This window comes from Massilia sp. Bi118 (assembly GCF_918697865.1).
Lineage (GTDB): Bacteria > Pseudomonadota > Gammaproteobacteria > Burkholderiales > Burkholderiaceae_D > Telluria.
Genome location: NZ_CAKKMV010000005.1, coordinates 167,651 through 279,518, shown reverse-complemented (window position 1 = coordinate 279,518; position 111,868 = coordinate 167,651). Strand labels below are relative to the sequence as shown.

General features: G+C 67.0%; 102 protein-coding genes and 1 pseudogene (2 of these 103 cut by a window edge). 48 read left to right on the top strand and 55 right to left on the bottom strand.

Annotated elements, in window-relative coordinates:
• The 8 genes from LQV39_RS09905 to LQV39_RS09870 all read right to left on the bottom strand — a co-directional run.
• Window positions 1–507: the 5' portion of a PHB depolymerase family esterase gene (locus tag LQV39_RS09905; RefSeq protein WP_230024875.1), read on the bottom strand. The gene continues 561 nt to the left of window position 1, outside the view; only the first 507 of its 1,068 coding nucleotides appear in the window; it begins with the start codon at window positions 505–507; its stop codon lies off the left edge, out of view.
• Window positions 508–517: 10 nt separating this feature from the next.
• Window positions 518–934, bottom strand: coding sequence for a CopG family transcriptional regulator (locus LQV39_RS09900; RefSeq protein ID WP_230024873.1), 417 nt, complete (start codon window positions 932–934; stop codon window positions 518–520).
• A 56-nt stretch (window positions 935–990) separates the two neighbouring features.
• Window positions 991–2,292 (bottom strand): MFS transporter, encoded by a 1,302-nt coding sequence (locus tag LQV39_RS09895; RefSeq protein ID WP_230024871.1) that lies wholly within the window; start codon window positions 2,290–2,292, stop codon window positions 991–993.
• A 2-nt stretch (window positions 2,293–2,294) separates the two neighbouring features.
• Complete coding sequence (locus LQV39_RS09890) at window positions 2,295–4,790, bottom strand: family 20 glycosylhydrolase (RefSeq protein WP_230024869.1); 2,496 nt, start codon at window positions 4,788–4,790, stop codon at window positions 2,295–2,297.
• A 4-nt stretch (window positions 4,791–4,794) separates the two neighbouring features.
• Window positions 4,795–7,443, bottom strand: coding sequence for a TonB-dependent receptor (locus tag LQV39_RS09885; RefSeq protein ID WP_230024867.1), 2,649 nt, complete (start codon window positions 7,441–7,443; stop codon window positions 4,795–4,797).
• 139 nt (window positions 7,444–7,582) lie between these two features.
• Window positions 7,583–7,783: a DUF2905 domain-containing protein gene (locus LQV39_RS09880; RefSeq protein ID WP_230024865.1), complete on the bottom strand. Its 201-nt coding sequence runs from the start codon at window positions 7,781–7,783 to the stop codon at window positions 7,583–7,585.
• Between the two features lie 165 nt (window positions 7,784–7,948).
• A complete protein-coding gene (locus LQV39_RS09875; protein WP_230024863.1) occupies window positions 7,949–9,523 on the bottom strand; it encodes a methyl-accepting chemotaxis protein in 1,575 nt (524 codons plus the stop codon).
• Between the two features lie 29 nt (window positions 9,524–9,552).
• A complete protein-coding gene (locus tag LQV39_RS09870) occupies window positions 9,553–11,139 on the bottom strand; it encodes a methyl-accepting chemotaxis protein (protein ID WP_230024860.1) in 1,587 nt (528 codons plus the stop codon).
• Window positions 11,140–11,337: 198 nt separating this feature from the next.
• Between LQV39_RS09870 and LQV39_RS09865 the strand changes: the two genes are divergently transcribed.
• The 5 genes from LQV39_RS09865 to LQV39_RS09845 all read left to right on the top strand — a co-directional run bounded on the left by LQV39_RS09865 (window position 11,338) and on the right by LQV39_RS09845 (window position 18,048).
• Window positions 11,338–12,540, top strand: a complete 1,203-nt coding sequence (locus LQV39_RS09865) for an ABC transporter substrate-binding protein (protein ID WP_230024858.1) — start codon at window positions 11,338–11,340, stop codon at window positions 12,538–12,540.
• A gap of 2 nt (window positions 12,541–12,542) precedes the next feature.
• Entirely contained in the window at window positions 12,543–14,945 is a 2,403-nt protein-coding gene (locus tag LQV39_RS09860; RefSeq protein WP_230024855.1) for a PAS domain-containing sensor histidine kinase, read from the top strand.
• Between the two features lie 301 nt (window positions 14,946–15,246).
• Window positions 15,247–16,125, top strand: coding sequence for a UV DNA damage repair endonuclease UvsE (gene uvsE, locus LQV39_RS09855; RefSeq protein ID WP_290368568.1), 879 nt, complete (start codon window positions 15,247–15,249; stop codon window positions 16,123–16,125).
• Window positions 16,122–17,048 (top strand): bestrophin family protein, encoded by a 927-nt coding sequence (locus LQV39_RS09850; RefSeq protein WP_230024851.1) that lies wholly within the window; start codon window positions 16,122–16,124, stop codon window positions 17,046–17,048. Before uvsE ends, LQV39_RS09850 begins: the two co-directional genes overlap by 4 nt.
• Before the next feature lie 46 nt (window positions 17,049–17,094).
• The gene (locus LQV39_RS09845; RefSeq protein WP_230024849.1) at window positions 17,095–18,048 is read left to right on the top strand and encodes an alpha/beta fold hydrolase; all 954 of its coding nucleotides are present in this window, start codon (window positions 17,095–17,097) and stop codon (window positions 18,046–18,048) included.
• A 61-nt stretch (window positions 18,049–18,109) separates the two neighbouring features.
• Here LQV39_RS09845 and LQV39_RS09840 read toward each other — a convergent pair whose 3' ends face one another.
• A complete protein-coding gene (locus LQV39_RS09840) occupies window positions 18,110–18,355 on the bottom strand; it encodes a hypothetical protein (RefSeq protein ID WP_230024847.1) in 246 nt (81 codons plus the stop codon).
• Here LQV39_RS09840 and LQV39_RS09835 point away from each other — a divergent pair.
• Window positions 18,354–18,911, top strand: a complete 558-nt coding sequence (locus LQV39_RS09835) for a hypothetical protein (protein WP_230024845.1) — start codon at window positions 18,354–18,356, stop codon at window positions 18,909–18,911. The genes LQV39_RS09840 and LQV39_RS09835 overlap by 2 nt on opposite strands.
• Before the next feature lie 142 nt (window positions 18,912–19,053).
• Here LQV39_RS09835 and LQV39_RS09830 read toward each other — a convergent pair whose 3' ends face one another.
• Window positions 19,054–20,325 carry a serine hydrolase gene (locus tag LQV39_RS09830; RefSeq protein ID WP_230024843.1) on the bottom strand — a complete coding sequence of 424 codons (1,272 nt, stop codon included), beginning with the start codon at window positions 20,323–20,325 and terminating at the stop codon, window positions 19,054–19,056.
• A 107-nt stretch (window positions 20,326–20,432) separates the two neighbouring features.
• On the opposite strand from LQV39_RS09830, the gene LQV39_RS09825 reads away from it, so the two are divergent.
• Together LQV39_RS09825 and LQV39_RS09820 are read left to right on the top strand one after the other, a co-directional pair.
• Complete coding sequence (locus LQV39_RS09825) at window positions 20,433–21,419, top strand: LLM class flavin-dependent oxidoreductase (RefSeq protein ID WP_230024841.1); 987 nt, start codon at window positions 20,433–20,435, stop codon at window positions 21,417–21,419.
• A 204-nt stretch (window positions 21,420–21,623) separates the two neighbouring features.
• On the top strand, window positions 21,624–21,923 hold the full coding sequence (locus LQV39_RS09820) for a hypothetical protein (protein WP_230024839.1): 300 nt from the start codon (window positions 21,624–21,626) through the stop codon (window positions 21,921–21,923).
• 21 nt (window positions 21,924–21,944) lie between these two features.
• Here the strand turns inward: LQV39_RS09820 and LQV39_RS09815 are convergent, their stop codons facing one another.
• Window positions 21,945–22,538: an isochorismatase family protein gene (locus LQV39_RS09815; protein WP_230024837.1), complete on the bottom strand. Its 594-nt coding sequence runs from the start codon at window positions 22,536–22,538 to the stop codon at window positions 21,945–21,947.
• A gap of 138 nt (window positions 22,539–22,676) precedes the next feature.
• Here LQV39_RS09815 and LQV39_RS09810 point away from each other — a divergent pair, with 138 nt between their 5' ends.
• Window positions 22,677–24,386, top strand: a complete 1,710-nt coding sequence (locus LQV39_RS09810) for a M1 family metallopeptidase (protein ID WP_230024835.1) — start codon at window positions 22,677–22,679, stop codon at window positions 24,384–24,386.
• Window positions 24,387–24,500: 114 nt separating this feature from the next.
• Here the strand turns inward: LQV39_RS09810 and LQV39_RS09805 are convergent, their stop codons facing one another.
• Together LQV39_RS09805 and LQV39_RS09800 are read right to left on the bottom strand one after the other, a co-directional pair.
• Complete coding sequence (locus LQV39_RS09805; protein ID WP_230024833.1) at window positions 24,501–24,920, bottom strand: hypothetical protein; 420 nt, start codon at window positions 24,918–24,920, stop codon at window positions 24,501–24,503.
• Window positions 24,921–25,080: 160 nt separating this feature from the next.
• Window positions 25,081–27,831, bottom strand: a complete 2,751-nt coding sequence (locus tag LQV39_RS09800) for a pitrilysin family protein (RefSeq protein ID WP_230024831.1) — start codon at window positions 27,829–27,831, stop codon at window positions 25,081–25,083.
• Between the two features lie 216 nt (window positions 27,832–28,047).
• Between LQV39_RS09800 and LQV39_RS09795 the strand changes: the two are divergent.
• From LQV39_RS09795 to LQV39_RS09780, 4 genes and pseudogenes are all read left to right on the top strand, one after another.
• A pseudogene (locus tag LQV39_RS09795) lies at window positions 28,048–28,200 on the top strand (DUF1427 family protein); the annotation flags it as partial.
• 29 nt (window positions 28,201–28,229) lie between these two features.
• Window positions 28,230–28,922: a hydrolase gene (locus LQV39_RS09790; protein ID WP_230024829.1), complete on the top strand. Its 693-nt coding sequence runs from the start codon at window positions 28,230–28,232 to the stop codon at window positions 28,920–28,922.
• Between the two features lie 37 nt (window positions 28,923–28,959).
• Window positions 28,960–30,843 carry an amidohydrolase gene (locus LQV39_RS09785; RefSeq protein WP_230024826.1) on the top strand — a complete coding sequence of 628 codons (1,884 nt, stop codon included), beginning with the start codon at window positions 28,960–28,962 and terminating at the stop codon, window positions 30,841–30,843.
• Between the two features lie 2 nt (window positions 30,844–30,845).
• The gene (locus tag LQV39_RS09780; protein WP_230024824.1) at window positions 30,846–31,526 is read left to right on the top strand and encodes a YoaK family protein; all 681 of its coding nucleotides are present in this window, start codon (window positions 30,846–30,848) and stop codon (window positions 31,524–31,526) included.
• A gap of 107 nt (window positions 31,527–31,633) precedes the next feature.
• Here LQV39_RS09780 and LQV39_RS09775 read toward each other — a convergent pair whose 3' ends face one another.
• Window positions 31,634–32,917, bottom strand: coding sequence for an acetamidase/formamidase family protein (locus LQV39_RS09775; RefSeq protein WP_230024822.1), 1,284 nt, complete (start codon window positions 32,915–32,917; stop codon window positions 31,634–31,636).
• Between the two features lie 149 nt (window positions 32,918–33,066).
• Between LQV39_RS09775 and LQV39_RS09770 the strand changes: the two genes are divergently transcribed.
• Window positions 33,067–33,516 carry an Rrf2 family transcriptional regulator gene (locus LQV39_RS09770; RefSeq protein ID WP_230024820.1) on the top strand — a complete coding sequence of 150 codons (450 nt, stop codon included), beginning with the start codon at window positions 33,067–33,069 and terminating at the stop codon, window positions 33,514–33,516.
• Entirely contained in the window at window positions 33,506–34,426 is a 921-nt protein-coding gene (locus LQV39_RS09765) for an NAD(P)/FAD-dependent oxidoreductase (RefSeq protein WP_230024818.1), read from the top strand. Before LQV39_RS09770 ends, LQV39_RS09765 begins: the two co-directional genes overlap by 11 nt.
• A 307-nt stretch (window positions 34,427–34,733) precedes the next feature.
• Here the strand turns inward: LQV39_RS09765 and LQV39_RS09760 are convergent, their stop codons facing one another.
• Genes LQV39_RS09760 through LQV39_RS09745 form a run of 4 tightly spaced genes read right to left on the bottom strand, consistent with a single transcriptional unit; the run spans window position 34,734 to window position 37,816 of the window.
• Entirely contained in the window at window positions 34,734–35,924 is a 1,191-nt protein-coding gene (locus LQV39_RS09760) for an NAD(P)/FAD-dependent oxidoreductase (protein ID WP_230024816.1), read from the bottom strand.
• Window positions 35,925–35,964: 40 nt separating this feature from the next.
• Window positions 35,965–36,360 (bottom strand): VOC family protein, encoded by a 396-nt coding sequence (locus tag LQV39_RS09755; protein WP_230024814.1) that lies wholly within the window; start codon window positions 36,358–36,360, stop codon window positions 35,965–35,967.
• Window positions 36,342–36,965, bottom strand: a complete 624-nt coding sequence (locus LQV39_RS09750) for a 2-hydroxychromene-2-carboxylate isomerase (RefSeq protein WP_230024812.1) — start codon at window positions 36,963–36,965, stop codon at window positions 36,342–36,344. Before LQV39_RS09750 ends, LQV39_RS09755 begins: the two co-directional genes overlap by 19 nt.
• Window positions 36,966–36,979: 14 nt before the next feature.
• Window positions 36,980–37,816: a CmcJ/NvfI family oxidoreductase gene (locus LQV39_RS09745; RefSeq protein ID WP_230024810.1), complete on the bottom strand. Its 837-nt coding sequence runs from the start codon at window positions 37,814–37,816 to the stop codon at window positions 36,980–36,982.
• Window positions 37,817–37,959: 143 nt separating this feature from the next.
• On the opposite strand from LQV39_RS09745, the gene LQV39_RS09740 reads away from it, so the two are divergent.
• Window positions 37,960–38,880: a LysR substrate-binding domain-containing protein gene (locus LQV39_RS09740; RefSeq protein ID WP_230024808.1), complete on the top strand. Its 921-nt coding sequence runs from the start codon at window positions 37,960–37,962 to the stop codon at window positions 38,878–38,880.
• Window positions 38,881–38,883: 3 nt separating this feature from the next.
• Here the strand turns inward: LQV39_RS09740 and LQV39_RS09735 are convergent, their stop codons facing one another.
• A complete protein-coding gene (locus LQV39_RS09735) occupies window positions 38,884–39,585 on the bottom strand; it encodes a sigma-70 family RNA polymerase sigma factor (protein ID WP_230024806.1) in 702 nt (233 codons plus the stop codon).
• Window positions 39,586–39,733: 148 nt separating this feature from the next.
• Between LQV39_RS09735 and clpP the strand changes: the two genes are divergently transcribed.
• The gene (clpP, locus tag LQV39_RS09730; protein WP_230024804.1) at window positions 39,734–40,357 is read left to right on the top strand and encodes an ATP-dependent Clp endopeptidase proteolytic subunit ClpP; all 624 of its coding nucleotides are present in this window, start codon (window positions 39,734–39,736) and stop codon (window positions 40,355–40,357) included.
• A gap of 152 nt (window positions 40,358–40,509) precedes the next feature.
• Window positions 40,510–42,072 (top strand): methyl-accepting chemotaxis protein, encoded by a 1,563-nt coding sequence (locus LQV39_RS09725; protein ID WP_230024802.1) that lies wholly within the window; start codon window positions 40,510–40,512, stop codon window positions 42,070–42,072.
• Between the two features lie 15 nt (window positions 42,073–42,087).
• Here the strand turns inward: LQV39_RS09725 and LQV39_RS09720 are convergent, their stop codons facing one another.
• Window positions 42,088–42,642: a PEP-CTERM sorting domain-containing protein gene (locus LQV39_RS09720; RefSeq protein ID WP_230024800.1), complete on the bottom strand. Its 555-nt coding sequence runs from the start codon at window positions 42,640–42,642 to the stop codon at window positions 42,088–42,090.
• A gap of 231 nt (window positions 42,643–42,873) precedes the next feature.
• Between LQV39_RS09720 and LQV39_RS09715 the strand changes: the two genes are divergently transcribed.
• The 8 genes from LQV39_RS09715 to LQV39_RS09680 all read left to right on the top strand — a co-directional run bounded on the left by LQV39_RS09715 (window position 42,874) and on the right by LQV39_RS09680 (window position 48,755).
• Window positions 42,874–43,431 (top strand): DUF882 domain-containing protein, encoded by a 558-nt coding sequence (locus tag LQV39_RS09715; RefSeq protein WP_230024795.1) that lies wholly within the window; start codon window positions 42,874–42,876, stop codon window positions 43,429–43,431.
• A 128-nt stretch (window positions 43,432–43,559) separates the two neighbouring features.
• A complete protein-coding gene (locus LQV39_RS09710; protein ID WP_230024788.1) occupies window positions 43,560–44,273 on the top strand; it encodes a hypothetical protein in 714 nt (237 codons plus the stop codon).
• Entirely contained in the window at window positions 44,270–44,587 is a 318-nt protein-coding gene (locus LQV39_RS09705) for a hypothetical protein (protein ID WP_230024781.1), read from the top strand. The genes LQV39_RS09710 and LQV39_RS09705 overlap by 4 nt, the downstream gene beginning before the upstream one ends.
• A 73-nt stretch (window positions 44,588–44,660) precedes the next feature.
• Window positions 44,661–46,019 carry a M20/M25/M40 family metallo-hydrolase gene (locus LQV39_RS09700; RefSeq protein ID WP_230024774.1) on the top strand — a complete coding sequence of 453 codons (1,359 nt, stop codon included), beginning with the start codon at window positions 44,661–44,663 and terminating at the stop codon, window positions 46,017–46,019.
• 17 nt (window positions 46,020–46,036) lie between these two features.
• Window positions 46,037–46,480 (top strand): thioesterase family protein, encoded by a 444-nt coding sequence (locus LQV39_RS09695; protein ID WP_230024767.1) that lies wholly within the window; start codon window positions 46,037–46,039, stop codon window positions 46,478–46,480.
• A 65-nt stretch (window positions 46,481–46,545) separates the two neighbouring features.
• Window positions 46,546–47,154, top strand: coding sequence for an RNA polymerase sigma factor (locus LQV39_RS09690; protein WP_230024761.1), 609 nt, complete (start codon window positions 46,546–46,548; stop codon window positions 47,152–47,154).
• Window positions 47,155–47,168: 14 nt separating this feature from the next.
• Window positions 47,169–47,663 (top strand): hypothetical protein, encoded by a 495-nt coding sequence (locus tag LQV39_RS09685; RefSeq protein WP_230024754.1) that lies wholly within the window; start codon window positions 47,169–47,171, stop codon window positions 47,661–47,663.
• A 12-nt stretch (window positions 47,664–47,675) separates the two neighbouring features.
• Window positions 47,676–48,755 (top strand): hypothetical protein, encoded by a 1,080-nt coding sequence (locus tag LQV39_RS09680; RefSeq protein ID WP_230024747.1) that lies wholly within the window; start codon window positions 47,676–47,678, stop codon window positions 48,753–48,755.
• Between the two features lie 6 nt (window positions 48,756–48,761).
• Here LQV39_RS09680 and LQV39_RS09675 read toward each other — a convergent pair whose 3' ends face one another.
• The 3 genes from LQV39_RS09675 to LQV39_RS09665 form a co-directional block, all read right to left on the bottom strand.
• Complete coding sequence (locus LQV39_RS09675; protein WP_230024740.1) at window positions 48,762–49,265, bottom strand: DUF3016 domain-containing protein; 504 nt, start codon at window positions 49,263–49,265, stop codon at window positions 48,762–48,764.
• A gap of 138 nt (window positions 49,266–49,403) precedes the next feature.
• Window positions 49,404–49,904 (bottom strand): DUF3016 domain-containing protein, encoded by a 501-nt coding sequence (locus tag LQV39_RS09670; protein WP_230024734.1) that lies wholly within the window; start codon window positions 49,902–49,904, stop codon window positions 49,404–49,406.
• A gap of 10 nt (window positions 49,905–49,914) precedes the next feature.
• Window positions 49,915–50,415, bottom strand: a complete 501-nt coding sequence (locus LQV39_RS09665) for a DUF3016 domain-containing protein (RefSeq protein WP_230024723.1) — start codon at window positions 50,413–50,415, stop codon at window positions 49,915–49,917.
• A gap of 159 nt (window positions 50,416–50,574) precedes the next feature.
• Between LQV39_RS09665 and LQV39_RS09660 the strand changes: the two genes are divergently transcribed.
• The 3 genes from LQV39_RS09660 to LQV39_RS09650 all read left to right on the top strand — a co-directional run bounded on the left by LQV39_RS09660 (window position 50,575) and on the right by LQV39_RS09650 (window position 55,351).
• On the top strand, window positions 50,575–51,324 hold the full coding sequence (locus LQV39_RS09660; protein WP_230024716.1) for a DNA-formamidopyrimidine glycosylase family protein: 750 nt from the start codon (window positions 50,575–50,577) through the stop codon (window positions 51,322–51,324).
• 198 nt (window positions 51,325–51,522) lie between these two features.
• On the top strand, window positions 51,523–53,028 hold the full coding sequence (locus LQV39_RS09655) for an HD domain-containing phosphohydrolase (RefSeq protein ID WP_230024709.1): 1,506 nt from the start codon (window positions 51,523–51,525) through the stop codon (window positions 53,026–53,028).
• A gap of 124 nt (window positions 53,029–53,152) precedes the next feature.
• Entirely contained in the window at window positions 53,153–55,351 is a 2,199-nt protein-coding gene (locus LQV39_RS09650; RefSeq protein ID WP_230024707.1) for an ATP-binding protein, read from the top strand.
• Between the two features lie 3 nt (window positions 55,352–55,354).
• Here the strand turns inward: LQV39_RS09650 and LQV39_RS09645 are convergent, their stop codons facing one another.
• The 5 genes from LQV39_RS09645 to LQV39_RS09625 form a co-directional block, all read right to left on the bottom strand.
• Window positions 55,355–55,690 (bottom strand): hypothetical protein, encoded by a 336-nt coding sequence (locus LQV39_RS09645; protein ID WP_230024705.1) that lies wholly within the window; start codon window positions 55,688–55,690, stop codon window positions 55,355–55,357.
• 209 nt (window positions 55,691–55,899) lie between these two features.
• On the bottom strand, window positions 55,900–57,090 hold the full coding sequence (locus LQV39_RS09640) for an EAL domain-containing protein (RefSeq protein WP_230024703.1): 1,191 nt from the start codon (window positions 57,088–57,090) through the stop codon (window positions 55,900–55,902).
• Window positions 57,091–57,144: 54 nt separating this feature from the next.
• Entirely contained in the window at window positions 57,145–59,112 is a 1,968-nt protein-coding gene (locus tag LQV39_RS09635) for a GAF domain-containing sensor histidine kinase (RefSeq protein ID WP_230024701.1), read from the bottom strand.
• A 91-nt stretch (window positions 59,113–59,203) separates the two neighbouring features.
• Complete coding sequence (locus LQV39_RS09630) at window positions 59,204–59,698, bottom strand: hypothetical protein (protein ID WP_230024700.1); 495 nt, start codon at window positions 59,696–59,698, stop codon at window positions 59,204–59,206.
• Window positions 59,699–59,737: 39 nt separating this feature from the next.
• Entirely contained in the window at window positions 59,738–59,917 is a 180-nt protein-coding gene (locus tag LQV39_RS09625) for a hypothetical protein (RefSeq protein ID WP_230024697.1), read from the bottom strand.
• Between the two features lie 218 nt (window positions 59,918–60,135).
• Here LQV39_RS09625 and LQV39_RS09620 point away from each other — a divergent pair, with 218 nt between their 5' ends.
• Complete coding sequence (locus LQV39_RS09620; protein WP_230024695.1) at window positions 60,136–60,513, top strand: hypothetical protein; 378 nt, start codon at window positions 60,136–60,138, stop codon at window positions 60,511–60,513.
• A 6-nt stretch (window positions 60,514–60,519) separates the two neighbouring features.
• Here LQV39_RS09620 and LQV39_RS09615 read toward each other — a convergent pair whose 3' ends face one another.
• Window positions 60,520–61,278, bottom strand: coding sequence for a metallophosphoesterase (locus tag LQV39_RS09615; RefSeq protein WP_230024693.1), 759 nt, complete (start codon window positions 61,276–61,278; stop codon window positions 60,520–60,522).
• A gap of 7 nt (window positions 61,279–61,285) precedes the next feature.
• Complete coding sequence (queC, locus tag LQV39_RS09610) at window positions 61,286–62,008, bottom strand: 7-cyano-7-deazaguanine synthase QueC (protein ID WP_230024691.1); 723 nt, start codon at window positions 62,006–62,008, stop codon at window positions 61,286–61,288.
• A gap of 151 nt (window positions 62,009–62,159) precedes the next feature.
• Between queC and LQV39_RS09605 the strand changes: the two genes are divergently transcribed.
• Both LQV39_RS09605 and LQV39_RS09600 read left to right on the top strand, forming a co-directional pair.
• Window positions 62,160–64,064 carry an autotransporter assembly complex family protein gene (locus LQV39_RS09605; protein ID WP_230024688.1) on the top strand — a complete coding sequence of 635 codons (1,905 nt, stop codon included), beginning with the start codon at window positions 62,160–62,162 and terminating at the stop codon, window positions 64,062–64,064.
• On the top strand, window positions 64,064–68,515 hold the full coding sequence (locus tag LQV39_RS09600; RefSeq protein WP_230024686.1) for a translocation/assembly module TamB domain-containing protein: 4,452 nt from the start codon (window positions 64,064–64,066) through the stop codon (window positions 68,513–68,515). Before LQV39_RS09605 ends, LQV39_RS09600 begins: the two co-directional genes overlap by 1 nt.
• Here the strand turns inward: LQV39_RS09600 and LQV39_RS09595 are convergent.
• Complete coding sequence (locus LQV39_RS09595; RefSeq protein WP_230024684.1) at window positions 68,512–69,501, bottom strand: quinone oxidoreductase; 990 nt, start codon at window positions 69,499–69,501, stop codon at window positions 68,512–68,514. The two genes, LQV39_RS09600 and LQV39_RS09595, sit on opposite strands and share 4 nt — an antisense overlap.
• A 79-nt stretch (window positions 69,502–69,580) precedes the next feature.
• Here LQV39_RS09595 and LQV39_RS09590 point away from each other — a divergent pair, with 79 nt between their 5' ends.
• On the top strand, window positions 69,581–70,480 hold the full coding sequence (locus LQV39_RS09590; protein WP_230024682.1) for a LysR family transcriptional regulator: 900 nt from the start codon (window positions 69,581–69,583) through the stop codon (window positions 70,478–70,480).
• Window positions 70,481–70,543: 63 nt separating this feature from the next.
• Here the strand turns inward: LQV39_RS09590 and LQV39_RS09585 are convergent, their stop codons facing one another.
• On the bottom strand, window positions 70,544–71,509 hold the full coding sequence (locus tag LQV39_RS09585; protein ID WP_230024680.1) for an alpha/beta hydrolase: 966 nt from the start codon (window positions 71,507–71,509) through the stop codon (window positions 70,544–70,546).
• Window positions 71,510–71,643: 134 nt separating this feature from the next.
• Window positions 71,644–71,808 carry a hypothetical protein gene (locus tag LQV39_RS09580; protein ID WP_230024678.1) on the bottom strand — a complete coding sequence of 55 codons (165 nt, stop codon included), beginning with the start codon at window positions 71,806–71,808 and terminating at the stop codon, window positions 71,644–71,646.
• Window positions 71,809–71,910: 102 nt separating this feature from the next.
• On the opposite strand from LQV39_RS09580, the gene LQV39_RS09575 reads away from it, so the two are divergent.
• The 4 genes from LQV39_RS09575 (at window position 71,911) to LQV39_RS09560 (ending at window position 75,110) form a co-directional block, all read left to right on the top strand.
• Complete coding sequence (locus LQV39_RS09575; protein WP_230024676.1) at window positions 71,911–72,435, top strand: hypothetical protein; 525 nt, start codon at window positions 71,911–71,913, stop codon at window positions 72,433–72,435.
• On the top strand, window positions 72,432–72,944 hold the full coding sequence (locus LQV39_RS09570) for a hypothetical protein (protein ID WP_230024674.1): 513 nt from the start codon (window positions 72,432–72,434) through the stop codon (window positions 72,942–72,944). Before LQV39_RS09575 ends, LQV39_RS09570 begins: the two co-directional genes overlap by 4 nt.
• Before the next feature lie 10 nt (window positions 72,945–72,954).
• Complete coding sequence (locus LQV39_RS09565) at window positions 72,955–74,121, top strand: low specificity L-threonine aldolase (RefSeq protein ID WP_230024672.1); 1,167 nt, start codon at window positions 72,955–72,957, stop codon at window positions 74,119–74,121.
• 83 nt (window positions 74,122–74,204) lie between these two features.
• The gene (locus LQV39_RS09560) at window positions 74,205–75,110 is read left to right on the top strand and encodes a DUF535 family protein (RefSeq protein WP_230024670.1); all 906 of its coding nucleotides are present in this window, start codon (window positions 74,205–74,207) and stop codon (window positions 75,108–75,110) included.
• A gap of 53 nt (window positions 75,111–75,163) precedes the next feature.
• Here the strand turns inward: LQV39_RS09560 and LQV39_RS09555 are convergent, their stop codons facing one another.
• The 3 genes from LQV39_RS09555 to LQV39_RS09545 are packed head-to-tail and all read right to left on the bottom strand — an operon-like array spanning window position 75,164 to window position 80,065.
• A complete protein-coding gene (locus LQV39_RS09555; protein ID WP_230024668.1) occupies window positions 75,164–77,992 on the bottom strand; it encodes an ATP-binding protein in 2,829 nt (942 codons plus the stop codon).
• Window positions 77,993–77,997: 5 nt separating this feature from the next.
• The gene (locus tag LQV39_RS09550; protein WP_230024666.1) at window positions 77,998–78,699 is read right to left on the bottom strand and encodes a hypothetical protein; all 702 of its coding nucleotides are present in this window, start codon (window positions 78,697–78,699) and stop codon (window positions 77,998–78,000) included.
• Window positions 78,692–80,065 carry a hypothetical protein gene (locus tag LQV39_RS09545; protein WP_230024664.1) on the bottom strand — a complete coding sequence of 458 codons (1,374 nt, stop codon included), beginning with the start codon at window positions 80,063–80,065 and terminating at the stop codon, window positions 78,692–78,694. Before LQV39_RS09545 ends, LQV39_RS09550 begins: the two co-directional genes overlap by 8 nt.
• 272 nt (window positions 80,066–80,337) lie before the next feature.
• On the opposite strand from LQV39_RS09545, the gene LQV39_RS09540 reads away from it, so the two are divergent.
• A complete protein-coding gene (locus tag LQV39_RS09540) occupies window positions 80,338–80,781 on the top strand; it encodes a hypothetical protein (RefSeq protein ID WP_230024662.1) in 444 nt (147 codons plus the stop codon).
• Window positions 80,782–80,792: 11 nt separating this feature from the next.
• On the opposite strand, the gene LQV39_RS09535 is transcribed toward LQV39_RS09540, so the two are convergent.
• On the bottom strand, window positions 80,793–81,665 hold the full coding sequence (locus LQV39_RS09535; RefSeq protein WP_374199419.1) for a LysR family transcriptional regulator: 873 nt from the start codon (window positions 81,663–81,665) through the stop codon (window positions 80,793–80,795).
• Between the two features lie 149 nt (window positions 81,666–81,814).
• Between LQV39_RS09535 and LQV39_RS09530 the strand changes: the two genes are divergently transcribed.
• Window positions 81,815–82,570, top strand: coding sequence for an SDR family NAD(P)-dependent oxidoreductase (locus LQV39_RS09530; protein WP_230024658.1), 756 nt, complete (start codon window positions 81,815–81,817; stop codon window positions 82,568–82,570).
• 14 nt (window positions 82,571–82,584) lie between these two features.
• Here the strand turns inward: LQV39_RS09530 and LQV39_RS09525 are convergent, their stop codons facing one another.
• Window positions 82,585–83,355, bottom strand: a complete 771-nt coding sequence (locus LQV39_RS09525; RefSeq protein WP_230024656.1) for a DUF3108 domain-containing protein — start codon at window positions 83,353–83,355, stop codon at window positions 82,585–82,587.
• Between the two features lies 1 nt (window position 83,356).
• On the bottom strand, window positions 83,357–84,517 hold the full coding sequence (locus LQV39_RS09520) for a DUF3108 domain-containing protein (protein WP_230024654.1): 1,161 nt from the start codon (window positions 84,515–84,517) through the stop codon (window positions 83,357–83,359).
• A 74-nt stretch (window positions 84,518–84,591) separates the two neighbouring features.
• Here LQV39_RS09520 and LQV39_RS09515 point away from each other — a divergent pair, with 74 nt between their 5' ends.
• Window positions 84,592–85,233 carry a PhaM family polyhydroxyalkanoate granule multifunctional regulatory protein gene (locus LQV39_RS09515; RefSeq protein WP_230024652.1) on the top strand — a complete coding sequence of 214 codons (642 nt, stop codon included), beginning with the start codon at window positions 84,592–84,594 and terminating at the stop codon, window positions 85,231–85,233.
• On the opposite strand, the gene LQV39_RS09510 is transcribed toward LQV39_RS09515, so the two are convergent.
• The 4 genes from LQV39_RS09510 to LQV39_RS09495 form a co-directional block, all read right to left on the bottom strand.
• Entirely contained in the window at window positions 85,234–86,904 is a 1,671-nt protein-coding gene (locus tag LQV39_RS09510) for a tetratricopeptide repeat-containing response regulator (RefSeq protein ID WP_230024647.1), read from the bottom strand. It abuts the gene before it with no gap.
• Complete coding sequence (locus tag LQV39_RS09505) at window positions 86,901–87,653, bottom strand: sensor histidine kinase KdpD (RefSeq protein WP_230024640.1); 753 nt, start codon at window positions 87,651–87,653, stop codon at window positions 86,901–86,903. Before LQV39_RS09505 ends, LQV39_RS09510 begins: the two co-directional genes overlap by 4 nt.
• A gap of 73 nt (window positions 87,654–87,726) precedes the next feature.
• A complete protein-coding gene (gene mnmC, locus LQV39_RS09500; protein WP_230024634.1) occupies window positions 87,727–89,400 on the bottom strand; it encodes an FAD-dependent 5-carboxymethylaminomethyl-2-thiouridine(34) oxidoreductase MnmC in 1,674 nt (557 codons plus the stop codon).
• Window positions 89,401–89,403: 3 nt separating this feature from the next.
• Complete coding sequence (locus LQV39_RS09495) at window positions 89,404–89,988, bottom strand: DNA-3-methyladenine glycosylase I (RefSeq protein ID WP_230024618.1); 585 nt, start codon at window positions 89,986–89,988, stop codon at window positions 89,404–89,406.
• Between the two features lie 135 nt (window positions 89,989–90,123).
• Between LQV39_RS09495 and LQV39_RS09490 the strand changes: the two genes are divergently transcribed.
• Window positions 90,124–91,362 (top strand): hypothetical protein, encoded by a 1,239-nt coding sequence (locus LQV39_RS09490; RefSeq protein ID WP_230024611.1) that lies wholly within the window; start codon window positions 90,124–90,126, stop codon window positions 91,360–91,362.
• Between the two features lie 15 nt (window positions 91,363–91,377).
• Here the strand turns inward: LQV39_RS09490 and LQV39_RS09485 are convergent, their stop codons facing one another.
• From LQV39_RS09485 to LQV39_RS09470, 4 genes are read right to left on the bottom strand one after another with little or no spacing between them, the layout of a single operon-like run.
• Window positions 91,378–91,719, bottom strand: coding sequence for a hypothetical protein (locus tag LQV39_RS09485; protein WP_230024604.1), 342 nt, complete (start codon window positions 91,717–91,719; stop codon window positions 91,378–91,380).
• 2 nt (window positions 91,720–91,721) lie between these two features.
• A complete protein-coding gene (ctaD, locus tag LQV39_RS09480; protein ID WP_230024597.1) occupies window positions 91,722–94,238 on the bottom strand; it encodes a cytochrome c oxidase subunit I in 2,517 nt (838 codons plus the stop codon).
• Window positions 94,235–95,164, bottom strand: a complete 930-nt coding sequence (locus LQV39_RS09475; RefSeq protein ID WP_230024590.1) for a c-type cytochrome — start codon at window positions 95,162–95,164, stop codon at window positions 94,235–94,237. Before LQV39_RS09475 ends, ctaD begins: the two co-directional genes overlap by 4 nt.
• On the bottom strand, window positions 95,161–95,556 hold the full coding sequence (locus LQV39_RS09470; protein WP_230024583.1) for a cytochrome c family protein: 396 nt from the start codon (window positions 95,554–95,556) through the stop codon (window positions 95,161–95,163). The genes LQV39_RS09475 and LQV39_RS09470 overlap by 4 nt, the downstream gene beginning before the upstream one ends.
• Window positions 95,557–95,678: 122 nt before the next feature.
• Between LQV39_RS09470 and LQV39_RS09465 the strand changes: the two genes are divergently transcribed.
• Complete coding sequence (locus LQV39_RS09465; protein WP_230024576.1) at window positions 95,679–96,560, top strand: c-type cytochrome; 882 nt, start codon at window positions 95,679–95,681, stop codon at window positions 96,558–96,560.
• A gap of 3 nt (window positions 96,561–96,563) precedes the next feature.
• Here the strand turns inward: LQV39_RS09465 and LQV39_RS09460 are convergent, their stop codons facing one another.
• Window positions 96,564–98,042: a PLP-dependent aminotransferase family protein gene (locus tag LQV39_RS09460; RefSeq protein ID WP_230024573.1), complete on the bottom strand. Its 1,479-nt coding sequence runs from the start codon at window positions 98,040–98,042 to the stop codon at window positions 96,564–96,566.
• 84 nt (window positions 98,043–98,126) lie between these two features.
• Between LQV39_RS09460 and LQV39_RS09455 the strand changes: the two genes are divergently transcribed.
• The 4 genes from LQV39_RS09455 to LQV39_RS09440 all read left to right on the top strand — a co-directional run bounded on the left by LQV39_RS09455 (window position 98,127) and on the right by LQV39_RS09440 (window position 101,681).
• Window positions 98,127–98,588: an OsmC family protein gene (locus LQV39_RS09455; protein WP_230024571.1), complete on the top strand. Its 462-nt coding sequence runs from the start codon at window positions 98,127–98,129 to the stop codon at window positions 98,586–98,588.
• On the top strand, window positions 98,588–99,178 hold the full coding sequence (locus tag LQV39_RS09450; RefSeq protein ID WP_230024569.1) for an FMN-binding negative transcriptional regulator: 591 nt from the start codon (window positions 98,588–98,590) through the stop codon (window positions 99,176–99,178). The genes LQV39_RS09455 and LQV39_RS09450 overlap by 1 nt, the downstream gene beginning before the upstream one ends.
• Window positions 99,179–99,267: 89 nt before the next feature.
• A complete protein-coding gene (locus tag LQV39_RS09445) occupies window positions 99,268–100,074 on the top strand; it encodes an alpha/beta fold hydrolase (protein ID WP_230024567.1) in 807 nt (268 codons plus the stop codon).
• A 5-nt stretch (window positions 100,075–100,079) separates the two neighbouring features.
• Window positions 100,080–101,681 (top strand): ATP-binding protein, encoded by a 1,602-nt coding sequence (locus LQV39_RS09440; protein ID WP_230024565.1) that lies wholly within the window; start codon window positions 100,080–100,082, stop codon window positions 101,679–101,681.
• 100 nt (window positions 101,682–101,781) lie between these two features.
• Here LQV39_RS09440 and LQV39_RS09435 read toward each other — a convergent pair whose 3' ends face one another.
• Both LQV39_RS09435 and LQV39_RS09430 read right to left on the bottom strand, forming a co-directional pair.
• Window positions 101,782–102,645 carry a DUF4142 domain-containing protein gene (locus tag LQV39_RS09435; protein ID WP_230024563.1) on the bottom strand — a complete coding sequence of 288 codons (864 nt, stop codon included), beginning with the start codon at window positions 102,643–102,645 and terminating at the stop codon, window positions 101,782–101,784.
• Window positions 102,646–102,811: 166 nt separating this feature from the next.
• Window positions 102,812–104,491 carry an acid phosphatase gene (locus LQV39_RS09430; RefSeq protein ID WP_230024561.1) on the bottom strand — a complete coding sequence of 560 codons (1,680 nt, stop codon included), beginning with the start codon at window positions 104,489–104,491 and terminating at the stop codon, window positions 102,812–102,814.
• A 144-nt stretch (window positions 104,492–104,635) separates the two neighbouring features.
• Between LQV39_RS09430 and LQV39_RS09425 the strand changes: the two genes are divergently transcribed.
• A complete protein-coding gene (locus LQV39_RS09425; protein ID WP_230024559.1) occupies window positions 104,636–106,018 on the top strand; it encodes a S41 family peptidase in 1,383 nt (460 codons plus the stop codon).
• A gap of 134 nt (window positions 106,019–106,152) precedes the next feature.
• On the opposite strand, the gene LQV39_RS09420 is transcribed toward LQV39_RS09425, so the two are convergent.
• From LQV39_RS09420 to modA, 5 genes are read right to left on the bottom strand one after another with little or no spacing between them, the layout of a single operon-like run.
• Complete coding sequence (locus LQV39_RS09420; protein WP_230024557.1) at window positions 106,153–107,673, bottom strand: CYTH and CHAD domain-containing protein; 1,521 nt, start codon at window positions 107,671–107,673, stop codon at window positions 106,153–106,155.
• 15 nt (window positions 107,674–107,688) lie between these two features.
• Window positions 107,689–108,501 carry a TOBE domain-containing protein gene (locus LQV39_RS09415; RefSeq protein WP_230024555.1) on the bottom strand — a complete coding sequence of 271 codons (813 nt, stop codon included), beginning with the start codon at window positions 108,499–108,501 and terminating at the stop codon, window positions 107,689–107,691.
• Between the two features lie 11 nt (window positions 108,502–108,512).
• Window positions 108,513–109,241, bottom strand: coding sequence for an ABC transporter ATP-binding protein (locus LQV39_RS09410; protein ID WP_230024553.1), 729 nt, complete (start codon window positions 109,239–109,241; stop codon window positions 108,513–108,515).
• Between the two features lie 4 nt (window positions 109,242–109,245).
• On the bottom strand, window positions 109,246–109,914 hold the full coding sequence (gene modB, locus LQV39_RS09405) for a molybdate ABC transporter permease subunit (protein ID WP_230024550.1): 669 nt from the start codon (window positions 109,912–109,914) through the stop codon (window positions 109,246–109,248).
• A complete protein-coding gene (gene modA, locus LQV39_RS09400; RefSeq protein ID WP_374199421.1) occupies window positions 109,911–110,684 on the bottom strand; it encodes a molybdate ABC transporter substrate-binding protein in 774 nt (257 codons plus the stop codon). Before modA ends, modB begins: the two co-directional genes overlap by 4 nt.
• Window positions 110,685–111,139: 455 nt before the next feature.
• Between modA and LQV39_RS09395 the strand changes: the two genes are divergently transcribed.
• On the top strand, window positions 111,140–111,868 hold the beginning of the coding sequence (locus LQV39_RS09395) for a TonB-dependent siderophore receptor (protein ID WP_230024546.1). The gene runs 1,752 nt beyond the window's last position; the window shows 729 of its 2,481 coding nt (coding positions 1–729); its start codon is at window positions 111,140–111,142; the stop codon falls past the right edge of the window.

The window sequence follows — 111,868 nt, the reverse complement described above, 5'->3', positions numbered from 1 at the left end:
CTGGTGGGCGGCGTCGAACCAGTTCCAGCACTGCGTATGGTTGGCGCTGGACGGCTGCTCTGGATACAGCACCAGGCAGCCGCTTTCTTCGGCCGCCAGGTTCATGGTGGTGCCGGCGGCGAAATCGTCGGGATTCTGGGTGCAGCCATGCAGCATCACCACCAACGGACGCGGTCCGGCCGCTGGACGCGAGGGCACGTAGAGGCGGTAGCGGCGCGTGCCTGCTTCGTTGGTGTAGCTGCCATCCAGGAAGGCGCCGGGGCCCAGCGTTTCGGTGCTCCGCCCTGTCGCGGGCATGCCGCGCGCCCAGGCTGGCGCGGCTTTCAGGTCGGCGAACGGGGTGGCGAAGGGCCTGGCGCCGGTGCGCGCGGCGGCGGGCGATGCGCCCATCAGGCCGGCCTTCTGCAGGGCTTCCTGGATCAGCGCCGTGGCGGCGGCCGGGTCCTTGCCCTGGCCATTCCGCACCGCGCCGAGGATGTTCTCGACGAATTGTTCGTAGGGTTTCATGGGTATTCCTTCAGGATTCGATGCGGTCGGCCAGCGCCGCCTTGACGGCGTTCGAGGCTAGAAATGCGCCCAGCACGTGGATCGAAGCGATCGCTTCGCGCGCCAGTTCGGGAGTGACGTCGTCGTCGATGGCGGCGAGGCCGAGCACGTGGATGTCCAGCCGCTCGCCGGCGGCGACCGTCTTTTCCAGCTCGGCTTTCGAATAGCGCTGCATGCCCATCACGTAGCGCTTGCGGGTGACGGTCTGTCGGATCGCATCGCCGTGCTGCTCCAGCTGCTTGCGGATCGCCATGCGCACGAAGTCCGTGCGGTTGGTATAAAAGCCCTCTTCGACCAGCAAGTCCATCTGCGCGAGGTCGACCAGGCCGAGGTTGATCGTCACCTTTTCGGTGTCGGGAAATTTGGGTTTTGCTTCGACAAGTTTCATGAAAATACTCTCCTTATACTCCATGTGGAGTATAAGGAGAGTATTTCAAGGGCTGATTATGCTTTTTCCAGCGGTTCCAGCCGTACGAAGCGGGTCAGCACCAGCACCGGGATTGCCGACAAGACAACCCACAGGAAGAAATGACGGTAGCCCAGCGCCTGCTGGATGTCGCCGCTGACCACCTTCGACAGCACGAAGCCCAGCTGCATGAAGCCCGAGCCCAGCGCGTAGTGGGCGGTCTGGTAAGGTCCGCTCGCGATCACCTGCATGATGAACAGGATCATGCCGACGAAGCCGAAGCCATAGCCGAACATCTCGGCCGCCAGCGACGCCGTCACGACACCCAGCGATTCCGGCTGCATCATGCTGAGGTAATAGAACACCAGGTTCGGCACGTTCATCGCCAGGATCAGCCAGGGCATCGCGCGCTTCAGGCCGATCCAGGACGTGAAGTAGCCGCCCAGGATGCTGCCGACCAGGAAGGCGGCGGTGCCGGCGGTGCCGTAGATCGCGCCCACTTCCTGGGTCGACAGGCCCATGCCGCCGATCGCGCGGGCGTCGCGCAGGAACAGCGGGCCGATGGTCTGGACCTGGCCCTCGGCGGTGCGGAACAGCAGGATGAACAGGATGCCGAGCCAGATGCCTGGCTTGGCGAAGAAGGCGCGGATCACGTCGACCAGCACGTTCAAGGTACCGCGCATGGTGGCCGCCTGCGCCCTTGCCGCCGCCGGACTGCCGGACGGTCCGGGCAGCGCCCACGCATGGTAGATGCCCAGCCCCGCCATCAGGGTGCCCAGCAGGCCGAACACGGTGGCCCATGCCAGCTGCGGGCCGACCTTCTGCTCAAGGTAGCCGGCCAGGATCACCAGCCCGCCCAGCGACAGGAACTTGGCGCCGTTGAAGAAGGCGCCCTGCCAGCCCGCATAGGCCGCCTGCAGTTTTGCCGACAGGCTGGCGATGTACAGGCCATCCGCGGCGATGTCGTGGGTGGCGGAGGCCAGGGACACCACGCCCAGCAGCGCGATCGCCAGCGCGAACCAGGCCGGCAGCTGCAGGCCCAGCGCCAGCGCGCCGAGCGCGACGCCGCCTAGCATCTGCAGCACCACGACGATCCGCTTCTTGCTGCGGAAAAGCTCGAGGAAGGGGCTCCACAAGGCTTTAAAAACCCAGGCCAGGCCGAGCACGCCGGTCCAGCGCGCGATCTGCTCGTTGGGCACGCCCATGCTCTTGAACATCAGGCCCGCCACCAGCGCCACGCTGTAGAACGGCAGGCCCTGCGCCAGATAGAGGCTGGGCACCCAGGCCAGCGGATGGCGCACCGTGTGCGGCGCCAGGTGATGCGGTTCTGCCTTGTCCATGCTTAGCTGCCCTGCTCCAGGTCGAGGGTGACGATGCGGCTGCTGCGCCCGCGGGTGTCGAAGGTGGCCACCTTGCAGCTCGTGGCTTCGGCCGGCGCTTCCACCGCCCCCCCATGGCGCGGGCTGGCCAAAGTCGGCGCGCTGCCGTCCAGAGTGTAATGCAGCGGCAGGCCCGGCAGGGCGACATTCGCATGAATGGTCCGGCCTTCGCGCAGCACGCCCGGCGGCGGCAGGCGGTAGCCGTAGGCCAGAGGCGCGCGGTCCAGGCGCGGCAGCTCGCGCTGGCCGAGGCGGTTCGCGAACTCGTTCCAGTCGGCCTCGATGGCGGCTGCGCGCGTGATGGGATCGTCGATCGCGCACCAGCCGGGGTCCGGCGCCCAGGCCCGCTCGGCCAGCGCCACCATGCGCGGCGCCGCCAGGTATTCGACGCGGGCGCGCGAGCGCGCGTTCTCGCCCCACAGCTGCCCTTGCAGGCCGAGGATGCGCGCGCGTCCGTCCGGGGACAGACGCGCCATCGCCGCCAGCCGCGCCGGCGGGATGTCGCGGCCCATCGGGTCGCTGGCGGCGCTGGCGATCATGTCCAGCGGGCAGAAGACGAAGGCATGGCGGGTCTCGACGAAGCCGGCCCAGTAATAGCCCGGCTCCTGCGGATCCTTCGCATACGCGAGGTCGAAGTAGAGGTTGGCGGCGTTCGCCAGCACCACGTCATAGCCGGCGTTCGCCAGGCGGTAGGCCACGTCTTCCTTGCCTGAGCCCCAGGCATTGTTCCAGGCGTAGACCTGGAAGCCAGGGCCGTCGAAGTCGCGCTTGGGCAGGGGCAGCGGCGCGCCTTCGACCTTCTGCGTGTTCTCGTGCTGGGCCGGGGCGCAGCCCTCGGCAGTGGCGGCGCCGTGCTTCAGCGCCGTCTCTTCCCAGCCGGCGAAGGCCAGTCCGTGCCGGGCCAGGATCGCACGGCAGCGCTCGACGAAGTCCGCGTGCAGCTGGCTGACTTCGTTCCAGCCACGCTCGTGCATCAGCCGCCGGCAGATGGGCGAGCCGAGCCAGGCCCCCAGCGGCACCTCGTCGCCGCCCGTGTGCACGGCGCGCAGCGGCACGCCGGCCTCGCGGTACAGCGCCGCCACGTGGGCGACCACGGTGTCGAAGAAGCGGTCGACCGAAGGCAGTGCGATGCACATCACATTGTCGCGCCACATCTGCACCGATTCGTAGACCGAGGCATCGTCCGGATCGCTCAACAGGTAACGTTCGGCGCCTTCGATGTCGCCCTGCGCGCGCAGGCGGTCGTGGCGCGCGCGCATCGCCAGCACGGCGGCGCGCGCATGGCCCGGCATATTGAATTCCGGGACCACCTCGATGTGGCGCGCATGGGCATAACGGAGGATGGCGATGAAGTCGGCGGCGTCGTAGTAACCGGTGCCGGCCGAGCTGTCGACGTCGGCGCCGGAGCCGAAGGACGGGGGCAGGCTCTGTCCATCCTTCGCCACGCCGCGCTTCGAACCGATCGCCGTCAGCTCGGGCAGCGCATCGATCTGCAGGCGCCAGCCTTCGTCGTCGGTCAGGTGCAGGTGCAGCTTGTTCAGCTTGTAGCAGGCCATGCAGTCGAGCAGGCGCAGCACCGTCTCCTTGGACGAGAAATGGCGCGCCACGTCCAGCATCATGCCGCGGTAGCCGAAGCGCGGCGCATCCAGCACGCGGCCGCAGGGCAGCGAGCCGTCCGGCGCCATCAGCTGGGCCAGGGTCTGGATGCCGTTGAAGACGCCGTGGGCGCTGGCGCCGCGCACGCGCACCGAGACGCGATTGATCTCGAGCGAATACGCTTCCGGCCCCGCCGCTTCCACTGCGCCGATCTCGAGGACGATGCGGGCCGCCTCGGCGGCGTCCGGCAGGCCGCCCAGCAGCGTGCGCAGGAAGGCCGCCTCGCCCGCCAGCGCGGGGCCGGCCACCACCTCGGCGGCGCTGGAGATGGCACAGGCGCCGTCATGGAAGCCGGCCTGCAGCGGCCGCGGCGTGATGCGCCCGACTTCTTGCGGCGGCAGCAGGCGCAGGCCGGCGTTCTCGCGATAGCGGCGCGCCGCATCGCCCGGCGGCAGCAGGTCGCGCGCATTGCGGTGCAGCTGCTCGGGGCGCGCGAAGGGCAGGATCTCGGGGTCGCCCAGGTCGCTGACCTTGCCGTCCGCCTCGATCAGGTAAAAACCCAGCGGCGCATCGGTCACGCTGATGGCCCAGAACTGGGCCACGTAGCCGATGTCGAGCGCCTGGCCGGGCAGCCAGTCCGCATCGCCTGTTGCGCGCAGCCGGAACAGGTCGCCGTTCAGGTGATCGACGCGGTAGCCTGCATCGACCGTGTCCGCCAGCACGCGGCGGCAGGTATTGAAGTAGAGCTCCCACCCTGCCGCGATAGGCTTATCCGACAGGTTGCGGATCGCCAGCCTGGCGGAGAAGGCTTCTTCCCCGACCAGGTTGGACAGGCACTCCCAGGTGATACCAACAGCTGCCATGGGATTACAGCTTGCCGCGCAGGCCGAGGTAGAAGGTGCGGCCGTTCGAGTAGAAGGCGCGCGGGCGGTCCTTGTTCTCGGCGTACATCTTGATGGTCTCGTTGGTGAGATTCAGCGCATCGAAGGTCAGCGTCAGGTGATCGGTCAGCTTGACGTTCACCGATGCCGCCAGCGAAGGCATGCTGTCCACGTGCTGGCTGGCGCCGCGGTCCACGCCGGCTTTATAGGCCGAGCGGTAGCTGTAGGCCAGGCGCGCGCTGAAGCGTTCGTCCTCGTAGAAACCGGTCAGATTGTAGGTGTTCTTCGAGGAGTTCAGCATCTCGCCGCCGTCATCCAGCTCGCCGTCCGCGTAGGTGTAGTTGGCCAGGAGGCCGAAGTTGTTCATCAGCGGCTGCTGCCAGCTCAACTCGACGCCCTTGTTCTTGGCGCCGGTGTTGTACGGGGACGTGATCTGGTAATCGGTGAACACGCCGCGCTTGTTGTTGTAGTAGCTGCCGGTGCTGGTGCCCTGGGCCACGATGGAGCCGAAGTCCATGTAGAACAGGCCGGCCGACAGCGCCGCCTTCGGTGCGAAATACCATTCGGCCGAGAGGTCGAAGTTGGTCGAGCGCACCGGGTCCAGGTTGACGTTGCCGCCGCTGCCGGAGAGTGCATCGTCGTTCAGCGACACCGAGCCGCCCAGCGCGCTGTAGTCCGGACGCGCCACGGTCTTGGCGATCGCGCCGCGCACCACCAGGTCGGGACGCACGTCGAATTTGACGTTCACGCTCGGCAGGTAATCGCGGTAGGTGCGCTTGAACTCCGTCGGGGTGTAGGGACCGAAGGCCGAGCCGGTGATCGGCGCGGTGCCACCCGGCAGGTTCACGATCGTGGTCTGGCGCGTCTCCACCGCGCGCAGGCCGGCGTTGCCGCTCCAGCCATTGCCGCCGAATTCGGCCATGCCGTACAGGGCCGCGGTCTTCTCGCCGACCTTGAATTCGTCCAGCCAGTTATGGCGCAGCGTGTAGTCCAGCAAACGGTTGCCCGGCACCGCACCCCAGGCGCCGAGAGCCGCGCCGTCATACTTGAAGTAGCCGTTGAAGACGCTGCCGCCAAGGTCGGATCCGAAGTCGCCCGGGTACATCGTGCCGTTCCAGACCGGACCCGGGTTGCTGAAGCCGTTCGGACCCGGACGGGTTTCGAGCGGGTGCTCGGCGGTGCGGGCGTGATCCGTGAAGCGCGCGCCGAAACGCACTGCGCTCAGCCAGGCATTGTCACGCACGGTGAAGACGCCGTCGATCTGACCGTATTTTTCCTGGTCCACCGATTGCGCCTCGCCGCCGCCGGCCCAGGCCGTGCTGCCGGGCTTCGCGGTGTTCCCGCCGGGGTAGCTGACGGTGGCCGGGGTGAGTCCGTTCAAGGCATAGACCATGCCGCCGTCGACGTTGTTCTGGTAATAGACGTCGTCGCGGTCGTAGCCGACGCCGTGGGTCTTGCCGATACGGCCCGTGAAGCTCAGATCGTCGCTGGCACGGAAACGGCCATTCAAGTCTAGGTACCAGGATTCGCCGCCGGCGTTCGGGCGGTAGATGTTGTCGACCTCGCCCGAGTTGCTGACGAAGCCTGCGCCGACCAGGGTGCCGTTACGGATCACCGGGTTCTGCGGAATCAGGCCGCTGCTGTTGATCGAGTTGGCGGGCGCGGCCAGCCAGTTGGTGTTCTGGTGCGGCGCCTGCAGCTTCGAATAGAAGCCGTTCAGGTCGATGCCGAAGTCGCGCGAGGGTTTCGCTTCGATGTCGAAGGCGCCGCCTTCGCGTTTCTTCTTCTGCTCGAACAGCGCGGCGCCGATGAAGGTCGGCACCGCCACGCCGGCCAGCGCAGGATTCGCGATGGCGGCGGCGCTGGTGGCGCTGATCGGGGTGTAGCCCAGCACTTCCTGGCCGTCGCGGCGCACGCTCTGCTTTTCCGAGAAGCCCTGCAGCAGCACGCCGAAGTTGTTCGCCGGGTTCTTCCAGCTGACCAGGGCCGAGACTTGCGGCTCCGTCTTCTTCGACAGGTCGTTGTAGTTGGCCTGCAGCGAAGCCTCGACGGTGAGCGGCTGCTTGAAGTCGAGCGGACGGCGCGTGATCACGTTGATGGCGCCGGACACGCCGCCTTCGACCAGGTCGGCGGTGGCGCTCTTCTGCACCACGATGGAGCCGACCAGTTCCGAGGGCAGCAGCGAGAAGGAGCTCGAACGGCCGACGTTGCCGCCGATCTGGTTCAGCACGAACCAGTCGCCGGTGGAAATCGCATGGCCGTTGAACAGGGTCTGTTGCAGGCTGGGGCTGGTGCCGCGCAGGCTGACGCGGTCGTTCTCGCCGAAGCCGCCTTCGCCACCCGCCGAGGACTGCGTGTTCACGCCCGGCAGGCGCTGGATCGCATCGGCCACGTTCTTGTCGGGCATCTTGCCGATGTCTTCGGCGGTCACGACTTCGACCACCGAATCCGCGTTGCGCTTCTGGCGCAGCGACTGCTCGAGCGCGGCGCGCACGCCGGTCACGATCACCTGCTGCGCTTCCTGTCCCTGCTGCTCCTGTGCGTTGGCTTGCGCCGCCATGCCCAGCACCAGTACCGATACCGCGCTTGCGATCGCGGTGCGTGCGATCACCCTACCTGCCTTTGCCTCGTTCATGTCATCTCCCGTAAATTGTGGTTCAAGCTCTTCTTGGTATGGGGCGCATTGTGTCGTTGATTTCTTGGCCATGTTTGTCAAATCTTGCTATCGCGAAGTCGTGCGTCATTTTTTTGACACGCGGGTGTGCTGGCAGAATTCAACGGCGGAAGAACCAGAGGAGCAGGGTCAGGACGACCGAGATGATGAGGCAGGTGACAATCGGGAAGCTGAACGAGAAGCCTTCGCGGACGATGTGGATGTCGCCGGGGAGTCGGCCGAAAGGGATGCGGCGGAGCCAGGGCCAGACGAGGCCGGCGATGAGGAGGATGAAGCCGAGGGTGATGAGGAGTCGTTGCATAGCCGGTAGTACGCAGCGCTGAAACGTCGTCCCCGCGGAGGCGGGGACCCAAGTTTGCGTGAGTCGTCCGTAGCTGATTTTACCGGTACGCGACGAACTTGGATTCCCGCCTGCGCGGGAATGACGGAGTGGTGTGCGAGCGCTGCAGTGCTCTGTGCGACAGGCTTAGCCGATCAGCACCGGCGCACGCGAACCACTACCCTGCCCAGTCCTGAACACACTCACCGCCTGCGCCAGCCTCCCCGCCTGATCCTGCATCGCCTCCGCAGCCGCCGCCGCTTCCTCGACCAGCGCCGCGTTCTGCTGGGTCACATGGTCCATCTGCACCACGGCTACGTTCACCTGCTCGATGCCCTGGGTCTGCTCGGTGCTGGCGGCGGTGATCTCGGACATGATGTCGGTCACGCGCTGCACGCTGCTGACGACTTCGCGCATGGTGTCGCCGGCCTGGGCGACCAGGCGGCTGCCGGCCGAGACACTGGTGACCGAGTTCTCGATCAGCGCCTTGATCTCCTTTGCCGCGGCGGCCGAGCGGTGCGCCAGGTTGCGCACTTCGCCGGCAACGACCGCGAAGCCGCGGCCCTGCTCGCCGGCGCGCGCCGCTTCCACGGCCGCGTTCAGCGCCAGGATATTGGTCTGGAAGGCGATGCCGTCGATGACGCCGATGATCTCGGCGATCTTGCCCGAGGCGGCGTGGATGTCCTGCATGGTGCCGACCACCTGCTCGACCACCGCGCCGCCGCGCTCGGCCACGCTGGAGGCGGTCTGCGCAAGCAGGTTGGCCTGGCGCGCGTTATCCGCGTTGTGGCGGACCGTCGAGGTCAGCTCTTCCATCGACGCCGCGGTCTCTTCCAGCGAGCTGGCCTGCTGTTCGGTGCGCGAGGACAGGTCCTGGTTGCCGGCCGCGATCTGCTGGCTGGCGGTGCCGATCGCGTCGCTGCCGATGCGCACCTCGGACACGATGCCGGACAGCGAGGCATTCATCTTCTGCAGCGCCGCCAGCAGCTGGCCGACTTCGTCGTTCGAATCGACAGTGACCGTCTGCGTCAGGTCGCCGTCGGCCACGCTTTGCGCCAGGTGCAGGGCCTGGGCGATCGCCCGGCCGATGCCCTGGATCAGGAACCAGGCGACGGCCGCGCCCAGCAGGCCGCCAATCACGTTCAGCGCGATCGCCACGTTGCGCGCATGCTCATAGCGGAGCACGGCGGCTTCGTATTCTTTTTTGGCGACGTCGATCTGCAGCCTGATCAAGGCCTGCATGTTCTGCTGCGCCGGCAAGTAGAGCTTCACCAGCGGGCCGATGGCCGCGGCCTTCGCGGCCTCGGCATCCTGGGCGCGCAGCGCCGCGACCACCGGCTTCACGCCCAGCTCGACGAACTGCGTGCGGCTGTCGATGAAGGTCCTGGCCAGCGCCTTTTCGTCGCCCGTCAGGAAGGTGGCCATGTACTTGGCCCACTGGCCGGAGATCTGCTTGACGCGGCCCTCGACTTCGTCGGCCGAGGCGCGGCCGTCGCCGCCTTCGAGGCTTGCGCGCAGCAAGGCGTTCTGGTTCCGCTGCATCAGGTTCAGCACGTTGCTCAGGTCGGCCAGTGCGATCAGGCGGTCGTTGTAGACGGTCTGCAGGGACGCATTGGTGGCGCTCAGGTTGGACAGGCCGGCAAGGCCGACGACGATGGCCACCGCGCTCAGCAAGGCGGTGAGGAAGATCAGGCGGGCTTTGATGCTGATGTTCTTGAACATGATGCGGCTCGGTTGGAAGAAGGATTGGATTACTGGAGTTGCATTCTTGCGGGCGCTGAACGGGCGCCGGTATCCAGCTTGAACACGCTGACCGACTGGGCCAGGTTGCGGGCCTGCTCCTGCATCGCGTCGGTGGCGACGGCGGCCTGCTCGACCAGGGCGGCATTCTGCTGGGTGACCCGGTCCATCTGCGCGATCGCGCCATTCACCTGTTCGATGCCGATGCTCTGTTCGCGCGAGGCGCTGGAAATCTCGCTCATGATGCCGGTGACGCGCTGGACGCTCGCGACCACTTCCTTCATGGTGGCGCCGGCTTCGCCCACCAGGCGGCTGCCCTTGCCGACCTTCTCGACCGATGCGTCGATCAAGGCCTTGATCTCCTTTGCCGCAAGCGCCGAGCGCTGGGCCAGTGTGCGGACCTCGCCGGCCACGACCGCGAAGCCGCGCCCTTGCTCGCCGGCGCGCGCCGCTTCCACCGCCGCGTTCAGGGCGAGGATATTGGTCTGGAAAGCGATGCCGTCGATGACGGCGATGATGTCGACGATCCTGCGCGCCGAATCGTCGATCTCGCCCATGGTCGCGACGACCTGATCGACCACCGCGCCGCCGCGCACGGCCACGCTGGAGGCGCCGGCCGCCAGCTCGCTGCCCTGGCGGGCATTGTCGGCATTGTTCCTGACGGTGCCGGTCAGCTGCTCCAGCGCGGAGGCGCTTTCCTCCAGCGCGCCGGCCTGCTGCTCGGTGCGGCCCGAGAGATCCAGGTTGCCGGCCGCGACCTGGACGGCGGCAGTGGAAATGCTGTCGGCGCCGCCGCGCACCTGGGTCACCAGCGCATTCAGCCTGTCGTTCATGGCCTTGAGGGCGGCCATCAGTTCGCCGGCTTCGTCGGTCGACGCGACTTCGACGCGGGTCGAGAGGTCGCCTCTGGCCACCGCATTCGCCAGCGCAACCGCCTGGCGCAACGGCAGCGTGATGCTGCGCGTCAGCCACCAGGCCAGCACGGCGCCGAGCAGCACGGCCAGCGCGCCGAACGCGGCCAGCAGCCGGCGCCCGCCGGCTGCCACCTCGGCCACCTTGTTCCTGGCGTCGTCGAAGATGCGCTTCTGGTGCGCGGACAGGCGGCGCACCGCCTCGTCATAGGCCAGCACCGCCGGCAGCATCTTGCCCTCCGCCAGGCGCAGGATCTCGTCCTGGCCGGCCGCGCCGCCATCCTTCAGCGCGAACACTTCGTCGCGCGCCGCCACATAGACCTTGCGGCGTCCGGCGATCTCCGCCAGCAGGGCCTTGCCCTCGGCGGCCGTCACCAGGGTGGCGATCTCCTGCTGGATTCCGCTGATCTCGGCGCTGTTGGCCTTCATCCTGGCGTTGATTTCCTTCAGGTCGGCGGCATCCACGGCGCGCAGGCGGGCGTCGATCAGGGCGCGGTTGACGCGGCTGTCAGCGTGCCAGAGGTCGGCCAGGCGGTTCTTGCGGGCCGCCCCGTCCATCGCGTCGGTGGCGTCGACCACCTGCTGCAGGCGCAGCGCGCCGATTGCCGTCAGGACCACGGCCAGCGCCAGCACGAGGGCAAACGCACAGCCCAGCCGGGCTCCGATCTTCAAATTACGAACTCGCATGTCTCCTCCGGATGGCGCAAAAGTAATTGTGTCGTAATGTCAATAGCGCCGATTAACAATGTTCATGATACGCATATTTACTATCCGTGGAGCAATTGGTTGCGGCATCGCAACATTCTGTGAACAAGAAGAAAACTGGTCTGGGGAGCAGAAAAGTTAAAATGCCCTCTTTCGATTGTTAAGTTGATACCGAGCCCAGTGAACCCACGCATTTCCTCCTATTTTTCGCGCCGGCTACGCCGCCTTCTGGCCGTGGCTATGCTGGCCAGCGGGCTGGCGCAGGCAGCCGCGCCGCAGCCGGTGCTGCTGGGGATCGACGGCGAGTTCGGGCTGGACAACAGCACCTCGGCCCAGGCAGTCGAGCTGGGCATGCGCGTCGCCATCGCCGAAATCAATGCGGACGGCGGCGTGCTCGGCGGACGCCGGCTCGAACTGGTGACCAAGGACCATCGCTCGATCCCGGCGCGCGGCATCCGCAACATCCAGGAATTCGCGCGCATGCCCGGCCTGGTGGCGGTGTTCGGCGGCCGCTTCAGCCCCGTCATCATCGAGGAGCTGCCGACGCTGAAGTCAACGAAGACCCTGTTCATGGCGCCCTGGTCCTCGGCCGACGCGATCGTCGACAACGGCATGCGGCCGAACTACGTCTACCGCCTGTCGCTGCGCGATTCGCTGGCCATGCCGCGGCTGCTGCAATCGGCGCACCGGCGCCGGCTGGACCGGGTCGGGCTGCTGCTGACGAACACGTCCTGGGGCCGCAGCAATGCCGAGGCGGCCGAGCGCGCCGTGTCCGCCAACCGCGGCATGCGCATCGTCGGCACGTCCTGGTACAACTGGCGCGACACCACTCTCATCGGCAAGTACCGGCAGCTGCGCGAGGCCGGCGCCCAGGCCATCGTGCTGGTCGCGAACGACGACGAAGCGGCGGTGCTGGTGCGCGAGGTGGCCGCGCTGCCGAAGGCGCAGCGGCTGCCGATCCTGAGTCACTGGGGCGTGACCGGCGGCGAATTCGTCAAGCAGGCCGGCCCGGCGCTGCAACAAGTCGACTTTTCCGTGATCCAGACCTTCAGCTTCTGGCAGGCCGACCCGGCGCGCGTGCGGCGCTTCCTGGCCAGCGCAGGGAAGATCTCGAGCGTCAGGCGCATCGAAGACATCAAAGGACCGGTCGGCACCGCCCACGCCTACGACCTGACCCACATCCTGGCGCAGGCCATCGAGCGCGCCGGCAGCACCGACCGCCGGCTTGTGCGCGATGCGCTCGAAAAGCTGCCGGCCTGGCGCGGCCTGATCAAGAATTACGCGCCGCCCTTCACCCCTGCCCGCCATGAAGCGCTGGGCCCGGACGAGCTGCTGATGGCGCGCTACCGGGCCGACGGCGCGCTGGTGCCGGCGCGGGAGTGAGGATGGCGCCGGCATCGCCTCCCGCACGGCTGTCGCGGCAATTCGCGATCGCCGCCGCGATCCTGACCGCGGCCGCCATGCTGCTGATCTCGATCGTCTCGTTCGGGCTGATCGACCGCCAGCGCGAGCACGCCAACGACCTGCTGCAGCAGCGCGAGGTCGCCTTCCACGCGCGTACCACCGGCCACAACCTGGAAGCGCTGACGACCCGCCTGGCGGACGTCGCGGCCAGCCCGATCCTGGCCAACGCCCTGGTCGACAGCGCCGGCAAGGAAACCTACCTGACGCCTTTCCTGCACGGCCTGCGCCAGATGAACGGGGTTCCGGTGCAGGTGCTGTTCACCGATTTCGAAGGCAAGAAAATCGCCGACAACGGCAGCACCGGTTTCGGCGAGCCCGAATATGCCTGGCTGCGCGAGCGCCTGGCCAGCGGTATCGAGCGCGCGACGCTGCACAAGGGCGAACTGTTCGGGGTCTACCTGCTGCGCTACTCGCGCACCCGCACGCCCGAAGGCGCGCTGATGTACAAGATCCGCCTGGACGACCTCAAGCCGGCGCCCTGGGCGGTGCTCGAACCCGCCGGCGCGCGCAAACCGCAGGCGCGCGAGATCAGCGCCCCGGTGCCGCTGCCGCCCGGCCTGGCGCACCTGGACCTGGCGCTGCGCGAGGACGAACGCAAGCTGGCGGCACCGCTCGACACGCCGGCGCCGCAATACCTGCTGATCGGCGCGATCACCGCCGCCCTGGCGCTGCTGGTCTTCCTGCTGGCCCAGCGGCTGGCCTTTGGCCTGACGCGCGACCTGCGCCTGCTGGAAGCCTTCTCCGCCAGCCTGGGCGACGCCGGCATCAGCAGCCAGCGCGCGCCGCTGGCCGGCAGCCGCGAAGTGGTCAGCCTGGCCGGTGCCATCAACCGCATGCTGGACCGCCTGTACGAGCAGCACGCGCACCTGGAAGCCGAGCGCCGCAAGTTCCACCAGCTGTCGAACAACATCCCGCAACTGGTGTGGATGGCCGACCCGGTCGGCAACATCCTCTGGTTCAACGACCGCTGGTACGAATTCGCCGGCGCCGAGCCGGGCGCCGTCTCGGTGGAGGACTGGCAGAAGCTGCACGATCCGAACGTCCTGCCCGAGGTGATGCGGCGCTGGCGCGAGGCCATCGCCAGCGGCCAGCCGGACCAGATGACCTTCCCGCTGCGCGGCGTCGATGGCCGCTATCACAGCTTCTTCTGCTCGGTGGCGCCGCTGCGCGACGCGGCCGGCCGCATCCTCCAGTGGTTCGGCACCTGCACCGACGTCAGCCAGCTCGAGGAAGCCGAGCGCGCGGTGCGCTACAGCGAAGAGCGCCTGCAACAGGGCCTGGTGGCGGCGCGCATGGCGGTGTGGGAGCGCGATCCGGTGAGCGGCGCCGTCAGCTTCTCGGCCAACCTGCACAGCGTCTTCGGCATGCACTGGACCAACGTGAACGAGCTGTGGGCGCTGGTCGATCCCGAGGACCAGGCGTCCCTGCGCGCGACCGTCAAGGGGGCAATCAGCGAAGGCTTCGATGCCGGTGAATACCGCGCCACGCCGCGCATCCGCCGCGCCGGCGACGGCCGCACCATCTGGATCGACATCCGCGGCCGCCTCGGCCTGGGGCCGGACGGGCGCAGCACGGTGGTGCACGCGGTGGCGATCGACATCACGGAACGCAAGCACGCCGAGGAAGCGCTGCAGCTGGCGGACCGCCGCAAGGACGAATTCCTGGCGATGCTGGCGCACGAGCTGAGGAACCCGCTGGCGCCGATCAGCAGTGCGGCCGACATGCTGCGCATCGCCTATGCCGGCGAGCCGCGCGTGAAGCAGATCAGCGACATCGTCGCGCGCCAGGTCGCCCACATGCGCCACCTGGTCGACGATCTGCTGGACGTCTCGCGGGTGACGCGCGGGCTGGTGACGATCAGCCGCCAGGCGGTCGACCTGCGGCGCGTGGTGACCGAGGCGGTCGAGCAGTCGCGGCCCCTGGTCGAGACGCGCCGCCATCAGCTCGAGGTGGCGCTGCCGGAGGCGCCGGTGATGGTCGACGGCGACCACACGCGCCTGGTGCAGGTGGCCGCCAACCTGCTCAACAACGCCGCCAAGTACACGCACGAGGGTGGGCATATTTGGGTAACGCTGGACGCCCACGCCGGCCAGGCCCGCCTGGCGGTGCGCGACAACGGCACGGGCATCGGACCCGACCTGCTGCCGGTGGTGTTCGACCTCTTCACGCAAGGCTCGCGCACCCTCGACCGCGCCCAGGGCGGCCTCGGCCTCGGCCTGGCGCTGGTGCGCAAATTAGTGGAGCTGCACAGCGGCCAGGTCTCCGCCAGCAGCCCCGGCCAAGGCCAGGGCAGCACCTTCACCGTCACCCTCCCCCTGCTCTAAAAAATTCGGGGTCAGAGCACTTTTCCAGTTTAATTCGGGGTCAGAGCACTTTTTGAAGAAATAGCTCACGGCCAAACGCTAGTCGGGACATGCAGCCGGCATCGCTTTAGCGCTCCCTGTTTCGCTCAGTAGATGTGCTCCGAGGCTATTGCCCAAAAATGTGCTCTGACCCCGAATTTTGCGAATAATGTGCTCTGACCCCGAATTTTGACCCCGAATTTTGGATTGCGGCACGGCACTGGTTTGACGAGGGGGACGTTTCGTTGGAACATGGCCTGCCCATCAACGATTCTGGTGCGCTATGGTTCCTGAGCTTGGATTGGTCTGCATTACCGTGTCGAAGGACGTCCGCTACCGCACCGTCACGCGCAAGCGGCTGCTGGAGCATTCGGACGAGGGCCAGCGCAAGCTGCTCGACGATATCTACCGCGACAACATCCAGACCCTGGCCGGCGCCGTGCAGTACTGTAAGCGCGAAGGGATCCGCCTGTACCGCATCCCATCCTCGATCTTCCCCTTCTTCGACGACGACGTCGGCCGCGAGGTAATGCGCGACCTGGCGCCCTCCCTGGCCCACACCGGCCGGCGCGCGATCGAGCTGGGGCTGCGCCTGGTGATGCATCCCGACCAGTTCGTCGTGCTCAGCTCCGATTCGCCGGAGGTGGTTGCCAACAGCGTCAAGATCCTGCAGATGCACGCCGATATCATGGACCTGCTGCAGCAGCCGCGTTCCTCCTGGGCCGTGCTCGAGATCCACGGCGGCAAGTCCAACCGCAGCGATGCGCTGGTCGAACGCATCAAGGAATTGCCGGACCCGATCCGCTCCCGCCTCTGTCTCGAGAACGACGAGTACTCCTACAACGCGGAGCAGATCCACGACGTCTGCACGCGCGCGCAAGTGCCGATGGTGTTCGACGCCCATCACCACATCGTCAGCGAAAAGCTGTCCAGCTACGACGATCCCAGCGTGGCCGCGATGCTCGAAAAAGCCCGCACCACCTGGCCGAATCCGGAACACCAGCTGGTCCACATCTCGAACGGCCGCGAAGGCTTCAACGACCGCCAGCATTCGGACCTGATCGCCGTGATGCCCTCGGCCTATGCGCAGGCGCCGTGGATCGAAATCGAGGCCAAGAACAAGGAAGAAGCGATCGCCGGGCTGCGCGGCTGGCTGCAATGATCGTCCGCGACCGTCCTTCGCCGCTGCGCCTGTTCCTGGTGATGCGCGGGTCGGTCCTGCCGAACATCTGGAAAAGCCTGCTCGGCACCACCCTGCTGGCGGCCGCCGTTACCTGGACCCACGGCAGCCTGTGGGGCCACAAGATCGCGATCGGCGCGATCCCCTTCACGCTGATGGGACTGCCCCTCGCGATCTTCCTCGGCTTCCGCAACAACGCCGCCTACGACCGCTATTGGGAAGGCCGCAAGCAATGGGGAGAACTGGTGACCCGCAGCCGCAACCTGGCGCGCCAGTGCCTGTCCCTGATCGAGTCAGGCGACTCGCCTGACGGCGCCCCACGCGAACGCATGATCCGGCGCGCGATCGCCTTCGCCCACGCCCTGCGCCACCGCCTGCGCGGCAGCGATCCCGCAACCGATGTCCAGCCCTGGCTCAGCACAGAAGAATGGGCGCGCCTGCAAAGCCTGCCCAACCTGAACCACGCGCTGATGCTGGAGATGGGCGCGGACCTGAACCAATGCCTGCGCGAGCGCCGCATCGACCCCGTGCTGGCGACTAGCGTCGACGCCACCCTGTCGGCGATGAACGGCGTGGCCACCGCCTGCGAACGCATCCGCGGCACGCCCATCCCCTTCTCCTACACCCTGCTGCTGCACCGCACCGCCTACCTGTACTGCGTGCTGCTGCCCTTCGGCCTGGTCGACGCGATCGGCGACCTGACCCCGATCGTGACCCTGCTGGTCGCCTACACCTTCTTCGGCCTCGATGCCCTCGGCGACGAGATCGAGGAACCCTTCGGCACCTCCGACCACGACCTGCCGCTCGAGGCCATGTGCCGCACCATCGAGATCGACCTGCGCACCGCCCTCGGCGACACCGAACTTCCCCCACCCCTGCTGCCGGTGGACTACCGGCTGAACTAGTCCGGCGATTGACTCGGCACCACGGTCTGGTGTGGAATACGCAACCATGACCGCCCCCTCCACTCCCACACCGAAGCGCCGCCTGCGGGTGATGCTGTCCGCCGTGGCCGGCGCCTTGCTGGCCGCCCTGATCGTCCCGCCGCTGGCGCGCAACCTGGAACACGCCCCGCTCGACGCCTCGGCGCGGCGCCAGGCCCCCGGCCAGTTCCTCACGCTCTCGCACGGCATCGTCCACGTGCGCATGGCCGGCCCCGAACAGGGCCGCCCGGTGATCCTAGTGCACGGCTTTTCGGTGCCGAACTATGTGTTCGACCAGACCAGCGCCGACCTGGCCGCAAGCGGCTTCCGCGTGATCCGCTTCGACCTGTATGGGCGCGGCTGGAGCGACCGTCCCGAGGTCGACTACGACCGCGAGCTGTTCGCCAACCAGCTGCTGGAACTGATGGACACGCTGCGGATACCGAAGGCCGACCTGCTCGGCCTGTCGATGGGCGGCGCGATCGTCGGGCGCTTCGCCGCGGAACACCCGGAGCGGGTGCGCAGCCTGGCGCTGGTGGCGCCCCTGACCGAGCCGCAGGACATCAGCGTGATGGCCTGGCCGGGCGTCGGCGAATGGCTGATGCGCACCTGGTATCTGCCGAAGCTGGCCGGCAGCCAGCTCGAGGACTTCCCCCACCCCGAGCGCGTGCCCGGCTGGGCCGAGCGCTTCCAGCCACAGATGCGCTACGACGGTTTCGGCCGCGCGATCCTGTCGACCATGCGCCATGTGATCCCCGAATCCTCGCTGCCCGATTTCCAGAAGGTCGGCAAGGCCGGGCTGCCGGTGCTGCTGGTCTGGGGCGAACTTGATGCGACCGTGCCGTATGCCCAGCACGCCGCCGTCCAGCGCGCGATCCCGCAGGCGCAGTTCATCTCCCTGCCCGCGACGGGCCACCTGCCTGTGGTCGAGGAGCCGGCGCTGACCGATCCGCAGCTGGCGGCCTTCTTCAAGCGGAACTGAATGCAAAAAAACACCAGCCCGCAGGCTGGTGCTTTCGATGCTGCTGGCTGACCGGACGCGATCAGTAGCCGCGGCCGCCGGAGGTCGGGGCAGGCGTGGTGCCCGTGCCCGTGGTGCCGGTGCCGGTCGTGCCGGTGGCGCTGGTGCCGGAGCCCGACCCCGAGCCGGTACCGCTCATGCCGGACGAGCTGGTGCCTGAGGTGCCTGAGGTGCCGGTGCTGCCGCTCATGCCGCTGGTGCCGGTCGAGCCGGAACCCATGGTGCCGGTGGCGCCGCTGCTGCCGGACGAGCCGGTGCCGGTACCCATGCTTCCGCTCGTGCCGCTGCTGCCCGAGGAGCCGGTGCCCATGCTACCGCTGCTGCCGGACGAGCCGGAGCCAGTGCCGGTGCCGGTGCCGGTGCCGGTGCCCATGCTGCCGCTGCTGCCGGAGGTGCCGGTGCCGGTGCCCATGCTGCCGCTGCCCGAAGTGCCGCTCGAGCCCGAGGAGCCGCTGGTGCCCATGCTGCCGCTGCCCGAGGTGCCGCTGGAGCCGGACGAGCCGGTGCCGCTGCCGCTGCTGCTGCCGGACGAGCCGCTGGTGCCGCCCATGCTACCGCTGGACGAGCTGCCGGAGCTGCCGGTCGTGCCGCTGCTGCTCGAGCCCGAGCTGCTGCTGTGTTTCTTCGATTTCTTCTTGCTCGACTTGTGCGTCGACGACTTGCCGGTGGTCTGGTCCGACTGCGAACTGGCGCTGGTGGTGTCGCCGGTCGACGAACTGCCGCTCGTTTGCGCCTGCGCATTCATGGTACCGAACATTGCCATTGCAACCGAAGCACCTAACAGGCCTTTCAGCAATTTATTCATTTTCATGTCGATCTCCTAATGTATATGGGGCAAGAAAAACTCAACAATATCAAGTAGATACGTTGCGGACCCGCAGTGTAAGGCCCTCATGGCAAAGCGTGCGCGCGTTAGCCGTGCGGCAAAATATCAAAAGAAAAACGCCGGGCAAGCCGGCGTCGTGATCAGTGCGTGGCGGCCACGGCGGGCGAACCGGGCGGCTTCACCAACCCAGCGCTTTCGGCAGCCAGCGTGCCCAGCCGGGTGTACAGCTCCAGCACATTGCTCTTGTCGTCCGGGTAGACCCGGTTCGACAGCAGCACGTAGAAACTGCGCGAGCCCGGATCGATCCACAGCACGCAGCCGGTAAAGCCCGTGTGGCCATAGCTGCCGACCGGGAACACGGTGCCGCGCGGGCGCACGGCATACGGCGAATTGATGTCCATGCCCAGGCCGCGCAAGGCCGCGATGCCGTCCGGCGACTGCACCGTCGTCATCAGGCGCACGCTTTCCGGGCTGAGGATGCGCACGCCGTCCAGCTCGCCATTGTTCAGCAACATGCGCGCATAGCGGGCGATGTCGTGGGCGGTAGTGAACACGCCGGCCGAGCCGGCCACGCCGTCCATGCGGCGCGCGGTCGGATCGTGCACCACACCCTGCAGCAGCTGGCCGGGCGCCAGGTCGCCGTGGGCCGAGCCTTCGCCTTCCCTGCCCTTCTGGGTCGGGGCGATCAGCGCGGCGGCGCCATTGCCGAGGCGGCGCAGCGGCAGATAACCGGTATCGCGCATCTTGAGCGGTTCGAAAATGCGGGTGCGCGCGAATTCGTCCAGCGGCATGCCGGATACCTTGTGTACCAGCTGGCCCAGCAGGATGTAGTTGATGTCCGAATAACGGAAGAAAGTGCCGGGCGGATGCGTCACGACCTGGCTGCAGGCCAGCGCATGGGCGGCGGCATCGCCGTGCCAGGCGGGCTTGGCCGGCAGGCCTGCAGGCAGGCCCGAGCTGTGGGTCAGCAGGTGGCGGATCGTGATCGTCTCCTTGCCGCCATTCGCGCATTCCGGGAAGTAATCCGTCAGCTTCGCGTCCAGCTTGATCCTGCCCTCTTCCGCCAGCTTCAGGACCGAGGGCGCGGTCGACAAGACCTTGGACAGGGAAGCCGCGTCGAACAGGGTGCCGGTATGGACGGCGCGCGCATCGGGCTCATAGCTGAGCTTGCCGTACGCCTGCTCGTAGACGGCGCCCTCATGCTCGACGTGCACCACGGCGCCCGGCAGCTTGTGCGCGGCGATGGCTTCCTGCACGGCGGCATCGATTTGCGGCAGGCGCGCGGCGTCGAGCTGGCCCTGCGGGGTGGCAGGCGCGTCAAGGCGGCCGTGGACGCAGCCTGTGGCCAGCATGGCAACACAGGCGGCGGCAATCAGGGAACGGATGGGAGGACGAAAGGCGGATCGGATCATGATGCGGTCGCTTGCGGAATTGAACCAATGCATCATAGGCAGGCACCCAGGCGGGGTCAAGCGCGCCGCCGCCGGCGAGAAAAAACCGATCGGCGTATCATGGCTCCATGATTCCTCTCTCGATACTCGACCTCGCCCCCATCGTTGAGGGCGGCACCGCTTCCGATTCCTTCCGCAACTCGCTCGATCTTGCCCAGCACGGCGAGCGCTGGGGCTACAAGCGCTTCTGGCTTGCCGAACACCACGGCATGCCGGGCATCGCCAGTGCGGCGACTTCCGTCCTGATGTGCCATGTTGCCAACGGCACCTCGACGATCCGCATCGGCGCCGGCGGCATCATGCTACCGAACCATTCACCGCTGGTCATTGCCGAACAGTTCGGCACGCTCGCCTCGCTGTTCCCGGGCCGCATCGACCTGGGCCTGGGCCGTGCACCCGGCTCGGACCACACCACGGCGCGCGCACTGCGCCGCAACCTGGCCTCAGATGCCGACGAGTTCCCGCAGGACGTGGTGGAACTGATGGATTACTTTGCCGATTCGCCGCGCAGGCAAGTGCGCGCGGTGCCCGGCGCCGGCCTGGACGTGCCGGTCTGGATCCTCGGCTCCAGCCTGTTCGGCGCCCAGCTGGCGGCCGCGCTCGGCCTGCCGTATGCCTTCGCCTCCCACTTCGCACCGCAGATGATGATGCAGGCGATCGAGCTCTACCGCGCTACTTTCCGTCCCTCGGCCCAGCTCGACAAGCCTTACGTGATGCTCGGCTTTAACGTGTTCGCGGCCGACACCGATGCCGAAGCACATTTCCGCGCGACCTCGATGCAGCAAGCCTTCATCAACCTGCGCAGCGGCCGCCCGACCAGGCTGAAGCCGCCGGTCGAGGGCTATCTCGATCTGCTGAGCCCGCCTGAACGATCCATGCTGGATTCGGTACTGTCCTGCTCGGCCATCGGCTCGCCTGCCACCGTCTCGGCCCAGCTGAAAGGCTTCATCGAACGCACCGGCGCGGACGAACTGATGGTCACCTCGCAAGTCTTCGACCACGCCGCCCGCCTGCGCTCCTACGAAATCACAGCCGACATCGCCCGCGGCTCTTAATCTTCCTCAAACCGGGGTCAGACCCCGAATTTTGGCAACTGCTCAGTAGATATTTCCAAAAATCGGGGTCTGACCCCGGTTTTTGGCAACTGCTTTTGGTCAACCGGGGTGGCGCCGAGATCGTTGTTTCCGTTGGGTGGCGAACAGTCGGCCGGGTTTGCCGGGCCTAGGCTAGCCTCATCGACCTACTAACGGAGTCCTGTCATGCATGCCAAACTGATTGCAGCATCCATCGTCCTCTCGCTGGCCTCGACCGGCGCCGCCTATGCCAAGCCCAGCTGCCTGAAAGGGGCGGCCGCGGGCGCCGTCGGCGGCCATTTCCTCGGCAGGCACCACGTGCTCGGCGCGGCCGTCGGCTGCGCCGTGGGCCACCACATGTCGAAAAGGCAGGAGCGTGAGCAGGCCAAGGCGCAGGCTCGGGCAAATGCCCAGGCCCAGGCGAATGCCCAAGCCCAGGCCAACGCCCGGGCGCAGAACGGCCAGGCGCCGGCTGCCCGCCGCTAAGCTGGCAGCATCCGGCGATGTTCAGGCGTCGCCGGTGCCTGCCTGCAAGGCATCGATGAGATCGCGGGTCGAACGCACCTTGCCCATGTTGCGGAACACATTCTCGCAGCAGTTCTTGTGCGCGTCGCCATTCCCGCTGCTCATCGCATCTTCCACGAAGACCAGTTCGTAGCCACGGTCGAAGGCCGCGCGCGCGGTCGACTCGACGCCGTAGTTGGTGGCGATGCCCGTCATGATGATGGTCTTGATGCCGCGCCGGCGCAGCAGCTGGTCGAGCTCGGTGCCGTAGAAGGCGCCCCACGTACGCTTGGTCACCACGTGGTCCTGGGCCTGCACCTGGGCCGACGCCGCCATGTGCGATGCCTCCGGCGGCGGGGCCGGCGTGCCGGGCTTGAACATCGGGTTGTCGGCGGGTGGCAGGCGCAGCTCGTCCAGCTGCACGCGCACGAAAATCACCATGCCGCCGCGGTCGCGCATTTCGCTGGCCAGCAGCACGCAATTGCCGACCACCCGCTCGGCGGGATGCGGGGCCAGCTCCCTCTGTACATTGAAGTTCTGCAGGTCGATCTGCACCAGGGCCGTACGGCCGATGTCGATATTCAGGTTCTTGTCCATTCAATCCTCCTTGCGCAAAGTATTCACCAGACCCGCGGCAAGCGGCGCGCGCTGCGCCCGCCGTTAATACAGACCGGACCTGGGCTCTGTGATAAATTGCCCAGGGATCAACACTAGAGACGGCAAACGCCGCAGACCATGAAGAAAATCGCCATCGCCGGCGCCAGCGCGCTGCTGGCGGCTTGCAGCACCACCCAGCCTCCCCTCACCGCTTACAGCACCGGCTCCGGCGCCGCCCGCAGCGAAGCCCAGCAAGCCCTCGAATTCGACAAGGCCGACCTCAAGCTGCGCATCGAGCCCGCCACCCGCAGCATCGCCGGCGACGTCACGCTCACCTTCGGCACCCGTGCGCAGCTGTCCAGCATCGAGCTCGACCTCGACCGCAACCTGCCGATCGACGCCATCGTCGTCGACGGCCAGCCACTGCCCGCCACGAGCTGGCGCAATCCGGAAGGCAAACTGACCATCGACCTGCCGCATCCGCTGGAGCCCGGCAAGCAGATTGCCGTGCGCGTGCAGTACCACGGCAAGCCCCACGTGGCCAAGAAGGCGCCCTGGGACGGCGGTTTCGTCTGGTCGCAGACGCCGGACGGCCAGCCCTGGGTGGCAAGCGCCGTGCAGGGCGAAGGCTGCGACCTGTTCTGGCCCTGCATCGACCACCCGACCGGAAAAGCGAAAGTGGTCGACGAGCACATCACCGTGCCGGCGCCGCTGGTGGCGGCCGGCAACGGCGTCGCCATGGGCATGGATGAGAAGGACGGCTGGCGCACGTACCACTGGCGAACGAAGAACCCGAGCACCTACGGCATCTCGGTCAACGTCGCGCCCTACCAGCTGCTGTCCGGCGAATACCGCAGCCGCTACGGCAACGTGATTCCGCTGCGCATGTGGTACCTGCCGCAGAATGAAAAAGGCGCGAAGGAACTGTTTGCCGAGTTCGCGCCCATGCTGGACTTCTTCGAAAGCACGATCGGCCCCTACCCCTTCGGCGACGAAAAGATGGGCGTGGTCGAGACCCCGCACCTGGGCATGGAGCACCAGACCATCAACGCCTACGGCAACAAGTACGCGAAGACAGCCTTTGGCTACGACGAGCTGCTGCAGCACGAATTCGCCCACGAATGGTTCGGCAACCAGCTGACCAACGCCAACTGGGATGACATGTGGCTGCACGAAGGCCTGGGCAGCTACATGCAGCCGCTGTACATGCAAAGCCTGCGCGGCGACCTCGAATATTTCGCCTGGCTGATGCGCCAGCGCGGCCTGATCGAGAACAAGGCGCCGATGGTGTCCGGCAAGCCGCGGCTGGAAGAAGACGTCTACGACACCAAGCGCGGCGGCCCCGGCCAGGACATCTACAACAAGGGGGCGCTGGTCATGCACACCCTGCGCAATCTGATCGGCGACGAAGCCTTCTTTCGCACCGTGCGCGAAGAAGTCTACGGCACGCCCGACCCGCGCCCCGGCAACTTCGCCCCGCGCTTCGGCACGACCCCGGAATTCATCGCCATCGCCAAGCGCGTGAGCGGCCGCGACCTGGACTGGTTCTTCCAGGCTTACCTGTACCAGAAGGATTTGCCTGAGCTGCAGGCGACACGCAGCGGCGGAAGTTTGCAGCTGGCCTGGAAGACAGAGAAGAACACGCCTTTCCCGATGCCGGTGGAGGTGAAGGTGGGGGATCGCGTGGTGAACGTGCCGATGACGGATGGGCGCGGGAGTATTGCGCTGGCTGAGGGCGCGGCTTATACGCTGGACCCGCATTCGAAGGTGCTGCGCAGGGAGCAGCATATCGAGCGCTACCACCAGTGGCAGGAGGAGATGAAGAAGAAGCGTGAGAAGGCTTCGTAAAACGTCGTCCCCGCGAAGGCGGGGACCCAAGTTTTACGCACGCCACTAGCATTGAGCGCTAGCGATACGCAACGAACTTGGATCCCCGCCTGCGCGGGGACGACGGGTGTGCTATTACTTCGAAGCGTTCTGCATCTTCTCGCCAGTACGCTCCAGTGCGCGACCCGTAGCAGCGGTCGCATCCTTCGCGCCTTCCTTCACGTTCGCAGCGGCTTCCTTCGATTCCTGGCGCACTTCGGCGCCGGCTTCTTTCATGTCGGCGGCGGCGCGGTCGGTAGCGGCGTCGACTTTCACGGCGGCGCGGTCGGTGGCAGCGTCGATTTTCTCGCCGGCGCGGTCAGCGGCGGCAGCCGTATCGGCGGCGGCTTCACGGGTCGCCGCAGCGGTATTCGCGGCGGCGTTGTCGACAGCGGCGCCTGCGGCCTGGGCCGGGCCCATGCCGTTGGTGTCGGTCGGTTCAGCCTTGTGGCAGCCGGTCATCAGCACGGCAGCAGCAAGAACGATGCTCGAGAGAGAAATGGTCGTGGTCTTCATGATGGGCTCCTGTTGTTATTAAATAAACAAAGTGTATGGACGTATCCTACACTCCCAAAACCCTGCGCACGATTGCCATTTGTGCCAAACCGTAACAAAAAACCATCTTCTGTGGGGCAGCGCACGCAGTCCGGTTACATCTGATTGCAAACGCGGCCTTTCAGGGCAGCAGATTCCCATCGGCATCGATCTTGCGCACTTCGCCGAGGCCCAGGGCCCGCACATCGGCCTCGACCTTGCTCATATCGCCCACCACGATCCATAGCTGCCGCTTCGGCAGAATCGTCCGCGCCGCCAGCGCGTTCAGCTCGGCCGTGCCCAGGCCCAGCACCTTGTCGGTGTAGGTGTTGTAATAGTCCTCGGGCAGGCGGTACTGCAGGATGGTGGCGTAGCCGTTGCTGAGCTGGGCGATGGTCTCGAAGGCGCCCGGCAGGCCGAGGGTCTCGTTGTCCTGGGCCGCCTTCAGTTCAAGCTGGGTGATCGGGCGCGCGCCGGCGATGTCCGCGTATTCGCGCACCAGCTCGCGCAGCGCCGGCGCGGTCTGGTCGGTCTGCACCGGCGAACCGCTGAACAGGATGCGCTGCCCCCTTGCCGCCACCAGCGAGGAACCGACGCCGTAGGACCAGTGCTTGTCCTCGCGCAGCTTCATGTTCAGGCGCGAACTGAAGGTGCCGCCGAAGACGTCGTTCAGCAAGTTCAGCGCCACCGCATCCGGCGTATTGCGCGGCGGCGCCAGCTGGGCGCCCACGATGTCGCTCTGCAGCGCGCCCGGACGGTCGATCAGGTAGATGACGGCCTTGTCCGGCGGCGCCACCTGCGCCACATTTTTCGAGGGTACAGCGCCCTGCCGCCAGCCGGCGAAGGCTTTTTCCAGCAGCGGGGTCAAGGCCGCCATCGTGGTATCGCCCACCACCAGCAGGGTCGCGTTGTTCGGCTTGAACCAGGCCTGGTGATAGCGCACCAGGTCGGCCCGCGTCATGCGCGCCACCGCTGCCTCGGTGCCGGTGCCGGTCAGCGGCAAGCCGTAGGCGTGGTCCTTGCCGTAGATGAGTCCCGGCAGCACGCGCAGCGCCATCGCGCGCGGCACCGTCTTTTCGCGGGCGATGGCGGCGATGCGGTCGCGCTGCAGGCGCTCGAAATCCGCCTGCGGGAAGGATGGGTGCAGCACCAGGTCGGCATACAGGCCCAGCGCGCGCGGCAGGGTCGGCGCCAGCACGTTCATGTTGACGAAGGCGCCGTCCAGGTTGGTGGCGGCGCCAAAGGAGGCGCCCAGCCCTTCCAGCCCGGCGCTGATCTGCAGCGAGGACCGCGTGCTTGTACCCTCTTCCAGCATGCGCAGCGTCAGGCTGGCCAGGCCGGGCAACTCGTGCGAATCGGAAGCGAAGCCGGCATCGATCATCATCGACAGATTCACCACCGGCGCGCCGTGACGCTCTGCCAGCACCACCTTCAGGCCGTTCGACAGCTGCGCCGACTGCATCGGCGGCAGGTGCAGCTTTTCGGGATGGCCGGGCGGCGGCCCCTTGCTGCGGTCCAGCGTGGTGACCGTTGGCGCAAGGCCGGCCGGGAAGGCATCGACCTGCAGCACATAGTCGCCGTCGCCGAGCCAGGTGAGCATGGCCTGCCGCACCATGGCCGGTGTGGCCGCCTGAATGCGCTTCAGGTAGGTCTTGTAGCAATCCGGATCGCCCGTAAACGTCATGCAGCGCGCCAGCATGTCGCTCTTGCCGCCGAAGCCGCCGACGCGCTCGACGATGCGCGCGTACTGCGCCAGGATCGCGGTCTTCGCCAGCCGCAGCTCGTCCTCGCGCGGCCCCGTCTTCATGAGCGCGCGCAGCTCTTCATCCGCGATGCGCTCCATGCGCGCGACGTCGGCGCCGGGACGCGCGGTGAGGTTGACGCCGAACTGGCCGGCGATCTCGCTCGAGTCGTCGCTGGAAAAGGCGGAGGTGGCCAGCTGTTCCTTCACCACCAGGCGCTGGTACAGGCGCGAGGTCTTGCTCCCGCCCAGCACGTGGGCCGCGAGGTCGAGCAAGGCTTCTTCCGGCGTATCCGCGCCCGGCACGTTCCACACGCGATAGATTCTCGCCTGCGGCACGCGGTCCTGCACGCTGCTGCGGTGGGTGCCGCTGCGCCTGGCGATCCATTCGCGCTGCCTGGCCACCGGCGGGCCGGGCGGGATGTCGCCGTAGTACTTCTCGACCTTCTCGCGCGCCTGCGCTGGCGTGAGGTCGCCGGCCAGCACCAGCACCACGTTGTTCGGGCCGTAGTTCCCGCGGAACCAGTCGGTCACGTCCTGCATCGAGGCGGCGTCGAGGTCTTCCATCGCCCCTATCGTGGTCCAGGAATACGGGTGGTTCGCCGGCCAGGTGTTCTCGGTGACGATCTGCTCGACCACGCCATAGGGCTGGTTCTCGCGCTGGCGCTTCTCGTTCTGCACCACGCCGCGCTGCAGGTCCAGCTTCTTCCGGTCGAGCACGCCAAGCAGGTGCCCCATGCGGTCGCTCTCGGCAAACAGCGCGTAGTCGAGCATCGAGGTCGGCACGGTCTCGAAGTAATTGGTGCGGTCCTTGTTGGTGGTGCCATTCAGGTCGCTCGCGCCGATGCCTTCCAGGGCGGAAAGAAAGGTCTTGTCGAAGTTGGCGCTGCCCGAAAACATCAGGTGCTCGAACAGGTGGGCGAAGCCGGTCTTGCCTCGCTTCTCGTTCTTGGAGCCGACGTGGTACCAGGTGTTCACCGCCACCACCGGCGATTTGTGATCCTCATGCACAAGTACGGTCAGGCCGTTCTTCAGCACGAATTTCGTGTAGGGGATGTCGGGGATGGGGATGTCGACGGCGGCCGCGGGTGCGGCTGTAGAGACCGACATCGGCATGGCCAGCAGCAGGGCCAGAAGCATGGACGGGCGCATGCGCAACCTCCTGGAATCCGGGGCGCCCATTCTAAGCCGCCACACCGCCCGCACGGATCATGCACCCCGGATGTACATTCGAAAATTTCGATGGAAGACTCGCAAATTATCCGTTTTTCGTTACCTATCCGTCATCGCATAATGGCTCCATCGCAGCGAAACACACAACAGACTGAAGCTTCGAAGCGATCGACGAATTTTACCAAGGAGCCAAGCATGTACCTGATATCCCTGGGCGCCGGCCTGCTGGTTGGCGCGATCTACGGCCTGCTGGGCGTGCGTTCGCCGGCCCCGCCGGTCGTCGCCCTGGTCGGCCTGCTGGGCATCCTGATCGGCGAACAGGCGGTACCGGCGGCAAAACACTTGATCCACCAATTCATCAACTGAAGGAGCACATCATGAGCAACCCGAAACTGGAAGTCCTGACCCCGCAAAACTCGCAGCTGATCATCATCGACCACCAGCCGCAGATGGCCTTCGGCGTGCAGTCGATCGACCGCCAGACCCTGAAGAACAACGTGGTCGGCCTGGCCAAGGCGGCGAAAGCCTTCGGCATCCCGACCACGATCACCACCGTGGAATCGGACTCCTTCTCCGGCAAGACCTACCCGGAAATCCTGGACGTGTTCCCCGACCACGTCATCCTCGAACGCAGCTCGATGAATTCCTGGGACGACCAGAAAGTCCGCGACGCGCTGAAAGCCAACGGCCGCAGGAAAATCATCGTGGCCGGCCTGTGGACCGAAGTCTGCAACACCACCTTCGCCCTCTCCGCCATGCTGGAAGGCGACTACGAGATCTACATGGTGGCCGATGCCTCGGGCGGCACTTCGAAGGACGCCCACGACTTCGCGATGCAGCGCATGGTGCAGGCCGGCGTGGTGCCGATGACCTGGCAGCAGGTGCTGCTGGAATGGCAGCGCGACTGGGCCCACCGCGACACCTACGATGCCGTGATGAAGATCGTCACCGAGCACTCGGGCGCGTACGGCATGGGCGTCGACTACGCCTACACGATGGTGCACAAGGCGCCGGCGCGCAGCCATGGAAACAACGAAGTGCTGGTCCCGGTGCCGGCAGCGATTCGCTAAGCGCGCTACCATCATTCGAAACAACAGGGAGTCCGACATGCAGGCACAATCGACCGCGTCCAACACGCCAACCCTCATCCTCATCAACGGCAGCTTCGCCACGCTCGACCGCGACAAGCCGCATGCCAGCGCGGTCGCCATCCGCGACGGCCGCTTCCTCGCCGTTGGTAGCATCGACGAGGTGATGCGCCACCGCGACGCGGGCAGCCAGGTCGTCGACCTGAACGGCCGCACCGCCATCCCCGGCCTGAACGACTCCCACCTGCACCTGATCCGCGGCGGCTTGAACTACAACCTCGAGCTGCGCTGGGAAGGCGTGCCTTCGCTGGCGGACGCCCTGCGCATGCTGAAGGAACAGGCCGACCGCACCCCGAATCCGCAGTGGGTGCGCGTGGTGGGCGGCTGGAGCGAGTTCCAGTTTGCCGAGCGCCGCATGCCGACCCTGGAAGAGATCAACGCCGCCGCGCCGGATACGCCGGTCTTCATCCTGCACCTGTACGACCGCGCCCTGCTGAACCGCGCCGCCCTGCGCGCCGTCGGTTATACGAAGGACACGCCGAATCCGCCCGGCGGCGAAATCCAGCGCGACGCCACCGGCAACCCGACCGGCATGCTGATCGCCCGCCCCAACGCGATGATCCTGTACGCGACGCTGGCGAAAGGCCCGAAGCTGCCCTACGACCTGCAGGTGAATTCGACGCGCCAGTTCATGCGCGAGCTGAACCGCCTCGGCATCACCAGCGCGATCGACGCCGGCGGCGGCTTCCAGAACTACCCCGAGGACTATTCCGTCATCGAGGAACTCGACCGCAACAGGCAGCTGACGATCCGCATCGCCTACAACCTCTTCACCCAGAACAAGGGCCAGGAACTGGAAGACTTCCAGCGCTGGACAAAGATGGTGACGCCCGGCCAGGGCAGCGACTACTACCGCCACAACGGCGCCGGCGAGATGCTGGTGTTCTCGGCGGCCGACTTCGAAGACTTCCTGGAGCCGCGTCCGGAACTGGCGCCCGGCATGGAAGACGAGCTGGAAAAAGTGGTGCGCCACCTGGTCGCGAGCCGCTGGCCCTTCCGCCTGCATGCGACCTACGACGAATCGATCACGCGCATGCTGGACGTGTTCGAAAAGGTCAACCGTGAGATCCCCTTCGACGGCCTGCACTGGATGTTCGACCATTGCGAGACCATCAGCCAGCACAACATCGAACGTGTGAAAGCGCTGGGCGGCGGCATCGCCATCCAGCACCGCATGGCCTTCCAGGGCGAGTACTTCGTCGACCGCTACGGCAAGGAAGCCGCAAAGGCGACCCCGCCCGTGAAACACATGCTGGAGACGGGCGTGCCGGTGGGCGCCGGCACCGACGCCACCCGCGTGGCCAGCTACAACCCCTGGACCGCGCTGTACTGGCTGGTGAGTGGGCGCACCGTCGGCGGCCTGCCGCTGTACGGCGACAATGGCCTGCTCGAACGCAGCGTCGCACTGGAACTGTGGACCTCGGGCAGCGCCTGGTTCTCGAACGAGCAGGGACGCAAGGGCCGGATCCAGGTCGGCATGCTGGCCGACCTGGCGGTGCTGTCCGCTGACTTCTTCAGCGTGCCCATCGATGCGATCAAGGCGCTGGAATCGGTGCTGACCGTGGTCGGCGGCGACATCGTCTACGGCGCGGCCGAGTTCACGAGCCTGGGGCCGCCGCCGATTCCGGTGCTGCCGGAGTGGTCGCCGGTGCAGAAGGTGCCGGGACACTGGCGCCGTGCCGCACCGCAGCCGCAGCAAGCGCGCGTGGCGATGCCGCACCAGTGCAGCGGCCCTTGCGGCGTGCACGCCCACCAGCACGACAAGGCCCGCAAGTCGACCGTACCGGTACAGGACTTCGGCGGCTTCTGGGGCGCCTTCGGCTGCAGCTGCTTCGCGTTCTGATCATGACGACGTCTAATTTCGCACGCCTGCAGGGCGTGGGCATGGGCTTCCTGGCCGGCTACGTCGACACCCTCGGCTTCACCGCCCTGTTCGGCCTGTTCACCGCCCACGTCACCGGCAACTTCGTGCTGATCGCGGTGGCGCTGGCCGATCCGGGCCAGACGCCGACCTTACTGAAACTGCTGGCCTTCCCCGCCTTCATCCTCGGCGTGGCCGCGGCCCGGCTGCTGGTGGCCAGTTGCGAGCGACGCGGCAAGCCGGCCGTGAAACCGTCCTACCTGCTGCAGCTGGTGCTGCTGATCGGCTTCATGGTCTGCGGCATGCTGGCCGAGCCGGTCAGCCGCCAGGTCGGCGCGCTGGCGATGGCGGCGGGCCTGTTCGGCGCGGCCGCGATGGGCGCGCACAGCGCCGCCAGCAAGCTGCTGCTGACCCACCTGGCGCCGACCTCGATGATGACCGGGAACGTCACCCAACTGGTCATCGACACGGTCGACCGTTTGCGCGGCGCGGCCGATGCGGCAACCAAGGCGCGCTGCGCGAAATTCTTCTGGCCGGTGCTGGCCTTTGCGCTGGGCTGCGGGGCGGCGGCCTTTGCCTATCTGGCGGTGGGCTTCGTGGCGCTGATCGTGCCGGTGGCGATCCTGGCTGTGCATTTGTGGCTGCCTGAGCCGGAGGCGCAATAAATAATGTCGGCCGGGTGAGCCAGCAAACGTTCTTCGGAAGAAGAGCGCTTTGCGAAGTCTGCAAACGGCCTGGAGCAGTGGATCGGATCGTGATCGCCGCATCCCGTTCAAGGTAGCGGACTGCGCCGGATCAGCCGCTTGTCCAGCTTTGCAGCCACACCCACGCTCCGGCCCGCCAAGTTCGCCACCCTGTATTCGATAGCGCTGCCGAGCACGATCGACGCTTCCTGCAAGCTCAGGCCGAAATCCTGCTGCAACCACTGCACCAGGCCCGCCGTGGCCATCTTGACCGCCTCGTCGAGCGAGCCGGCCTGCCCCAGCGTCATGATATGGGTCGGCGATTCGACGCGTGGCATCGCCACCGCCTTGCCTTTGATGAGCCCGATCGTGAAGTCGACGTCCATCGAGGTCTCAAGCGCGAACTGCGAGATTTCGCCATCGCCCTGCAGTGCATGTGCATCGCCCAGATAAAGCAAGGCGCCCGGCTGCTGCACCGGCAGGTAGACCGTGTTGCCTTCCACGACTTCGTTGAAATCCATGTTGCCGCCGAAGCGGCCGGTATCGCCGGTCGACACCGCCGGGCCGTCCGGGGGCGCCACCGCCAGGCCGCCCAGCATCGGGCGCGTTGGTACGGCAAAGCCGGCCAGGCCGGGACCGGGCTGCAGCGGGCTGGCCAGGCCCCGTTCGCGGTCCAGCTTCCAGCGCACCGGCTTGCCGAGCGCCATGGCCTGCGCTGCAAAACTGGTGGTTTGGGCGCGTGCGACCACGGCATCCAGGCTATCGGCCCAATCGCGGTTCAGACGCAGGCGACGCAGGTGGATGACGAGGGTATCGCCGGCCTCCGCACCCATCACGAAGAAGGGCCCGGTCTGCGGGTTGCCGTACAGGGCGCGCGTGATGCCGTGTTCGTCCACGCCGCCCGAATCGACGGTTGTCGTGTGGACCGAATCGCCGGGCCAGATCGTCAGCACGGGCGCTCGGGTGGCGCTGAATACGTTCGAATAATCGGCCGGGACATAGGTATGGCTTTGCGGCGCATTCGATACCCGCACCGGCAAGCGGCGCGCGCCGAATGTGTGGCGCACGCGCGCACCGGCATCGTTCGTGCCGGGAAAATCCGCGCTGCCGTGCATGCCCTTGCCGTCGATGCTGCCGCCGTACTCGTAGCGCTTGCCATACCGGTCCTTGACGCTGAAAGCGATGTTCTTGCCGCTGCGTCGTCCCTGCAAGACATCGCCGTCGAGGGTGCCGCTCAGGCGGCCGTCATCGTCCTCGATCGACAGCGTCATCGCCGAGAGCGTGCCCCAGCGGTCGACTTGCAGCAGCCAGGTTTCTCCCGCGCGGGCGGGCAGCGCGGCGAACAACAGGCCGATCAAGATGGCGAATCGCATGGTTCGTATCTCTCTGCTGAAGGTTGAAGCAAGCAGTGTAGGACAGCACTGTGGAGAGAATGTGGAGAGTCCGGAAGGCCGCGGCAGCGGCAGCGGCAGCGGCCGAAAATAATCTGCACGCCTCTGAATTTTGTACTATCATAAGTTACATGAGACGAGACAGTAAGCTATCTTCCATCCTCCACCTTCTCCTGCACATGGCGCACAGCGAGCGCCCGCTGACATCGGAGGAGCTTGCGGGCTTCCTTGACACCAATCCCGTGCTGGTGCGGCGCACCCTCGCCGGTCTGCGCGAACGCGGCTACGTCGGCTCGGGCAAAGGGCATGGCGGCGGCTGGGTAGTGACGGCCGACCTGCAGCAGGTCACCCTGCGCGACATTTACGAGGCGGTCGGATCGCCGACTGTGTTCGCGATGGGCAACCGGATGGACAACCCCGAGTGCCTCGTCGAAAAGGCCGTCAACCAATCCCTGGCCAGCGCCTTCGAGGAAGCCGAAGCGCTGCTGATCCAACGGCTGTCGAATGTCACGCTCGCGGAACTGTCCGAGCGCTTCAATGCGGAATATGCCCAACACCGAGGAGGAAACCATGAAAACTAGAACCGACCATGCCGAATTCGACGTCATCGTCGTCGGCGGCAGCTATGCCGGCCTGTCCGCCGCCTTGCAGCTGGCGCGGGCGCGCCGCCGCGTGCTGGTGATCGACGCCGGCCGGCGCCGCAACCGTCATGCCCATCGTTCGCACGGTTTCCTCACTCAGGACGGCAGCGAAGCGGCGGCCATCGCCGCGGATGGACGCGCGCAGCTGCAAGCCTATGACAACGTTGCCTGGGCCAGGGATACCGCGGCGGGCGCCGCTGCGGAAGGCGACGGCTTTCGTGTCACGCTGTCCGACGGCGGCAGCGTGTGCGGCAGCCGGCTCGTCCTGGCCATGGGAGTGGTCGACACCTTGCCGCCTGTGGAAGGGCTGGAAGAACGCTGGGGCAAGAGCGCCTTCCACTGCCCCTACTGCCACGGCTACGAGTTGAACGAAGGCGACATCGGCGTGCTGGCGACCGGCGAACTGTCGATGCACCACGCCCTCATGCTGCCGGACTGGGGCCGTGTCACCTTGCTGCTGAACGACGCTTTCGAACCAAATGCCGCGCAACTGGCGTCGCTCGAGCGGCGCGGCGTCACCCTCGAACGCACACCGGTGGCGCGCATCGAAGGCGAAGCCGAAGTCGTGCTGCGCGACGGCCGGCGCCTGCCGATGGCGGGGCTGTTCGTTGCATCGAGCACGCATATCGCCAGCCCGCTCGCCGCGCAGCTTGGCTGTGCGCTGGAACAGGGTCCGATCGGCGATTTTGTCTGGACCGATGAACAAAAAGCCAGCAGCGTGCCCGGCGTATTCTGTTGCGGCGACATGGCCCGGGCGGCAGGCAATGTGGCGTTCGCGGTCGCGGATGGCGCTATGGCTGGCGTCGCGGCACACCGGTCCTTGATTGAGGAATTGAATCACGCGGCCTGAGTCATCCCAATGCGCGTATATGACGCCGGTGTCGGCGAGCGCTGCAACCGGCAAGGAACGGTCATTCGGATTTCAAAATAAACGAACTATGCACGATTCACCAAGCAAAAAAGATAGAAAATTTATGGCCCTTTGGATTTGTTACGGCGTGGCGATTGGATACGGGATTGGCGCCATGATCGGCCATCCTGGCCTCGGCATTGGTCCGGGGGTCGCAATTGGGGCTGCCATTGGCAGATCGATTTTGAAGGCCCGTCGCTAAATTTACGTTTGACCCTCGACATAACTCTGCCGTTCAACGCAAAGCTTAGCTGTCCGCCATGTCCGTCGATGCGTGCCTGTTCGCGGACGCCGGCTCCGCAATACTCCGATACATCAGCGTCTTGATACCAGGGGTTTTTACGCCCGCTGCAAACAGCACATCCCGCCACAAGCCACGGCCGTGGGCCTGAAAACATGGCGTCAGCGCCTTGCTGAGCAGCTGGTAGTTGCGCACCACGCCAAGGCGACGTTTTGAGTACATCGCGGCGCCGGGAATGGCGCCGTGCTCCCCGACAGCCTCCGCCAGCGCCAGCGCATCCTGTACCGCCAGGGTCGTGCCGAGACCCAATTGTGGACTCATCGAATGCGCGGCATCGCCGATGACGCACACCGGTCCGTTCGCAAGCCGTTTGGCGCGGGCATGGCGGTAGGTCGCGAGCGCGAACTGGTCGTGGCGCACGATCTGGTTCACGACAGGCGCCGATCCCGGCCAGAGCGCCAGTAATTCAGCCTTCCAGTCCTCCAGTGGCCGCGCCCGCCACGCGGCATGGTCGCGGCAAGGCAGGCTCCAGAACATCGACAAGCGCAGCTTGCCGTCGACGCAGGCGGTGGGCATCAGACCGAACATTTTGTGTGTGCCGTGGTAACGCTGCTCGAGCAGCGCTTCACCCGGCCAATGCGCCACGACGAACATTGCCCACAATGCGCCCCACTCGTAGACGGTCGACGCCACCGCCATCCCTGCCTGCGCGGGCAAGGTAGAAGCGGCGCCATCTGCAATGACGACGAGGTCGAAAGCGCAAACCGTACTGCCCACATGCACCGAGGCCGTGCTGCCATCGGACAGGATCCGGTCCACGGGACTGCCGAACCGGATGCGCACGCCGAGGGGAAGCGCAGCGTCGAGCAGCACCTGCGACAGGGCAAGGCGGCTCACGCCACGCGCTGGCGTTTTCTCATACCGGATATCGACAAGGGTCCAGTCGCGATGACATGTGCCCAGCAGGCCGGTCACCGGGACACTGGCGCGACGGAAGGCTCGGCCGACGCCGAGCATGTCCAGTGCTGCGACGCCCTGCGGCTGTATCAGCACGCCGGCGCCGAGCGGCGCCATGGCGGCGTGCTTTTCAAACACCGTGACGCGATGTCCGGCGCGAGCAAGTGCAATGGCTGCCGCCAGGCCGGCGGTGCCAGCCCCGACTATTCCAACGCTGAGTTGATTGCTGTTTGGCATCATCCGGGCATTCTAGACGATGCCCGCCCAATCAAGCCCAGCTTCATGCTTTGACACGATGAAGCGCGCACAGCTTGTTCCCGTCCGGGTCGCGCACATAGGCCAGGTAGAGCGGACCGAAACCGTTGTCGCGCAAGCCCGGCGGCTCCTCGATCGAGACGCCGCCGTGCGCGATGGCGGTGTCGTGGAAGGCCCGCACCTGCTCCGGGGACGCGCATTTGAAGCCGATGGTGCCGCCGTTCGCGCAGGTGGCGGCTTCGCCGTCGATAGGTTCGCTCACGCAGAAGGTGCTGCCCTCGTGCCGGTAAAACAGCCGCGTGTGGCCCGAGGGCGCGCGGCTGCGAAAGGGTTCGCCCGCGCCCAGCGTGCCGAGCACGGCGTCGTAGAAGCGCTTGGATTTGTCGATGTCGTTCGAACCGATCATGACGTGACTGAACATGCCTTATCTCCTGTTGTGGTTTTGGCGTAAGCGATGGCATCCTCGAGGCGGTCGTTCCCCCAGAACATCTCGTCGCCGATGAAGAACATGGGCGCGCCGAAGATGCCGCGAGCCTGGGCTTCGGCGGTGCGGGCGCGCAGCGCGGCCTTGCAGGCGTCGGTTCTGGCGGCCGCGATGATGGCCGCGCTGTCGGCGCCGAGTTGGTCGAGGACGCCGGCGATGAGCGTCTCGTCGCCGATCTCGCGGTCGTCCGCGAAGTTGGCCAGCATGAGCCGTTCGCAGAAGGCCGCCAGCCAGGGCGCGTCTTCGCCCTGCAGCGCCACGCGCGCGGCCAGCAGCGCGCTGCGCGGGAAGACCGAGGGGCGCTGCCAGCGCAGGCCGTATTTGGCGCACTGGCGCTGCATGTCGCGCCACACGTAATTGCCCTTCATGGTCTGCAGCACGAAGGGCGAGGTCTCCCATCCCAGGCTCTTGAAGATCGGACCGAGCAGGAAGGGCTTCAGCGCGACCCGCAGGCCGGCTTCAAGCGCCAGGCGCTGTATGCGCATCATGCTCAGGTAGCTGTAGTTGCTGCCGAAGTCGAACCAGAATTCGATGGTCTGCATGGGCTCTGTTCCTGTCAGTCGAAAATGAGGAGGCAGCGGATCTCGATGCTCTCGCGCGGCGGCGTGCCCGGCGGCGTGGCCGGATGCGCGAACGCGGCGTGCGGCGTATAGCATGCCATGCCTTCAGCTGAATCGTACTGCTTGAACAGCAGCACCTCGTCGAACTGCATGCCATGGAAGTAGGTCCAGGCGTGGGCGGGGTTGTGCAGCACTTCGAAGATCTCGCCGGTGCGGGTCGGATAGACGATGTCGGCGGCGACGAGGTCCGCCGGGTTCACAGTGCGCGCATCGCAGACGGCGAGCGGTGCGTCCAGGACCGGCAGGCGCGTGCTGCGCCACAGGTTGAAGATGGCGAAGCGGGAGACCTGGGCGATCCCGCGCGCTTCCATTTCCAGCGCCAGCCTGCGCTGCGCCGATGCGGGCGTGAAGTCGCAGTGGACGCGCGTGGCGGCGCTCGGACGCTGGCCCTCGCGCGCGCCGAAGGGCGAGAGCGTGCCCGGCGCGCGCCGCCGCACCAGATGGTCAAAGACGATGGCGCGGCTGGCGCCGCTCACTAGTAGCGCGAGTGCTTCCATCTCGGGGTAGTAGACGCGCTGGATTTCCTCGCGCCGGCCAAAGTCCCGCATCGCACTCGGCGCGCTGCATAGCTGGAAGCCTTCGCGCTCGAGCGCGGGCGGATCTGCCCTGCCGCGACCGTCGCGGATGCGCACGGGCGTTGCCGCGTAGTAGCCGGTTTCCCAGGTGTGGCCGCCGGGCGGCGCCAGCATGTAGGTGACGGGCTTTTCAAGCGCGCTTTGCAGGTAGTCGAGCGTCGCGCTGACGGGCTCGATGTTGACGGGTGCCGCATGCATGCTGGCTCCTTGAACATATGAGGTGGTCTGGAGCCTTCATTACAAACCGTCTGCGGGCGCCGTTCAAACGTTTAAAATGACCTCGTCGCATGCCATATGGGCATGTGAGACTGACGATGCAGTCCGACTGGGAGCCCTGACGAATGCCGAACCGCTTGATCGACCTGCCGCCGCTCGACCTGCTGCGGACCTTCGTCGCGGTCGGCCGCCGCATGAGCATTACGCTCGCCGCCCAGGACCTGTGCATCGTGCAGTCCGCGGTCAGCCGCCAGATCCAGGCGCTCGAGACGGCGCTCGGCTGCCGCCTGTTCGTGCGCGCCTACCGCAGCATCGAATTCACCCTGGAAGGCCGGCACCTGTTCCGCACGGCGGACCCGATGCTGGAACAGCTGGGCGGCGCGATCGAGACCCTGCGCCCTGGCGGCGAGCGGCCCTGCATCACGATCACGGCCACCATCGGCGTGACGGCCTTGTGGCTGCTGCCGCGCCTCGGCGCCTTCCAGCGCAGTGCGCCCGACATCGACGTGCGCGTGGCCGCCACCAACCGCGTGATGGACCTGGAACGCGACGGCATGGACCTGGCCTTGCGCTTCTGCCCGGACGCGCAGGCGCCGGAGGGCGCGATACGCCTGTTCAGCGAGGTGCTGGCGCCGGTGGCCCATCCATCGCTGGGCGTGAGCGCGATCGAGGATCCGGGGCAGCTGCGCCGCCAGGTGCTGATCGACTACGACGACAGTTCGCGGCCCTGGCTGCAGTGGAAGCACTGGCTGCGCGACGCCGGGCACAAGGCGGGCGCCTCGGGGAACGGGCGCCTGCTGTTCAACCAGTACGACCAGGTGGCGCAGGCGGCGCTCGCGGGACAGGGCGTGGCGCTCGGCCGCCTGGCCCTGGTCGGCAAGCTGATCGCCGAGGGCCAGCTTGCGCTCGCGACCCGCCGGCCGCCGGTGGCCACCGATCACGGCTACTGGATGCTGGAACGGCGCGGCGCCGGCAGCCGCGCGCTGTCGGCGGTGCGGGACTGGATCCTGGCCGAAGCGGCGACGACGCGGGCCGCGATGGAATGAAGGCTAGGCCGCCAGGCTGAACACATACACCGCGTCGTTGGCGCAGGCCTTGGCGCCCAGCCGCGCTTGCGGCAAGTCGCACACGGACACCGGCTGCTCCATCGCCAGCACCATCACCATCGCGGGCACGTCCAGCCCATTGATCGCGGCCTGGAAGCGCCGCACCAGCTCGCGGCACAGCTTCTCCTCCGCCCGCGCCGCCCCTTCCGCCTGAAGACGCAGACGCAGGCGTTTGCGCGCCCGCGCCAGGTGCTGGCGCGCGTTCACGGCCCTTGTTCCCAGCACCGCCGCGATGTCCGCATGTTCGCATTCGAAGACTTCATGCAGCACCAGCGCCAGCCGCTCGGACGGCGACAGGCAGGCCAGCAGGCGGGCAAGCACCTCGCCCACCTCGTCCAGCCGCAACAAGGCCTCCTCCGGTAACAGGACCGGCGTATCGGGAACAAGCTCGCCGGCCGCCAGCTCCGCCACCGCATCCCGCGCGCGCTTGCGCAGGCGGTCGATCGACTGGTGCTGCACGACGGTGGTCAGCCAGGCCGCCGGCGTCGCCAGCAGGCCCTGCTCGGCGCGATGCCATTTCAGGTAGCAGTCCTGCACGATGTCCTGCGCCTCCGCCTCGCTGCCGACGATGCGGCGGCTGATCGCGGTCAGGCGCGGGCGCAGCTGTTCGAACAGGGCGGCGTCGAGGTCTTGGGTGCGGGGCATCGTGATCTCCTTTGCGGTACTGGTGCTGCCTGACGCCCGGCGCGGTGCGGATGTGACAGTCCATCACAATATTTTTCGAAAGGTCACGCCGGGCCAGGCCGGCAGCGTCAAGCGGGCAGTACTTCCACTCTAGCGCGAAAGGACGATCATGATTGCACATTCCCCACGGGCGCTTGGCCTGGTCCCCACCGTCATCGAACAGACCGGCCGCGGCGAACGCGCCTTCGACATCTATTCCTGCCTGCTGAAGGAGCGCGTGGTCTTCCTGGTCGGCGAGGTGACGGAGCAGTCGGCCAACCTGATCGTCGCCCAACTGCTGTTCCTGGAGTCGGACAATCCGGACAAGGACATCGCGCTCTACATCAACTCGCCGGGCGGCTCGGTGTATGCCGGCATGGCAGTTTACGACACGATGCAGTTCGTCAAACCGGACGTGTCCACGCTATGCACGGGCTTTGCCGCCAGCATGGGCTCCTTCCTGCTGGCGGCGGGCGCCACCGGCAAGCGCTTCGCGCTGCCGAATGCCCGCATCATGATCCACCAGCCGCACGGCGGCTCGCAGGGCGTGGCGTCCGACATCGAGATCCAGGCGAGAGAAGTGCTTTATCAGCGGCACCGCTTGAATACCCTTTTGGCCGAGCGCACCGGGCAGACGCTGGCGCAGATCGAAAAGGATTCGGACCGCGACAATTACATGTCGGCCCAGCAGGGTGTCGAATATGGGCTGATCGACCGTGTGCTGACGGCGCGCGGATCCGGCCCGGCACTCTAAACATGGCAGCTTGCTCACGTTTCTTTGCTTTCGTGAAACATTGTAATGACAGTTTGCCTAAAGATCGCCGAAATTTTGGAGGTCAATGATGCATCGCAAATAGATGAGCGTAATCTAAAACTCTTACTACCACTACGCAACAGGCATCCGCCGTGTTCAAACATCTCAAAATCGGTCCCCGCCTCGCGATCTGCTTCGGTGCCGTCGTCGTGCTCATGCTCGCCATCGCCGCGATTTCGCTCAGCCGTCTGGGCGCTACCGCAGCCACGATCGCCCAGGCCACCGCCATCCGCGAGAACCAGCTGGCGCCCTTGTACGACATCCGCGAATCGCTGGCCCAGACCGGCATCTCCGCACGCAACGCCTTCGTCATCGGCGACGACCAGCAGGCCCAGGCCGAACTTGTGCTGGTGGAGCAGTACCGCGAGCGCTACCTGCAGCGCCTGCAGGCCCTTGATGCCCAGCTGGGCAGCCGGGCCGATTTCATCAAGGCGCGAGACGGCCTGCGCCAGATGGCGAAGGAACTCGACCGCCCGCGCAAGTATCGCGAAGCGAAGGACATGCCGGGCTATGCCGCCTTCCTCGTCAACGAGTGCAGCCCCCTGCGCCGCCGCATCGTCGTCGACGTGAACGCGGTCATCAAGTCGATCGAGGCCGACATGGGCCACGCCAGCCGGACCGTGGATACCGTCACGGCCCAGTCCAACTGGATCGTGATCGCCATCTCGGCCGTCGCGGTAATGCTGGCGGCGCTGCTGGCGCTGCGGGTCACGCTGAGCATCACCCGTCCGATCGGACAAGCCTGCGCCTTCGCCGAAGCCGTCGAGTGCGGCAACCTGGCCGTGCGCCTCGATTCGGATTCGAAAGATGAACTCGGCTCCATGATGCGCACGCTGGACCGCATGCGGCTCGGCCTGGAACGCATCGTCCGCGAAGTACGGGATGGCGCGACCTCGATTTCGCAGGTTACCGGCGAGATCGAGGCCGGCAATACCGATTTGTCGCGCCGCACCGAAGCGCAGGCGTCTTCGCTGGAACAGACGACGGCTTCGATGGAGACGCTGACGAATACCGTGCGGAAGAATGCGGACGCGGCGCGCGCGGCGGGCAGCGCCGCGACCGCTGCTTCCTCGGTCGCCAGCGAAGGCGGCCAGGTGATGGGCGAAGTCATCGCCAGAATGCAAACCATCGACGCCGCCTCCGCCCGCATCGTCGATATCGTCGGCGTCATCGACGGCATCGCCTTCCAGACCAATATCCTGGCCCTGAATGCGGCCGTGGAAGCTGCCCGCGCCGGCGAACAGGGACGGGGCTTTGCCGTCGTCGCGAGCGAAGTGCGGACCCTGGCGCAACGCTCCGGCATCGCGGCGAAGGAAGTCAAGGCGTTGATCGCAGAATCCACCGCGGCCATCGCCTCCGGCTCGGCGCTGGTCGGCAAGGCTGGCCAGACCATGGATCACATCGTCGAGGACGTCACCCGCCTCGCCGCCACCATGCAGGACATGGGGAGCGCCAGCGAAAGCCAGGCGGTGCATGTCCGCGAGATCAACCAGGCCATGTCCCACGTGGACGGCCTGACCCAGCAGAACGCGGCGCTGGTGGAACAGGCCAGCGCGGCCGCGCACTCGCTGAACGAGCAATCGAAACGCCTGTCGGATCAGGTCGGCAAGTTCCGCACGTCGGAGAAAGCCGCTCCCGTGCTTGGTTTGGCGTAAGTTGAAGCGGCCCGCTCAGGCCCTGCGCCGGCGGCCGGCTGCCGCGAGGCCGGCCAGGCCCAGGCCCAGCAGGGCCAGCGCGCCCGGTTCCGGTACCGCGGTGCCGGTCCGTTCCAGCGACACGTTATCGATGAAGAAGGTGCCGCTGTTGAGGTCGGTCGCCAGGAAAAACGCTACGCGCGTGAGCTTGCCGGTCGCCGTGAAGCTGCCGCTCGATTGGGTGTAGTCGAGTGTGATCGGCACCCAGGTCACGTCGCTGAAGCCCTTGAAGCTGTAACCGATCTCATTACCGCGAAGGAAGTTGGCCTTGGAATCGAAGCGCAACTCGTAGATGCCGCCAGCGACGGTAGCGACGTCCTGGGAAAGCGAGGTGTAGCCGGTATTGTCGAAGCCGACCAGGGCCTTCCCAGGCTTGCCGCTGCTCTCTGTCGCGCAGTAGTCGGCGTCGCTGCACGTCCAGCCGCTCAAGCCCTGCTCAAAACCGCCGTTGACGATGAGGTTGGCGTGCGCACTGGCCATGGCGGTTGCCATGGCGAGGCCGGCGGCGATGTTGCGAAGAGTCCCGTTCATGTGTTCTCTGGTGTTATAGCGCAATAATTTATTTGAAGCAATTTTTATGCCTAACAAATATTTCATTAGGAATCAATTGCTTGGCCGAGGACGATCGTCAAAAATTTTCCCTATGTAAAAAATTTCGACAGTTGTAGTTCTAGGCTGACACCCCCTAGGGAACTTATCCGCTGCACCCCCTGCGCATGAGGCGTATGATGTCCCCTTGACGAACAGCACAAGGGAAAGCTCATGAACCAACGACGCTCCTTCCTCAAAAGCTCCGCCATGCTGGCTTCCGTGATCGGGGCGCCGGCAGTCATCAAATCCGCCAGGGCCGCCACCGTTCCGGGTACGGCGCCCCCGAACGAGCGCATCTTGCGCCTCTATAACACCCACACCGGCGAGAGCCTGCGCAGCATTTTCTGGGCGGAAGGCCAGTTCATTCCGGAAGCGCTGCAGGACATCAACAAGTTGCTGCGCGACCACCGCAATAACAAGATTTCGGCCATTGATCCGCAGCTGCTGGTCCTGCTCGACCGCATCAGCGCCCAGTACGGCAGCCATCCGACCTTGCACGTGATTTCGGGCTACCGTTCGCCGGAAACGAATGCGAAGCTGCACGAAAACACGAGCGGCGTGGCGAAACACAGCCTGCACATGGAAGGCAAGGCCATCGACGTCCGCGTGCCGGGCCAGGATATTGCCAAGCTGCACAAGATCGCGATGTCGCAAAAAGCGGGCGGGGTCGGCTATTACCCGGACTCGCAATTCGTCCACATGGACGTCGGCCGCGTCCGCCACTGGTAAGCCGCTCGACGATGCGGCGGCTGCGCGGCCTCCTGCCTGTCCTGCTCTGCTGTGCCTGGCCAGCAATGGCCCTGGCGCAGCAGGGGCAGACTCAGGCTTCGGCTGAACCGAAGCCACAAACCGTCACGGTGACGTCGACCCGCGATCCGGTCGACAAGTCCTATCGCAAGATGATCCGCGGCATGGAACGCTTCGAGCGCGAGCACGCGCTGGCGCCCCGGGCCAGCTTGCGCTTCCACCTGCTGCCGCGCACGCCCGGCGTGAACATGCACGGCATCACGCTGCGCGCGCTCGGCGACCACATCGCCCTGCCGATTGCTGTGGCGGACGACAACACCTTCACCCTGCCCCGCAACGAGCAGGCCCTGCGCGAAGACGCCGCCGTGATCGCCAACCGCAAGACCACCAGCATGACCTGGCGCGCCCAGGTCATCACGCCCGGCTTGCCTCCCGGTACGCGGCGCCTTGGCGACTTGCGGCTGGAATGCCTGGTCGGCATGGAGGCAGGCCTGGTGTCGAACAGTTCGCCGCTGTTCGGCTGGATCTCGAACGCCCTCACGACGCCGGAACAGGTCTGCAACAGCCCGGACGGCAATTTCCTGTTCTTTACGGAGCGCCCTGTCTTTTCGGTGATCCTGCGCGCCGGCGAGCGCAGCGAGATCCTGCCCTTCCGCATGCTCTACGCCGGCGGCGAGCAGACCCGCGAGATGCTGCCCTTCTGCGATTGCCAGGTCCTGCTCGACCGCACCTATTACGCGCCGATCTGGGACCGCAGCTGGCCGGACGATACCCTGGTCAGCTTCGAGTACATGGATGAGCCTTCGGCGGAGGTGAAGCCATGAGGCGCCTGCTCGCCCTATCCGCCATGGCGCTCGCGCTGGCGGGCTGCGCCACCGGCTCGAACGAACCCGGCAAGATCGTCGCCGAGGATCGCTTTGCCCAGCTGGTCGTGCCCGGCCGCACCACCCGCGCCGAACTGCTGGCCGCCTTCGGCCCTACCAAGGCAGTCGGCTTCGACAGCGGCATGGAGGTCTGGCTGTACGAAGCCGATGCCGGCGGCGGCCGCCACACCGAGCTGGTGCTGCTGCTGGACCGCGCCGGCACCGTCCAGAAAATGCGCCGGCGGCCGCCCTACCCCACCGACAAGCCGCGCTGAATCGGCCATGTCCATACAGCCGGCCGACCTGAATCGGTGTACAGTTGAGCATCCTTATTTCTGGAAAGATCCGATGCGCGGGAGCGTAAAGACAATGCTGGCGCTGGCGGCGGCCATGACGGTGCAGCTGGCGGGGGCGCAGGAAGCCGCCCAGCCGGCGACTCAGCAGCTGAGCCCGGTGGAACAGCAGATCGTGGCCGAAATCCACGCCCACGCCCCGCAAGCCCTGGAGCTGCTCCGGCAAAGCGTCCTCATCAACAGCGGCACGATGAACCACGCGGGCGTGCGCGCCGTCGGCAAGCTGTTCCGCGACCAGTTCGACGAGCTCGGCTTCAAGACCCGCTGGATCGATCTACCGCCCGAGATGCAGCGCGCCGGCCACCTGCTGGCCGAGCTCCCCGCGAATCGCGACAGCCGCGGAAAACGGCTGATGCTGCTCGGCCACCTCGACACCGTCTTCGAGCCGGGCAATACGACCCCGGCCTGGGAACCGCAGCCTGAAGCCGACGGCAGCGTCCGCCGCATCAAGGGCCAGGGCGTATCCGACATGAAGGGCGGCGACGTCGTCATCGTCGAAGCCCTGCGCGCGCTGAAGCGGGTGGGCGCGCTCGAGGGCAGGCGCATCGCCGTCATGCTCACCGGCGACGAGGAAGAAGCCGGCAATCCGAAAACCATCTCGCGCGGCGACATGGTCCAGCTGGCCAAGCGCAGCGACGTCGCCCTCAGCTTCGAAGGCAGCATCACCAACAAGGACGGCATGGCGGCCGCCACCGTGGGCCGCCGCTCGACCGCCTTCTTCGAGCTGGAAGTCAAGGGACGCCAAGCGCACTCGATGGGCGTGTTCGGCCCGGGCGGCTATGGCGCCGTCTACGAGGCGGCGCGCATTCTCGACGCCTTCCGCCAGCAGGTGGTGGAACCGGGGCTGACCTTCAACCCTGGCGTGATCCTGGGCGGCACCGAAGTCTCCTTCGACGACGAACACTCGCGCGGCACCGCCTTCGGCAAGACCAACGTCATCGCGAACACCGTCACCGTGAAAGGCGACCTGCGCTACCTGGACTACGCCCAGCGCGACCGCGCCCAGGCGCGCATGCGCGAGATCGTCAGCCAGAGCCTGCCCGGCGCCAGCGCCAGCATCGCTTTCCGGGATTCCTACCCGCCGATGGCGGTCACGCCCGGCAACCTGAAGGTGCTGGAACAATATTCGCGCGCCAGCCAGGACGCCGGCCTGGGACCGATCGGCGCGGTGCCGCCAGAGTCGCGCGGCGCCGGCGACATCCAGTTCGTCGCGCCCTTCATCGACAGCCTCGACGGCCTGGGCGCCAGCGGCGGCGGCGCGCATTCGCCGAACGAAAGCCTGGAAGTGGCATCCATCGAGCGCAGCGCGATCCGTGCAGCACTTTTGATCTACCGCCTGACCCGCCAAGACTGAGACTTTATTTTTATCGCATGGCACGCTTACATTTAGATTTTCCCGAAGACCAGTACTACTACACGAGCCTGCTGACGGTGCGCGTCACCGACATCAATGCCGCCAACCACCTCGGCAACGATTCGATGATCTCGATGATCTCCGAGGCGCGCGCCCGCTTCCTGTTCGAGTTCGGCGTCCCCGAAACCGAGCGCGACGGCACCGGCATCATCGTCACCGACCTGGCCACCACCTACCGCGCCGAAGCGCATGCGCGCGACCAGCTGCTGTTCGAAGTCGGCGTCATGGACTTCAACAAGTACGGCGGCGACATCATCTTCCGCATCAGCCGCCCGAAGGACAAGAAACTGGTGGCCATGGCCAAGCAGGGCTTCGTCTTCTTCAATTACAAGACCAGTCAGGTCGTGGCCATGTCTGAAGACTTCCGCAATAAATTCGACCGCGTGAACTGGATCGATTAAAAAGATTCAAAAATAGCTGGAACTTTTTTAGTTCCTGGGCGGAATATGGGTAAATACCGATACCCATGAACACGACCGCCACTACCAACGACACCGACCTGCTGCGCGCCATGCGCGGCGGCGCTGCGGACGCCTTCTCGGCGCTCTACCGGCGCCACCAGGGTCCGCTGTACCGTTTTGCGCTCTTGCGCTGCGGCTCGGACGCCACCGCCGCCGACGTGGTGCAGGAAGCCTTCATGGGCCTGCTGACCGAACGCTTCCGCTTCGATCCGCTGCGCGGCCCGCTGCAGGCCTTCCTGTTCGGCGTGGCGCGCAACCTGATCCTGAAGCTGGAGGAAGGCCGCCAGCGCCACGTGGCCCTGCCCGCGATCGAGGCCGCGCAGGACGGCGACGACGATGCCGAACTGGATCTGCCAATGGATGACGGCGGCCCGCTGGCGCGCGTGCTGGACAACGAGGCCGCCGAGCAGGTGCGGCGCGCCCTGGCCCACCTGGCGCCGCATTACCGCGACGTCGTCATCCTGTACGAAATGCACGAACTTTCCTACGCCGAGATCGCCGGCATCTGCCAGGTCGACATCGGCACCGTGCGCTCGCGCCTGTCGCGCGGCCGCGCAGCCCTGGCCAGGCGCCTGGCCGGATGGCGCACCGCGCCCGACCTGGCGCAAGCATGAGAAGGATCCGCACCATGGACAACCGAGACCCGACCGACCCGCTGTTCGACGCCCTGCGCGCCGAGATGGCGAAGCTGGACGCCCCGCGCGGCGTCGAGAAAGAGCTGCTGCAGGCTTTTGCCCGCCAGTTTCCGCAAAAGAAGCGCTGGTACCGGACGCTGGCACTCAAGCGCTGGGCCCTGGCCGGCGGCCTCTCGACGGCGGTCACGGCCCTCACCGTATTCGGCCTGGTGCTGCATAACCCGCGTCTGATCGCCGATCCGGACGCCGGCAGCCGCGCCCTGGTGTCGCGCGACGGTGGCGGCGGCCTGTTCATCGCCCTCGAATCGCCCGAGCGCATCGAAAGCGAACCGGCGCCGCGCGTGGTCGAAACCGAAGTATCCCGCAGCAGCCTTGCGTCGCTGGGGATCCCCCTCACGCCGGAAAACGCCGGCGATACCGTCAAGGCCGAGATGCTGCTCGGCGCCGACGGCCAGCCGCTGGCCGTGCGACTGACTTCCATCAATTAAACAGAGGATGCCATGAAGACCAACCAACTGATGATTGCCGCACTGCTGGCCAGCCTGGCCTTCCCTGCCCTGGCCGAGGAAGGCCCCACCGACGATCCGCGCGCCGCGACCTTCAAGGTCCAGGCCGACAAGTTCGTGCGCGTCGGCGACAGCTTCAGCGCGGTCGGCCCGGCCACGTTCACCCTCTTCCGCGGACCGCATGAGCGCTCGATCAAGAACGCCCCGTACAGCGCGCAAATGGTGTCGGAACGCCAGCAGAATCTGTCGGACGGCAACCAGATCGTCGAGCAGCACACGACCATGTTCTACCGCGACAGCGCCGGCCGCACTCGCCAGGAAATCCGCGACGGCAAGGGCGAGCTGAAGGTCATCAAGATCGAGGATCCGGCCGGCAGTTCCTGGATCCTGAACCCGAAAGACCATACCGCGATGAAGATGGGACTGAGCCCGGAAGCCCGCCGCGCCGTGGCCGAAACGGCCCGCAAGGCGGCCGAGGCAGGCCGCAAGGCAAGCGAAGAAGCGCGCAAGGCCGGCGAGGCGGCGCGCGCCCAGATCGAACGGATGCGCAAGGACGGCACCCTGCCGAGCGTCGAACGCCGCAAGCTCGAGGACGGCAGCGAAGAGATCATCGTCAGGCGCGTCGCCCGCGTCAATGCCGAAACCCGCGAGCACATCCGCGAAAACGTGCGCGTCCAGGTATCGAAGGCGCTGGAAGAAAACAGCGCGGCCCTGCGCGACGTGCAGGTGCGCCTGGCGCCGCTCACCGCCGGCGCCTTCGGCGACATGAAATGGGCGAAGAACGCCACCACCAAGGATCTCGGCAGCCGCGACTTCAACGGCGTCAAGGCGGAAGGCAAACTGCGCAGCTACGAGATCCCGGCCGGCGAGATCGGCAACCGCAACCCCATCGTGGTCGCGGACGAGACCTGGTATGCGCCGGACCTGCAGGTCACCGTCTATACCAGGCACAGCGACCCGCGCAGCGGCGACACCGTGCTGCGCCTGGACAATCTGAAACGCGAGGAACCGGCGGCCAGCCTGTTCACAGTGCCGTCCGACTACACGGTCAAGGATCCGCTGACCAGGCAGTAATTCCCTTCAGCGGCTGGCCTGGAGCGACGGCTGCGGGAAGCTGCGCTCGAACCAGTCGTCGATCATTGTCTTTTCATAGCGCAGCGGCACATTGTCCCAGTAGCGCGGCCGGTGCTGCAGGTAGTGCGGATCCAGCAGTGTGACGACGCCGCTGTAGACCACCTGATTGTCCTGCTGCAGGGAATAGCGCATCGTCACGCTCGGCCCATCGGAAGCAAGGTTGCCGAGGATGCGCGCGTCTTTGCCCCGAAGGACGCCAGGGATCAGGTGCCCGGCCAGGTCGAGGTCGAGCACCTCGATGCGCAGGTCCTGTCCCGGCGCCAGCTTGTGGCCCAGCTTCACGAAATGCCGGCTCAGGTCCTTCAGCAGGTCCTCGCGGTCCGCCTCCAGGCGCGGCAGGTCGGGATACTGTTCCAGCGCCACGTAATTCACGGTCACGGCGGCGCCGGCGCTGCCGGCAGCCAGTCCAAACAAGGCTGCCAATGCTGCTTTATGCATCATGGATCTCATCTTGTTATCCTCTCTCGAAGTTGACTGCCCTGTTCAATATACGCCGGTCAGCGCGCCCGTATGTATCGAAATGTTGGTGCTTAAACAAAAACGCCGGCAGAGAAGCCGGCGCGGGATCGGTGCAGCGATGCAGGGTCTTCAGCGGCGATCGCCCCTCGGCAGCGGAGCGATGTTCTTTTCGAACCACCGGTCGATCATCTGCTTTTCATAGCGCTGCGGCTGGTCTTCGGAATAGCGGCTTACCTTGGCCATGTAGTCCATGTCCGAAAGCTGGGCTTCGCCGCTTTTGAGCACCTGGCCGTTCGCCTCCACCGCGTAGCGCAGGCGCATGCGCGGCCAGTCGGCGCCGCCGCGCATCACGCGCACGTCGCGCACGGCGCGGGCGCTCGGCTCCTCGCGGCCGGCCAGGTCGATGTCGAGCACCTCGATGCGCAGGTCCTGGCCCGGCGGCAGCGCCGTGCCCAGCCAGGTGAAGTGGTCGGTCAGGTCGTTCATCAGGTTGTCGCGCTCGCCGCTGTCGCGCGGCACGTCGGCATACTTGTCCGGCGCCGTGTAAGTGACCGTCACGGCCGCGGCGGCGCTGCCGGCCGCCAGGGCGAACACCCCTGCCAGCGCCAGCTGTTGCAGAATCGCTTTCATATTCTTCCTCTTAGCGGCGGATGTTGCGCGGCAGCGGCCCGATGGTCTTCTCGAACCACTCATCGATCATCTGCTTTTCATAGCGCAGCGCTTCGCCGTCGAAGTAGCGGTTGGTGTGATCGAGATAGCTCATGTCGCTCAGGCGCGCCTCGCCCCTTTTCAGCACCTGGCCATTCTGTTCGACGGCATAGCGCAGCTCGATGCGCGGCCAGTCCGCCCGTCCGCTCAGGACGCGCAGGTCGCGGCCCGCCCGTGCGTTCGGGATCAGGCGCCCGGCCAGGTCGATGTCGGTGACCTCGATGCGCAGGTCCTGGCCCGGCGGCAGGCTGTCGCCCAGCTTCGTGAAGTGCTCGGTCAGTTGCTTCAGGGTTTCCTCGCGGTCCCAGGGCACGAAGGGCAGGTCTATGAATTTGTCGGGCTGTACGTAGGTCACCGTGGTGGCGGCGCCGGCGCTGCCCGCCGCCAGCGCGAACATGCCTGCCAGGACCATCTTCTGCATCAGCGATTTCATCGTCTTATCCTCTCGTGGTTTTATATTCTATCCATGAATATACGCTTCATATAGCGCCTGTGTCCGTCAGTTTCCATCATCACTTTGTAATGGATTGTTAGTGTGCGCACATCGGCCGCAGGCTCTTCCGCCGGAGAATGGCAGCGAAGGGAGACCGCCGTGCCGGAAGGACCATCGCTCTATATTCTGAAGGAACAGACTGCCCGCTTCGTCGGCCAGACCATCGTGCGCGCCGAGGGCAATACCTGGGCCATCGATACCTCGCGCCTGATCGGCCAGCCGGTGGTGGCGCTGCGCACCTGGGGCAAGCAGTTCTTCATCCAGATGCCGACCATGGCGGTGCGCATCCACATGCTGCTGTTCGGCACCTACCGCATCGACGAAGAGCGCGACAAGCCGCCGCGCCTGTCGCTGCATTTTGCCGACGGCAGCTTCCTGAATTTCTATGCCTGTTCGGTGAAGGAGGTCGACTGCGAGCTCGACGCCCTCTACGACTGGGAAGCGGACGTCATGTCCGACATCTGGAACCCTGCAAAGGCCAGAAAGAAGCTGCGCGCAGAATCAAAGAAAAACGCGGACATGCTGGTCTGCGACGCCCTGCTCGACCAGGACATCTTTTCCGGGGTCGGCAACATCATCAAGAACGAGGTGCTGTTCCGCATCCGCCTGCACCCGCTGTCCACGGTCGGCGCCCTGCCGCCCGCCAAGCTGCGCGCCCTGGTCGAACAGGCGCGCGCGTACAGCTTCGACTTCCTGGCCTGGAAAAAGGAATGGACCCTCAAGCAGCACTGGCTGGCGCACGCCAAGAAGATCTGCCCGCGCTGCCATATCCCCTTCCACAAGGCCAATCTCGGCAAGTCCAACCGCCGCAGCTTCTGGTGCGAGCGCTGCCAAAAGCGCTACGGCTGAACCATTGCGGCCGCAATCGTTTTGAGCCTGCAAATACTATCAAATCATCACGTTGCGGCATTGTGACTTTTTACGTGGTCAATTCAATATTTCCTGTTGTTAATGGGTACTGCTCATACTACAATCGATTTCCAGTAATACTGCTTTAGCGCAAGATTCGTTCTTTTTTCTGCCGTCATCACGATACTGGACATTGTCATGTCATTCCTGTCTGCCGCCACGCCCAAGCTTGCTCCCTGGAAGGTGCTGCTCGTCGACGACGAGCCGGATATCCACGACATCACGAAGCTGACCCTGTCGCGCTTCCGCCTGGACGGCCGCGGCCTGAGCTTCGTGCACGCCTACAGCGGCGCCGAGGCCAAGGAAGTGCTGGCGAGAGAAAAGGACATCGCCCTGGTGTTCCTGGACGTGGTGATGGAGCGCGAGGACAGCGGCCTGGAAGTGGCGCGCTGGATGCGCCAGGAGCTGGACAACCAGTTCACCCGCATCGTGCTGCGCACTGGCCAGCCTGGCCAGGCGCCGGAAGAACGCGTGATCGTCGACTACGACATCAACGACTACAAGGAAAAGACGGAGCTGGACCGCACCAAGCTGTTCACCACCACCTTCGCCGCCCTGCGCGCCTACCGCGACATCATGAAGGTCGAAGACGCGCGCCGCGTGCAGCTGACCTACCGCGAAGGCCTGGAGCGCGTGATCGCGGCCTCGGCCCACATTTTCCAGCAGCGCAACCTGAAGGACTTCGCCAGCGGCCTGCTGCAGCAGGTCGTGGCCCTGCTGCGCCTCGAGCAGAGCATGCTGCTGCGCGTGGCCGGCGCCAGCCTCATCACCGGCGAGAGCCGCTACGAGATCCTGGCCCGCATCGGCGAGATGGGCGAAAACGACATCGGCCCGGAACTGGTGGCCCAGCTCGACGAGGCGCGCCACAACCGCATCTCCAAGCTGCACGGCGACACCTATGTCGGCTACTTCCCGAACAACAGCGGCAAGGCGTCGCTGCTGGTGCTGAAAGGCGTCGAGGAAATTTCCGAGATCGATGTCCAGCTGCTCGACGTGTTCTGCTCGGGCGTGGCGATCGCCTTCGACAACATCCTGCTGAACCAGGAAATCACCGATACCCAGGCCGAGCTGATCCTGCGCCTCGGCGACGTGGTCGAATCGCGCTCGAACGAAGCCGGCAACCACGTGCGCCGCATGGCCCAGGTCTGCCACCTGCTGGCCCAGGAATCCGGCATGTCCGACGACGAAACCGCGGTCCTGATGCACGCGGCGCCGATGCACGACATCGGCAAGATCGCGACCCCGGACGCGGTGCTGCTCAAGCCTGGCCGCCTCACGCCCGAGGAATGGGAAATCATGAAGCAGCACCCGACCGTCGGCCTGCAGATCCTGGACGGCTCGCAGCGTCCGATCCTGAAGGCGGCGGCCGTGATCGCCCACCAGCACCACGAGAAGTGGGACGGCAGCGGCTATCCGCAAGGCCTGAAGGCCGAGCAGATCCACCCGTATGCGCGCATCGTGGCGGTGGCCGACGTGTTCGACGCCCTGACCCACGAGCGCTGCTACAAGCAGGCCTGGCCGGTCGAACAGGTGCGCGACTACCTGCGCGAAGTGGCGGGCAAGCATCTCGACCCGAAATACGTCGACCTGCTCATCAAGAACATCGACAAGGCGGCCGAGATCAACCGCCTGTGGCCGGACTGAACACCGGCCAGGGCCTGGCGTTTGGCCAGGCCAGTTTGTCTGTCGGCCATACCGGCACAAACACATCATAGTCAGGTAGACTACGCGGCGCCGGTGCGCCTTGCCCGGACCTTACCGTGCTCCGATGCGCATCCGAACCCGACTGCTGATCCTCATTCTCGCCATCCTGGTGCCCGCCCTCGTGGCGGCAAGCCTGGCGGTCGGCTACGTCTACGTCGAAGAAAGACGCGCCCAGGAAAACAGCGTCAAGGAGACCACGCGCGCCTTCGCCCTGCTGGTGGCCAATGAACTGGAAGCGCACGAAGGCATGCTGCACGCGCTCGCCAGCTCGCCCGCCCTGGCCCAGGGTAACCTGGAAGAATTCTACAAGCACGCGAAAAGCCTGACGCCGACGCCGGAGACCACGCTCATCCTGATGGAGCCCGACGGCCGCCAGCTGCTGAATACGCGCGTGCCGCTGGGTAAGCCCTTGCCGGCGCGGCGCTTTTCGAACATCGGCGCCCTGATGGAAACCTATGGCGCCGACCGCACCCTCGTCTCCGATCTGTTCAAGGCGCCCTTCGGCGGCCGCTACGACGTCGTCCTGCAGGTGCCGGTCCGTATCGACGGCAGCATCCGCTATTTCCTGGACATGGGGCTCAACGCCGCCAACCTGCAGGAGCTGATGGGCGGGCAGCGCTTCCCGGCCGAATGGCAAGCTTCCATCGTCGACCGCAGCGGCAAGGTGGTGGCACGCTCGCGCGACGCCGACCAGTACCGCGGACGTTCGGTGAGCGCCCTTGCCCTGCGCCATTTTGCCGCCAGCAGCGAAGGCGTGTTCACCAGCCGGAACCTGGCCGGCCTGCCGGTGCAGGCTTTCTACAGCACCGTGCCTGGCGCCGAGTGGAAGGTCATCCTCACCATCCCGTCCGCGGAAATCCGGCGCGTGCCGCAGCATGCGGCCATGTTCCTGGCCGCGATCATGGCCGCGCTGCTGGTGCTGGCCGTGCTGCTGGCCCGCCATTTCGGCCGCCGCGCCATCGCCCCCATCGAGTACCTGAGCCGCGGCGCCGAAGACCTGGGCCAGGGCCGCGAAGTGGCCTATGCGCCGCAGGAGATCGCCGAGATCGACGCAGTGGCGCGCCGCATGGCCGAGGCCAGCCGCCAGATCCGCGCCTCGCAGGCCGAGCTGGAGCAGCGCGTGAAGGAGGCGGTCGAGGCCAGCGAGCGCGCGCAGGCCGCCCTGATGCGCGGCCAGAAGATGGAAGCGCTGGGCCGCCTGACCGGCGGCATCGCCCACGAATTCAACAACCTGCTGCAGACCCTGACCACGGCCCTGCAGCTGGCCGCGCTCACCTCCACGCAGCCCAAGGTGCAGAACCTGATCGACACCTGCAAGCGCACCATCGCCCGCGCCACCGCCCTCACCGGCCAGCTCGGCTCCTTCGGCCGGGTGCAGGACGCCAAGCTGCTGACGGTGGCGCCCTGCGAACAGCTGCGCAACTCCATCCAGTTGATCAGGAACGTGCTGCGGCAGGGGATCGCGCTCGAGCTGCAGTGCGAGGACGACCTGTGGCCGGTGACGGTCGACCCGCTGCAGTTCGACCTCGCCCTGCTCAACCTGGCGATCAATGCGCGCGACGCCATGCCGGCGGGCGGCAGTCTCACCATCGCGGCCCGCAACTGCACGCTGGAGCCGACCCGTGAGCGCAGCGGCGGCGACTACGTGCTGGTGACGGTGAGCGACACCGGGACCGGCATGCCGCAGGAGGTGCTGGCGCGCGCCCTCGATCCCTTCTTCACCACCAAGGAAGCCGGCAAAGGCAGCGGACTGGGACTGGCCCAGGCCTATGCCTTCGCCACCCAGTCGCAGGGTTCGCTGGCGCTGTCCAGCACGCCCGGCGAGGGCACCCGGGTCGAACTCTGGCTGCCGCGCTCGACCCTGCCCCTGTCACCCGTGCCGGGCCGCGGCGGACCGGCCGAGTCGCTGCAGGCCAGCGGCCGCATCCTGTTCGTCGAGGACGACGAACTGGTGCGCGAGGCGGTGGTGCAGGGACTGGAGGAAGCGGGCTTCGAAGTGCTGGTGGCGGCCAACGGCGAGCGCGCGCTGGCGATGATCGAGGCGGGACTGGACGTCGACGTCGCTTTCTCCGACATCGTCATGCCGGGCCGGATCAGCGGCATCGACCTGGCCGGCATCCTGCGCGAACGCCGCCCCGGCCTGCCGGTGGTGCTGGCCACCGGCTATACCGACCAGCGCGCCAAGGTACCGGGGGTGCAGGTGCTGGCCAAGCCCTACGAGATCGACCAGCTGGTGGAACTGCTGGCGCGCCTTAAAAGCTGAAGCTTAAAGGCTGAGGCGCACGCGCTCGCCGCCGACCGCCACCGTGCAGGTGGTGCCATGCAGCTTGCGTCCGCCGGCGGTCGAGCAATCCACGCTGACGCGCTTGCCCTCGTACGTGCCGGCGAATTCGCCATCGCCGCGGATCAGCGAGACTTGCTCATCGATGACCTTGTTCTCGTTGACGAAGATCTTGACGCTGGTGCTGTCGACCAGTTCGCCACGGATCTGGAGCTGGCCGTCGGCGCTGACATAGCGACTTTCGGTAGCAGGCGTGAGCGCGGCGCAGCCGGACAGAAGAAGAATGCCTGCGAAGGCACTGAATGCAAATTTATGTGACATTTTCCGTAGTTTTGGGTGTATTTTGTTGGTTTTATGGTCAGACACCGCACACTATACGGAATTACTTTGCGGAAAACTATCACCATCGAGGGGGTCGTGTTGTTATTTGGGTATTGTTAAAAGCCTGAAAGCAACACGATTACAATTGGCGTATGGAAACTGTTAGTTACCGGCGCCTGAAGTGTGAAATCTTGAACGTCATGCAGCCTTCAGGGTGGCCCGGCCTCGATCGCGGCTTCCCTGTAGAGTTCCTGCAGGCCGGCGTCTTCCAGATCCTCGAGCAGGCGGATCAGGGTCGTCGACACCGCCTTCATCGTGCTCAGCAGGCCGGCCAGCTCGGCCAGGGTCGCGCCCTGGCGCACCTGCTCGACGATGGCTTCGCCGATGCGGTGCACTTCGCGGTGCGGCGCGTCGATGGCGTGGTAGATGGGCGTGGCGCACAGGTGGCGGCCGTCGCCGAAATACCAGCGGCCCAGCGCGCAAAGGGTTACGCTCATCTCGGGAAAGCCGTCCGCCTTTCGCGTCGGACAGTTGCGCGGCAAGGTGGCGCGCTGGACCGCATAGCTGACCATCTGGCGCCGCCACTGCACGTGGTCGAGGATGGCCAGGTGGACCAGCCCGACCGGAAAGCTGTGGGCATTGCCGGCGTTGGCGCGGAAGGCGCGGAAGGCCTCCAGCGGCAGCGGCGGACTGACCAGGTAGCCCTGCACCAGCTTGCAGCCGCATTCGATCAGGAAGTCGCGCTGGGCCGGGATTTCGACGCCCTCCGCCACCACCTCCACGCCCATCTCGTGCCCGAGCCGGATCGCCGAGCGCACGATGGCCGCGTCCTTCGCCGAGCCGAGCATGCGCCCGACGATGCCCTGGTCCAGCTTGATGGTGGTGAAGGGCAGCTTGCTCAGTGTGTCGATGCTCGAATAGCCGGTCCCGAAGTCATCCATCGCCAGGCTGATGCCGGCATCGAGCAGGCCCTGGATGCGCGCCAGCAGGATGCCGCAGCACTGCAGCGCTTGCGTTTCCGTGACTTCGAGTTCGAGACTGCTTGCCAGCAGGCGGTGACTATGGATGGCGTCGAGCAGCATGCCGCAGAGCGCATCGTCTTCGAAGTCATCGACGCCGACGTTGAAGGACACGCGGATATCCGCCCCCAGCGCGCCTTCCATGTCGTGCATGAGCCGGGCCAGCAGTTGGCGGGTCAGCCGCCGCAGCAGGCCGGTTTCCTGCATCAGGGGGATGAACACGGCCGGTGACACCACGCTGCCGTCGCGCCTGCGCCAGCGCGCCAGCGCTTCGGCGCCGACGACGCGGTTGGTGATCAGCGAGGCTTTCGGCTGGTAGTAGAGGATGAACTCATGGTCCTGCAAGCCCTGGACCAGCTCGGCCTCGGTGATGGTTGGCATGACAAGGCTCCCATGGTGGCGGATAAGCCTTTATCCGCCTGCCAGTGCGCCGCGTCAAGCTGGGAGGATTGCGGGGTTCTCCGCGCGCCGGGCCTTGCGCGGAAAGCGCACGAAATACTGCAAGCCCTTGCCGGGGCTGCTCTCCACGTGCAGCGAACCGCCCAGCGAACCCGTGACCAGGTTGTACAGGATATGGGCGCCCAGGCCGCTGCCGCCGCTGCCGCGCTTGGTCGTGAAGAAGGGATCGAACAGTTTCGACAGGGTGTCCGCATCCATGCCGGCGCCGTCGTCGCCGTATTCGAAGGCGACCGTGTCTTCGTCCTCGAGGCGGGCGCGGATCGTGATGTTGCCGGGCTGGTCGCGCTCGAAGCCGTGCACCAGCGAGTTGACCACCATGTTGGTGAGGATCTGCGACACCGCGCCCGGGAAGCTGTCCACTTCCAGGTCGGCCGGGCAGTCGATCGCCACTTTTACCGGCCTGCCCTTCAGCTTGGGCTGCAGCGACAGCAGGATCTCGCCCACGTACTTGCACAGGTTGAAGTTGCGGATATTGTCCGAGGACTGGTCCACCGCCACCTGCTTGAAACTGCGCACCAGGCTTGCTGCGCGCTGGGTGTTGGTGGTCATGATGCGCAGCGACTGGTCGACCACGTCGAAGAAGCCGTTCAGGCTCTCCTCCGTCATCTCGCCGGCCGCCAGCTCTTCCTTGGTCAGCTTGAGTTCCTGCACCAGGTGGCTGGTGGCGGTCACGCAGATGCCCAGCGGGGTGTTGATCTCGTGGGCGACGCCGGCCACCATCTGGCCCAGCGAGGCGAGCTTTTCCTGGCGCACCAGTTCGGTCTGCGCTTCCTGCAGCTGGGTCAGGGCCTGGTTCAGGGCCGCGTTCTGCTTCTCCAGGCTTTCCTTGGCCTTGCGGATGGCGCGGTCCGCCTGCATGCGGGCGATTGCCACCGCCACGTGGCTGGCGATGAAGGCCAGCAGGTCGAGCTCGGTCTTGGTGTAGAGGACGGTCGGGTCGTAGCTCTGCACCACCATCACGCCATAGGCCTTGTCGTGCACCAGCATCGGCGCGCCGATCCAGCTGGCGATCTGGGTATTGCCGAGCGGCTCCTTGACCTTGCCGGAAGCGGCCAGGCGCGCGAAGCTGCCGGCGTCGTGCAGCTGGGCCTGCCGGGTCTTGAGCACCCAGGAGCACATGCCGATCCCGAAGGGGAAGCGTTTATTCGGCGCCTCGCGGTCCTTTTCGTCGACGAAGTACGGGATGCTGATTTCGCCGGTGTCCGGATGGGTCAGCGCGATCAGGAAATTCTTCGCCTCCATCAGCTCGCCGATGATGCGGTGCAGGCTGGCGGCCAGCTCGTCGGTGCCCTGGGCGGAAGCGGACAGGTCGGCGATCTGGTACAGCGCGTGCTGGACCTGCTCGGCGCGGCGGCGCTCGGCCACTTCGCGCGCCAGGGCCGCGGTGCGTTCCTGCACGGCGCGCTCCAGGCGGTCCATGCTCTGCAGGCCCTGCAGGGCGTTGGAAACGTGGTTGGCGATCAGGGCGAACAGCGCCTGGTCTTCTTCGCTATAGGTGTGTTCGGGCAGGTAGCTCTGGATCACGATGGCGCCCAGCACCTCGTGCTGCTGGTCGAGCAGCGGGCAGCCCATCCAGTGCTCGGCGACGCTGCCGGTGCCCCAGGTACTGCCGTTCTCGCGCGCGCGTTCCTCGTCGGCGGTCATCGACAGCGGCTGCTTGTTGAGCATCACCCAGGCGGTCGGCGACTGCTCGGGCGAGGCCAGGCGCACGCGCTCGTCCGGGCTCGGGCCGTCGTCGACGGTATCGACGAAGTAGACGAAGCGCACGGTGCCATCCTCGCGCTCGGCCAGCGTGACGTAGAAGTTGTCCGCATACATGATGCGGCCCAGCGCGCGGTGCACGGCGCCGATGAACTCGGTGATGTCGGTGCAGCTGGCAGACAGGTGCCCAATGTCGAGCAGCATGGTCTGCACCGCTTCCAGGCGCGCAAGACGATTTTCCATCGATCCCCCTAAAACACGAAATAGTGCATTCGGGAAATATTAGCAGTTCGCGCGCCTGCCGGGAGGAAAGTGTGGCTTATTTGCGCCGATTTCAGCGCGGTGCGCGGAAATCGTTTTCCACCCAGGCCAGCGCCGAGGCCGGCGACAGCTTGAAGTCGGGCGCGACCCGCACCTGCGCCACCTGCTCGCCCATCTCGTCGATGGCGGCCAGCATGGCGTAGGGATTGTCCTCGTCCGGCACGATGTCGAGCGTGACCTTCAGCTCGCCGTCCGCGGTCGAGACCACGGTGCTCTTGTGCAGCTTTGCGTGCAGTGCCTGCTCGTGGCGGCGCAGCACTTCGTGCGCCGTTTTCACCAGCGTATTGAAGGCATTCACGTCGAGCGGCTTCGGGTTTTTCTTGTCGCGCCCCATGGTCCAGGGGCCGACCAGCGCCGGCTCGGCCTCGCCCTCCTTGTACATGGCAACGGCCCAGCCTTCGTCGTCTTCGTTCTTGATCACGCGCGCGGTCCAGCCGTTGTCCTGCCACAGGCGGGCTTCCTGGACAGGCGCGTCCTCGTCGTGCTGTTCTTGTGTTTCGTCGTTCATGGGATCCCATCTGGGGGCGTTTCGCCCAAAGACAAGATTTTACACCCGCCAATCGGGCCGGCGCGGCGGGACGATGGGCGGGCCGGGCGGATTGATGCGCGGATCGATCGCCGGATTCGGGATCTGTTTATTGAACGGGGTAATGATGATGGGCGGAATGGCCGGTGGCGCCGATGGCGGATTCTTGTGACCACCCCTGTCGAATCGGGCAAATTGCATCAGGTCCTCCTGCGACAGAGCAGGCTGTCAGTATAGACCTCATGAGCATCAATGCAAGGCTTGATTCCAGCCAATTTCTCTAACCGTTCGTCGGTCGTCCATGCACGCCCGCCCCCCGAAAAATGCAGCCTGTCGCAAGCCGATGGAGCGCCCCAGGCGATACAGATACATTGGAACCATGCCGACACGGACATAACATTCATTCAGAGAGGACCATCATGAAAAAGACCGCCTATTTCGTCATCGCATTCCTGTTCGCACTGCTGCTGTGGAACGTGTTCGCCTTCGGCGGCGACTCCGTCGTCAACATCGACGGCGATGAATTCGACGGTCCGCTCGGCGCCCTGATCGCGATGCTGTTCGCGGGCGGCGGCACCCTGATCGCGATGCTGGTCCTGCTGGTGGTGGGCGTGGTGCTGGCGGTGGTGTTCGCGGGCGTCGGCATCATCCTGATCGGCGGCCTGGGCATCGGCGCCGTGGTGCTGGCCCTGGCGATCTCGCCCCTGCTGCTGCCCCTGCTGCTGCCGCTGGCCCTGATCTGGTACATGGTGAGCCGCTCGCGCAAGAACCGCATGATGCGCGAGCACGCGGTGTGATCGGGTTTAAATCCCTTCGACCAATCGCATCGCGAACACGATCGGCAAACCCGCTGCGATCACCTTGCGCGCCGCCGCACCGTGATCGTAGGGGATCCTGAAATAGGTGATGCTTCTATCCTCGTCGTCGAACACCGCATAGCAGGCCGCGTTGTTCTGGTCGCGGGGCTGGCCGACGGCGCCGGGCAGGACGAGATACTGGTGCTGGGGCTGCAGGGCGATGCGCTGGCCGGCCTGCGGAACATGTGAACCCATGCGGCCATCGTCGGCGCGGCGGTACAAAGCCGGTGCGTGGACGTGGCCGGAAAAGACGATGCGGCTGCGGCTGGCCTTCAGCGAACGCTCGGCCTCCTCGACGCCGGTGACGTACTCCCAGCGGATCGGCTCCCAGGCGCTGGCGTGGACGAAACAAGCGTTGCCGTGCTTTTGCGTCAGCGGCAGGTCGGCCAGGAAGGCCATCTGCCCGGGGTCGAGCTGGCTGCGGGTCCACTCGATCACTTCCCTCGCCTCGGCATGCATTTGCGGGCGTACGGGCTCCCGGCTGGCCGGGCGAACCACCGAATAATCGTGGTTCCCCTGCACTGCCACTGCGCCGCGCCCCACGTAATCCATCACGGTCTTCACCACCCAGGCCGGGTCGGCGCCGTAGCCGACGAAATCCCCCGTGAAGGCGTACTGGTCGACCCGCTGGCCCTCCGCATGCGCCAGGCAGGCTTCGACGGCTTCGCGGTTCGCGTGCAGGTCGGTCAGCAGCGCGAGGCGCATGGCAGGATCAGCTTTCGATGCGCGCCTGGCGTTCGGCCGCGTACTGCTCGTAGCCGCGGGCGCGCAGCGCGCAGGCCGGGCAGGTGCCGCAGCCGTGGCCCCAGGCGTGGGCGGCGCCGCGCTCGCCCAGGTAGCAGGTATGGGTGTCGAAGCGGATCAGGTCGACCAGGGCCTGGCCGCCGCACTGCTCCGCCAGTTCCCAGGTCTGCTTCTTGTCGATCCACATCAGCGGGGTCTCGACCTTGGTGCGCGTGGCCATACCCAGGTTGAGGGCGACTTGCAGCGCCTTCATGGTGTCGTCGCGGCAATCCGGGTAGCCGGAGAAATCGGTCTCGCACATGCCGCCCACCAGCACGATCAGGCCGCGGCGGTAGGCCACGGTCGCCGCCACCATCATGAACAGCAGGTTGCGGCCGGGCACAAAAGTGTTCGGCAAGCCGTTTTCCTGCATCTGGATCTCGACATTGCTGGTCAGCGCCGTGTCCGAGATCTTCGAGATCAGGCCCAGGTCGATCATGTGGTCCTCGCCCAGGCGGCGGTCCCACTCAGGCGACAGGGCGCGCATCCTGGCCAGCACGGTCGGGCGCACTTCCAGCTCGATCGCATGGCGCTGGCCATAATCGAAGCCGATGGTTTCCACGCGTTCGTAGCGTTGCAGGGCCCAGGCGAGGCAGGTGGTGGAGTCTTGGCCGCCGCTGAACAGGACGAGCGCGGAATCAGCTTGATGCATGTTGATATTCCTGAATTAAAGCGTCCGCCGCCAGTTTTAACATTCCGTTAAGATGTGGCCGGCAGATTGAGAATGGAGAGACATGTTGCCCGCACGACCCGACCACGTAGAGACACAAGCGCCGGCGCGACCACGGATTTTGGCACAAATCGTGTTGGCCGTGAACGCGCTATGCGCTTCCGTGGGCGCGGCGGCCCAGACTCCAGCCCAGGCGCAGGACACTGTGCCGGCGCCGACCACGACCAAGGACCAGACCCAGAAGGAGCTGCAGGAAAAGGAGCATGAGCCCGCGCCGCCCCTGCCGGTCGAGGCGCCCGAGCAGCGCGCGGTCCGCTACGATGTGAAGATCGACGCCCCGCGCAAGCTGCGTGACCTGCTGGAAAGCAACCTCGACCTGATGCGCTGGCGCGGCAACCCGCGAGTCGACCTCGAACAGCTGCAGCGCCTGGTGCGCAATGCCCCCGAGGAAGCGAAGACCCTGGTTGCCACCGAGGGCTATTACTCGCCCAAAATCTCGAGCGGACTGGATACGTCCGGCGCCAGCCCGGTCGCGCGCGTGATCGTCGACCCGGGCGAGCCGGTGACGGTGGGCGACGTCGACCTCGAACTGCGCGGCTTCGTCCCCTTCAGCAAGGACGAAGCGCCCTTCGATGCCGCCGCCCTGCGCAACCGCTGGACCCTGCCGGTGGGCTCGCAATTCCGTACGGCGGACTGGGAATCGGCCAAGCGCGGCATGGTGCGCCAGATCGCGCAGTCGCGCTTCCCGCGCGCCCAGCTGATCGATTCCAGCGCCACCGTCGATCCGGAAGCGCACCGCGCCCTGCTCAAGGTCGTCATCGACAGCGGCCCGGACGTGCATTTCGGCGCGCTGCGCATCGAGGGCCTGCAGCGCTATTCGCCCTCGATTATCCAGAACCTGAACCAGATCCACCCCGGCGACCAATACAACGAGGCGGCCCTGCAGACCCTGCAAGGCCGCCTGCAGGACACCGGCTACTTCAGCACCGTCGAGGTCAGCCTCGACATGTCCTCGACCCTGCAGGAACAGGTCAGTGAACTGAACCAGGGCGGTCCCAAGGTGGAGGCGCCATCCGGCCCGGTGACAATGCCGATCCTGGTGCGGGTCACGGAAAACAAGCGCAAGAACCTGTCGGTCGGCGTCGGCTTCTCGACCAACACCGGCGCGCGCGCCCAGGCCAATTACGACGACCTGAACGTGTTCGGCAAGCGCATGAAGAGCAATGTGCTGTACGAGCAGCTGCACCAGCAGGCGCGCGCTGATTTCTTCTGGCCGACCACCTCGAACGGCTACAGCAACAGCGTCGGCGCCGGCTACGACCGCGAGGACGTGCGCGGCCAGATCACCCGCACCACCAGCATCCATGCGACCCGCGCCTGGGGTTCGCCGACTCTCGAGAAGAGCCTGCGCCTGGAAGCGCTGACCGAGCAGATCACCATCGACAAGCTGCCGGCCACCCGCACCAAGGCCCTGCCACTGACCTTCTCGATCACCAAGCGCAAGCTCGACAGCCTGCTCGTGCCGACCAATGGCTACATCGCCAACCTGCAGCTGGGCGCGGCCCCGCTGCCGATCCTGACCGACGAGCCCTTCATGCGCGCCTATGTGCGCGGGGTCATGTTCAAGCCGCTCGGACCGTCCGGCACCCTGATCCTGCGCGGCGAATTCGGCGCGGTCGGCTCCAAGGACAAGGACAAGGTGCCGTCGACCTTCCTGTTCCGCGCCGGCGGCGACCAGTCGGTGCGCGGCTACGGCTACCAGCAGCTGGGCATCCCGGTCGGCAGCGCCATCGCGCCCGGCCGCTACCTGCTCACCGCCAGCACCGAATACGATTACTGGTTCAAGCCGCCCTGGGGCGCGGCGGTGTTCGTCGACGCCGGCAATGCCGCCGACAACTTCAAGGACCTGAAACCCAAGGTCGGCTACGGCGTGGGCGCGCGCTGGCGCAGCCCGGTCGGCCCGATCGCGGTCGACGTCGCCTACGGCAAGGCGGTGCACAAGGTCCGCCTGCACTTCTCTCTGGGATTCACCTTCTGATGAGCGACGAGACTCCAAAAACCGAACAAAAACCGCGCCGCTGGCCGCGCCGGGTCGCGATCGGCGTGGCCGTCACCGCCGCCGTCATCGGCGGCGCCATCTGGTACGGCGGCCGCGAGACCACGCTGCAGATGATCGCCCAGCGCGTCGCCGGCGCCAGCGGCGGCAAGCTGACCATCACCGGCGTCACCGGTTCGCTGTACGGCCACATGCACATCGGCCACCTGGTGTTCCGCACCGAGACTTCCGTGATGACGGCGGACGAGATCGATATCGACTGGAAGCCCTGGCAATACCTGTCGCGCGGCGTCGAGATCGACAAGCTGTATGCGAAATCGCTGCGCATGGAGACGCTCAAGGAAAGCACCGAGCCCGCCACCATGCCGACCCGCCTGGCGCCGCCCTTCAAGATCGCGGTCGACGATGCGCGCCTGGCCAGGGCGGTGTTCGTGAACAAGGACGCCGAAACCCAGATCGACGACATCCGCGCCGGCCTGCACGGCGACAAGGAACGCTGGAAGCTGGATTACGCGAAGGCGAGCACGCCCTGGGGCCAGGTGGCGGCCAGCGGCACCATCGCCAATGCGCTGCCGTATAAACTGAATGCGGATGCGAGCCTGAGCCAGGCCCCCGGTACGGGCGCCCCGCCCCCCGGCGCCGCGCAACTGAAACTGCATGCCGGCGGCGATTTGCAAAAAACCGTCATTGACGCCAGCGGCCAGGCCGCGCGCGCCCAGGGCACGGCCAAGCTGGTGCTGTCGCCGTTTGCCGAGATCCCGCTGCAGGCCTTTACGCTCAACGCGAAAAACATCGACCCCGGCTTCTTCAACCCGACCCTGCCGACGGCCGACCTGAACCTGTCGGTGGCGGCGCGCCTCGACCCGAACCGCAACATCAGCGGCTCCGTCGACCTCACCAACGACGGCCCGCAAGGCACCATCGACCAGCAGCGCCTGCCGCTGCGGGCGATGCGCGGCCAGCTGGGCGGCAACCTCTCGTCCATGAAGATCAGCGACGTGCTGCTCGACCTGGGCGGCGCCGGCCGCTTCACGGGCAGCGGCAGCGTCGAACGCGGCGCCGATGAAAAGGGCATCGGCACCGCGCGCTTCGCGCTGCACACGGACCGCATCGACCTGAAGCAGATCCACGACAGCATGAAGAAGACGGCGATTGCCGGCGACCTGTCGGTGGCGAACACCCAGGACACGCAAACCCTGAACGTCAACCTGGTCGATGCCGGCATGCGCCTGGTGGCGGAAGCGGCGCTGAAGGACAATGTGCTGAACGTGCGCGAGGCGCGGGTCTCGGCCGGCAAGGGCAGCGTGCGCGTGACGGGCAGCGCCAACCTGACGGACAAGAAGCCGTTCAAGGCGAATGTGGTCGCGTCCCACCTCGACCCGGCCGCCTTCGGCGACTTCCCGAAGGCCGACCTCAATGCCGAGATCAACGCCGCAGGCAGCCTGGCCCCGCAATGGCAGGTGGCGGCCGACTTCGCGCTGCGTCCGAGCCGCCTGTTCGACCAGCCGCTGTCCGGCAAGGGCAAGCTGGATGCGGATGCCGGTGGTGGCCCCAACTCGCCCGGCGGCGTGCATGTGCACGATGTGAACGCGAACCTGGCGCTGGGCCAGAACACGGTCGCCCTGACCGGCGCCTTCGGCAAGCCGGGCGAGAAGATGAGCTGGCGCGTGGACGGCCGCCAGCTATCGAGCCTGCGCCCCGACCTGTACGGCGCGCTGGTGGCGAACGGCGTCGTCAGCGGCACCATGGAAGCGCCGCGCACCAGTTTTGAAGTCGATGCGCGCAACCTGGGCTGGGTGGCGAATCAACGCAAGAACGACAACGGCAGCCTGCACGCCAGCGGCGAGGCCTGGCTGTCCGGCGCCAGGGACGCCAAGGTGGTCGAGGTGAAAGCCAGCGGCAACATGCAGAAGCTGAACCCGGCCGCCTTCGGCTCGCCCTTCGCCGGCAGCATCAACGGCGCCTTCGACGCCAGCGGCCGCCTAGGGGCCAACATGGGCGGCTCCGTGAACCTCACGCTGCAACAGTCGACGCTGTCGAATTCGCCGCTGTGGGGCGTCGCCAAAGTCACGGCCGACAAGCGCCACGTCTCGAACGCGGACGTCGACCTGCACCTGGGCGCCAACGTGGTGGCGGCGAAAGGCGCCTTCGGCAGCGGGCGCGACACCCTGAACTGGCGCATCGACGCGCCGCAGCTGGCCGCGCTCGGCCCGGACTACAGCGGCGTGCTGCGCGGTTCCGGCACCCTGTCGGGCACCATGGACACGCCCTCGCTGACCGCCTCGCTGGAAGGCCAGAACCTGCGCCTGAAGGCCCAGAGCCTGAAGTCCTTGCGCGCCACCGCGAACGTGGGCTCGGGACGCGGCGCCGCCGATCCGCTGGCGCTGGACGTGCAGATCGCCGATTTCGTCAGCGGAGAGACGCGTATCGCGACGGCCCGCCTGCAATCGACCGGCACCCGCGGGGCGCATGCCATCACGGCTTCGGCGCGCGGCGACGCCTTCGACGCCAATGTCGCGGTCAACGGCGGCTACAAGGGCAACGCCTGGAGCGGCACCTTGAGCGCGCTGCAGAACCGCGGCCGCTACGCCTTCGCGCTGGCGGCGCCCGCCCCCTTGCGCATCGCCGGGGCGCCGGGTTCCGGCGTCGCCGGCCTGGCCAAGCCGGAGAAAATCGACTTCAACAACGCCACCATCCGCCTGCCGGCCGGCTCGATCACGGTGCAGTCATTGGCCAAGAACGGCGCGCGCTGGACCAGCCGCGGCAGCGCCACCGGCGTGCCGGTCACCTACCTGGGCCAGGCCTCCGACGCGATCCGCCAGAACCTGCGCGGCGACATGACCCTGGGCGCCGACTGGGCGCTCGACATGCGCGCCCCGGTCGCCAGCGGCGCCGCCCCGGCGCTGGACGGCAGCGTGCACGTGTTCCGCGAGAAGGGCGACCTGATCGCCGGCGACGTCGCCCCGGTGGTGCTGGGCCTGCGCCAGCTCGACCTGCGCGCCGATGTGAGCGGCGGCGCCCTGCACGCCCAGCTGGCGGTCGACGGCAGCCGCATCGGCACGGCCAAGGTCGACGCCACTGCGCAGATGATCCACGGCCGCCTCGACAACGACAGCCCGCTGCGCCTGACGGCGACGGCGAATCTGGGCTCGCTGGCCTGGGTCTCGCCGCTGATCGGCCAGCCGGGCCTGGAAGTGGACGGCGCCCTGGCGCTCAACATTACCGGGGCCGGCACCGTCGGCGCGCCGACCCTGAACGGCACCGTCAACGGCGACCGCATGGCGGTGCGCTGGCCGGACCAGGGCCTGCGCCTGCGTAACGGCCAGCTGCGCGCGGTGCTCGCCGGCGACCAGCTGCAGCTGCAGCGCTTCGCCTTCGAGGGCAACAGCGGCCGCGCCCTCATCGACGGCAATGTGCGCTTTGCCGGCGGCGAAGCCACCATGAACCTGAAGCTGGTGGCCGACAAGCTCGAAGCGCTGTCGCGCCCGGACCGCACCGTGATCCTCAGCGGCCAGGCGACGGTGGTGCGCGATGCCAGCCACTTCGCCGTCGAGGGCAATTTCAAGGCCGACCGCGCGCTGGTGGAATTCGCGCCGCAGGACCGCCCCACCCTGTCCGACGACATCATCGTGCTGGGCCGCGCGAATCCCAAGGAGGCGCCGGCAAAGAAAGGCGCGGCGGCGGCGCCGTTGACGATCGACCTGACGGCCGACCTGGGCGACGATTTCCACCTGCGCGGCATGGGCGCGGATGCCTACCTGGCCGGCAGCGTCCACGTGCGCAAGGTCGGCGACGGCGCGCCGCGCATCAACGGCAGCGTGCGGGTCGTGAGCGGCACCTATGCGGCCTACGGCCAGCGCCTGGCGATCGAACGCGGCGTCGCCACCTTCAGCGGCCCCTACGACAACCCCTCGATCGACGTGCTGGCGGTGCGCAAGCGCCCCGAAGGCGAGCAGCTCAGCGAGACCAATGTCGAAGCCGGCGTGCAGGTGCGCGGCACGGCGCTGTCGCCGACGGCCAAGCTGGTATCGACGCCGAACGTGCCGGACAGCGAAAAACTGTCCTGGCTGGTGCTGGGCCACGGCATGGAAGGCACGACCGGCAACGAGGCCGACGTCCTGAGCGCGGCCGCCGGCGCCCTGCTGGGCGGCAAAGGCGGCACCGGCGGCATCCAGAGCAAGCTGGCGAACGCCCTCGGCGTCGACGAATTCGGCGTGCGCCAGGGCGCGGGCCAGGAGACCGGTCTCGCCAACACGGTGGTCACTGTCGGCAAGCGGATTTCGTCGCGCCTGTACCTGAGCTTCGAACAGGGCGCCGCCACCGCCACCAGCGTGGTGCGCCTGCGCTACAAGCTCACGCCGCGGATTACGCTGGCGCTGCAGACCGGGACCAATACGGCGCTGGACGTGCTCTACTCCTGGGCGTTTGACTAAAAACAGGCGGGGCGCAGCAGTACCGCCCCCGCTGTCCACCCTTCCTCCAGCGCACGGTGCGCCTCGGCCGCCTCGGCCAGCGGGAACTCGGCGCCGATGTGCACTTGCAGGCCGGCAGCCAGGCGCGTCAGAGTCGCTTGTGCACCTTCGCGGTACAGCGCAGGGTCGGCCATGAAGCGCATCACGCTCGGGCGCGAAAAGGCGATCGCGCGCGGGGCGCCGATCTGCATCAGGTCGACCGGCGCCGGCATGCCGCCCGCCTGGCCGATACTGGCCGCCATACCGTAGGGCCGCACAGCATCGAAGCTGCGCAGCAGGGTCGGACCGCCGATGCCGTCGATCGCAATGTCGACGCCGCGTCCGCCGCTGAACTCGCGGGATGCGGCGACGAAGTCTTCTTCGCGGTACAGCACCACGCGCTCGGCCCCATGGGCCAGCGCCAACTCTGCCTTCGCGCGGCTGCCCGCCGTGCCGATCACACGCGCTCCCTGCGCCTTGGCCCATTGCACCAGGACCAGGCCGAGGCCACCGGCGGCCGCATGCACGAGTACCGTGTCACCCGCGCGCAGCGGCCGCACGTGAGCGAACAGCATGTGCGCCGTGATCCCGCGCAGCAGCGCACCGGCTGCGGCCTCGGTCGGCACCGCCTCGGGCAGCGCGACCGCATACTCGGCGCGCAGATTGCGGGCCGCCGCATACGCCCCAGGCTGGCCGGCATAGGCGATGCGCTGGCCGATCTGCAGTCCGTCTACACCGGGGCCGAGCGCCTCGACGATGCCCACGCCTTCGGCGCCAATCACGGCGGGCAGCCTTGGCAAGGGATAGGTGCCGCTGCGGTGATAGACATCCAGGAAGTTGACGCCGATTGCAAGCTGGCGGATCCGCACCTGCCCTTCGGCTGGGGGCGCCAGTGCCAGGCTTTCCAGCTTCAGCTCCTCCGGTCCGCCCTGGCGGCGCACCACGACCTGTTCGATTAACCCGTCCATCGCATTCTCCGGTTGAAAAGACGAGTACATGGTAGATTGATTGAAATTCCACCGAAATCTCAAATAATCGACATTTGTTGTGCAAAAATCGATAGGTCAGCCGGACCACGCCACGCCCGGCCCACTGGACTGGGACGACATCCGCTATTTCGTCGAACTGGCGCGCCAGGAAAGGTTGAGCGCGGCGGCGCGCACGCTGGCGGTGGAGCACTCGACGGTGTCGCGCCGCATCGGTACGTTGGAAGCTCGCCTGGGCCTGCGCCTGTTCGACCGCCTGCCGAAGCGCTGGGTCCTGACTGCGGAAGGCGAGCAGTTGCTGGCCTACGCGCACCGGGTCGAAGACGAAGCCTTGTCCTTCGCGCGTGCCGGCATGGGTGCGGGCAGTGTGCGCGGCGTGGTCAAGGTGTCGGCGCCGCCGGCCCTCGCAGCCAGCCTGCTGATACCGAAGCTGGCGGCCCTGCGTGCACGCTGGCCGGCGATCACGCTCGAGATCATTGCCGAGGTACGGCAAGCCAACCTGTACCGGCGCGAAGCGGATCTTGCGCTGCGCCTGTTGCGCCCAGAGGAACCGGGCCTGGCCGGGCGCCCGCTGGCGCAGATGGGATACGGACTGTATGCGGCGCCGGGCTGGTTCACGCGCCCGGACAGCGACTGGGAATTCATCGGCTACGGCGAGGCGATGAAAGGCTCGCCGCAACAGGCCTGGCTGGACAAGTTCGCCGCCGGCCGCCCCTACGCTTTCTGGTCGAACGACGCGCAGGCCATGCTGGCGGCCTGTCGCGCCGGGCTCGGCGTGAGCCTGCTGCCGCACTTCCTCGGCCGCGACGCGGGCCTGGCGCTCCATCCGGATCACACGCAGGTACTGAGCCGCCCGATCTGGCTGGTCGTGCATCCCGACGTGCGCCGTTCGCCGCGCGTGACCCTGGTAGCGGAGCTGCTGGCCGAGCTGCTCGAACAGTCCGGCACAGCCCTCCTTTGAGTTTGCACAAACCAGGGTCAGACCATTTCCAAAAATCGGCGTCTGACCCCGGTTTGAAATTCATCAAGGCTGAGACTTCTTCAGGAAGCCGACGATCGCCGGCATCAGCTGCGGATGCAACGGCAGCGACGGATCGCCATACGAAGCCACCGGGTTCGGCACATCCGCCGCCACCGCCTTCAGCACATGGTTCATGCCGGCGATGATGACCAATTGTGCATCCGGCCTGGCCGCCTTCAGCGCCTGCGCCTGTTCGACCCCGACCTGGATGTCGGTCGTGCCCTGCACGATCAGCACCGGCATGCGCAGCGCGGCGATGCGCGCGGTCGGCACATACTTCATCCACGAGAGCATGTAGGGCTGCACGCTGGGCCGGTAGAAGGCCATCAGCGCGGGCGGCACCTCGGCCACCGGCTTGCCCTGCTCCAGGCTCGCGAGGATGCGTTCGTTGTCGGCCGCCAGCGGCGGCGGCAGCTTGCCGGCCAGCTGTTTGCGCAGCACGGCGCCCGGGCTCTCGGCCACGCCGGCCAGCGACACATAGGCCGCGGCGCCGGCGCGCTCGGCCGCCAGCATGCCGATGAGGGCGCCCTCGCTGTGGCCGATCACTGCCACCGACGTAAATCGCGGGTCGGCCTTCAGCTTCGCGATCCAGGCTGCGGCATCCTCGACATAGGTATCGAAGCGCAGCTGGGCTTCGTCCGGCATGGCGGCCTTGCTGGCGCCGATGCCGCGCTTGTCGTAGCGGAGCGAGGCGAAGCCGGCCTGGGCCAGCGCATCGGCCAGCATCCTGAGGCTGTCGTTGCGGCCGGGGAGCATGGCGCTGTTGCCGTCGCGGTCCGTGGGGCCGGAACCGGCGACGATCAGCACCGCCGGCGCCTTGCCCTCGCCCGCCGGCAGGCGCAGGCTGCCGTGGACGGCGCTGCTGGCCGTCTCCAGTGTCATCGCCTGCTCGCCGGCCGGTGCGGCCATCGCATGCGCAGCCGCCGCTGCGGCCAGCATCAACATCGCCCAACATTGCGTGAATCGCATCCTCATCTCCTAGTTTGAAAAACATCTAATTAGACATTCATCTAAATACTAGGCCGACAAGTTTCCGCTGTCAATTTAAAAATATCCCGGTAGATTTTTCCAAAAACCGGGGTCTGACCCCGGTTTGAGGTTTATCAATGCCGCGTGATGCTCGGATTCGGGTCGGTCGGCGGTTCGTCGTTCATCGGCGTGCGGATCGGCGGCTGGTGGGGGTCGGGCGTATCGAATGGCTCCTTGAGCGGCTCTTCGATGGGCGCCGGATCGGGGGCGCGGTGCGCTTGGATAGTGGCTGCAAACATGGCTGGATTCTCCGGCTTTCGAAGCCAAAACATTAGCATGCAGGGCGGTTTGCCGACGCCCGGCTGGATTACAATGGCGGATTCGACATGAAGGAATCCGTCATGCTGCCTACTCCCGTCGTTGCCGCCGTCCTTGCTCCGTTCGTGCTGTGGCGTGTCTACAGCCGTATCAAGCGCCTGACGACGCGCCAGCGTTCCAAGACCTGGCGCCATCGCACCACCCTGGTCTTTTTCCCGCTGCTGCTCCTGCTGCTGGCGGCCGCAAGCCTGCAGGCGCCGATCGCGCTGGCCGGCATGGGCGCCGGGCTGGCGGTCGGCGTCATCCTGGGCCGCATCGGCAGCAAGGGCACCAGATTCGAGCAGCAAGGCGATGAATACTATTTCACGCCCAACGCGCCGATCGGCATGCTGGTCGCCCTGCTGTTCCTCAGCCGCATGGGCTACCGCGCCTACCAGGTCCTCGAGGCGAACGGCCCGCTCGCGCACCACGAATTCGTCAGCAGCCCGCTGACCCTCTGCATCTTCGGCGTCCTCGCCGGTTACTACATGACTTTCGCGGCCGGCCTGCTTGCCTGGCGCAAGCGCGCCGCCGCTGTTACTGCCGCCGCCCCCGCAACTGCCCAATGAGCATCACCACTGCCGCCCTCATCCTCCTCGTTCCCGTTCTGGTCTGGCGCATCTACCAGCGCCTCAAGACCCAGATGCTGCGCCAGCGTTCGATCCTGTCGCGCCACTACACCGGCGTGCTGGTGTTCGGCGCGATGGTCCTGGTGCCCCTCGCCGAGCTTGCCGACCGGCCCCTGTCGCTGGCGGCGCTGGCGCTGGGCGCGATCGCCGGCATCGGCCTCGGTACCTACGGCTTGCGCAAGACCCGCTTCGAAGACACCCCGGAAGGCTATTTCTTCACGCCGCCCATGCGCATGGGCATCCTGGTGGCGATGCTGCTGGTGGCGCGCGTGATCTACCTGGGCATCGAGATCTACATGAACCAGGGCAGCAGCCGGCCGAATCCGCGCTTTTCGGACAGTGAAGCAACGATGTTCTGCGTCGGCCTGACCGGCGCCTATTTCTGCACCTTCTCGGCCAGCCTGATGCGCTGGCGCCAGCGCCTGCGCAAGGCGGTCGACAACGCATAAAGGACAGTCCATGACGCTGAACCGCCGCAGTTTCCTCGGAGCCGTACCGATCGCTTCACTGGGCCTGGCAGCGGGCAGCGTCCACGCGCAATACGGCGGCGCCGCGGCAGCGAATGCCACGCCGGCGCCCGCCATGGACATGGACACGATGGTCGTGCTGGCCGGCGACAGCCTGCCGCGCAGCCTGGCCACCGAGCCCGCGCGCCTGCAAGCCCTGCTCGACAAGCACGCCAAGCCGGGCGACGGCTACCTGGCCGGCGGGGCAGTCGCGGAACTGGAAGCGAAGTTTTCGAGCCTGCTCGGCAAGGAAGACACGGTCTTCATGCCAACCGGGACCCTGGCCAACCACATTGCCCTGCGCCTGCTGTGCGGCGAGAACCGGCACGCGCTGGTGCAGCAGGAAAGCCACGTCTACCGCGACGAGTCGAACACCGTGACGACCCTCAGCGGCATCAACCTGGTGCCGCTGGCGCCGGGCAAGGCGGCGCCAGCGCTGGAAGAAATCAGGGCCGCGATCGAGCGCGCCGAAGTCGGCCCCTACCCGATCAAGGTCGGCGCGATCGCCCTCGAAAGCCCGGTGCGCCGGGCCCAGGGCGCATCCCTGACGCCGGCGCTGGTGGCCGAGATCGCGCAGACCGCGCGCGCAAAGAAGATCCCCATGCACCTGGACGGTGCGCGCCTGCTGCTGATGAGCGGGATGGAAGACTTCCGCGTCAAAGACTATTGCGCGCACTTCGACACGGTCTACGTCTCGCTCTACAAATACCTTGGCGCGCCCTTCGGCGGCGTGCTGTCCGGCGCGAAACCCCTGATGGCGAAAGCGCGCGAGCTGCGCCATATCTTCGGCGGCACCATCTACCACGGCTGGCAGGCCGCGCTGCCCGCCCTGGAAGCGCTGGACGGCGCCGAGGAACGCTACGCCCGCGTACGCGCGGCCGGCGAACGCCTGATGGCGGCGCTCGATCGCACGCCGGGCTTCAAGGTGAAGCGCATCGAGAACGGCAGCAACCTAGCGGTGCTGGAAATCGCGCCGGCGCGCCAGGCCGGACTCGAAGAGCGCCTGCAGAAGGCGAATGTGCGGCTCAGCAAGCTCAATGATGGGAAGGCGCAGCTGGGCTTCAACGAATCCATCCTGCGCCGCGATACGGATTACCTACTCAAGGCCTTGGCGGGCTAGCAGGGAAGCTTGTTCCACTCCAATACCGCAGACCCCGGCCCGGGACAAAATTGTCGTAATTACAATTATGTCCCGGAACCCCGATGGTGTTCACTCTTCTCGCCAGGCACTGGCTGGCGCGCCGCCACTATCCGCTGCCCTCCTGGCTGGCCTGCGTCGCGCGCAGCCTGCGCGTGCTGCTGTTCCAGCGCGCCCACCGCCAGTTGCTGGCGCTCGACATCCACCGCCGCTACGTGGCCCTGGCGCACGACGACGTCTTCCACCACCTGAGCCACCGCCATTATCTGGCGAGGGGCATGTCGCTGCGCCAGCGGGTGCGCTGCGTGCTGGCCCATTACCGCTTCGAGGAAAGCGCCTTCGATGCCGCCTACAAGCATGCGGTGTACCGCAACGGCGGCCTGCTGCTGTGGCGCCACGAAGACCGGAGGACCGGCTGGTGCTTCACGATCCGGCTCGAGATGGCCTCGCGCCTGTGCGCGGAAGGCGACCTGACGATCGCCATGCACGCCAACGGCAGCTGCCTGCACCGCCTGTCCTTCAGCTGGGTCGAAGGCGCCTTTGCCGGCCTCGATGCGGCCATCGTTCCCTTCATTGCGCGCAACCAGGGCCACCGCGCCGACGTCGCCGATGCCTTTTCCGCCTTCGGCCTGGCCTTCCCCCACAACTCGCCCAGCTACTTCTGCTTCGCCGCGCTGCAGGGCATCGCCCAGGCGCTCGATTTCAGGCAGATCGCGGCCATCAAGGCTGGCTGGCAAAGCGCCTGGACACCGGCCGACGCCAGGCATTTCGCGAATGCCTACGACGGCTTCTGGGAGACCCTGGGCGGCGTGCCGCTGGCGGGCCGCTGCTGGCGCATCGCCCTGCCCCTGCAGCTCAAACCGCTGACGGAGGTCTCGTCCCGGCACCGCAAGCGGGCTGCGCTGCGGCGCGAGCACTGGCAGGCGGTCGGGGAAATGGCGCGGGTGGCCCTGCAGCCGCACCTGCAATAAAAACGGCCGGCGTCCACAGGATCGCCGGCCGTTTTGAACGCGGGGTACGCAGCTTACGCCGCCTTCGCTTCATCCCCCGCCTGGCGGCGCTGCAGCACGAAGATCGGCTGCGCCCACTGCGTGTCCTTCTTCTTCTTGCTGGTGATGAGCGTCAGGTCCGACGGGTCGTAGACGTCCGTATTGTGGGTCAGCGGCGTCGTCATCAGGTACTGGGCGTCGGTATTCTTGAGGAACTCGCCGACCAGCTGGATGTTGCGGATGTCCAGGTGGGCGAAGGGTTCGTCGATGAACACGAAGCCGCCCGAGCCCTCTTCCGATTTCAACAGGCCGATCAGCAGCACCAGCGACTTCATGACCTGCTGGCCGCCCGAGGCTTCGCCGTCGTTCATGCCGATCTGGCCCTTGCCGTCGAACTTGAAGCGCACGTGCAGGCCGGCCTGGGCCAACTGCAGGTCGTCGTTCTCCAGGCGCACCGGATCGACCGTGACTTCGATGTTGGCCAGCTCGCCCAGCTCCTTGATGTTCTTCGAGTAGGTCTTGATCGTGTAGCGCAGGCGCTCGATGTAGGCGCCGCGCGCATTGTCCGTGGCCTCGATCGCGCGGTTGTTCTGGTAACGGCGTTCCTCGGTCTCGTTCTGGCGGTTCGACAGCTGGTCGTTCAGGCGCGCGTACTGGTCGATCACGGTCGGATCGTGTTCCCAGTCGCTGCGCGCCAGCGAAGTCTCGAGCGACGACACGCGCAGCTTGACCTGGTGCGTGTTCTGGTGCGCGGCCACCAGCGCGGCGCGGCGTTCCGGCTGGCGCCAGGCCTTGGGTACGTGGCGCCAGTTGCGGCGCAGGTCCAGCAGGGCGCGCGCATGCTCGCTGCGCTGGTCGATCTGGCGGCGATGGTTCAGGCGCATGCCGGCTTCCGCTTCCGACAGGGCCATGCGGGCGTTCTGCCACACGGTGTCGGCGCGGGTGCGGGTGACGGTCGCGTTCTTGGTCAGCACCTGCAGCTCGCCCAGGCGCGCGCCCACTTCCAAACGCTCGGTCTTGAGCGGCTCGATGGCGCGCAGGGCTTCCTCGAACTCCGCCTGGCGCGCGCTCAGTTCCTTGACGGCGTCGACGCCGGCGATGCGCACGCGCAGCGCCGACACCTCGGTCGCCAGCTTGCTGATTTCCAGCGTCAGCTTGTCTTCCTGGGCTTCCAGGGCCGGCAGCGTTTTCTGGATCGCTTCCAGGCGCTGGGTTTTACCCGCTGCGCCGAAGCGGTAGCGCGAAGGCTCGACGAACAGCGAGCGCCCGCCGCGGCGTTCGCGGTGGTAGGCGTCCGGCGTGATCCACTCGTCGGCATCGCTCTTGAAGCCCTGGTCGACCGATTCGACGCGCTCGATGCGCTCGAGCTGGTCGATCAGCCAGCCCGGCGCCTTGGAGCTGAAGCGCACCACGGACAGCAGGGTGTCGTCCTTGACCACCGGGGCGCTGACGCAATCCGGCACGATGAAGTGGCGATAACGCTCCTTCTCGGCCAGCTTGTAGGCCGCCGGCGCATCCTTGGCGCTTTCCAGCAGCACCACCGAGGCATAGCCGCCCAGCACGCCCTCGACCGCGCCCTGCCATTTCGGATCCGTCACTTCGACGATATCGGACAGCATGGCGTGGCGGATATTCGCATCGTTCAGCGCGCGGCGCATCAGGCGCTGGGCTTCCGGTTCCGGCATCGAGCTCTTGCCCTGCAGGGCCGAGATGGTCGACATCGCCTCGGCGATCCTTGCGCCCAGGTTCTCGCGCTCGGTCTTCTTCTTCGACAGCTGCGCTTCTTTCGCTTCCAGCTGGCTTGAGACCTCGGCGATGTCGGCGCCCGAGTCGGCGGCCAGCTTCTGCAGGCGTTCCTTCTGCTCCAGCAGGCTTTCCAGCGGCTTGAGCTTGCGGTTGACTTCCGTGAGGCGGCCGGCCAGGGTGTTCGCTTCCTGTTCCAGCTGGACTTCCTGCTGCTGGGCTTCGGTCAGCGCGCGCTGCTGGGCCGCCAGTGCGTGGCGCTTCTCGGCCAGCTGGCTGTCGGCCTGCACCAGCGGCTTCTTTGCTTCGCGCAGGGCGCGGCTGGTCTGGCCCGCTTTTTCGCGGGCTTCATGGTATTCGAGGCTGGGCAGCGCCTCTTCCACCAGCGCCTGGCGTTCCTTGTTCAGGTCTTCCCACTGGTGATAGTTGGCGACGCGCAGGCGCAGGCCTTCGAGGTTGATGCGCGAGGTTTCCAGCTCGGCCTCGAAGCGCTTCAGCTCCGATTCGGTGTCGCGCTGGTGGCGCTTGGCTTCGTCGTAAGCGTCCAGCACTTCCTTGTCGCCGAAGACCTGGAACACCAGGTCCAGCAGCTGGCGCGGCGAGTATTCGCACAGTTTATCCGTCTCGCCCTGCTCCAGCGCCAGCACCTTGGACATGGCCGGCGACAGGCCCGCCGACGCCAGACGCTTGCGGTAGTTCTCGACGCCCAGCCAGTCGGTGGCCTCGGTCACTTCCTCGATGTCGATATTCCCCGGCCGCATCAGGTACTGGCGCTTCCAGTCGCCGCCGTTCTTCTGCACCTGGCAGAACAGGGTTACTTCGTCGTCGCTGAAAAAGCCGCTGTGGCGGAACGGACGGTTCGACAGCTGGCGGCCCGAGGCCTTGTTGTCGACCACCGCGCGGATCCAGGCGCTCTGCTGGCCCGAGTGGCGCGCATAGTGTTTATACGTGCGGCCCATCGAGCAATCGAGGCCGAACAGGGTGCGCAGCGCGTCCAGCAGCGTGGTCTTGCCGGAGCCGTTCTGGCCGGCGATGGTGATGATCTTGGCGTCGAGCGGGATGTTCTTGATGCGCTGCCAGTAGTCCCAGTGGACCAGCTCGAGAGATTTAATGTGGAACATGCGCTTTACTCCTGGGGTTCTTCGGCGACGACCGGTTCAGCGTCGTTGGCGGCTTCATTGACCACGCGGCGCACGACGGCGGTCGGGGCGCGCTTGAATACGTCGGCCAGGGCGCCGTTGATGATGCGCTCCTTCAGCAGGTCGGTGTCCATCAGCAGGTCGAGCAGCGGGCCTTCCAGGATCACGTCGAGACGGCGCTCGATGAAGCCGAGCTTGGAGAGCAGGCCCAGGTTCATGTCCATGCGGGTCTTCTTGCCCAGCTTGTCGCCGAAGTCGGCCAGCAGCGCGGTGTAGGAGATGCCGATCGAAGTGTCTTCGGCGCGCGGGATCGGATTGTCCTTGTCGAACATGTCCGACTGGTCGACGTCGATCGCCTGGTGGGTTTCCTGGCGCTGGCGCTTGGGCAGGATGATCTGCGCCCACAGCACGACCAGCAGGGCCACGCCGTCGCGGGTCAGGCCGAAGTTATTGTTCTGCCAGATGTCCCTGGCGCCGAAGATCTTCGGCTCGACGTTGCGGTGCAGGGCCAGCGTGACGTGGTCGGCATACACGTTGTCGATCAGCTTCAGGCCGGATTCCAGCAGGCGCTTGTCGATCTCGGCGCGGAAGGTATCGTCGGACAGCGCGCGCTTGACCATCTTGTCGTCGCGGCGCAGGGTCTGGTGCGTGAGCAGTCGCGCGATCAGGATCTGTGCGTCGTCATTCATCTTCTTTACTGTCCAAATCTAAATTCAGTGAAAGGGTCGCGCGCGACATCGCCGCCACGTGCGGGTCGTCCAGCTGCACCATTTCGTCCTCGGAGTCGAAGCGCACCGGCAGGCGCGCCAGTTCGGCGGTCGGGCCCTGCAGGCTGGCCTCGGCGGGGTCGCCCAGCAGCGGCAGCAGCGAGGCGCGGTAGGACGCGATCGCGAAGCTGGCCGGCAGCAGCGAGTCCTGGATCGCCACGCTCCTGGGCGCACCTTCCGCCATCACCGGGAAGTTATCGAGGTTGGCGAAATCGGCCAGGCGCTTGATCCAGTCGTCGAGCTCCGCCTGCATCGCCGGGTTGTCGTTGATGGTGGTCGGGGCGTCTTCGCCGCTCGGCAAGCCGCCGGGGGCGACGTTGACGGCGCGTTCCGCCATCAGCTCGGTCTCGGCGACGTCGATCATCTCGGCCGGCGTGACGAACAGCGGCAGCACCGGGCGCTCGATCGCGCCCTCGGCCAGGCCGGCCAGGTCCTCATGCGCCAGCAGCCAGCGCTTGATGTCGGTGGTCGACAGGCCCGACTGGCCCAGGTGCACGCGCTGGCGCTCGATCTGGTTCAAGGCGCGCGAGAACATGCCCTGCATGTTCAGCAGCGAGGACTGGGCGCGGCCGATCGCCTGCGCCGCCTTGTGCGTGGCGCTGTCCGCGCGTTCGTCGGAGGTGATTGCGCGCAGGATCGCCGAACCCTTTTCGACCCAGTCGCAGGCCATGTGCCACTTCGCCTGCGAGGCGCGCAGGCGGAATTCGGAGCCCGAGGCGATCGCGTCGCGGAATTCCTCGTGCAGTTCGACCAGGCGGCCCAGCAGGTGCTTCAGCTGCTCGACCGTCACGCCGCCCACGGCCTGGGCGCCGGCCACCTGCGACAGCAGGAAGCCCATCTCGGCTTCGTCCTCTTCCGGACGGCCCAGCGCCAGCAGGGTGTCGAGCGCGGCCAGCACGTTGCGCGCCAGCGGCGTGATGCGGTACACGGCGGCCGGATTGTCCCAGGCCAGCAGGCCGTGCGAGCGCAGGCGGCCCAGCACCGTTTCCAGGCTTTCCGGGATCAGGTAGGCGAACTTGGTGTTGATGTCGGCCCGCGAGAAGGCCGATTCGCCGGTTTCGGCGGCGAGTTCGCGCAGCACCAGCAGGCGCACGATCACGCCGTCCTGCCCGCCATGGAACAGGGCCGTGAACGCCTGCAACATCGGCTGGGCGCGTTTCAGGTGATAGACCTGCTCGATTTCGTCCGGCGCCACTCCCTCCTGGAAGTGGGACTGCAGCGGATCGAGCTCGTCAGGCGCTATGGAATGGAGGTCGGCGGCGGCGGCGCCTGCCAGGTTGTCGATCATCGTAGGGCTTACCAGTTGCCGGTTTTGTAACGCGCGCGGCGGCAGATGCGGCGGGCGCGGGGGCGTCAGTATAACAGTTAAGGTCAGGCAACTAATAAAAGCGGCGTCTGCAACGGCTAATAAGCAACGGCAACAAAACAAGGCTTGACTTGCCATGAAAGCAAGATTTGTGACGCGCAGTCACAAATCAACACTCAGCCGCGCGCCCCTCCTTTGTCCGCCGCAGGATAATTGATGTTGCAATATTTATATCTGAAAACAAGGAGAATGCCATGCACCGAGCACTAGCGAACGCGGCCCTGCCTTTTGCCATGGCACTGGCCGTTTGCGTCATTTCCCCCGCCATCGCCGCCGCCCAGCCGAAAGAGCAGAACGGCGTCACCTACATCAACGGCGGCGTCGGCACCGACGAGCAGAATGCGATGCGCGCCCTGAAGGCCGACTACAACCTGCGCCTGACCTTCGCCACCAAGCAGACCGGCGCCTACCGCTCCGACGTCCAGCTCGACATCGCCGACGCCAGGGGCGCCGGCGTGCTGAGCGTAGCGAACACGGGGCCGATGTTCTTCGCCAAGCTGCCGCCGGGAACCTACAAGATCAGCGCCGCGGCCGAGGGCAAGACCTTCAAGCGCACGCTGAAAGTGGGGAACGCGCCCAAGGAGATGGTTCTGCACTGGGAAAATGACTCGCCGGACGATCCGGGGCTGCAGGACTGAAGCGCGGCGGCTCAGTCCAGTACCGAGCTGCCGTTCAAGCCCGGCGTGGCGGCGAACACCTCGGCCATGTAGTCGATGAAGACGACCGCCCGCTGCGGCAGCAGGCGCTGGGCCGCGTACACGGCGTGGATCGGCGTCGGCCCGGTCGCGTAACTGGCCAGCACCACGCGCAGGCTGCCGTCCCGCACCTGGTCCCAGACCATCCAGCTGGGCAGGTAGCCGATCCCGATGCCGCCGATGACCGCGCGCCGTATGCCTTCGAGATTATTCACCCGCATGCGGCCGCCGACCTGCACTTCCCCTTCCCTGAACGGCCACCGGTCGCCACGCGCCATGTGGGTGTACAGGATGCATTCGTGCTGCGCGAGCGCTGCCGGCGTGTCCGGCGTGCCGCGGGCATCGAGATAGGCCGTGCTGGCGACATGCACCCGTTCCGAGCTGCCCAGGCGCCGTGCCCGCAGCGCGCTGTCGGCCAGCACGCCGCCGCGCACCGCCAGGTCCAGGCCTTCGGCAACCAGGTCGGCATACGCATCGCTGAGCAGCAGGTCGAGCTCGAGATCCGGATAGCGCGCCATGAAGCCTGGCATGGCCCCGATGATTTTCTCGGCGCCGAGGGCCTGCGAACAGGCCATGCGCAGCAGGCCCTGCGGATTCCTTTGTCCCCTGGCGTCCGATTCGGCCTGCCCGATCAGGTCGAGCGCGGCTCGCGCCTGTTCGTAATAACGCTGGCCTTCCGGCGTGACGGCCAGGCTGCGTGTGGAGCGGTGCAGCAGCTGGGTGCCCAGGGTCTGTTCCAGGGCGGCGATGTTGCGGCTGACATTCGGCTGGCCGATGCCCAGCTCGCGCCCTACAGCCGAGAAGCTGCCGGTTTCGACCGCGCGCACGAAACACTCCATCGCTATTAATTTATTCATTTTTTAACCAGGGCCTTCGGCATCCATGCGTTTTTTGCATGGATATTATGCGCGTTCGGCCTCTTATCGAAAAGCGCCCGGACGCGCACACTGGACCCGTTCAAACAAAGGAGAACACCATGTCCAGGAAACTCGAAGGGAAAATCGCCGTCGTCACCGGCGGCAGCACCGGTATCGGCCAGGCCGTCGCCAAGCGCTTCGCTGCCGAAGGCGCGACCGTCTACATCACCGGCCGGCGCCAGGCCGAACTGGATGCCGCCGCGCAGGCGATCGGCGCCGGCGCCGTCGCCGTGCAGGTGGATTCGTCCCGGCTCGATCAGCTGCAGGGTTTGTTCGACCGCATCAAGGCCGAGCATGGCAGGCTCGACGTCCTGATGGCGAACGCCGGCGGCGGCTCCATGCTGCCGCTGGGCCAGATCACCGAAGCCCAATTCGACGACACCTTCGCGCGCAACGTCAAAGGCACGCTGTTCACCGTGCAGGCGGCCCTGCCCCTGCTTGGCGCCGGCTCCTCCGTCATCCTGACCGGCTCGACAGCGGCCAGCAGCGGCACCGAGGCCTTCAGCGTCTACGCCGCCTCGAAAGCGGCGGTGCGTGCGTTCGCACGCAACTGGATCCTCGACCTGAAAGGCCGCGGCATCCGCATCAACACCCTCAGCCCGGGGCCGATCAAGACGCCGGGCCTGGTGGAGTTGGCCGGTACCGACGAAGCCAGCCAGCAAGGCCTGCTCGATCACTTCGCTTCGCAGATTCCGATGGGCCGCGTGGGCGACCCCGACGAAATCGCCAAGGCCGCGGTCTTCCTGGCCTCCGACGACGCCAGTTTCATCACCGGCATCGAACTGTTCGTCGACGGCGGCATCGCCCAGATCTGAACGGCGCAGCTTGGCTAGCGCTTCGTGATCTTTTCGAGCGTCTGCTCCACATAATCCCGCTCGTTATCCACAAACCGCAGCTTGACCGGATACCACTCCAGCGAAGGCGCCAGCCAGATGTCCAGGGTCTGGTCCTTCGAGCCCGGCGGCGGTTCGCGCAGCACGTGGACGGTGTCGACCGTGCCGATGGCGGCGCCGGCCTGCACCTTTTCGCGGCCGATCACGCGGAAGGTCCAGGGGTCGGCGTCGTGCGGGCCGACCACGAAGAAGTCCCATTCCGAGCCGGTCTTGAACTTGTCCTTGGCCGCGCGCGCCAGCGCCACCAGCTGCCACGAGATCGAGACCCGGTCCTGCTCGCCGCCCTTGATCGGGTAGCTCTTCTTGCCGTCGCTGAAGCTGATGGTCCTGGCCTCGCGGTCGAACGTCGCCGTAACCGGGTCCTTGCGGAAGCGCTTGTCGTAGTACTCGTTCGGGGCCAGGCCGAAGCTGTCGATCGTGCCCTGGCTGCGGTTCTCGGTCAGCTTGCCCAGCAGGGCCACGCGCGAATCGGTGTTGATCGTGTACTTGCCCTCGCCCTGGCGCCAGCTCAGGGTGGCGTCGCCGTTCAGGGTGAAGCCGCGCTGGCGGGCGCTGATCGAGTAGGCCAGGTCGGCCGAGGGCGGCAGGTTGAAGGGGCGCACCTGCGACGGGTGCTCGTCCGCCGCGGGCGCCGCATGCGCCAATACCGGCGCCATCGACGCCGCCAGCAGCAGGCCTGCGCCGGCCAGTTTCCACATCTTGTTCATGTCAGCTTCCTGAATTCTTCATCACGATATTGTTCACGGTCTGGGTCGTCACCGCCCCGCTGGCTTCCAGGTTGCGGATCTGCACCGGCATCCAGCCATAGTCCGGCGCCAGCCACAGGTCCAGGCGCGAGTTGTACGAGCCGGGCTTGGGCGGCCGCGCCAGGTGCCAGGTGGCGATCCTGCCCATCCGCGTGGCTATCTGTTCCTGGCCGAGCACCACAAAACTGAAAACGCTGGCGTCGCGGTCTTCGCCGACAAGGATGTCTATATTGCCCGACAATTGTTGCGGATCGCCGCGCGCGATCGCCGTCAGCTGCAGCGGCAGGCTGGCCTTGTCCTGGGCGCCCCACACTAGCGGATAGTTCGCTTCGGAGGCCGAAAAACTCAAGCGGCCATCCTTGCGATTGAAGTGGGTGGCCGTCATCGAGCGCCCGCGCCGCTTTTCCGTCATCAGGGCCGGCATGAAACCCTCGTCGCCGACCGCGCCTTCGCTGGTGAGCGTCAGCAGGTTCACGTGCGCGAACACGATCGTAATACCGGCCTCGACGCGGATCTTGTACGAGGTCGGCGTGAGCGTCCACGACAGCAGGGCGTCGCCACTCCAGCGGGTGCCGTTCGCATCCGTGCGCGCGACGTCCATCTGGATGTCGGCTGCCGGCGGCAGGTCGACCTTGTAGCGGCGCGCTTCGGGCGCGGGCTTTGCTTCAGGCTTCGCAGCCGGCTCGGCGGCCGGCTGCGGCGGCGTGCCGGCCTGGGGCGATTGTACGTCGGCCACGGCATTCGGGGCGCTCCCCTGCCCCGGGGCCTGCGTACCCGCAGCATCGCCGGGCGCGGCGTCGGGGACGGGCGCCCGCGCGCCTTCGCCGGCAGCGGCAGGCGCGTCGCCGGACTGCGCCACTTCCACCGCTTCCAGGGGCAGCGGCGGGATGGGCGGCGGCGGCTGTAGTGCCGGCTGCGGCGGCTGCAGGGGCGGCGGCTGCGCCGGCGTGATGGGCGTCTTGAGCAACTGCGCTTCAGCCGGCGGCGCCTCGCGCTGCGCCTGCTCGCGCGGCTTGCCGATCTGGCCGCTGAGCCAGTCCAGCACCAGCAGGTGCAGCAGGACCGTGAGCGCGCCGAACACGATTTTCCGGCGGCGGCGGTTCGAGGCGATAGCGAGGCTCATCCGGCTAGTGTAACGTCTATGAGCGGTATTGTTTATCTGGTAGCCTTGTCCGAGACCGATAACAGGAGACTCTGATGCTGAAACCACCTACCGCCAACATGCCCGGGATGACGGATACGCTGGACTTCGTCAAGAACCTGTGGGGTTCGATGAACCTTCCGGGTACGAACATGTCGGGCATGGCCGCGCCACCGATGTCCGTCGAAGACCTCGACAAGCGCATCGCCGACCTGAAGGCCGTCGAATCCTGGCTGAACATGAATGTCACCATGCTGCGCGGGACCATCCAGACCATGGAAGTCCAGCGCTCCACCATGTCCACGCTGAAGGCGATGGGCGCCTCGATGGCCGAGGCCATGCGTCAGTCGGGCGTGAGCGCGGAGAAGATGGCGGCCATGCCCTTCGGGCCTTTCTTCGGGCAGCCGGCAGCGGGTAACGAGGGCGGCGGCGGAACGGCCCAGCCCGGCGCGCCGGCGTCGGACCAGCAGGCGGCGCCGGACCCTGCCGCGGCGATGGGCATGCCGGCGGCAATGGCTTGGTGGAATATGCTTCAGGAACAGTTCACGCAGGCAGTGGCGACGGCGATGACGCCGGCGGATGGGCCGGCCAAAGCGGAGGCACCGGCGCCGGAAGCGCCGGCGGAACCGGAACCGCAGGCAGCGCCGAACGGCAACGGCCGCGCACGCGGCGGCAAACCGAAAGCCGACAAGGCGTAATCACGCCACCACGGCGATGCCGGCGCCGTCGGGCGCCGGCTGCAAACCCGCCAACTGCTCCATCAACTGCGCAAAGCGCTGCTGCCCCGGCAGCAGGCGGTCGACGTGGTGCAGCACCTCCTGGGCCTCGGCCCACAGCTCCGCATCGTGGCCGTGCTGCTGCATGTGCGAGACCATGATCTGGGCCGCGTTGAACAGGATCCGCTGGTTGTTCGGCACCGCCTTGCGTGCATTGCGCATCCACACCACGGCCTCGGCCAGCTTGCCGGTCTTCCACAGCAGCACGCCCTGGTTCATCAGGTCCGCCGCTTCCTTCTTCGAACTGCGGATCAGGGCCAGGCCCTCCTCGCCCATGCGTGCCTTCTCGAAGATGGCCTGCACTTCGTCCAGCAGCAGCGGGTTGTCGTGGTTGTTGCGGATCACGTAGCACAGCAGCTCGACCGGGGCGTCCTTCACGCCCACCGCGAACAGCAGGGTCGCCAGTTCCAGGCAGGTGCCGGTGTCGGGGCGCTCCGGGGTCAGCTTGAGCATCTCCTCGAGCTCGTCCCCGGCCTTGCGCGCGCGCCGGTAGTCGCCGCTCTCGTGGTAGACCAGGCCTTCCGTGATCTTGGCGCGCAGCGGAAGGTCCGGGTGCTCCTGGACGAATTCGCGCTGGGCCACCAGCAGCAGCTGCAGCGCTTCCTTGGTGTCGTTCTTCTGGCCGCAGACGCGCGCCAGCCCGAGGTAGGCATCCGGCGTCTTCATGATCGAGTACTCGCCGATCGCGATGCATTTGCGGAAGGCCTTCTCGGCCATCTGCACGTTGCCCAGCCTGAGGGCGATGTTCCCCAGGTTGCGCTGGCGCGTCACTGAATTCGGCGACAGTTTGGCGGCCCGCTCCAGGATCGCCCCGGCCTCTTCCATCTTGCCCATGTTCTGGTAGGCGGCGGCCAGCTGGTCGTAGGCGTCGATGTAGTAGCGGTTCTCGGCGATCACGCTCTGGAAGATCTGGCGCGCCTGCTCGAACTCGCCGTTCGCCATGCGGATCTTGGCCAGGCCGGCGCGCGCCCACTGGTACTCGCGCTGTTCCAGCACCTGCTCGTAGACTTCGCGCGCCCTGGCCGGCTGGCCGCTCTTTTCCATCAGCTTCGCCTTCATGCGCAGCAGGTCGAGCTCGTGGACCTTGTCGCTGCCGATGCGGGCGTCGCACAGCCTGGCCGCGCGCAGATAATCCTTCTCGGCATAGGCCTGGTCGATCATGCGGAACACCTGCTTCTTGTGCCACACGCGGTTCAGGCGCGTCAGCAGCACGCCCTCGGTGATCGGCTTGATCAGGTAGGCGTCGGGCTGGTGCTCGGCCGCGCCCATCACCGATTCGACGCTCTTCTCGGCCGACACCATCAGCCACACGGTGCTGGGGTTGACCAGGTTGCGCACGCGTGCCTCTTCCAGCACCTGCTGGCCGTTCTTGCCGTCGCCCAGGTTGTAGTCGCACAGGACCACGTCGTAGCGCACCCGCGACAACAAGCCCATCGCCTCGCCGCCGCTCGATGCCTGGTCGATGTTCCTGGCGCCCAGGCTGCGCAGGCTTTCGCGCAGCAGCTGGCGGATGCCGACGAAATCGTCGACCACCAGGTAGTTCTTGTCGGCCCAGTCGATCTCGGCGACGCCGGCGGCACCGACGGGATTCATGGCAGCCTCAGGATGAAACAGCCGCCCCCGTATGCCCCTCCATTCTCGAGGCGCAGGCTGCCGGCCTGGCCGCGGTGACGGTGCATCTTCGCGACCTTGCTGGAAAAGTAGAGGCCCAGGCCAGCGCTGTTAGTCAGGAAGTTGACCCCGCCCGCCACCTCGCGCGTGGCGATCGCGCCCGCCTTCAGCAGGGCCGGAGGATAACCGGGGCCGTTGTCCTCGACCCGCAGTTCGAGCCAGCCTTCGCTTTCGCGGATCGCCAGGCGCACGCAGTCGCAGGTGTAGTGGATGGCGTTGTTGATCGCATGCGAGAGCACGCCGACCACCAGGTCTTCGTCCAGGTGCCAGATCAGGCTGGGGTCGTAGTCCAGTTCGAGCCGGATGCCGCGCGACTTCAGCAGCACGCGGCCGATCGCCACCACCTGCTCGACCAGCTGGCCCAGTTCGACCGGCTGCAGGTCGAAGGGGTAGTCTGGCTTGCCGACCTGCTTGTACAGGGCCAGCAGCTGCATCAGGTTGTCGTTCAGGCGCTTGGTCTGGTACAGCATGTGCGCCATTTCCGGATAGGCCGAGTCGCTCTTCGGTAGAGACGAGGAAGACGGCGCAGACTGCGCGACCAGCAGCCGCTCCAGCGTGCCGGACAGCACGCTGAGCGAGTTCTTCATGTCGTGCGCAGTCGAGGCGAGAAACAGGAACAGGTCGTGGGTGTCGGGCGTGTCGGGCGGCGTCGCGGCCAATAGGTCGTCCATTTCAACCTTTCAATGTGTGAAATGTTGCTGGACGTCAATTATACCTTTAGTCGGTCTAATTGCTTACAAGAAATCAAATATCGGTGAGTTGCGGACCCCGCGACGTGCGGCGTGCGCGCAACACGAAGCGGGCCGGGTCGAGGGCGTCGACCAGCGCCGATTCCAGCGGCAGCGGCTCGCCCTCGAGCTGGGCAGCGAGCAGCTCGGCGGCCCAGCCGGCCCAGATCAGCCCGCGCGAGGCGTAGCCCAGCAGCGCGTACAGGCCGGGATGGCGCGGCACGTCGCGCAGGCGCTCGGTGCTCCCTGCCGCATCGAAGTCCGGCAGGCGGCCCACCAGCGGCAGGCGGTCCGGCGCGATGCAGCGGAAACCCACGCGGCCCTGCAGCGGCGCACCTTGCGCCGCATGGGGATCGGACAGCAGGCCGCGCAGGCGCCGCAGATTCTCTTGATGGCTGGCCGGCGAGAGCTCGGGATCGCCGTCGACGTCGTAGGTGGCGCCGGCGCTGGCCACGCCGTGCGAGGGCGGCGTCAGGTAGGCTTCGCGGCACAGCACCACCGGCAGGGCCGGGATCATCTCGGCAGGCAGGTGGCTGACCTGGCCGCGCATGGCCGTCAGCGGCAGCGGCGCCGCGTGCGGCACCTGCATGGCGCCGGCGCCGTTGGCCAGGATCAGGGTCGGCGCGCGCGCGACGATGGCGCCATGCTCGTCGCTGACTTCCCAATGCCCTTCCACCTGCGCGACACGCACGCTGCCGACGCCGAAGCGCTGCTGCAGGCGCCCGCCGCAAGCCGCCAGCATGGCTTCGCAGACGCTGCCGGGCCGCGCCCAGCCGCCCTGGCGGAACAGCCAGCCGCCGTCCGGCGCCGGCAGCCCGAGCAGGCTTTCCGCCTGCGCTTGTTCGAGCCACTCGGCAAACTCGGCGGGCAGCGCGCCGCTGGCGGCGATCGCGCGCTGCACCTCGGCGTGGCCGGGGTCACGCGCCAGCTGCAGCACGCCGCAGGCCTGGCCTTCGATGGCGCCGCCGATGCCGCCCAGGCGCTCCCAGTGGCGCAGCGCGTACAGGTAGGCGGCGCGGGTCAGGCGGGTCGGGATATTGTCGTCCCTGGAGACCAGCGGCATGAAGATGCCGGCGCGATTGCCCGAAGCTTCCATGGCCGGACGCGGGTGGCGCTCGACCAGGGTGACGTCCCAGCCGCGCGCGCACAGGCGCTCGCAGGCGGCGGAACCGGCGATGCCGGCGCCCAGCACGATGGCGCGCCGCTCGGGCAGCGGCGGCTGCGGCGGGCGCGGCTTGCGGCTGGCGAAACGCGCCTTCTGTTTATCCGGCTCGGCGCAGGCCTCGAACACGAAACCCTGCGCCTGCAGCGCCGCCACCTGCTCCGGCGTCAAGCCCTGCCCCAGCAGGCGCGCCTGCGGTGCGGCCACCCGCGCCAGCGCGCGCGCGAAGCCGGCGCCGGCCTGCTCCAGGCCATGCAGGCGGAACAGATCGACGCGCGCAGTCAGCTGGCTCAGGGCTTCGTCGATGGTGGCGCTGAGCAGGTCCAGCGTCAGCCCCGGCTCGGCTTGCGGGATGCGGTGGAAGCCCGGCAGCAGCAGGCCGCTCAAGGCGATCACGTGCAGGTGCGGCGAGCGGTGCGGGTCGGTGCGCCAGACATCGGCCAGCACCCTGAAGCTGGCGCCATCGCCATAGGCGGCGTCGAAGACGGTGCAGCGCGCCTGGCCATGCCATGCGTCCCGGTAGTCCATGGTTCAGGCCCTTCGTGCTTCCCGCGGGCGCTGGCGGCAGATGCAAGCGCGGTCGTGGTCGTCCACCATGCCGATCCCCTGCATGTAGGCGTAGATAATGGTCGAGCCGACGAACTTGAAACCGCGCTTGCCGAGGTCCTTCGAGATGCGGTCCGAGAGTTCGGTGCGCGCCGGCCGGCCGCCATCCGGCCAGTCGTTGACGATCGGCTGATGATCGACGAAGGACCACAGGTACTGGTCCAGGCTCAGGCCCGCCTCGCGCATGCGTAGATAAGCCTTGGCGTTGTTGATCGCCGCCGCCACCTTCAGGCGGTTGCGCACGATGCCGGGGTCGAGCAGCAGCGCAGCCACCTTGGCGTCGTCGTAGCGCGCGATCTTTTCCGCATCCCAGCCGTCGAAGGCGGCGCGGTAGGTATCGCGCTTGTTCAGGATCGTCTCCCACGACAGTCCGGCCTGCGCGCCTTCGAGATTCAGCATCTCGAACAGCGTGGTCTCGTCATGGCAGGGCACGCCCCACTCATGGTCGTGGTAGGCAATATATTTTGGATTGGCCATGTTGGCCCAGCTGCAGCGGGTGGTGGTGTCCATACCTAAAGTATAAACCTCGCCACTGCCAGTGTATCTAAATGTCTACATTGCAATAAAAATTTCTCAAAGAAATGTAGATTTACCAATAGCAAAGATATAGTCTGTAGGACCTCTCCTACTTTCATCTTTTTGAACATGGACATCCGCCGCGCCTATATTCGCCGAAGCGTCAAGCAAGCACGCCTGCAGAAGCGCCTGGCCGTGGCGGTCATGCTCACCGTGTCCTGCTGCGCCGCCTTCCTGCTGCGCCAGGAACCGCAACAGAAAGTCGGGAACAGCTTCACGGCCGCCGTGCCGGATCCGGCGATCCGGACCTCGCCGGAGATTAAGCGCGTGGCCGAGACGTCCACGCCGGCGGCGCCGCGGCGCGTGTATCCGTTTTCGATCGTGCCGGGCGGCGTGACCAGCCGCGCCGACATCGCCCATGCCATCCTCGCCGACAAGACCGTGGCCGCGCATTACGCCGGCTTCGCGGTGGACAAGGCCAGCCTGCAGACCGTGCCGAAGGCGCGCGCCGTCTACGTCTCCTACCGCAAGGGCGACCAGGTGTACTGGACCTCCCGCCCGGTGACCCTGGCCGAAGGCGAGTCCATCCTCTCGGACGGCCAGAACGACATCCGCGCGCGCTGCGGCAACCGCATCTCCGATACGCCCCAGCTGCCGGTCGAGGCCAAGGGGCCGGGCGAACAGGAACTCGACACGCCGGTCGTGCAGTCCACGGATGCCGGTGAAGGCGCGCTGCTGCAGACCGCGGCCGCCCTGGAGGAAGAAGCCGGCGCCGGTGAGCAGTTCGTGGCACAGGCCTACCCGAACGGCGCGGGCCTGCTGCCGGCGCCGCAAACCGCGGCCAGCCTGGCCCAGACCGCCTTCAGGAACAGCAGCATGGGCCTGAGCCTCCCTGCCTTCCCGGCCATCGGCAGCCGCCAGACCCTGCTCGCCGGCGTCTCGAGCCCGGCTTCCGGCACCACCGAAGGCAGCGCGGCCAGCAGCGACCCGACGGCGACGGCCGGCGGCTCGCTCAGCTATGGCAGCGACAGCGGCGGCAGCGGCAAGGGCGGCGATCCGGCGCTGAGCGGCGCCCTTGCCGCCACCGACGGCGGGACCTCGAGCGGCGGCACCTCGACCGGCAGCACCGGCGGCACGACCGGCACGACTGGCGGGACCACCGGCACCACCGGGGGCACCGCCACCAAGCCCGCCGGCACCGACCCGCTCAAACCGCCGGCGCCCACGCTGCAGACCGATCCCGCGACCGACGGCAAAACGCCAACGAAACCCCATGAACTGCCGGAACCGGGCAGCCTGTGGCTGACCGGCGTGGCCGCAGCCGCCCTGCTGCTGCACCGCCGCCTGCGTCCACGCAAGCCGCGCTGATCTCCGCCTCGCGTCTCAAGCGCAGCCGTCGACCAGCAGCAGCGGTATCCCCGCCCAGGCGATCGCGATCGCCGCCAGCAAAGCCAGCAGCGCCCCCGCCCGCCGCGCCAGCCCGGCGTGGCGGTCCAGCAGCGCCGCGCGCCGGCGCCAGGCCATCCAGGCGCAGATGACAAATGCCGCCACCGTCACCCCACCCAGCAGCAACCGGTCCGGCCCGCCCGCGCGCAGGCCGCCCGGCGAGCATTGCGCCGCCGCCAGCCCGTAGCTGAAGGCGAAGTGGACGATCCAGACCAGCAGCGGCAGCGTCACGCCCAGTGCGCGGCGCCAGAAGCCTTCCCTGCGTGCGTAGGTGGCCATGTTCACTCCATCAGCAGCGGCATCAGCCGCACCACCGCCACCGCCGCGATGCCCTGCAGCGTCGTGTAATGCCAGACCAGCGCGATGTTGTCGAGCGTGGCGCGGCTGCGCGGACCCAGGTGGCCGCGCCAGGCGCGCAGCGCCAGGTAGGGCGCCAGCACCAGCAGCAGGACGATGTGCAGGCCCTGGTAGCTGGCCAGCGCCGCGATCGCCGCGGCCCAGGCGCTGAAGGATGGATGAAGGCCGCCGCGCCAGCCCTGCAGGTCGAGCACGAAGGAGCCCAGCGCGCAGGCCAGCGCCAGCAGCACCAGCCAGGGAAGGCGCCGCGCATTGCCTTGTTTATCGAGACTGCGCCGCGCCAGCCACACCAGCAGGGAGCCCAGCGCCAGCAGGCCGCAGGACCACAGCGCCTGCGCCAGGGGCGGCAGCGCCGCGCCCGGCGGCGGGCACACCTGCAGCCGCATCGACACGTGCACATAGGCGAAGGCGAAGGAAGCGAAGATGCTGGCGTCGACTACCAGCATGATGACGGTGGCCCACCAGGAATGCGATGCCTTGCCGGTGGCGCCGACCGGCAGCGGCTCGCCCTCGGCCGCCTCCACCTGCTCGATCGCGGGCGGCGCGCGGTCCGACTCCCACATCCAGCCCAGCACCGCGCCCACCGCCACCGCGCCGGCGATCCAGGCCAGGAAGTAGAGCTTCACGGTCAGCAGCAGGAAGAAGGCCGAGGTGCCGAAGGCGCCCAGCAGCGGCAGCCAGCTGTCGCCGGGCAGCACCAGCAGGTAGCGCGGTTCGGCCGCGACCGCGCTGGTGGCGATGGTCTCGCGGCGCCCGGTGGCGGTGTGCGGCAGGTAGTGCCTGCCCTCCTCCACTTCGCGCGCCAGTTCCGGTTCGTCCCACAGCGGATTGCTCGATGTCACGCGCGGGATGCTGCGGTTGCCGTAATCCTCGGAGGGCAGCCATTCCAGCGTCGACGCGTTCCACGGGTTGCCGACGGCGCGCTCGGACCGGCGCAAGGTGCGGAAGGCGTCGACGGCGAACAGCGCCACGCCAGCCGCGAACAGGAAGGCGCCCGCCGTCGACAGCAGGTTCAGTCCGGTCCAGCCCATCTCCGGCGCATAGGTGTAGACCCGGCGCGGCATGCCCAGCAGGCCCGTGATGTGCATGGGGAAGAAGGCGACATTGAAGCCCACGAACATCAGCCCGAACACCCAGCGCGCGAGCGCCTCCGACAAGCGATTCCCGTTCACCAGCGGCAGCCAGTAATACAGGGCGGCGAACACCGGGAACACCATCCCGCCGATCAGGACGTAGTGGAAGTGGGCGACGATGAAATAGGTGTCGTGCACCTGCCAGTCGAAGGGGATCACCGCGACCATCACGCCGGTCAGCCCGCCCAGCACGAAGATGAACATGAAGCCGAGCAGGAACAGGGTCGGCGCGTTCCAGGTGACCTTCCCTTTCCACAGGGTGGCGATCCAGGCGAACACCTGGATCGCGGTCGGCACCGCCACCGCCATGCTGGCCGCCGACACGAAACTCATCTCCAGCACGCCCAGGCCGGCGGTGAACATGTGGTGGGCCCACAGGCCGAAGCTGAACACCCCCACGCCGAGCAGCGCCGCGATGATGGCGCGCCGGGCGACGAGGCCCGTGCCGGCGATGGTCGGGATCATGGTCGAGACCATGCCGGCCGCGGGGAGGAAGATGATGTAGACCTCGGGGTGGCCGAAGAACCAGAACAGGTGCTGCCACAGCAGCGGGTCGCCGCCGCGTTCGGCGATGAAGAAGGGCCAGTCGAAGGCGCGCTCCAGCTCCAGCAAGGCGGTGCCGGCGATCACGGCCGGGAAGGCGAACACGATCATCAGGCCCACTACCAGCATGGCCCAGGCGTACACCGGCATGCGGCCTAAAGTCATGCCGGGCGCCCTTGTAAACAGGATGCCGACGATCAGTTCGATGGCGCCGGCGATCGCCGAGATCTCGATGAAGCCGATACCCAGCAGCCAGAAGTCGGCGTTCAGGCCCGGCGAGTATTTGGTGCCGGTGAGCGGCGGGTACATGAACCAGCCGCCATCCGGCGCCAGGCCCACGAACAGGGTGCAGAAGAAGGCCAGGCCGCCGAAGGCATAGGCCCAGTAGGCATAGGCGGACAGGCGCGGGAAGGGCAGATCTCGCGCGCCCAGCATATTGGGCAGCAGGTAGACGGCGATCGCCTCGACCACCGGAATCGCGAACAGGAACATCATCACCGTGCCGTGCATGGTGAAGACCTGGTTGTAGGCTTCCGCGCCCAGCAGCCTGTTGTCGGGCAGCGCCAGCTGGGTCCGGATCAGCAGCCCGAGCACCCCGGCCAGCACGAAGAACAGGAGCGCGGTGCCAATATACAGCAGGCCGATGTTCGTGTTGTTCACCGAGGAGAAGAAGCGCCAGCCGCTTTGCGTGCGCCAGACCTTTTCCAGCTTTTCCAGTTCGCCGTCGGGGCGCGGCGCGGGGTTCGGTGGGTTCCTCGTCGTCATTGCAGGTGCTCGAGATAGGCCGCCAGCGCGCGCAGCGATTCGCCGTCGATGCCGGAGGCGGCCGGCATGAAGACGCCGGGTTTCAGGGCTTGCGGGTCGCCGATCCAGGCCGCCAGCGCGCCGCCGTGGTTGCGCAGCAGGCCGGCGCCGATCTGCATGCGGCTGCCGACGTGGGTCAGGTCCGGGCCCAGGTGCGCGCTCTCGGCCACGCCGCGGATCGTGTGGCAGTTCTGGCAGCGCTGTTCGAAGAAGACGGCGCGCCCGCGCAGCGGCAGCCCCGCTTCGGGCGCGCGCGCGGGCCTGGCCTGGTTGGCCAGCCAGGCCTCGTACTCGGCGGGCGCCAGCGCCACCACGTGCAGCGCCATGTGCGCGTGCTGGGTGCCGCAGTATTCGGCGCACTGGCCGCGGTAGACGCCGGGCTTGTCGGCGCGCAGGGTCAGGCCGGTCACGCGGCCCGGGATCATGTCGCGCTTGCCCGCCAGCGCCGGCACCCACAGGCTGTGGATCACGTCGGCCGCGTTCAGGCCCAGGTAGACCGTGCGCCCGACCGGGATGCGGATCTCGTTGGCGGTGGCGATCTCGCGTCCGGTGGCCGGGTCGCGGTAATGGACGTCCCACCACCACATCTTGGCCGTCACGGAAATCGCCAGCGCCTTGTCCGAGCTTTGCGGCACCAGCCCGGCGCTGCGCCAGGTGCTCCAGCCCAGCAGGATGGTGAGCAGGACCACCGGCAGGACGATGCCGCCGCCGGCGATCCACAGCCCGGAGCGCAGCGGCGCCTCATGGCGGCGCAGGCTGAGTGCGAGCAGCGCCAGCACGGCCAGGAAGATGATCAGGCCGGCGCCGAACAGCACCCAGGCGAATTGCCCGATCAGGTCGGCGTCGGCGCCGGCCGGATGGAGTACCGATTGCAGCGGCTCGCTCATTTGGGCTTGGACCTGAGCGTGTACAGGTAGGCCGCCATGTGGCGCGCCTCCTGTTCGGTCAGGCCCATGGCCGGCATCGGCGTGCCGGGCTTCATGGCCGGCGGGTCGAGCAGCCAGGCGACCAGCTTGTCCGGCTGGTTAGGAATGCCGTTGGCGATATAGCTCAGCTTTCCGAAGCCGTCCAGCTGCGGCCCGACCTTGCCGTCGGCGCCGCGCACATCGGGGATCTTGTGGCAGGCGCCGCACTGGTACTGGGTCACCAGCTCCTTGCCGACCTTGGCGTCGCCGCCGGGCACCTGTTTTTCCCTGGGTTTGCCGCTGCAGGCGGCCAGCAGGGCCAGGCTCAGGACGGCGCAGAGACCACATCGGCGGTGAAGGAAGGAAGTCGGCATCACGGGTTCGAAGTCACGGTAGGGCCACACGGTTGAATTCGCGGATCGGGCCGCCAAAGCGGATGACTTTTATAATAACGGAAACGATGTATTTTATTTAACACGATACGCCTAACGAATCCATGGCCGCTTCCCGTACCCGCCTGATCGTCAAGACCGCCGTCATTACGCTGCTCACCGCGGGGGGCATTGCGGCGGCCGGCGGCTATACGGTCTACCAGGCCGGCTGGTATGACATCGGCGCCTCTACCCAGCACCTGCAGCCCGTGTACAGCCTGCTGGAACAGGCCATGCACAATTCGGTGCGCCACCATGCGAAGACCATCGTCACCCCCAGCCTGGGCGACCCCGCCCAACTGCGGCGCGGCGCGGGCTTGTACCGCGAGCACTGCGCGCAATGCCACGGCGGCCCGGCCGCCCCGCCCTCCGCGCATGGCCAGAGCATGCAGCCGGTGCCGGGGCCGCTGGTCGACGCCGCCGCGCGCTGGAAGCCGCGCGAGCTGTACTGGATTACGCGACACGGCATCAAGATGAGCGGCATGCCGGCCTGGGAACTGCGCCTGGGCGAGGCCGACACCTGGGCCGTGGTGGCCTTCCTGAACCGGCTGCCGGACCTCGATGCGGCAGGCTACCGCACGCTGGCGGCAAACGACGTGGCGGCGGCGCCCGACAGTTCGCAGGCCTCCGCCGTCACCGGCGGCAATGCCACCGGCGGCGCCCTGCTGCGCGGCGACGCCGGCCGCGGCAAGAAGATCATCGGCCAGTACGCCTGCCAGTCCTGCCACACGATTCCCGGCGTGACCGGCTCCGAGGTCGACGTCGGCCGCCCGCTGAAAGGCCTGGCGCGGCGCCCCGTCATCGCCGGCAGGCTGGCGCCCACCCAGGACAACCTGATCGCCTGGATCCGCAATCCGCAAGCCATCGACCCGCGCGCGGCGATGCCGGCCATGGGCGTGACCGAAAGCGATGCGCGCGACATCAGCGCCTATTTGCTCAGCAAGTAGTCCTCAGCAAATCGCCTGTTCAAGGCGCCCGATGCCGGCACGAATCTGCGCCGGCGTGAAAGCCGAAAAACCCAGCAGCAGGCCGGGCGGCACCGCGCAGTCGGGGCCGGCGGCCGGATTCGTGTAATAGGACAGCGGCCGCACGTCGACGCCCTCCGCACCCGCGCGCGCCGCCGCTTCGGCCTCGCGCATGCCATTTGTGACGCCCACGCACAAATCCAGGCCGGCGTCGGACGGGCCGCAGGCCAGCGCGCCCTGCATGCGCGCCTGGATCGCCTCCAGCATGACGATGCGCCGTTCGCCATAGGCGTCGCGGGTGCGCCGGATATGGCGCGCGAAGTGGCCTTCCTGGATAAAATCGGCCAGCACCGCCTGCGGCACGATGGGGCTGTGGCGGTCGACCACGGCCTTGGCGCGCGCCAGCGGCTCGGCCAGCGCGGGCGGCGCCACGATGTAGCCCAGGCGCAGTCCCGGAAACAGCACCTTCGACAGGGTGCCGACGTAGATCACACATCCGCTGCGGTCCAGGCTTTGCAGCGATGCCAGCGGCGGGCCGGTGTAGCGGTACTCGCTGTCGTAGTCGTCCTCGACGATCCAGGCGCGCTTCGCCTGGGCCCAGCGCAGCAGCTCAAGGCGCCGTGCGAGACTCATGGTCACGCCCAGCGGCAGCTGGTGCGAAGGCGTGGCAAAGACCAGGCGCGCATCCGGGTAGCGTTGCGCCGCATAGGCGACCATCATGCCTTCGGCGTCGACCGGCACCGGGCAGATGCGCGCGCCGGCCACCGCAAATGGCGCCAGCGCGCCCTGGTAGCCGGGCGACTCCAGCCACACGCCTTCGCCCGGGGCCAGCAGCAGCTGGGCCAGCAAATATAAAGCCTGCTGCGAACCGGTGGTGATGACGATCTGCTCGGGCACGCAGTGCACCCCGCGCGAGGCACGCAAATAGGCGCACAGCAGTTCGCGCAGCGGCGCGTGGCCGGCCGGGCCGCCATAGCCCAGCGGGACCTGGCGGCGGCGCCAGTGGCGCGCCTCGAGCTTGCGCCAGATCTCGAAGGGAAACAGGTCCAGGCCCGGCATGCTGATGCGGAAGGTCCGCAGCGGACCCTCGTGGTGGCGCACGCGCGCCATCGCCGCCGCCATCGCTTCGCCGCGCGCGGACAGCGGGCGCACCAGCGGCGGCGCGGCTTCCGCGTCGGATGTTTTAGCTTTGGCCGCGGCCGGCAGCGAGGCGCTCACAAAGGTCCCCTTCCCCACCGCACCCTCCAGGTAGCCCTCGGCCATCAACTGCTCGTAGGCGGCCAGCACGGTCTGGCGCGAGACGCCAAGCAGCCGGCCCAGCTCGCGCGTGGCCGGCAGGCGCGCCGAGGGGGCGATGCCGCCCGCCAGGATCGCTTCCTTCAGCTGCAGGTAGAGCTGGCGGAACAGCGGCGTGGCGGAAGTGCGCTCGAGCGGGATGGCGGCGAGGATGTCGTGGACGTGCATGCTTGGCGGGGCCGGAAATTGGTACGCCCATCTTCGCCCTTATTGGCTATTCCGGCAAGCCACTGGCCGGCCTATGATGGACCCATGAAAACATTCGACGCCAGCCTTGCCTGGGAACGCGGCGCCCAGGCCTTTACCGATCAGCGCTACAGCCGCGCGCACAGCTGGCAGTTCGACGGCGGCCTGACGGTGCCGGCCTCGTCCTCGCCGCTGTCCGTGCCGCTGCCGATGTCCGACCCGGCCGCCGTCGATCCGGAAGAAGCGCTGGTAGCGGCCGCCAGCAGCTGCCACATGCTGTTCTTCCTGTCGCTGGCGGCGGCGCACGGCCTGGTGGTCGACAGCTACCGCGACCGGGCCACCGGCTACCTCGACGCCGATGCACAGGGCCGGCAGGCGATCGTGCGCATCGTGCTGCGGCCGCGGATCAATTTTGCAGGGCAGCAGCCGGACGCCGGGGTGCTGGCGCAGCTGCACCACGAAGCCCATGCGCGCTGCTACATCGCCAGCTCGCTGCGCGGCGACGTCGTGGTGGAAGGGGCCGGCTGATGTACGTGCCCGCCCACTTTCTTGAGGAACGCATCGAGGTCATGCACGGCCTGATCGAGCGCCACCCGCTCGGCGCCCTGGTGCGCGTGGATGGCGACGGCCTGGCCGCCGACCACCTTCCCTTCGAACTGGTGCCGGCTTCAGACGAGGCGCCGCAAGGCCTGCTGCGCGCCCACGTGGCGCGCGCCAATCCTCTATGGCGCCAGGACGGCGCGGCGGTGCTGGCGATCTTCCAGGGCCCGTCCGCCTATGTCTCGCCCGAGCTCTACGACCTGCAGGCGGTCGAAGGACGCGCGGTGCCGACCTGGAACTATGCCGTCGTGCATGCGCACGGGCGCCTGCGCGTGGTCGACGATACGGACTGGCTGCTGGCCCACATGCGCCGCGCGACGCGCCGGCAGGAGGCTGCGCACGGCCACGGCTGGTCGGTGGACGATGCGCCGCCCGACTACATCGCCAAACTGGTGCGGGCGACGGTGGGCATCGAGATCGCCATCGAGCGCCTGCAAGGCAAGTGGAAAACCAGCCAGAACCGGGGCGAGGAAGAACGGGCGCGCATCGCCCATGCAACCGGCATGCTGACCCTTTGAGCACATTTTGTACTGGACATGGCGCCCGATCGCGGCGCACAATGGGCTCGCTTTTTTTCCTTTCGGCCACCTGGGCACATGGAGGGAACATGTCCGTACAAATGCGCCATCACGTCCACACCGCCGGCGAAGGGGCGGCGACCATGGTCTTCATCCATGGCTTTGGCTGCGACCAGACCATGTGGCGCTTCCTCGCGCCGGCCTATGAAGACCGCTTCCGCGTCGTGACCTGGGACCTGGCCGGCTGCGGCCAGTCCGACCTGTCCCGCTACGACCGCAATACCTACGCTACCCTGCACGGCCACGCCGCCGACCTGCTCGAGATCGTCGACGCCGCCGCCGGCGCCGGGCCGGTGGTGCTGGTCGGGCATTCGGTCGGCGCCACCATCGCCATGCTGGCCGCGATCGAGGCGCCGCAACGTTTCGCGGCCCAGATCATGGTGGGGCCTTCTCCCTGCTTCATCAACGACGGCGACTACGTGGGCGGCTTCAGCCGCGAGGACATCGACGGCCTGATCGACACCATGGATGCGAACTACCTCGGCTGGTCGCGCAACGTGGCGCCGATGATCATGGGCGCGCCCAACCAGCCGCTGCTGGGCGAGGAACTGACCGAGCGCTTCTGCCGCAGCGATCCCGAGATCGCGCGCCACTTCGCGCGCGTGACCTTCTATGCCGACCACCGCGCCGACGTCCCGCGCTCGCAGGTGCCGGCCCTGATCCTGCAGTGCAGCGACGACCTGATCGCGCCGCGCCAGGTCGGCGACTGGCTGCAACACCACCTGCCGAACAGCACCCTGCGCGTGATCCGCAACGTCGGCCATTGCCCGCACATGAGCGCGCCCACCGAGAGCTCGCGCGCGATCGACGCCTTTCTCGCGCAGGTCCTGCGCTGAGCGGCGTGGACACCCTGCTGCCCGGCGCCGACGCGCTGTTCGAACAGGCCGCCTGCGGCCTGCTGCTGACCGATGCCGACGGTTTGATTTTGCGCGCGAATGCCACCCTGCGCGGCTGGCTCGGCTACGAGGAAGACGAGCTGGCCGGCAAGCTGCGCATGCCCGAACTGCTGACCATGGGCGCGCGCCTGTTCCACCACACCCACTGCCTGCCGATGCTGCAGGCCAGCGGCGCGGTGGGCGAGATCCAGATCGCGCTGTGCCACCGCGACGGCCGGCGCCTGCCGGTGCTGGTCAACATCGTGCGCTGCCTGCAGGCCGGCTGCGTGGTCGACCAGTGGGCGGTGTTCCAGTCGGCCGACCGCCACGCCTACGAACGCGAGCTGCTGGCGGCACGCCGGACCGCCGAGGCGGCGTCAAGCGCGCACGAACGCGCCGAGGCGCGGCTGCAGCTCCTGAATACCCAGCTGTCGGCGGCCGACCGCCGCAAGGACGAGTTCCTGGCGACGCTCTCGCACGAGCTGCGCAACCCGCTGGCGCCGATGCGCAACGCGCTCGACGTCATGCAGCTCAAGGAGGACCGGGGCAACGCGCCGGCCCCGGACGGCCGCCTGCTGCAGGCCTTCGACCGCCAGCTGCGCCACCTGACCCACCTGGTCGACGACCTGATGGAAGTCTCGCGCATCGCCCAGGGACGCATGCAGCTGCGCCGCGCGCCGGTCGAGCTGGGCCTGCTGGTCGAGGGCGCGCTGCAGGACCTGGCCGGCGCCCTGCGCAACGCGCGCCACACCCTGCGCCAGGACCTCGCCGGGCCGCCGCTGCTGGTCGACGGCGACGCCACGCGGCTGACGCAGGTGATCGTCAACCTGCTGAACAACGCCATCAAGTACACGCCGGACGGCGGCGTCATCGAACTGCGCCTGCGCAGCAGGGCCGGCATCGCCGAGCTGACGGTGCGCGATTCCGGCATCGGCATTCCGGCCTCGAAGCTGGAAAGCGTGTTCGACATGTTCTCGCAACTGGAACCGGCACTCGACCGCGCCAAGGGCGGCCTGGGGATCGGCCTGGCGCTGGTGCGCGGCATCGTCGAACTGCACGGCGGCGGCATCCAGGCCGCCAGCGCCGGCCCGGGCCAGGGCAGCGAATTCACCGTGCGCCTGCCGCTGCTGGACGCGGCGCCATGCACGACGGACGCCCCCGCGGAACAGGATGCGCAAGCCGGCGGCGCAGGGCTGCCCGAGGCGATGCGCGTGCTGGTGGTCGACGACAACCTCGATGCCGCCGAGGCGCTGACGATGGCGCTGGGCATGTATGGCTGCGATACGCGGATGGCGCACACGGCCCAGTCGGCGCTGGCGCTCACGCCGAACTTCGTCCCGGATGCGGTGCTATTGGATATCGGCCTGCCCGACCTGAACGGCTACGAACTGGCGCGCCGGCTGCGCAAGCTGCCCGGCGGTGCGGCGCTGAAGGTGATCGCCACCACGGGCTGGGGCCAGGACAAGGACCGCCAGCGCGCCTTCGAGGCGGGGTGCGATCATCATTTGACCAAGCCGATCGATGTGGAGAGCTTGAGAGGGTTGTTGGGGCAGAGAAGCTGCGCCTGACCGTCGTTCCCGCGAAGGCGGGAACCCAAGTTTGTACGCGTTTCGATAGCTCACGCAGAACTTGGGTCCCCGCCTGCGCGGGGACGACGTTGGTGAGAGTTTACTTACCCGCAGCCGTACCCGACTTAGCCGCCGGCATCTGCTCCGCCGACTTCAAGTGCTGCGCCACCACCGGTTCGGTCTTGTCGACCAGGGCCTTCACCTCGGCATCCTTGGCTTTCTTGGACGCAGCCATCAGCTTGGCGTGGACGGTCTTGTGGTCCTGGACGCCAGCCTGCTTCATGTAGGCCTTGTCGAAATCGGCGCCGCTCATCTTCTCGAGCTTGGCGGCCATGGCCTTGTGCTTGGCGTCCGGTTCGGTCGGCAGGGTCACGCCGTGCTTCTCGGCCAGGGCCTGGACTTCCTTCAGGTTGGCGCTGTGGTCGTCGATCATCTGCTGGCCGAAGGCCTTCACTTCGGCGCTCTGGCCTTTGCTCTGGGCCAGCTTGCCGCCTTCGATCTCGGCCATGTTGGCCATCGCCATGTCCTTCAGGATGGCGGCGTCGCCGCTGCTCAGCTTGGCGCCGGAAGCCGTTGCGCCGGCCGCACCGCTGGCGCCCGTCGCACCGCTGGCGCGGTTTTCCATGCCCTGGCTGTTGGTGTTGCCGACCGTGCCGTCATGCATGGTCTTGCCGGTCATCTTGGACGAGCTCGAGCTGGAGGTCGACTGGCCAGCCGAGCTGGCGCCCATCGACTTGTCCATCTTGGTCGCCTGGTTGCTGCGGTTTTCCATGCCCGTGCTGTTGCTGTTGTCCATGGTCCCTTCCTTGGTCGTCTTGCCGGCCTGGTTGGGGTTGGTGCTGCTGGTGCCGGTCTGGGACGGGCTGGAGCTGACCGCAGTCTGGGCGTGGACGCCGACAGCGCTGAACATGGCGGCCACGGCCGATACGGCCAGCAGGCCTTTCAAGGTTTTGTTCTTCTGCATATCGCTCTCCTGATCTCTTTTATGTGAACGTGGGGTCCGTGTACAAATGACAACGGCAGGCAGGCAGTGTATCGCCGTGTTTAGTGGCACAGCGCGCGTTAGCCAGCAGGAAATTCTTCATAAAAAAAGCGGCCTCGAGAAGCCGCTTGCAGGGTGTCGAAATAGCTCAGCGGAAACTGAGCGTCGCCGTCAGATCGCCCGGCGGTCGGGCGCCGCGTGCTTCGAAGGCAGCGTTGCGCGCGGCCAGGCCTTCCAGCAGCGGCAGGCCGTGCAGGCGGGTGAGGAAGCGCAGGATGGACGTCGTGTCGTAGAAGTTGTGGTCGACCGCGCCCTTCCTGGCAAACGGCGACACCACGATCGCCGGGATGCGCGAACCCGGGCCCCAGCGGTCGCCCTTGGGCGGCGCCACGTGGTCCCACCAGCCGCCGTTCTCGTCGAAGGTGATCACGACCACCATGTCCTTCCACTGCGGCGACTTCTTGAGGTGCTCGATCACGTTGGCCACGTGGGCGTCGCCGGACTCGATGTCGGAATAGCCGGCGTGCAGGTTCAGGTTGCCCTGCGGCTTGTAGAAGCTGACGGCCGGCAGGCGGCCCGCCACCACGTCGGCGATGAACTTGTTCGAGATCGGGCTGTCGCCCAGGCCGCCGTCGCGGATGTGCTGTTCACGCGCGGCGGTGCCGGGCCCGAACTGCTTGAAGTAATTGAAGGGCTGGTGGTGGTGCTGGAAGTTCGGGCGCGAACCTTCGCCGCGGCCGTCCAGCGCCGCCTGCCAGGCGCCGCCGTACCAGGTCCAGCTGACCTTGCGTTCGGACAGCAGGTCGCCGATGGTGCGGTAGCTCTGCGGCGGCAGCACGGACGGATCCATCGGGTCGGCCATAGTGGCATCGCCGCCCGGCGCCGGATGCACCCAGCTCGGCTGGTAAGGCGGGGCCATGGTGTTGACCGCGTAGCCGTCCGGCGTGATCGGGCCGTTGTTGACGAACTTCGGCTTGCCGTCCAGCGCGGACTTCGGCGAGTCCGGCGCCACCGCCAGGCGCACGCCCTGCGGGCCGTCTTCCAGCACGGCGATCTTCTTCTTCGCCGGAGTCTCGGCGGCGTTGAAGAATTCCGGCGTGCGGCCGCTGATCAGGAACTGGTGGTTCAGGTAGGAGCCGCCGAAGGCGCCCATGAAGAAGTTGTCGCACAGCGTGAACTCGCGCGCGATCTGGTACAGGCCCAGGTTCTTCCGGGTCTCGCCGTAATGGCCCATCACCAGCGCGCCGCTGTCGCCCCAGGCGACGAAGCCATCGTTCCTGCCGCCGTTGATCTGCATCTGGTTGTGGTAGAAGTTGTGCACCAGGTCGCGCGTGACCAGGCCTTCCGGCAGCGGCTTGCCCTGCGCATCGCTCAGCTTGAAGGGCGCGTTGGGCAGGTGCTGGATCTCGTCTTCCCTGATGATGTAATCCTTGCCGCCCAGGTTCTGGCGCGCCGGCACCATGCCGCCCCAGATTTTCGGTAGTTCGGGCAGCACGCTGCCGTCGCGGTCCTTCTGCGCGCTGGCCGCCGCGGGCAGCTCGGCCAGCGGCTGGGCCAGGCCCGGGAAGTCGGCGAACAGGTTGTTGAAACTGCGGTTCTCGAGGTAGATCACGACCACGTTCCTGACGTGCTCCTTGAGCTTGGCGTCGAGCGAGCCCTTGGCGACTTTCATGGCCTTCGGATGGGCCGCCGCCGCTTCACTGGCGGCCGGCAGCGTGGTCGACAGGCCGACCGCGGCGGCAGCCTGGAAGATCTTGCGGCGCGAAGGATTGGCGGGCTGGCCGGCTTCCGGCTGCGCGTGGTCGTGGTCGTGGGGCTTGTCTTGCACGGCGTTCTCCTAAAACACAGATTATGGTCGTTTTTTGCCGGGCGGAAAAGATTTACGCGGCAATATGGGCTTTACTTCCTTTTACCTGCCCCTACACCGGTTAACACCTGCACAAGCCAGAATGGCCCCGTAAAGGAGCCCAGGATGATGAAACGACGATGGATGGCGGGCGCGGCAGCGCTCTGGATAGTGATGGCGCCGGCGGCCAGGGCGCAGGAAGCCACGGTGACCGTGCCGCGCGCCGAAATGGAAAAGCTGCTGGAAACTTATGCGCTCATCAAGCGCAACTACGTGGCCAAGGCCGACGACGGCAAGCTGTTCGAAGGCGCGATCGCCGGCATGCTGGCCTCGCTCGACGCGCATTCCGAATACATGAACAAGGACGCCATGCGCGAGATCGACCGCGAGAGCACCGGCAGCTACGTCGGCATCGGCATCGAGGTCGAAGACGATCATGGCCAGCTGCGCGTGGTGTCCACGACGCCGCAGGCGCCCGCCGACAAGGCTGGCATCCAGGCCGGCGACCTGCTGCTCTCCATCGACGGCGCGCCGGCCACGGGCTTGCCGTCCAGCGAGGCCGCCAGGCGCATGCACGGCGCCGCCGGTTCGGTGGTGACGGTCGGCGTCGCGCGCCGCGGCAAGCTCCGTACTCTGCGCCTCACGCGCGTGGCGATGCACAACGATACGGTGCGCATGCGCATGACGGCGGCCGGCCTGCCCTGGATCCGCATCTCGGAATTCGGCAGCGCCACCGGCGCCGACCTGGCGGCCGTCCTCAAGAAGCTCGACGCCCAGGGTGCGCCGCGCGGCATCGTCCTCGACCTGCGCAACGATGGCGGCGGCCTGGTCTCGGCGGCGGTGGCGGTGGGCGGCGCCTTCCTCCCTGCCGGCACGACCATGTTCACGGCGCGCGGCAGGGACGCCGATACCGAAGCAAAGGTGACTGTCGACCAGCGTTACTACCGCGAAGCGAATACCCCCGACGTGCTCGCCGGCCTGCCGGCCTGGACCCGCACGGTGCCGCTGACGGTGCTGGTCAACGGCGCCTCGGCCTCGGCGGCGGAACTGCTGGCGGGTGCCCTGCAGGACAACCGGCGTGCCACCATCGTCGGCAGCCAGACCTTCGGCAAGGGCTCGATCCAGTCCATCATTCCACTGGACGCGGAGGACGGCATCAAGTTCACGGTGGCGCGCTACTTCACGCCAGGTGGCCACGAAATCCAGGCGCGCGGCGTCACGCCGGATGTGGTGGTGCACCCAAGCGCCGGCGCCGACGAGACCTTGCAGCTGCGCGAAGCGGACCTGGCCAACCACCTGCCGCCCACGCAGTCGCCGGCAAATGACGCGGCGCCGCGCGCTGTACCTGAAAGCACCCGCATGTTCGGCACGCGCGACGACAAGGCGCTGCAGGCAGCCATCGGGCTGCTGGCGCCGGGCACGAAACCGGGAACGGCGCTGGCCGGCATGCTGCGCAAATGGACCGCGATGGCGAAGGGGGAAGCAGCCAGCGTCGGCGGCGCACCATGAGCTGAAAGCGCGTCAAACGCCTGTCACATTCGGGCCGCAGAATACGCCTCGCTCCCAGGGAAAGGAGCCGGCGGCTCGGCCGCCCTACCGGCGCCGGCGGTCGGGAAACATACCGGCACCAATTCAGCATCCCGCTAGAAGGGCGCCCTTGCCCGCAGCTTGCGCCGCACTTGCTTGCCGGCGCGCGGCAGAGCTGCAAGCGCGCGCGCCGCCAGTACCCCTTCGATGAAGCAGAGAAGCGCAAGCTCCTGCGGCACCCGCTCGCGCAGCTGGCCGACCAGTTCCCGCGCGACCACGCCGTCGTTCAGCAGGCCCAGTTCGTCCTGCATCCCGGTCAGCATGGCGTGGCGGCGTAGCTCTTTCTTGCCGTGGCTGAGCGCCTCGAAGAATTCGCGCGCATAGCGCTCCTTCTTGGCGGCGATGCGCACCCGGTGCAGGGTTTCCGGATGCTGCAGGTCGACGCCGCGGGCGCGCTTGCGCACGCGCGCTGCGGCATGCCGCACCAGGACCGGTGCGGTCTTGCCCACCTTGCGTTCCAGCGCACTCGCTGGCGGGCCTTCGGCGCGCCAGCCTTCGCCGGCGATCCAGGCACCGAGGCCCAGCATCAGGCCCGTATAGCGCGGACTGCCGACTGCCGCGCGCACGCAGGCGCGATGCCGCTCCGCCTGTTCGCGCGCGGCCACTTCGACGCGCGCCAGCGCCGGCTTGTGCTCGTCCGGCACCGGCAGGCCGGGCAGCAGCGATTCGATGAAGACGTCCCAGTTGCGGGCGTCGCCGAGTTCCCCGGCCAGCCATTCGACGTCGGCCGCCAGCGCCTCCGGCAGCTGCACCATGTCCTTGACCATCGCCATGGCGGCGCGCAGGCGGCGCAGGCCGACCCGCATCTGGTGCAGGCTTTCGACCTCGCCCGCCAGCACGCCCTGCTCATTGGCCTGCATCTGCTCCAGGCAGTTGCGCAGGATGCCGGCCAGGGCTTCGCCCATGCTGGCCTTGCGCTTCAGCGCCACCGCGGTGGCCTTCACGGCGCGCGGCGCGACGGAACCGGCCAGCGCATAGCCGCGCTCGGCCTTGCTGACGTTCTCGATCCGCACCGGCACCGCCTCGTGCACCTGGCGCGCCAGATCGTAGAGCCGCGCCGGATCGCCCTGCTTCAACTCGAGTTCCAGTTCGCGCACGGGCACGGCGCGGTCGCCGCGCTGCAGCTCGCCGGTGTCGAGCGCGCATTCGACCTGCACGCCATCGGCCAGGTCCAGCAGCCAGGCGGCGCGCTTGACCTTGTTGGCGAACACCGGCTCCAATGCAGCGTCATGCGCGTTGAACTTCTTCGCCAGCGCCGGCAATGCCTCTTTCAACTGGCGCGCGAACAGCTCGCGGTCCGGGTCTTCCGAGCTCACCTCCGCTTCCAGCTCGACGCGCCGGTGCAGGCCGGCGACCACGGTGCCGCCGCCCTTCAGGGTCTGCACGTGGCGGGTACCCTCGCTGCGCACGCGCAGGGCAAAGCCGTGCTGCCACAGCGTGAAATCGGCGGTGTCGAAATAACGGTCGACATGTTCCCGCTCCACCGGCCTGGGGCTGCCCTGCGGGCGCAGCAGGGGAAGCTTCCTGATCTGGTTGACGCTGGCGGTATCGAGGGCCAGCTTGATTTCGCATTCCATCGCAGACTCCTTTGCTCAGGCCGGCACGCCGATGATGACGCTGGAAGCCTTGAAGATGGCCGAGGCCTGGCCGCCGACCGCCAGGCCCATGTTCTCGCTGGATTCGCGGGTGACGATGGCGGCCACCGAGCCGCCGCCGGCCAGGTCGATCACGACTTCGGTATTCACGGCGCCCGGCTCGACGCGGGCGATGGTGCCGGCCAGGCGGTTGCGCGCGGAATAGCGGGCGCTATCGTCGCCGGCCACCAGGATGATGGACGAGGACTTCACCAGGGCGAAAGCTTCCGCGCCCACCTGCAGGCCGAGATTGTCCACGCTTTCGTGGGTCACGATGGCGACGATGACGTGGCCGCCAGCGACTTCCAGCTCGACTTCGTCGTTGACGGCGCCGCGCTTGAGCTGGATGACTTTGCCGAGGAACTGGTTACGTGCGCTGGTTCTCATGCTCATCTTCCTGACCAATCGATAATCGTCGGCGATGCCGTCCGCGTGCTCGCTCAGGCGTTTCACGAAGCTGCGGTGCTCGCGTTCGATCAGCGCAAAGTTCGCCACCAGCTGTTCGCCGCGCGCGGTCAGGCGGGTACCGCCGCCGCCCTTGCCGCCGGCCAGGCGTTCCACCAGCGGCTCACCAGCCAGGTTGTTCATGGCGTCGATGGCGTCCCAGGCCGCCTTGTAGCTCATGCGGATGGCCTTGGCCGCCTGGGTGATCGAGCCGCATTCGGCGATCTTCGCCAGCAGCGCGATCCGGTTCGGCCCGCCGAGGTTCTCGCCGCCGACCGTCATCCAGATCTCGCCATCCAGTCCGATGGCCGTGTTTTCCGTTTCCATGCCGTCCCTGTTCACGCGATGCCCAAGCCGGCAGTATGCCTCGCCAGCGGCGCGCCGGGAGCGACCGGCGCGGCATCGGTATCGAGCCGGCCGTCGCGCAGGTCGAGCACGTGGTCGCCAAACACCGCGGCGTCTTCCGGATCGTGGGTGATCAGGACCATCGGCACCTGCAGGCGATGCTGCAGCTCCTTCAGCTCGGTGCGCATGCGCGCGCGCAGGACCGGGTCGAGGGCGGCGAAGGGCTCGTCCAGCAGCAGCGCGCGCGGCTGCGTCACCAGCGCCCGCGCCAGCGCCGTACGCTGCTTCTGACCGCCCGAGAGCTCGTGCGGATACTGGTCCGCGACCTGGCCGAGCTGGAAGGCATCGAGCCAGTAATCGACCTGCCGGTGCGCGTGATGGCGGCGCGGATTGAACCAGCCGCGTACCAGCGGGAAGGCGATGTTCTGGCGCACGCTCAGGTGCGGGAATAGCGCATAGTCCTGGAACACATAGGCCAGTTCACGCTTCTGCGGCGCCAGGTCGATGCCTTTCGAGGCATCGAAGAGCACGTGATTGTCGATGCGGATGTGGCCGGCGTCCGGCCGCAGCAGGCCGGCAATGGCTTTCAGCGTGAGACTCTTGCCGGCCCCGGACGGGCCGAGGATGACGATGCGCTGGCTGTCCGTTTTCAGGCGCACGTCCAGCTGGAAGCTCTGCTTGCCGGCGCTGAGCTTCTTGCGGATGTCGAGATCGAGCAGCATGCGTCTACCGCCCCACCAGCCGGCCCGGCGCCAGGCGTCCCGCTGTCAGCAGCACGGCCACGCACACGAAAGAGGTCAGCAGCACCATCAGGTTGGCGGTATCGTCCTGCCCCGCCTGCACGGCTTCGTAGACGGCGATCGACAGGGTCTGGGTACGGCCCGGGATGCTGCCGGCCACCATCAGGGTCGCGCCGAATTCGCCGAGCGCGCGCGCGAAGCCGAGCAGGACCCCGGCCAGGATGCCGCGCCAGGCCAGCGGCAGGGTCACGCGGAAGAACAGCGCCGCCTCGGAGATGCCCAGTACCCGCGCGGCCTGCTCCAGCTGGCCGTCGACCGCCTCGAAGGCGGCGCGCGCCGGCTTGAACACCAGCGGGAAGATGACGACGGCGGCGGCGATCACCGCGCCCTGCCAGGTGAAGATCAAGTTGATGCCGAAGCTGTCCTGCAGCCAGGCGCCCAGCCAGCCATGGCGGCCGATCAGCACCAGCAGGTAATAGCCGAGCACCGTCGGCGGCATCACCATCGGCAGGGTCAGGAGGGTGTCCAGCAGTTCACGTCCCGGAAAACGCTTGCGCGCCAGCAGGAAGCCGACCGCGACGCCCAGCACGATGTCGATCAGCGTGGCGCAGCCCGCGACCTTCAGCGACAGCGCCAGCGCCGACCATGCGTTCATGGCTTTTGAAAACCGTACTTGGCCAGCACCGCCTGCCCCGCCGGCGACAGCACGAAGTCGATGAAGCTTTTTGCTTCGGCCGGATTGCCAGCGCCCGCGGCGCGCGCGATCGGATAGCCGATCGCCACGTCCAGCGGCACTTCGAACGCGACCTTCACTTTATCCTTCATGAGGGCGGCGTCGGTGCCGTAGACGAAGCCGGCGTCGACCTCGCCCCGCGCCACGTAGTCGAGCGCCTGGCGCACGTTCTGGGTGTTGATGGCCCTGGCTTCGATGCCAGGCCACAGCTTCGCCGCTTCCAGCGCATGCCGGGTATAGCGCCCGGCGGGGACGCTGGCCGGGTTGCCGATGGCGAGCTTCTGCACCGCCGGCTGGCCGAGGTCCCGCAGGCGCGCGACGGCCAGTCTGCTGTCGCGCGGCACGATCACGACCAGGCTGTTGCGCGCGAAGTTGCGGCGCTCGCCGGTGGCCACCAGCTTCTGCTTCTCGGCCATGTCCATGGTTTCCATGTCGGCGGAGGCGAACACGTCGACGGGCGCGCCCTTGGCCATCTGCTGCAGCAGCGCGCCGGACGCGCCGAAGTTCAGCAGTACCCTGGCGCCGGCATGCCGGGCTTCATAGGCCTGGGCGATGTCCTGGAAGGCATTCGTCAGGCTGGCGGCGGCGGACACGTGCAGGTCGCCGGCCTGGACCAGGCCGGCGGCACAGCTGAGAGCGACAGCTGCGGCACATTTTTTCGCTAACGCAATCCTCACAGGAAATCTCCGAATCGTGGGCCATACCGCAATATACCCGATTATATAGCGCTGCATGGCGCACTGCTGATGCAGAGCCGACCTATCCAGTGCGCACGGCTCGGGGCAGGAAGAGACTGGCTCGGCATTCCGGTGTACAGCAGTGAGGCGGTGGTGACGCGGGGAGGATCGACGTGGGGATGCTCAAGGCGCAATTCTCGTCAAATGTCACAATTGAAGATGAGCTCGCCGTTCCGGGCGCAAGCCGGGAATGGCGCAGCCGGCTGCCTTCTTCATAGAGGAAGGGCAGCCCAGCCTGCCCCAGAATAGCCGAGTTCAGCATGGCTATACAAGTAATATTGGCTTATTGGCACATAACTACAACACATACCCTGTTAACAATTGTCCATACCCTGCAGTCCTCGCTAGACTCGTTCGGGCCGGGCGCACGCCACGCCGGCATCCGAACAATTCGACGAGAGACAACCAGGATGAGAAAACAGACTGCATTGCCCTGCTTTACCCGCACCCTCCTCGCTTCTTCCCTGCTGCTGGCCTTTGCGCCGGCCTGGGCCCAGGAATCCTCCACCGAACAGACCACCCAGCCCAATGAAAAGGGCATGGTCTCGGTCGTGGTCCTCGGTTCGCGCGGCGCGGCCCGCACGGCGCTCGACGCCTCGGCGCCGGTGGGCCTGATCAGCGCCAAGGACATGCAGATGGCGGGACCGCTGGAACTCGGCAAGCTGATGCAGACGCTCGACCCTTCCTTCAACTTCTCTTCCACCTTCATCAGCGACGGCACCGACATCATCCGCCCGGCGACCCTGCGTTCGCTGGGCCCGGACCAGCTGCTGGTGCTGGTCAACGGCAAGCGCCGCCACCAGCAGGCCCTGGTCAACGTGCAGCAGACCATCGGCCGCGGCTCGGCCGGCACCGACATCAATGCGATCCCGATGTCGGCCATCCAGCGCATCGAGGTGCTGCGCGACGGCGCGGCGGCGCAGTACGGCTCGGACGCCATCGCCGGCGTGATCAACATCGTGCTGAAGCAGCAGACCAGCGAGACCCAGCTCTCGGGCACCGTCGGCGGCACCAGCGAAGGCGGCGGCCAGCTGTATGCCGGCAGCGCCAACAAGGGCTGGGCGATCGGCGACGGCGGCTACGTCAACCTGACCGTCGAAGGTCGCCACCGCGGCGAGACCAACCGCGCCGGCCTCGAT

What these genes read in the sequence shown, in the direction of transcription:
- LQV39_RS09900 (WP_230024873.1), bottom strand. Translation starts at nt 934, where the DNA reads ATGAAACTTGTCGAAGCAAAACCCAAATTTCCCGACACCGAAAAGGTG.
- LQV39_RS09895 (WP_230024871.1), bottom strand. Translation starts at nt 2,292, where the DNA reads ATGGACAAGGCAGAACCGCATCACCTGGCGCCGCACACGGTGCGCCAT.
- LQV39_RS09890 (WP_230024869.1), bottom strand. Translation starts at nt 4,790, where the DNA reads ATGGCAGCTGTTGGTATCACCTGGGAGTGCCTGTCCAACCTGGTCGGG.
- LQV39_RS09885 (WP_230024867.1), bottom strand. Translation starts at nt 7,443, where the DNA reads ATGAACGAGGCAAAGGCAGGTAGGGTGATCGCACGCACCGCGATCGCA.
- LQV39_RS09880 (WP_230024865.1), bottom strand. Translation starts at nt 7,783, where the DNA reads ATGCAACGACTCCTCATCACCCTCGGCTTCATCCTCCTCATCGCCGGC.
- LQV39_RS09875 (WP_230024863.1), bottom strand. Translation starts at nt 9,523, where the DNA reads ATGTTCAAGAACATCAGCATCAAAGCCCGCCTGATCTTCCTCACCGCC.
- LQV39_RS09870 (WP_230024860.1), bottom strand. Translation starts at nt 11,139, where the DNA reads ATGCGAGTTCGTAATTTGAAGATCGGAGCCCGGCTGGGCTGTGCGTTT.
- LQV39_RS09860 (WP_230024855.1), top strand. Translation starts at nt 12,543, where the DNA reads ATGGCGCCGGCATCGCCTCCCGCACGGCTGTCGCGGCAATTCGCGATC.
- uvsE (WP_290368568.1), top strand. Translation starts at nt 15,247, where the DNA reads ATGGTTCCTGAGCTTGGATTGGTCTGCATTACCGTGTCGAAGGACGTC.
- LQV39_RS09850 (WP_230024851.1), top strand. Translation starts at nt 16,122, where the DNA reads ATGATCGTCCGCGACCGTCCTTCGCCGCTGCGCCTGTTCCTGGTGATG.
- LQV39_RS09845 (WP_230024849.1), top strand. Translation starts at nt 17,095, where the DNA reads ATGACCGCCCCCTCCACTCCCACACCGAAGCGCCGCCTGCGGGTGATG.
- LQV39_RS09835 (WP_230024845.1), top strand. Translation starts at nt 18,354, where the DNA reads ATGCTTCCGCTCGTGCCGCTGCTGCCCGAGGAGCCGGTGCCCATGCTA.
- LQV39_RS09840 (WP_230024847.1), bottom strand. Translation starts at nt 18,355, where the DNA reads ATGGGTACCGGCACCGGCTCGTCCGGCAGCAGCGGCGCCACCGGCACC.
- LQV39_RS09830 (WP_230024843.1), bottom strand. Translation starts at nt 20,325, where the DNA reads ATGATCCGATCCGCCTTTCGTCCTCCCATCCGTTCCCTGATTGCCGCC.
- LQV39_RS09825 (WP_230024841.1), top strand. Translation starts at nt 20,433, where the DNA reads ATGATTCCTCTCTCGATACTCGACCTCGCCCCCATCGTTGAGGGCGGC.
- LQV39_RS09820 (WP_230024839.1), top strand. Translation starts at nt 21,624, where the DNA reads ATGCATGCCAAACTGATTGCAGCATCCATCGTCCTCTCGCTGGCCTCG.
- LQV39_RS09815 (WP_230024837.1), bottom strand. Translation starts at nt 22,538, where the DNA reads ATGGACAAGAACCTGAATATCGACATCGGCCGTACGGCCCTGGTGCAG.
- LQV39_RS09810 (WP_230024835.1), top strand. Translation starts at nt 22,677, where the DNA reads ATGAAGAAAATCGCCATCGCCGGCGCCAGCGCGCTGCTGGCGGCTTGC.
- LQV39_RS09805 (WP_230024833.1), bottom strand. Translation starts at nt 24,920, where the DNA reads ATGAAGACCACGACCATTTCTCTCTCGAGCATCGTTCTTGCTGCTGCC.
- LQV39_RS09800 (WP_230024831.1), bottom strand. Translation starts at nt 27,831, where the DNA reads ATGCGCCCGTCCATGCTTCTGGCCCTGCTGCTGGCCATGCCGATGTCG.
- LQV39_RS09790 (WP_230024829.1), top strand. Translation starts at nt 28,230, where the DNA reads ATGAGCAACCCGAAACTGGAAGTCCTGACCCCGCAAAACTCGCAGCTG.
- LQV39_RS09785 (WP_230024826.1), top strand. Translation starts at nt 28,960, where the DNA reads ATGCAGGCACAATCGACCGCGTCCAACACGCCAACCCTCATCCTCATC.
- LQV39_RS09780 (WP_230024824.1), top strand. Translation starts at nt 30,846, where the DNA reads ATGACGACGTCTAATTTCGCACGCCTGCAGGGCGTGGGCATGGGCTTC.
- LQV39_RS09775 (WP_230024822.1), bottom strand. Translation starts at nt 32,917, where the DNA reads ATGCGATTCGCCATCTTGATCGGCCTGTTGTTCGCCGCGCTGCCCGCC.
- LQV39_RS09770 (WP_230024820.1), top strand. Translation starts at nt 33,067, where the DNA reads ATGAGACGAGACAGTAAGCTATCTTCCATCCTCCACCTTCTCCTGCAC.
- LQV39_RS09765 (WP_230024818.1), top strand. Translation starts at nt 33,506, where the DNA reads ATGAAAACTAGAACCGACCATGCCGAATTCGACGTCATCGTCGTCGGC.
- LQV39_RS09760 (WP_230024816.1), bottom strand. Translation starts at nt 35,924, where the DNA reads ATGATGCCAAACAGCAATCAACTCAGCGTTGGAATAGTCGGGGCTGGC.
- LQV39_RS09755 (WP_230024814.1), bottom strand. Translation starts at nt 36,360, where the DNA reads ATGTTCAGTCACGTCATGATCGGTTCGAACGACATCGACAAATCCAAG.
- LQV39_RS09750 (WP_230024812.1), bottom strand. Translation starts at nt 36,965, where the DNA reads ATGCAGACCATCGAATTCTGGTTCGACTTCGGCAGCAACTACAGCTAC.
- LQV39_RS09745 (WP_230024810.1), bottom strand. Translation starts at nt 37,816, where the DNA reads ATGCATGCGGCACCCGTCAACATCGAGCCCGTCAGCGCGACGCTCGAC.
- LQV39_RS09740 (WP_230024808.1), top strand. Translation starts at nt 37,960, where the DNA reads ATGCCGAACCGCTTGATCGACCTGCCGCCGCTCGACCTGCTGCGGACC.
- LQV39_RS09735 (WP_230024806.1), bottom strand. Translation starts at nt 39,585, where the DNA reads ATGCCCCGCACCCAAGACCTCGACGCCGCCCTGTTCGAACAGCTGCGC.
- clpP (WP_230024804.1), top strand. Translation starts at nt 39,734, where the DNA reads ATGATTGCACATTCCCCACGGGCGCTTGGCCTGGTCCCCACCGTCATC.
- LQV39_RS09720 (WP_230024800.1), bottom strand. Translation starts at nt 42,642, where the DNA reads ATGAACGGGACTCTTCGCAACATCGCCGCCGGCCTCGCCATGGCAACC.
- LQV39_RS09715 (WP_230024795.1), top strand. Translation starts at nt 42,874, where the DNA reads ATGAACCAACGACGCTCCTTCCTCAAAAGCTCCGCCATGCTGGCTTCC.
- LQV39_RS09705 (WP_230024781.1), top strand. Translation starts at nt 44,270, where the DNA reads ATGAGGCGCCTGCTCGCCCTATCCGCCATGGCGCTCGCGCTGGCGGGC.
- LQV39_RS09700 (WP_230024774.1), top strand. Translation starts at nt 44,661, where the DNA reads ATGCGCGGGAGCGTAAAGACAATGCTGGCGCTGGCGGCGGCCATGACG.
- LQV39_RS09695 (WP_230024767.1), top strand. Translation starts at nt 46,037, where the DNA reads ATGGCACGCTTACATTTAGATTTTCCCGAAGACCAGTACTACTACACG.
- LQV39_RS09690 (WP_230024761.1), top strand. Translation starts at nt 46,546, where the DNA reads ATGAACACGACCGCCACTACCAACGACACCGACCTGCTGCGCGCCATG.
- LQV39_RS09685 (WP_230024754.1), top strand. Translation starts at nt 47,169, where the DNA reads ATGGACAACCGAGACCCGACCGACCCGCTGTTCGACGCCCTGCGCGCC.
- LQV39_RS09680 (WP_230024747.1), top strand. Translation starts at nt 47,676, where the DNA reads ATGAAGACCAACCAACTGATGATTGCCGCACTGCTGGCCAGCCTGGCC.
- LQV39_RS09675 (WP_230024740.1), bottom strand. Translation starts at nt 49,265, where the DNA reads ATGAGATCCATGATGCATAAAGCAGCATTGGCAGCCTTGTTTGGACTG.
- LQV39_RS09670 (WP_230024734.1), bottom strand. Translation starts at nt 49,904, where the DNA reads ATGAAAGCGATTCTGCAACAGCTGGCGCTGGCAGGGGTGTTCGCCCTG.
- LQV39_RS09665 (WP_230024723.1), bottom strand. Translation starts at nt 50,415, where the DNA reads ATGAAATCGCTGATGCAGAAGATGGTCCTGGCAGGCATGTTCGCGCTG.
- LQV39_RS09655 (WP_230024709.1), top strand. Translation starts at nt 51,523, where the DNA reads ATGTCATTCCTGTCTGCCGCCACGCCCAAGCTTGCTCCCTGGAAGGTG.
- LQV39_RS09650 (WP_230024707.1), top strand. Translation starts at nt 53,153, where the DNA reads ATGCGCATCCGAACCCGACTGCTGATCCTCATTCTCGCCATCCTGGTG.
- LQV39_RS09645 (WP_230024705.1), bottom strand. Translation starts at nt 55,690, where the DNA reads ATGTCACATAAATTTGCATTCAGTGCCTTCGCAGGCATTCTTCTTCTG.
- LQV39_RS09640 (WP_230024703.1), bottom strand. Translation starts at nt 57,090, where the DNA reads ATGCCAACCATCACCGAGGCCGAGCTGGTCCAGGGCTTGCAGGACCAT.
- LQV39_RS09635 (WP_230024701.1), bottom strand. Translation starts at nt 59,112, where the DNA reads ATGGAAAATCGTCTTGCGCGCCTGGAAGCGGTGCAGACCATGCTGCTC.
- LQV39_RS09630 (WP_230024700.1), bottom strand. Translation starts at nt 59,698, where the DNA reads ATGAACGACGAAACACAAGAACAGCACGACGAGGACGCGCCTGTCCAG.
- LQV39_RS09625 (WP_230024697.1), bottom strand. Translation starts at nt 59,917, where the DNA reads ATGCAATTTGCCCGATTCGACAGGGGTGGTCACAAGAATCCGCCATCG.
- LQV39_RS09620 (WP_230024695.1), top strand. Translation starts at nt 60,136, where the DNA reads ATGAAAAAGACCGCCTATTTCGTCATCGCATTCCTGTTCGCACTGCTG.
- LQV39_RS09615 (WP_230024693.1), bottom strand. Translation starts at nt 61,278, where the DNA reads ATGCGCCTCGCGCTGCTGACCGACCTGCACGCGAACCGCGAAGCCGTC.
- queC (WP_230024691.1), bottom strand. Translation starts at nt 62,008, where the DNA reads ATGCATCAAGCTGATTCCGCGCTCGTCCTGTTCAGCGGCGGCCAAGAC.
- LQV39_RS09600 (WP_230024686.1), top strand. Translation starts at nt 64,064, where the DNA reads ATGAGCGACGAGACTCCAAAAACCGAACAAAAACCGCGCCGCTGGCCG.
- LQV39_RS09595 (WP_230024684.1), bottom strand. Translation starts at nt 69,501, where the DNA reads ATGGACGGGTTAATCGAACAGGTCGTGGTGCGCCGCCAGGGCGGACCG.
- LQV39_RS09585 (WP_230024680.1), bottom strand. Translation starts at nt 71,509, where the DNA reads ATGCGATTCACGCAATGTTGGGCGATGTTGATGCTGGCCGCAGCGGCG.
- LQV39_RS09580 (WP_230024678.1), bottom strand. Translation starts at nt 71,808, where the DNA reads ATGTTTGCAGCCACTATCCAAGCGCACCGCGCCCCCGATCCGGCGCCC.
- LQV39_RS09575 (WP_230024676.1), top strand. Translation starts at nt 71,911, where the DNA reads ATGCTGCCTACTCCCGTCGTTGCCGCCGTCCTTGCTCCGTTCGTGCTG.
- LQV39_RS09570 (WP_230024674.1), top strand. Translation starts at nt 72,432, where the DNA reads ATGAGCATCACCACTGCCGCCCTCATCCTCCTCGTTCCCGTTCTGGTC.
- LQV39_RS09565 (WP_230024672.1), top strand. Translation starts at nt 72,955, where the DNA reads ATGACGCTGAACCGCCGCAGTTTCCTCGGAGCCGTACCGATCGCTTCA.
- LQV39_RS09560 (WP_230024670.1), top strand. Translation starts at nt 74,205, where the DNA reads ATGGTGTTCACTCTTCTCGCCAGGCACTGGCTGGCGCGCCGCCACTAT.
- LQV39_RS09555 (WP_230024668.1), bottom strand. Translation starts at nt 77,992, where the DNA reads ATGTTCCACATTAAATCTCTCGAGCTGGTCCACTGGGACTACTGGCAG.
- LQV39_RS09550 (WP_230024666.1), bottom strand. Translation starts at nt 78,699, where the DNA reads ATGAATGACGACGCACAGATCCTGATCGCGCGACTGCTCACGCACCAG.
- LQV39_RS09545 (WP_230024664.1), bottom strand. Translation starts at nt 80,065, where the DNA reads ATGATCGACAACCTGGCAGGCGCCGCCGCCGCCGACCTCCATTCCATA.
- LQV39_RS09540 (WP_230024662.1), top strand. Translation starts at nt 80,338, where the DNA reads ATGCACCGAGCACTAGCGAACGCGGCCCTGCCTTTTGCCATGGCACTG.
- LQV39_RS09530 (WP_230024658.1), top strand. Translation starts at nt 81,815, where the DNA reads ATGTCCAGGAAACTCGAAGGGAAAATCGCCGTCGTCACCGGCGGCAGC.
- LQV39_RS09525 (WP_230024656.1), bottom strand. Translation starts at nt 83,355, where the DNA reads ATGAACAAGATGTGGAAACTGGCCGGCGCAGGCCTGCTGCTGGCGGCG.
- LQV39_RS09520 (WP_230024654.1), bottom strand. Translation starts at nt 84,517, where the DNA reads ATGAGCCTCGCTATCGCCTCGAACCGCCGCCGCCGGAAAATCGTGTTC.
- LQV39_RS09515 (WP_230024652.1), top strand. Translation starts at nt 84,592, where the DNA reads ATGCTGAAACCACCTACCGCCAACATGCCCGGGATGACGGATACGCTG.
- LQV39_RS09510 (WP_230024647.1), bottom strand. Translation starts at nt 86,904, where the DNA reads ATGAATCCCGTCGGTGCCGCCGGCGTCGCCGAGATCGACTGGGCCGAC.
- LQV39_RS09505 (WP_230024640.1), bottom strand. Translation starts at nt 87,653, where the DNA reads ATGGACGACCTATTGGCCGCGACGCCGCCCGACACGCCCGACACCCAC.
- mnmC (WP_230024634.1), bottom strand. Translation starts at nt 89,400, where the DNA reads ATGGACTACCGGGACGCATGGCATGGCCAGGCGCGCTGCACCGTCTTC.
- LQV39_RS09495 (WP_230024618.1), bottom strand. Translation starts at nt 89,988, where the DNA reads ATGGACACCACCACCCGCTGCAGCTGGGCCAACATGGCCAATCCAAAA.
- LQV39_RS09490 (WP_230024611.1), top strand. Translation starts at nt 90,124, where the DNA reads ATGGACATCCGCCGCGCCTATATTCGCCGAAGCGTCAAGCAAGCACGC.
- LQV39_RS09485 (WP_230024604.1), bottom strand. Translation starts at nt 91,719, where the DNA reads ATGGCCACCTACGCACGCAGGGAAGGCTTCTGGCGCCGCGCACTGGGC.
- ctaD (WP_230024597.1), bottom strand. Translation starts at nt 94,238, where the DNA reads ATGACGACGAGGAACCCACCGAACCCCGCGCCGCGCCCCGACGGCGAA.
- LQV39_RS09475 (WP_230024590.1), bottom strand. Translation starts at nt 95,164, where the DNA reads ATGAGCGAGCCGCTGCAATCGGTACTCCATCCGGCCGGCGCCGACGCC.
- LQV39_RS09470 (WP_230024583.1), bottom strand. Translation starts at nt 95,556, where the DNA reads ATGCCGACTTCCTTCCTTCACCGCCGATGTGGTCTCTGCGCCGTCCTG.
- LQV39_RS09465 (WP_230024576.1), top strand. Translation starts at nt 95,679, where the DNA reads ATGGCCGCTTCCCGTACCCGCCTGATCGTCAAGACCGCCGTCATTACG.
- LQV39_RS09460 (WP_230024573.1), bottom strand. Translation starts at nt 98,042, where the DNA reads ATGCACGTCCACGACATCCTCGCCGCCATCCCGCTCGAGCGCACTTCC.
- LQV39_RS09455 (WP_230024571.1), top strand. Translation starts at nt 98,127, where the DNA reads ATGAAAACATTCGACGCCAGCCTTGCCTGGGAACGCGGCGCCCAGGCC.
- LQV39_RS09450 (WP_230024569.1), top strand. Translation starts at nt 98,588, where the DNA reads ATGTACGTGCCCGCCCACTTTCTTGAGGAACGCATCGAGGTCATGCAC.
- LQV39_RS09445 (WP_230024567.1), top strand. Translation starts at nt 99,268, where the DNA reads ATGTCCGTACAAATGCGCCATCACGTCCACACCGCCGGCGAAGGGGCG.
- LQV39_RS09435 (WP_230024563.1), bottom strand. Translation starts at nt 102,645, where the DNA reads ATGCAGAAGAACAAAACCTTGAAAGGCCTGCTGGCCGTATCGGCCGTG.
- LQV39_RS09425 (WP_230024559.1), top strand. Translation starts at nt 104,636, where the DNA reads ATGATGAAACGACGATGGATGGCGGGCGCGGCAGCGCTCTGGATAGTG.
- LQV39_RS09420 (WP_230024557.1), bottom strand. Translation starts at nt 107,673, where the DNA reads ATGGAATGCGAAATCAAGCTGGCCCTCGATACCGCCAGCGTCAACCAG.
- LQV39_RS09415 (WP_230024555.1), bottom strand. Translation starts at nt 108,501, where the DNA reads ATGGAAACGGAAAACACGGCCATCGGACTGGATGGCGAGATCTGGATG.
- LQV39_RS09410 (WP_230024553.1), bottom strand. Translation starts at nt 109,241, where the DNA reads ATGCTGCTCGATCTCGACATCCGCAAGAAGCTCAGCGCCGGCAAGCAG.
- modB (WP_230024550.1), bottom strand. Translation starts at nt 109,914, where the DNA reads ATGAACGCATGGTCGGCGCTGGCGCTGTCGCTGAAGGTCGCGGGCTGC.